The organism is Pseudoalteromonas sp. SWN29, assembly GCF_015864465.1.
GTDB lineage: Bacteria > Pseudomonadota > Gammaproteobacteria > Enterobacterales > Alteromonadaceae > Pseudoalteromonas.
Genome location: NZ_JADYXE010000005.1, coordinates 1 through 115,343, shown reverse-complemented (window position 1 = coordinate 115,343; position 115,343 = coordinate 1). Strand labels below are relative to the sequence as shown.

104 protein-coding genes and 2 pseudogenes (1 of these 106 running past the window's edge) are annotated in these 115,343 nt (G+C 37.9%); 71 read left to right on the top strand and 35 right to left on the bottom strand.

The genetic code is table 11. The features are described from left to right. Nucleotides 1-463 carry the 3' portion of a gluconate operon transcriptional repressor GntR gene (gene gntR, locus I6F53_RS03225; protein ID WP_197238455.1) on the top strand. Its footprint begins 548 nt before the window's first position, so the window shows 463 of its 1,011 coding nt (coding positions 549-1,011); its start codon lies beyond the left edge, outside the window; its stop codon occupies nt 461-463. Nucleotides 464-558: 95 nt separating this feature from the next. Here gntR and gntU read toward each other — a convergent pair whose 3' ends face one another. Beyond that, nucleotides 559-1,902 (bottom strand): gluconate transporter, encoded by a 1,344-nt coding sequence (gene gntU / locus I6F53_RS03220; protein ID WP_010552956.1) that lies wholly within the window; start codon nt 1,900-1,902, stop codon nt 559-561. A 150-nt stretch (nt 1,903-2,052) separates the two neighbouring features. Between gntU and I6F53_RS03215 the strand changes: the two genes are divergently transcribed. Beyond that, nucleotides 2,053-2,586 carry a gluconokinase gene (locus I6F53_RS03215; RefSeq protein WP_197238454.1) on the top strand — a complete coding sequence of 178 codons (534 nt, stop codon included), beginning with the start codon at nt 2,053-2,055 and terminating at the stop codon, nt 2,584-2,586. 55 nt (nt 2,587-2,641) lie between these two features. Here I6F53_RS03215 and I6F53_RS03210 read toward each other — a convergent pair whose 3' ends face one another. The 10 genes from I6F53_RS03210 to hisG form a co-directional block, all read right to left on the bottom strand. Next, nucleotides 2,642-2,830 carry a DUF1289 domain-containing protein gene (locus I6F53_RS03210; protein ID WP_002960277.1) on the bottom strand — a complete coding sequence of 63 codons (189 nt, stop codon included), beginning with the start codon at nt 2,828-2,830 and terminating at the stop codon, nt 2,642-2,644. A 2-nt stretch (nt 2,831-2,832) separates the two neighbouring features. Next, nucleotides 2,833-3,387 (bottom strand): hypothetical protein, encoded by a 555-nt coding sequence (locus tag I6F53_RS03205; RefSeq protein ID WP_166420529.1) that lies wholly within the window; start codon nt 3,385-3,387, stop codon nt 2,833-2,835. A gap of 111 nt (nt 3,388-3,498) precedes the next feature. After that, the gene (gene hisIE / locus I6F53_RS03200; protein WP_165727992.1) at nt 3,499-4,113 is read right to left on the bottom strand and encodes a bifunctional phosphoribosyl-AMP cyclohydrolase/phosphoribosyl-ATP diphosphatase HisIE; all 615 of its coding nucleotides are present in this window, start codon (nt 4,111-4,113) and stop codon (nt 3,499-3,501) included. Next, entirely contained in the window at nt 4,104-4,883 is a 780-nt protein-coding gene (gene hisF / locus I6F53_RS03195; RefSeq protein WP_165727991.1) for an imidazole glycerol phosphate synthase subunit HisF, read from the bottom strand. The genes hisIE and hisF overlap by 10 nt, the downstream gene beginning before the upstream one ends. Continuing rightward, complete coding sequence (locus I6F53_RS03190) at nt 4,865-5,599, bottom strand: 1-(5-phosphoribosyl)-5-[(5-phosphoribosylamino)methylideneamino] imidazole-4-carboxamide isomerase (protein WP_197111929.1); 735 nt, start codon at nt 5,597-5,599, stop codon at nt 4,865-4,867. The genes hisF and I6F53_RS03190 overlap by 19 nt, the downstream gene beginning before the upstream one ends. 33 nt (nt 5,600-5,632) lie before the next feature. Next, nucleotides 5,633-6,223 carry an imidazole glycerol phosphate synthase subunit HisH gene (gene hisH, locus I6F53_RS03185; protein WP_002960265.1) on the bottom strand — a complete coding sequence of 197 codons (591 nt, stop codon included), beginning with the start codon at nt 6,221-6,223 and terminating at the stop codon, nt 5,633-5,635. Then, on the bottom strand, nt 6,220-7,281 hold the full coding sequence (gene hisB, locus I6F53_RS03180) for a bifunctional histidinol-phosphatase/imidazoleglycerol-phosphate dehydratase HisB (RefSeq protein WP_197238453.1): 1,062 nt from the start codon (nt 7,279-7,281) through the stop codon (nt 6,220-6,222). Before hisB ends, hisH begins: the two co-directional genes overlap by 4 nt. Further along, nucleotides 7,278-8,387 (bottom strand): histidinol-phosphate transaminase, encoded by a 1,110-nt coding sequence (gene hisC / locus I6F53_RS03175; protein ID WP_197238452.1) that lies wholly within the window; start codon nt 8,385-8,387, stop codon nt 7,278-7,280. The genes hisB and hisC overlap by 4 nt, the downstream gene beginning before the upstream one ends. Continuing rightward, a complete protein-coding gene (gene hisD, locus I6F53_RS03170; protein WP_197238451.1) occupies nt 8,377-9,678 on the bottom strand; it encodes a histidinol dehydrogenase in 1,302 nt (433 codons plus the stop codon). The genes hisC and hisD overlap by 11 nt, the downstream gene beginning before the upstream one ends. A gap of 5 nt (nt 9,679-9,683) precedes the next feature. Next, nucleotides 9,684-10,583: an ATP phosphoribosyltransferase gene (gene hisG / locus I6F53_RS03165; RefSeq protein WP_197238450.1), complete on the bottom strand. Its 900-nt coding sequence runs from the start codon at nt 10,581-10,583 to the stop codon at nt 9,684-9,686. Between the two features lie 420 nt (nt 10,584-11,003). Here hisG and I6F53_RS03160 point away from each other — a divergent pair, with 420 nt between their 5' ends. Beyond that, entirely contained in the window at nt 11,004-11,240 is a 237-nt protein-coding gene (locus I6F53_RS03160) for a hypothetical protein (RefSeq protein WP_197238449.1), read from the top strand. Between the two features lie 90 nt (nt 11,241-11,330). Here I6F53_RS03160 and I6F53_RS03155 read toward each other — a convergent pair whose 3' ends face one another. Both I6F53_RS03155 and I6F53_RS03150 read right to left on the bottom strand, forming a co-directional pair. Next, entirely contained in the window at nt 11,331-13,187 is a 1,857-nt protein-coding gene (locus tag I6F53_RS03155; RefSeq protein WP_197238470.1) for a cytochrome c/FTR1 family iron permease, read from the bottom strand. A gap of 283 nt (nt 13,188-13,470) precedes the next feature. Beyond that, a complete protein-coding gene (locus tag I6F53_RS03150; protein WP_197180629.1) occupies nt 13,471-14,754 on the bottom strand; it encodes a cation:proton antiporter in 1,284 nt (427 codons plus the stop codon). A 344-nt stretch (nt 14,755-15,098) separates the two neighbouring features. Here I6F53_RS03150 and I6F53_RS03145 point away from each other — a divergent pair, with 344 nt between their 5' ends. The 3 genes from I6F53_RS03145 (at nt 15,099) to I6F53_RS03135 (ending at nt 18,139) form a co-directional block, all read left to right on the top strand. Beyond that, nucleotides 15,099-17,015: an ATP-dependent DNA helicase gene (locus tag I6F53_RS03145; protein WP_197238448.1), complete on the top strand. Its 1,917-nt coding sequence runs from the start codon at nt 15,099-15,101 to the stop codon at nt 17,013-17,015. A gap of 9 nt (nt 17,016-17,024) precedes the next feature. Beyond that, on the top strand, nt 17,025-17,726 hold the full coding sequence (tsaB, locus tag I6F53_RS03140) for a tRNA (adenosine(37)-N6)-threonylcarbamoyltransferase complex dimerization subunit type 1 TsaB (protein WP_166420524.1): 702 nt from the start codon (nt 17,025-17,027) through the stop codon (nt 17,724-17,726). An 83-nt stretch (nt 17,727-17,809) separates the two neighbouring features. After that, nucleotides 17,810-18,139, top strand: a complete 330-nt coding sequence (locus I6F53_RS03135) for a hypothetical protein (protein ID WP_197238446.1) — start codon at nt 17,810-17,812, stop codon at nt 18,137-18,139. A 95-nt stretch (nt 18,140-18,234) separates the two neighbouring features. On the opposite strand, the gene I6F53_RS03130 is transcribed toward I6F53_RS03135, so the two are convergent. Beyond that, a complete protein-coding gene (locus I6F53_RS03130; RefSeq protein ID WP_166420523.1) occupies nt 18,235-19,524 on the bottom strand; it encodes an alkaline phosphatase in 1,290 nt (429 codons plus the stop codon). A 415-nt stretch (nt 19,525-19,939) separates the two neighbouring features. Here I6F53_RS03130 and I6F53_RS03125 point away from each other — a divergent pair, with 415 nt between their 5' ends. From I6F53_RS03125 to rnd, 3 genes are all read left to right on the top strand, one after another. Next, complete coding sequence (locus I6F53_RS03125) at nt 19,940-20,791, top strand: alpha/beta hydrolase (RefSeq protein WP_197238445.1); 852 nt, start codon at nt 19,940-19,942, stop codon at nt 20,789-20,791. Between the two features lie 115 nt (nt 20,792-20,906). Next, nucleotides 20,907-22,559 (top strand): long-chain-fatty-acid--CoA ligase FadD, encoded by a 1,653-nt coding sequence (fadD, locus tag I6F53_RS03120; RefSeq protein ID WP_197238444.1) that lies wholly within the window; start codon nt 20,907-20,909, stop codon nt 22,557-22,559. Nucleotides 22,560-22,610: 51 nt separating this feature from the next. Further along, nucleotides 22,611-23,741 carry a ribonuclease D gene (gene rnd / locus I6F53_RS03115; RefSeq protein ID WP_165727983.1) on the top strand — a complete coding sequence of 377 codons (1,131 nt, stop codon included), beginning with the start codon at nt 22,611-22,613 and terminating at the stop codon, nt 23,739-23,741. A gap of 148 nt (nt 23,742-23,889) precedes the next feature. Here rnd and minE read toward each other — a convergent pair whose 3' ends face one another. Genes minE through minC form a run of 3 tightly spaced genes read right to left on the bottom strand, consistent with a single transcriptional unit; the run spans nt 23,890 to nt 25,674 of the window. Then, on the bottom strand, nt 23,890-24,153 hold the full coding sequence (gene minE / locus I6F53_RS03110; RefSeq protein WP_007377619.1) for a cell division topological specificity factor MinE: 264 nt from the start codon (nt 24,151-24,153) through the stop codon (nt 23,890-23,892). Nucleotide 24,154: 1 nt separating this feature from the next. Next, nucleotides 24,155-24,964 carry a septum site-determining protein MinD gene (gene minD, locus I6F53_RS03105; protein WP_165727982.1) on the bottom strand — a complete coding sequence of 270 codons (810 nt, stop codon included), beginning with the start codon at nt 24,962-24,964 and terminating at the stop codon, nt 24,155-24,157. A gap of 5 nt (nt 24,965-24,969) precedes the next feature. Further along, nucleotides 24,970-25,674: a septum site-determining protein MinC gene (gene minC / locus I6F53_RS03100; protein WP_165727981.1), complete on the bottom strand. Its 705-nt coding sequence runs from the start codon at nt 25,672-25,674 to the stop codon at nt 24,970-24,972. A 155-nt stretch (nt 25,675-25,829) separates the two neighbouring features. Between minC and I6F53_RS03095 the strand changes: the two genes are divergently transcribed. Both I6F53_RS03095 and I6F53_RS03090 read left to right on the top strand, forming a co-directional pair. Continuing rightward, nucleotides 25,830-26,117, top strand: coding sequence for a YcgL domain-containing protein (locus tag I6F53_RS03095; RefSeq protein ID WP_165727980.1), 288 nt, complete (start codon nt 25,830-25,832; stop codon nt 26,115-26,117). Beyond that, nucleotides 26,110-27,126, top strand: a complete 1,017-nt coding sequence (locus tag I6F53_RS03090) for a lytic murein transglycosylase (RefSeq protein WP_165727979.1) — start codon at nt 26,110-26,112, stop codon at nt 27,124-27,126. Before I6F53_RS03095 ends, I6F53_RS03090 begins: the two co-directional genes overlap by 8 nt. Nucleotides 27,127-27,166: 40 nt before the next feature. On the opposite strand, the gene I6F53_RS03085 is transcribed toward I6F53_RS03090, so the two are convergent. Continuing rightward, a complete protein-coding gene (locus I6F53_RS03085; RefSeq protein ID WP_010552940.1) occupies nt 27,167-27,712 on the bottom strand; it encodes a GbsR/MarR family transcriptional regulator in 546 nt (181 codons plus the stop codon). Between the two features lie 204 nt (nt 27,713-27,916). Here I6F53_RS03085 and adhP point away from each other — a divergent pair, with 204 nt between their 5' ends. After that, entirely contained in the window at nt 27,917-28,927 is a 1,011-nt protein-coding gene (gene adhP, locus I6F53_RS03080; RefSeq protein WP_197180623.1) for an alcohol dehydrogenase AdhP, read from the top strand. A gap of 79 nt (nt 28,928-29,006) precedes the next feature. On the opposite strand, the gene I6F53_RS03075 is transcribed toward adhP, so the two are convergent. Next, nucleotides 29,007-31,427 (bottom strand): TonB-dependent receptor, encoded by a 2,421-nt coding sequence (locus tag I6F53_RS03075; protein ID WP_197180619.1) that lies wholly within the window; start codon nt 31,425-31,427, stop codon nt 29,007-29,009. 244 nt (nt 31,428-31,671) lie between these two features. Continuing rightward, nucleotides 31,672-32,943, bottom strand: a complete 1,272-nt coding sequence (locus tag I6F53_RS03070) for a Xaa-Pro dipeptidase (RefSeq protein WP_197238442.1) — start codon at nt 32,941-32,943, stop codon at nt 31,672-31,674. 154 nt (nt 32,944-33,097) lie between these two features. Here I6F53_RS03070 and I6F53_RS03065 point away from each other — a divergent pair, with 154 nt between their 5' ends. From I6F53_RS03065 to I6F53_RS02985, 17 genes are all read left to right on the top strand, one after another. Beyond that, nucleotides 33,098-34,939, top strand: a complete 1,842-nt coding sequence (locus I6F53_RS03065) for a DUF885 domain-containing protein (protein WP_197238441.1) — start codon at nt 33,098-33,100, stop codon at nt 34,937-34,939. Between the two features lie 97 nt (nt 34,940-35,036). After that, the gene (locus I6F53_RS03060; RefSeq protein ID WP_197238439.1) at nt 35,037-35,549 is read left to right on the top strand and encodes a YcgN family cysteine cluster protein; all 513 of its coding nucleotides are present in this window, start codon (nt 35,037-35,039) and stop codon (nt 35,547-35,549) included. Next, nucleotides 35,549-36,067, top strand: coding sequence for an RNA methyltransferase (locus I6F53_RS03055; protein ID WP_197180610.1), 519 nt, complete (start codon nt 35,549-35,551; stop codon nt 36,065-36,067). The genes I6F53_RS03060 and I6F53_RS03055 overlap by 1 nt, the downstream gene beginning before the upstream one ends. Nucleotides 36,068-36,137: 70 nt before the next feature. After that, nucleotides 36,138-37,058 carry a substrate-binding periplasmic protein gene (locus I6F53_RS03050; protein ID WP_197238438.1) on the top strand — a complete coding sequence of 307 codons (921 nt, stop codon included), beginning with the start codon at nt 36,138-36,140 and terminating at the stop codon, nt 37,056-37,058. A gap of 58 nt (nt 37,059-37,116) precedes the next feature. Continuing rightward, nucleotides 37,117-38,373 (top strand): sugar MFS transporter, encoded by a 1,257-nt coding sequence (locus I6F53_RS03045; RefSeq protein WP_197118981.1) that lies wholly within the window; start codon nt 37,117-37,119, stop codon nt 38,371-38,373. 256 nt (nt 38,374-38,629) lie between these two features. Beyond that, nucleotides 38,630-40,519, top strand: a complete 1,890-nt coding sequence (locus tag I6F53_RS03040; RefSeq protein WP_197238437.1) for a methyl-accepting chemotaxis protein — start codon at nt 38,630-38,632, stop codon at nt 40,517-40,519. A gap of 5 nt (nt 40,520-40,524) precedes the next feature. Then, on the top strand, nt 40,525-41,619 hold the full coding sequence (locus I6F53_RS03035; protein WP_197238435.1) for a GGDEF domain-containing protein: 1,095 nt from the start codon (nt 40,525-40,527) through the stop codon (nt 41,617-41,619). 9 nt (nt 41,620-41,628) lie between these two features. Then, nucleotides 41,629-42,243: a DsbA family protein gene (locus I6F53_RS03030; RefSeq protein ID WP_197180602.1), complete on the top strand. Its 615-nt coding sequence runs from the start codon at nt 41,629-41,631 to the stop codon at nt 42,241-42,243. 241 nt (nt 42,244-42,484) lie between these two features. Then, nucleotides 42,485-43,237, top strand: coding sequence for a DUF3450 domain-containing protein (locus I6F53_RS03025; RefSeq protein ID WP_008169959.1), 753 nt, complete (start codon nt 42,485-42,487; stop codon nt 43,235-43,237). Between the two features lie 10 nt (nt 43,238-43,247). Then, nucleotides 43,248-44,615: a MotA/TolQ/ExbB proton channel family protein gene (locus I6F53_RS03020; RefSeq protein WP_197180600.1), complete on the top strand. Its 1,368-nt coding sequence runs from the start codon at nt 43,248-43,250 to the stop codon at nt 44,613-44,615. A gap of 3 nt (nt 44,616-44,618) precedes the next feature. Beyond that, nucleotides 44,619-45,146, top strand: a complete 528-nt coding sequence (locus I6F53_RS03015) for a MotA/TolQ/ExbB proton channel family protein (protein ID WP_197238434.1) — start codon at nt 44,619-44,621, stop codon at nt 45,144-45,146. A gap of 54 nt (nt 45,147-45,200) precedes the next feature. Then, nucleotides 45,201-45,614: an ExbD/TolR family protein gene (locus I6F53_RS03010; protein WP_197238433.1), complete on the top strand. Its 414-nt coding sequence runs from the start codon at nt 45,201-45,203 to the stop codon at nt 45,612-45,614. 12 nt (nt 45,615-45,626) lie between these two features. After that, nucleotides 45,627-46,232 (top strand): energy transducer TonB, encoded by a 606-nt coding sequence (locus tag I6F53_RS03005; protein WP_197238469.1) that lies wholly within the window; start codon nt 45,627-45,629, stop codon nt 46,230-46,232. A 69-nt stretch (nt 46,233-46,301) separates the two neighbouring features. Then, nucleotides 46,302-47,630: a tetratricopeptide repeat protein gene (locus tag I6F53_RS03000; protein WP_197238468.1), complete on the top strand. Its 1,329-nt coding sequence runs from the start codon at nt 46,302-46,304 to the stop codon at nt 47,628-47,630. Nucleotides 47,631-47,928: 298 nt separating this feature from the next. Then, nucleotides 47,929-49,530, top strand: coding sequence for a hypothetical protein (locus I6F53_RS02995; RefSeq protein ID WP_197238432.1), 1,602 nt, complete (start codon nt 47,929-47,931; stop codon nt 49,528-49,530). A gap of 97 nt (nt 49,531-49,627) precedes the next feature. After that, nucleotides 49,628-52,345, top strand: coding sequence for a TonB-dependent receptor plug domain-containing protein (locus tag I6F53_RS02990; RefSeq protein WP_197238431.1), 2,718 nt, complete (start codon nt 49,628-49,630; stop codon nt 52,343-52,345). A gap of 471 nt (nt 52,346-52,816) precedes the next feature. Continuing rightward, nucleotides 52,817-55,396 (top strand): AAA family ATPase, encoded by a 2,580-nt coding sequence (locus I6F53_RS02985; RefSeq protein ID WP_197238429.1) that lies wholly within the window; start codon nt 52,817-52,819, stop codon nt 55,394-55,396. A gap of 199 nt (nt 55,397-55,595) precedes the next feature. On the opposite strand, the gene I6F53_RS02980 is transcribed toward I6F53_RS02985, so the two are convergent. Continuing rightward, nucleotides 55,596-55,880 carry a hypothetical protein gene (locus I6F53_RS02980; protein WP_231616525.1) on the bottom strand — a complete coding sequence of 95 codons (285 nt, stop codon included), beginning with the start codon at nt 55,878-55,880 and terminating at the stop codon, nt 55,596-55,598. 218 nt (nt 55,881-56,098) lie between these two features. Here I6F53_RS02980 and asd point away from each other — a divergent pair, with 218 nt between their 5' ends. The 3 genes from asd (at nt 56,099) to I6F53_RS02965 (ending at nt 60,818) form a co-directional block, all read left to right on the top strand. Beyond that, nucleotides 56,099-57,238 (top strand): aspartate-semialdehyde dehydrogenase, encoded by a 1,140-nt coding sequence (asd, locus tag I6F53_RS02975; RefSeq protein ID WP_197238428.1) that lies wholly within the window; start codon nt 56,099-56,101, stop codon nt 57,236-57,238. 336 nt (nt 57,239-57,574) lie between these two features. Beyond that, entirely contained in the window at nt 57,575-59,464 is a 1,890-nt protein-coding gene (locus tag I6F53_RS02970; RefSeq protein ID WP_231616524.1) for a putative bifunctional diguanylate cyclase/phosphodiesterase, read from the top strand. 229 nt (nt 59,465-59,693) lie between these two features. Next, on the top strand, nt 59,694-60,818 hold the full coding sequence (locus I6F53_RS02965; RefSeq protein WP_197238425.1) for a DUF748 domain-containing protein: 1,125 nt from the start codon (nt 59,694-59,696) through the stop codon (nt 60,816-60,818). An 87-nt stretch (nt 60,819-60,905) separates the two neighbouring features. Here the strand turns inward: I6F53_RS02965 and I6F53_RS02960 are convergent, their stop codons facing one another. Then, nucleotides 60,906-61,715, bottom strand: a complete 810-nt coding sequence (locus tag I6F53_RS02960) for an ion transporter (protein WP_197238424.1) — start codon at nt 61,713-61,715, stop codon at nt 60,906-60,908. Between the two features lie 100 nt (nt 61,716-61,815). On the opposite strand from I6F53_RS02960, the gene I6F53_RS02955 reads away from it, so the two are divergent. From I6F53_RS02955 to I6F53_RS02935, 5 genes are all read left to right on the top strand, one after another. Next, on the top strand, nt 61,816-62,028 hold the full coding sequence (locus I6F53_RS02955) for a hypothetical protein (RefSeq protein ID WP_197238423.1): 213 nt from the start codon (nt 61,816-61,818) through the stop codon (nt 62,026-62,028). 15 nt (nt 62,029-62,043) lie between these two features. Then, nucleotides 62,044-62,325 (top strand): hypothetical protein, encoded by a 282-nt coding sequence (locus tag I6F53_RS02950; protein ID WP_197238422.1) that lies wholly within the window; start codon nt 62,044-62,046, stop codon nt 62,323-62,325. A gap of 68 nt (nt 62,326-62,393) precedes the next feature. Continuing rightward, nucleotides 62,394-62,585, top strand: a complete 192-nt coding sequence (locus I6F53_RS02945; RefSeq protein WP_197238420.1) for a YwbE family protein — start codon at nt 62,394-62,396, stop codon at nt 62,583-62,585. Next, nucleotides 62,585-63,103, top strand: coding sequence for a DUF4240 domain-containing protein (locus I6F53_RS02940; RefSeq protein WP_166420847.1), 519 nt, complete (start codon nt 62,585-62,587; stop codon nt 63,101-63,103). Before I6F53_RS02945 ends, I6F53_RS02940 begins: the two co-directional genes overlap by 1 nt. Before the next feature lie 198 nt (nt 63,104-63,301). Continuing rightward, a complete protein-coding gene (locus tag I6F53_RS02935; protein WP_197238419.1) occupies nt 63,302-63,763 on the top strand; it encodes a hypothetical protein in 462 nt (153 codons plus the stop codon). A gap of 19 nt (nt 63,764-63,782) precedes the next feature. Here I6F53_RS02935 and I6F53_RS02930 read toward each other — a convergent pair whose 3' ends face one another. From I6F53_RS02930 to I6F53_RS02920, 3 genes are all read right to left on the bottom strand, one after another. Further along, entirely contained in the window at nt 63,783-65,042 is a 1,260-nt protein-coding gene (locus I6F53_RS02930; protein WP_197238417.1) for a Y-family DNA polymerase, read from the bottom strand. Between the two features lie 26 nt (nt 65,043-65,068). Then, nucleotides 65,069-65,473 carry a S24 family peptidase gene (locus I6F53_RS02925; protein WP_166420845.1) on the bottom strand — a complete coding sequence of 135 codons (405 nt, stop codon included), beginning with the start codon at nt 65,471-65,473 and terminating at the stop codon, nt 65,069-65,071. A gap of 81 nt (nt 65,474-65,554) precedes the next feature. Then, the gene (locus I6F53_RS02920; RefSeq protein ID WP_166420844.1) at nt 65,555-65,974 is read right to left on the bottom strand and encodes a MarR family winged helix-turn-helix transcriptional regulator; all 420 of its coding nucleotides are present in this window, start codon (nt 65,972-65,974) and stop codon (nt 65,555-65,557) included. 135 nt (nt 65,975-66,109) lie between these two features. Here I6F53_RS02920 and I6F53_RS02915 point away from each other — a divergent pair, with 135 nt between their 5' ends. The 4 genes from I6F53_RS02915 (at nt 66,110) to I6F53_RS02900 (ending at nt 70,435) form a co-directional block, all read left to right on the top strand. Continuing rightward, nucleotides 66,110-66,853: a siderophore-interacting protein gene (locus I6F53_RS02915; RefSeq protein WP_197238416.1), complete on the top strand. Its 744-nt coding sequence runs from the start codon at nt 66,110-66,112 to the stop codon at nt 66,851-66,853. Between the two features lie 141 nt (nt 66,854-66,994). Then, nucleotides 66,995-67,984: an LLM class flavin-dependent oxidoreductase gene (locus I6F53_RS02910; protein WP_197181442.1), complete on the top strand. Its 990-nt coding sequence runs from the start codon at nt 66,995-66,997 to the stop codon at nt 67,982-67,984. Between the two features lie 292 nt (nt 67,985-68,276). Further along, a complete protein-coding gene (locus tag I6F53_RS02905; RefSeq protein WP_197181441.1) occupies nt 68,277-69,290 on the top strand; it encodes a patatin-like phospholipase family protein in 1,014 nt (337 codons plus the stop codon). 170 nt (nt 69,291-69,460) lie between these two features. Further along, nucleotides 69,461-70,435 carry a transposase gene (locus tag I6F53_RS02900; protein WP_197238415.1) on the top strand — a complete coding sequence of 325 codons (975 nt, stop codon included), beginning with the start codon at nt 69,461-69,463 and terminating at the stop codon, nt 70,433-70,435. 371 nt (nt 70,436-70,806) lie between these two features. Here the strand turns inward: I6F53_RS02900 and I6F53_RS02895 are convergent, their stop codons facing one another. Beyond that, nucleotides 70,807-71,238, bottom strand: coding sequence for an Lrp/AsnC family transcriptional regulator (locus I6F53_RS02895; RefSeq protein ID WP_197238413.1), 432 nt, complete (start codon nt 71,236-71,238; stop codon nt 70,807-70,809). Nucleotides 71,239-71,409: 171 nt separating this feature from the next. On the opposite strand from I6F53_RS02895, the gene I6F53_RS02890 reads away from it, so the two are divergent. The 4 genes and pseudogenes from I6F53_RS02890 to I6F53_RS02875 all read left to right on the top strand — a co-directional run bounded on the left by I6F53_RS02890 (nt 71,410) and on the right by I6F53_RS02875 (nt 76,082). Continuing rightward, nucleotides 71,410-72,483 carry an ornithine cyclodeaminase gene (locus I6F53_RS02890; protein ID WP_197238412.1) on the top strand — a complete coding sequence of 358 codons (1,074 nt, stop codon included), beginning with the start codon at nt 71,410-71,412 and terminating at the stop codon, nt 72,481-72,483. Then, nucleotides 72,480-73,391 (top strand): citrulline utilization hydrolase CtlX, encoded by a 912-nt coding sequence (gene ctlX, locus I6F53_RS02885; protein ID WP_197238411.1) that lies wholly within the window; start codon nt 72,480-72,482, stop codon nt 73,389-73,391. Before I6F53_RS02890 ends, ctlX begins: the two co-directional genes overlap by 4 nt. Nucleotides 73,392-73,503: 112 nt before the next feature. Beyond that, nucleotides 73,504-74,910: an alanine/glycine:cation symporter family protein gene (locus I6F53_RS02880; RefSeq protein WP_197238409.1), complete on the top strand. Its 1,407-nt coding sequence runs from the start codon at nt 73,504-73,506 to the stop codon at nt 74,908-74,910. 138 nt (nt 74,911-75,048) lie between these two features. Continuing rightward, nucleotides 75,049-76,082, top strand: a pseudogene (locus I6F53_RS02875) (patatin-like phospholipase family protein). A gap of 239 nt (nt 76,083-76,321) precedes the next feature. On the opposite strand, the gene I6F53_RS02870 reads toward I6F53_RS02875, so the two are convergent. Further along, nucleotides 76,322-76,852, bottom strand: a complete 531-nt coding sequence (locus tag I6F53_RS02870; protein WP_197238408.1) for a hypothetical protein — start codon at nt 76,850-76,852, stop codon at nt 76,322-76,324. Nucleotides 76,853-77,534: 682 nt separating this feature from the next. Continuing rightward, complete coding sequence (locus I6F53_RS02865; protein ID WP_182758572.1) at nt 77,535-77,726, bottom strand: hypothetical protein; 192 nt, start codon at nt 77,724-77,726, stop codon at nt 77,535-77,537. Nucleotides 77,727-77,873: 147 nt separating this feature from the next. Between I6F53_RS02865 and I6F53_RS02860 the strand changes: the two genes are divergently transcribed. The 8 genes from I6F53_RS02860 (at nt 77,874) to I6F53_RS02830 (ending at nt 83,456) form a co-directional block, all read left to right on the top strand. Beyond that, on the top strand, nt 77,874-78,065 hold the full coding sequence (locus I6F53_RS02860) for a hypothetical protein (RefSeq protein ID WP_197238405.1): 192 nt from the start codon (nt 77,874-77,876) through the stop codon (nt 78,063-78,065). Continuing rightward, nucleotides 78,065-79,225 carry a replication initiation factor domain-containing protein gene (locus I6F53_RS02855; protein ID WP_197238403.1) on the top strand — a complete coding sequence of 387 codons (1,161 nt, stop codon included), beginning with the start codon at nt 78,065-78,067 and terminating at the stop codon, nt 79,223-79,225. Before I6F53_RS02860 ends, I6F53_RS02855 begins: the two co-directional genes overlap by 1 nt. A 161-nt stretch (nt 79,226-79,386) precedes the next feature. After that, nucleotides 79,387-79,734: a DUF1293 family protein gene (locus tag I6F53_RS02850; protein WP_197238402.1), complete on the top strand. Its 348-nt coding sequence runs from the start codon at nt 79,387-79,389 to the stop codon at nt 79,732-79,734. A 5-nt stretch (nt 79,735-79,739) separates the two neighbouring features. After that, nucleotides 79,740-80,009: a hypothetical protein gene (locus I6F53_RS02845; RefSeq protein ID WP_197238400.1), complete on the top strand. Its 270-nt coding sequence runs from the start codon at nt 79,740-79,742 to the stop codon at nt 80,007-80,009. Between the two features lie 20 nt (nt 80,010-80,029). Beyond that, the gene (locus I6F53_RS20750) at nt 80,030-80,164 is read left to right on the top strand and encodes a hypothetical protein (protein WP_269435939.1); all 135 of its coding nucleotides are present in this window, start codon (nt 80,030-80,032) and stop codon (nt 80,162-80,164) included. A gap of 143 nt (nt 80,165-80,307) precedes the next feature. Then, a complete protein-coding gene (locus tag I6F53_RS02840) occupies nt 80,308-81,984 on the top strand; it encodes a collagen-like protein (RefSeq protein ID WP_197238399.1) in 1,677 nt (558 codons plus the stop codon). Beyond that, nucleotides 81,977-82,300: a DUF2523 family protein gene (locus I6F53_RS02835; protein WP_197238398.1), complete on the top strand. Its 324-nt coding sequence runs from the start codon at nt 81,977-81,979 to the stop codon at nt 82,298-82,300. The genes I6F53_RS02840 and I6F53_RS02835 overlap by 8 nt, the downstream gene beginning before the upstream one ends. Nucleotides 82,301-82,307: 7 nt before the next feature. Next, entirely contained in the window at nt 82,308-83,456 is a 1,149-nt protein-coding gene (locus I6F53_RS02830) for a zonular occludens toxin domain-containing protein (protein WP_197238397.1), read from the top strand. A gap of 517 nt (nt 83,457-83,973) precedes the next feature. Here I6F53_RS02830 and I6F53_RS02825 read toward each other — a convergent pair. After that, nucleotides 83,974-84,165 carry a hypothetical protein gene (locus I6F53_RS02825; RefSeq protein ID WP_197238407.1) on the bottom strand — a complete coding sequence of 64 codons (192 nt, stop codon included), beginning with the start codon at nt 84,163-84,165 and terminating at the stop codon, nt 83,974-83,976. 147 nt (nt 84,166-84,312) lie between these two features. Between I6F53_RS02825 and I6F53_RS02820 the strand changes: the two genes are divergently transcribed. From I6F53_RS02820 to I6F53_RS02790, 8 genes are all read left to right on the top strand, one after another. Continuing rightward, nucleotides 84,313-84,504, top strand: coding sequence for a hypothetical protein (locus tag I6F53_RS02820; protein ID WP_197238405.1), 192 nt, complete (start codon nt 84,313-84,315; stop codon nt 84,502-84,504). Further along, nucleotides 84,504-85,664, top strand: coding sequence for a replication initiation factor domain-containing protein (locus I6F53_RS02815; protein WP_197238403.1), 1,161 nt, complete (start codon nt 84,504-84,506; stop codon nt 85,662-85,664). Before I6F53_RS02820 ends, I6F53_RS02815 begins: the two co-directional genes overlap by 1 nt. A gap of 161 nt (nt 85,665-85,825) precedes the next feature. Next, entirely contained in the window at nt 85,826-86,173 is a 348-nt protein-coding gene (locus tag I6F53_RS02810; protein WP_197238402.1) for a DUF1293 family protein, read from the top strand. Nucleotides 86,174-86,178: 5 nt separating this feature from the next. After that, complete coding sequence (locus I6F53_RS02805) at nt 86,179-86,448, top strand: hypothetical protein (protein ID WP_197238400.1); 270 nt, start codon at nt 86,179-86,181, stop codon at nt 86,446-86,448. A gap of 20 nt (nt 86,449-86,468) precedes the next feature. After that, nucleotides 86,469-86,603, top strand: coding sequence for a hypothetical protein (locus tag I6F53_RS20745; RefSeq protein ID WP_269435939.1), 135 nt, complete (start codon nt 86,469-86,471; stop codon nt 86,601-86,603). Between the two features lie 143 nt (nt 86,604-86,746). After that, a complete protein-coding gene (locus I6F53_RS02800) occupies nt 86,747-88,423 on the top strand; it encodes a collagen-like protein (RefSeq protein ID WP_197238399.1) in 1,677 nt (558 codons plus the stop codon). Further along, on the top strand, nt 88,416-88,739 hold the full coding sequence (locus I6F53_RS02795) for a DUF2523 family protein (RefSeq protein WP_197238398.1): 324 nt from the start codon (nt 88,416-88,418) through the stop codon (nt 88,737-88,739). Before I6F53_RS02800 ends, I6F53_RS02795 begins: the two co-directional genes overlap by 8 nt. A gap of 7 nt (nt 88,740-88,746) precedes the next feature. Beyond that, nucleotides 88,747-89,895, top strand: a complete 1,149-nt coding sequence (locus tag I6F53_RS02790) for a zonular occludens toxin domain-containing protein (RefSeq protein WP_197238397.1) — start codon at nt 88,747-88,749, stop codon at nt 89,893-89,895. A 96-nt stretch (nt 89,896-89,991) separates the two neighbouring features. Here the strand turns inward: I6F53_RS02790 and I6F53_RS02785 are convergent, their stop codons facing one another. Further along, complete coding sequence (locus I6F53_RS02785) at nt 89,992-90,555, bottom strand: YSC84-related protein (protein WP_197238396.1); 564 nt, start codon at nt 90,553-90,555, stop codon at nt 89,992-89,994. A gap of 148 nt (nt 90,556-90,703) precedes the next feature. On the opposite strand from I6F53_RS02785, the gene I6F53_RS02780 reads away from it, so the two are divergent. Both I6F53_RS02780 and I6F53_RS02775 read left to right on the top strand, forming a co-directional pair. Beyond that, the gene (locus I6F53_RS02780; protein WP_197238394.1) at nt 90,704-91,915 is read left to right on the top strand and encodes a tyrosine-type recombinase/integrase; all 1,212 of its coding nucleotides are present in this window, start codon (nt 90,704-90,706) and stop codon (nt 91,913-91,915) included. Then, nucleotides 91,915-93,108 (top strand): cation:proton antiporter, encoded by a 1,194-nt coding sequence (locus I6F53_RS02775; RefSeq protein ID WP_197238393.1) that lies wholly within the window; start codon nt 91,915-91,917, stop codon nt 93,106-93,108. Before I6F53_RS02780 ends, I6F53_RS02775 begins: the two co-directional genes overlap by 1 nt. Nucleotides 93,109-93,254: 146 nt before the next feature. On the opposite strand, the gene ydiJ is transcribed toward I6F53_RS02775, so the two are convergent. Then, nucleotides 93,255-96,302, bottom strand: coding sequence for a D-2-hydroxyglutarate dehydrogenase YdiJ (ydiJ, locus tag I6F53_RS02770; protein ID WP_197238392.1), 3,048 nt, complete (start codon nt 96,300-96,302; stop codon nt 93,255-93,257). Between the two features lie 691 nt (nt 96,303-96,993). After that, the gene (gene ppsA, locus I6F53_RS02765) at nt 96,994-99,369 is read right to left on the bottom strand and encodes a phosphoenolpyruvate synthase (RefSeq protein WP_197238391.1); all 2,376 of its coding nucleotides are present in this window, start codon (nt 99,367-99,369) and stop codon (nt 96,994-96,996) included. Nucleotides 99,370-99,527: 158 nt separating this feature from the next. Between ppsA and ppsR the strand changes: the two genes are divergently transcribed. Next, nucleotides 99,528-100,337, top strand: coding sequence for a posphoenolpyruvate synthetase regulatory kinase/phosphorylase PpsR (ppsR, locus tag I6F53_RS02760; RefSeq protein WP_197238390.1), 810 nt, complete (start codon nt 99,528-99,530; stop codon nt 100,335-100,337). A gap of 226 nt (nt 100,338-100,563) precedes the next feature. Here ppsR and I6F53_RS02755 read toward each other — a convergent pair whose 3' ends face one another. Next, nucleotides 100,564-101,913 (bottom strand): class II 3-deoxy-7-phosphoheptulonate synthase, encoded by a 1,350-nt coding sequence (locus I6F53_RS02755; RefSeq protein WP_166421635.1) that lies wholly within the window; start codon nt 101,911-101,913, stop codon nt 100,564-100,566. Nucleotides 101,914-102,867: 954 nt separating this feature from the next. Here I6F53_RS02755 and I6F53_RS02750 point away from each other — a divergent pair. Further along, nucleotides 102,868-103,743, top strand: coding sequence for a DNA replication terminus site-binding protein (locus tag I6F53_RS02750; RefSeq protein ID WP_197238389.1), 876 nt, complete (start codon nt 102,868-102,870; stop codon nt 103,741-103,743). 69 nt (nt 103,744-103,812) lie between these two features. Here the strand turns inward: I6F53_RS02750 and I6F53_RS02745 are convergent, their stop codons facing one another. Then, the gene (locus tag I6F53_RS02745; protein WP_024591590.1) at nt 103,813-105,027 is read right to left on the bottom strand and encodes a hypothetical protein; all 1,215 of its coding nucleotides are present in this window, start codon (nt 105,025-105,027) and stop codon (nt 103,813-103,815) included. A gap of 773 nt (nt 105,028-105,800) precedes the next feature. On the opposite strand from I6F53_RS02745, the gene I6F53_RS02740 reads away from it, so the two are divergent. The 5 genes from I6F53_RS02740 to I6F53_RS02720 all read left to right on the top strand — a co-directional run bounded on the left by I6F53_RS02740 (nt 105,801) and on the right by I6F53_RS02720 (nt 114,355). Continuing rightward, nucleotides 105,801-107,039, top strand: a complete 1,239-nt coding sequence (locus I6F53_RS02740; RefSeq protein WP_197238387.1) for an AAA family ATPase — start codon at nt 105,801-105,803, stop codon at nt 107,037-107,039. Between the two features lie 15 nt (nt 107,040-107,054). Continuing rightward, nucleotides 107,055-108,017, top strand: a complete 963-nt coding sequence (locus I6F53_RS02735; protein ID WP_197238386.1) for a transcriptional regulator — start codon at nt 107,055-107,057, stop codon at nt 108,015-108,017. A gap of 406 nt (nt 108,018-108,423) precedes the next feature. Then, nucleotides 108,424-111,570, top strand: coding sequence for a DEAD/DEAH box helicase (locus tag I6F53_RS02730; RefSeq protein WP_197238385.1), 3,147 nt, complete (start codon nt 108,424-108,426; stop codon nt 111,568-111,570). Nucleotides 111,571-112,635: 1,065 nt separating this feature from the next. Continuing rightward, the gene (rmuC, locus tag I6F53_RS02725) at nt 112,636-114,102 is read left to right on the top strand and encodes a DNA recombination protein RmuC (RefSeq protein WP_197238383.1); all 1,467 of its coding nucleotides are present in this window, start codon (nt 112,636-112,638) and stop codon (nt 114,100-114,102) included. 61 nt (nt 114,103-114,163) lie between these two features. Next, nucleotides 114,164-114,355, top strand: a complete 192-nt coding sequence (locus I6F53_RS02720) for a DUF3185 family protein (protein ID WP_197238382.1) — start codon at nt 114,164-114,166, stop codon at nt 114,353-114,355. Between the two features lie 201 nt (nt 114,356-114,556). On the opposite strand, the pseudogene I6F53_RS02715 reads toward I6F53_RS02720, so the two are convergent. After that, nucleotides 114,557-114,937: pseudogene (locus I6F53_RS02715) on the bottom strand (IS4 family transposase); the annotation flags it as partial. An 82-nt stretch (nt 114,938-115,019) separates the two neighbouring features. On the opposite strand from I6F53_RS02715, the gene tnpA reads away from it, so the two are divergent. Next, nucleotides 115,020-115,319: an IS66 family insertion sequence element accessory protein TnpA gene (tnpA, locus tag I6F53_RS02710; RefSeq protein ID WP_197238381.1), complete on the top strand. Its 300-nt coding sequence runs from the start codon at nt 115,020-115,022 to the stop codon at nt 115,317-115,319. The last annotated feature ends 24 nt before the right edge of the window (nt 115,320-115,343 follow it).

Genomic DNA, 115,343 nt, shown 5'->3' with positions numbered 1-115,343 from the left:
TATTGTTTATATAGGTGCAAGGCTCGATGTACGAACACGCCTAAAATTTCAAGGTTATTCAGATGCTATGTTAGCTAAAGGCTTTATGCCTAAAAGTGTGATGACTGATCAAGCTTCATCTTACAGTTTAGGCGCTGAACTTTTACAAAAAGCGCGTACTGACTACCCAAATACTGACTGTTTGTTTTGTACTAATGATGATTTAGCAATTGGGGCTATTTTTGAGTGCCAGCGAAACAATATTTTAGTGCCTAGCCAAATGGGGGTTGTGGGTTTTCATGGTCATGATATTGGCCAAGCAATGGTGCCTCAATTAGCAAGTGTTATCACCCCTCGTTATCAGATAGGTAATGTTGCGGGAAGAGAGCTGTTGAGCCGGATTAATTCCGATTTGGATACTAGCATGAATTATAAGCAAGTAATTGATACTGGTTATATAGTTCATCTAGGTGAAAGTGTTTAAATACTCTAATTATATGAGCCTAATTACCTGAGCCTAAATAACAAAAGGCTCAGGTGATTTTTATGTGTGCGTTGATAACTCTACAGACTATAATTTTACAAAAACAGAGAAATAATCATAGCGACAAGTGCGCCAACAGTACCAATAATGGTTTCCATTACCGTCCACGTTTTAAGAGTTTGCATTTCGCTCAAACCGAGATAGCGACTCGCTAACCAAAATCCTGAGTCGTTTACATGAGAGAGCACAATAGAGCCCCCACCAATAGCGATGGTAACAGCTGCAAGCTGCGCTCCATCAAGGCCTAAAGGCTGAAGCATTGGAATAATTAAGCCACACGCTGTAAGCATAGCTACTGTCGCAGATCCTTGAATGACCCGCACAGCGGCTGATAATACAAAAGCGAGTATTACAATCGGTAAGCCTGAGCCAGCTAAGTAATTACCCAGTGCCGTACCTACTCCTGAATCAACTAATACTTGTTTAAATACCCCACCGGCACCAGTGACAAGAATAATAATTCCCGCAGGTTGTAAGGCACTACCACAAATTTCCATGATTCTAGCATTAGGGACACCGCGCCTTGCGCCGAGCAAATAAAATGCCATTAGGCAGGCAACTAAAATTGCAGTAAATGGATGACCTATAAAGGCTAACCAATTATATAAATCAGAGTCTTTTTCAACAAAGCGACTACCAATAGTATTTAAACTAATCATAATTAATGGTAAAGCAATCAAACCTAATGCTAATCCAAAACTAGGCGTCCCTTTACCAACTCTTTGGTTATCGTCGATTTGTTCGTGCTGTGGGAGTTCTACATGAATAGATTTAGAAATAATAGAGCCCCAAATTGGACCTCCTATAATCATTGCCGGTATGGCAGCAATAAGGCCAAATAAAATCATATAACCATAGTCAGCGCCTAATTGAGAGGCAACCAAAATCGGCCCTGGCGCAGGAATAAGAAACGCCTGACAAGACGCTATCCCAGCAAGTAGCCCTATACCAATTTTAACAACGCTGCCACCGCCTTTTCTTACCACTGCAAAAACAATACCGATTAAAAGTACAACGGCCACATCAAAAAAGAGGGGGAGGGCACAAATAAAGCCCGTAAAGGTAAGCGCCCAATTAGCGTTCTTTTCACCAAAACGGTGTAAAAGTGTGTGGGCAATACGATCCAGCGCGCCGGTTTCTTCCATTACTTTGCCAAACATGGCGCCTAAAGCGACCACCACCGCTACAAAGCCTAGTGTTCCGGCCATTCCTTTTTGAATTGTAGCGGCAATTATTTCAGGGCTCATTCCTGAGAATAATCCTGCAATCATAGAAACAAGGATCAAAGAGACGACAGCATGTAGTCGTACTTTCATTACTAAGAAAAGCAATAAAAATATGGAGCCTGCCGCTGTTAGTATTAATGATAGATCTGACATTTTTCCCTACTTATATTCAGTGTGAATTATGATGTTTAGTGTGTGTTTAACTTCACTTTCGCATTTGTTACGGGTAACATGTTACCCGTAACTCAGTATAATATATACATTGAAAATAATTAATTATTAAATTAAGGCGAGGGTAAATACATGAGTAACACAAATGTAGGTCGTGTTTATATTGTAATGGGGGTTTCAAGCACAGGAAAGTCAAGTGTGGGTGATGCATTAGCAAAGCGCATTGGCGCTAAATTTATCGACGGAGACGATTTACATCCCAAGGCTAATATATTAAAAATGTCATCTGGGCAGCCTTTAAATGATGCTGATCGTGTGCCTTGGCTCGAAAGAATACGTGATGCTGCATTTAGCATTGAAAAGAAAAATGAAGTCGCGGTAATAGTCTGCTCTGCATTAAAAAAGAAATACCGAGAACAAATATGTGACGGAAATATAGGTATTACCTTTTTACATCTTTATGGTGATTTTGAACTGGTTAAAAGCCGTATGCAGGACAGAAAAGGGCATTTTATGCCTTTTGATTTACTCAAAAGCCAATTTGAAGCGCTAGAAGTACCAAAAGAAGATGAGCCCAATGTTATAAATATAGATATTAATAACTCATTTGAGCAAGTAGTCGAAAGTTGTATTAGCGCAACTAAAATGAATAGCCACAACAAGTAAAAAGTTTTTAGTTAATTAGTTAACTGTTACTTTTAACCTTTAGGGGCTTTATTTGTTATGAGTTAGCATCTGCTCGTGGTGTTTCTAAAATCGCTTTTTTTTCATCTTCAGATAATATTATCCAATCAAAAATTTCTTCGTTGGTACGCCCGCAACCAGTGCAATAACCGCTACGCCTTTCGCATATTCCTAAACAGTCAGTTTTAAATTTAGATGGTTTTTTGTTTTGATTTAATTGGCGCATAATTAAAGTCCTAACGGTGGTGCAATTTCAAAGCGAGTAGTGAACCCATTACCTTCTTGATTGGTAGCAAGTGTAATCACTGGGGTTTTAGTATCAAGTACAAAGGTGCTGTAAATTGAACTTGCTGTTTCTTTTTGGCTTTCAAACCAACCTGTTTTGGTTAAACATTGGCGTAATTGCTTAGCCAGTTTTTGATGAGACTTTACGGTTTGCGTTTGTGTTTTAACAGGCGTTTGGCATTGGTAGCTTGCTTGCTCTGACTTATTTAAAGTAACCGTACAGGTTGCTCCAATAATATGAGTATTAGTACGCCATTGATTAGTAAACTGGTTAGTTACTTTATCTGTTTTGATTGAATTAAAACCAGACTCATAACTGCTTATAAGGTTATTTATGGTGCTACATTCATCGGGTATTACTGTGGATTTTACAGATTGATTCGTTGTAGTAGTGGTTGCTGTATTTGTAGTCTGATTAGTTTTGCTGGTACAGCCCGCTAAAATAAACGCGATAACTAAAATAAATGCGACGAAGGAAGGAGTTATATAGTTTTTCATAGTTCACAGTAACCGATTAATTGAGCCTCGCACTATACCATACATAATTTACTCAACTAAAAGCGAAAAGGCCCATATAAATATGAGCCTCCTAGTTAATCACAACTAATGCTATTTATGGCGACCTTGCAAGCATTTAACTACATCTTCAAGGGCTAAGCCTTGGCGTTGTAGCAATACAGTAAGGTGATAAATTAAATCAGCAGATTCGTTTGTTAGCTCATCATTATCGTGTTTCATAGCGGCAAGGGCAACTTCTACGCCTTCTTCACCTACTTTTTGACAACTACGGCTTAAGTCTTTTGCAAATAATGAGGCTGTGTAGCTTTTTTCAGGGTCGTCGTTTTTACGCGCTACAATCACATCTTCTAATTGTGCTAAAAAGCTTAAACTTGGTTTTGCATCATCACCAAAACAGCTTTGTGTGCCTAAGTGGCACGTTGGGCCTTCTGGGTTGGCAAGTACTAAAATTGAATCGTAGTCACAATCTGTATGAACAGATACTACGTTTAAGTAGTTTTCTGATGACTCGCCTTTAGTCCATAATCGTGATTTTGAACGCGAGTAAAACGTCACTTTATTGCTCTCAAGCGTTACATTTAGTGCTTCGCTGTTCATAAAGCCTTGCATTAAAATAACACCAGAGCGGGCATCTTGAATAATAGCAGGGATCATTTCACTTTTAGCGAAATCGACTTGAGCTTGGTTTTGTTGTGTTACTTGCATAATCTTGCTGCCACTTGGTTATCTGTTAAAAATTGTTTAAGTTCGCCAATGTTAATCACATTTTTATGAAAAACGCTGGCGGCTAATGCACCATCTACTTTACTTTGTTTAAATACATCAACAAAATCTTGCATAGAGCCCGCACCGCCTGAGGCGATTAAAGGAATGTTACATAGCTCGCGAATTTTACTGAGTTGCTCGTTGTCGTAACCGTTACGAACGCCATCTTGGTTCATGCAGTTTAATACAATTTCGCCTGCACCCAAGTCTTGTACGCGTTTAACCCATTCCTCGGTTTTATAACGCGTACGGCTTGATGCATTAGGATCGCCAGTAAGCTGATAAACTAAATACTCGCCAGTAGTTTCATCAAAAAAGCTGTCTATGCCGACTACTACACATTGCTTACCAAACTCATCGTGTAATTCTTTAATAAGTTCAGGGCGTGCAATAGCAGGGCTGTTAATACTTATTTTGTCTGCGCCGTGCTCTAAAACACGCGCTGCATCAGCAACCGATTTAATACCGCCGGCTACACAAAATGGAATATCAATATTACGTGCAATGTTCTCTACCCAATTTACATCAAGAAGGCGTTTTTCAACGCTTGCACTGATCTCGTAAAAAACCAGTTCATCTGCACCGGCTTCACTGTAGGCTTTAGCCATTGTTAAAATGTCGCCAACAACTTCATGGCCTTTAAACTTAACGCCTTTAACTACTTGGCCGTCTTTAACGTCTAAACATGGGATTATGCGTTTTGATAACATGCCAGTGCCTCCTCAACGCTAAATGCGCCATCAAGCAATGATTTACCTAAAATAACGCCGCCCACACCGAGCTCTTTAAGCTTTTTAATGTCATCTAGTGAGCTTACGCCCCCTGAGGCTTGCACTTTAATTGTGCTGTTGTGGCGAGTTAAATCTTCATATAATTCAAACGATGGACCCGTCATGGTGCCATCTTTACTGATGTCCGTACATAAAAAGTCGATAACACCTAAGCCTACATAAAAATCTACCAGCTCAAGTAAACCAAATTCAGATTCACTTAACCAACCGTGTGTAGCAGGTGCCCAGCCCGTTGCTGTTTTATTTACATCAAGGGCAATTACAAAGTGCTCTGCGCCAAATTGTTCAATCCAGGCTTTTACTTGTTCGCGTTTTTCTACTGCCATTGAACCAATAACAACTTGGTTTGCACCGGCTTTTAGCCAATCACTTACATCTTGCTCTGAGCGAATACCGCCGCCCACTTGGTACGGTACGTTAAGTGCTTTGGTTGCAGCTTGAATATGTTTCCACTGCTTTTTATTTGGATCGCGTGCACCTTCTAAATCAACAAGGTGTAGTTTACCTGCGCCGCTGTCTGCATATTCTTTTAAACGCGCGCCAAGTTCGAAAGGGTAAAATTGTGCTGTGTCGTATTTACCTTGGTACAAGCGCACAATTTGATTTTGTAATACGTCTAATGCTGGAATAATCACAAATAATCTCTTTTTTGTTAGTTAATAGGCAGCTTATAACTGCCAATCAACAAAATTTTGTAATAAACGTGCGCCAACTTTTGCGCTGCGCTCTGGGTGAAATTGCATGCCCGCGTAATTGTCTTTTGCAACAATGGCTGAAAAGGTTTGACCATATTCGCCGCTCACGAGTGTGGCGTCGTTTACGGTGTGCGCAAAGCTGTGAACAAAATACACTTGCTCATCGAGCGTTAGCCCTTTAGTTAACGCATGCTCTTTGTTAACGCTTAAGTTATTCCAACCCATATGCGGCGACGTTAAATTGCCTACATCAAGCGCTTTTACTTGCCCTGGTATTTTACCTAGGCACTGTACGTTACCTTCTTCGGTGCTTTCGCACAGTAACTGCATGCCTAAACAAATCCCCATAAGCGGGCGCTGGTATTCATTTATAGCTTGTTGCCAGCCGTTATCGACTAGGCGTTTCATAGCAACTGATGCGTGACCTACACCTGGTAATATAGCGCGCTCAAAACCCGCTAATTGCTCTGGTGAAGTAATTACTGTTGGCGTTTGGCCTAAGCGTTCAAACGCAAAGCGTACTGAATTTATATTGGCACAACCGGTATTAATTATGGCAATCATAAACATCCCTTAGAGCTGGCTGTTTGTTGGGTCGTGTCTTGTGCTACTGCCATACGAAGAGCACGTGAAAATGCTTTAAATAAGCCTTCTACTTGGTGATGACAGTTACCGTCGCTTACCGATAAAATAAGGCTAATGGCGCCGTTATCACTTAAGCTTTTGAAAAAGTGCTCAACCATTTGCACGTCTAAGTCGCCTGCTTTTTCGCGGCTAAAGTTAGCGTTTAATACAAATGATGCACGGCCCGATAAATCAATTTGTGCTTCAGCTTTACACTCGTCCATAGGAAGCGCAAAACCATAGCGTGCAATTTGCGATTTAGTACCGAGGGCTTGTTTAAGTGCTACACCTAAGGCAATACCAATGTCTTCAACAAGGTGGTGCTCGTCTATGTGTAAATCGCCTTTGGCTTTAATGTTTAAACCAATGTTTGCGTGCGTGCGAATTTGATCAAGCATGTGATCAAAAAAGCCAAGGCCGGTGTCTATGCTGCCATTTTTAGTTTGATCTAGGTTTATTGCCACATCAATTTGGGTTTCTTTGGTATTGCGTGTAACACGACCTTCGCGGTTTGCAGTGGTCAATTTAGTTACTATCGCACTCCAATCGCCGTCGTATAAAATACCTTCACAACATAAGTTTTGAGCAAGGCCAATATCAGTTTCACGGTCGCCAATAACAAAAGAGCGCGCTAAGTCTACTTTGCCTGAGCGCATAAGCTCGGTAAGTAAGCCTGTTTTAGGTTTACGGCAATCGCAGTTTTGCTCGTTAAAGTGAGGGCAAATTAATACGGTCTCAAAGTTAATACCTTGGCTTTGCATTATGTCCATCATTTTGTCTTGTGCTATGTCAAAGTCAGCAGTAGGAAAGCTATCTGTGCCCAAACCATCTTGGTTAGATACCATAACTAAACGGTAACCTGCAGCTTGTAATTGTAATAACGCAGGGATAACGCCAGGTAAAAATGCTAGCTTTTCAAGGCTATCTACCTGTTTGTCAGTAATTGGCTCTTCAATGATAGTGCCGTCGCGGTCGATAAATAAATAGGGGTTACTCATGATACTTCGTTTCCTGCTAAAGATGCTGCGGTAGCTGGCGTTTGTAGGCCATCTAACCAAATTTTTACTTGTTCAAGTTCTTGTTCACTGCCAATTGAAATTCGTAGCCAGTCGTCTTCACCGTATAGCGTAAAAGCGCGCATAACTAAACCTTGCTCAAGTGCAATTTTAAAGTAGTTTTTATCGGCTAATTTTAAAGTAACAAAGTTACCTTCACCAGTGAGAATTTTTAATGCAGCAGGGGAGGCGTTGAGCCAATCCACTAATTTAGCTTTTAAGCTATTTAAAATAGTCACTTGGCGACGCATTGATGTAATTGCATCAGGTGCAATTGCTTGCGCTGCAATGCTTGCTACTACGCCAGATACCGGATACGGCGCAATGACTTTACGAATTGGCGCAAGAGTTGCTGCTTGTGCAAGGGTAAAGCCTGTTCTGAGGCCCGCTAGTGCAAAGGCTTTAGAAAGCGTACGCAAAACCACTACATTACTAAACTCATTAATAAGTTTAATGGCGCTTTGCTCTGGGCAAAATTCTATATAGGCTTCATCAACAATTACCAGTGCTTTACCCGTAAGCGCTGTTGCAATTGCTTTTACTTTATCAAGAGGCGTTAAGCTGCCCGTTGGGTTATTTGGGTTACAAATAAATACCAGTTTTGAGCTACCAACAGCTGCGACGATTTCGTCAGCACTGCCACTTAATAACAATTCTTGCGTAAGCGCATTAATACCAACGTTGTGTGTATCGGCGGTTACTTTGTACATACCGTAGGTGGGTAAAAATAGCGTAATACTATCTTTAGCTGGCTCACAGTAAGTGCGCACTAAAAGCTCAATGCCTTCATCTGCGCCGCGCGTCATTAATACATTTTCGCTTGCAAGCTCTGTATAAGCGGCGTAGCGGTCAATAACCAGCTGCGGCTGTGGATCAGGGTAGCGATTTAAATCTTCAATACTCAGTTCAAGATTTTTAGCATACGGGCTTTCGTTAGCATTTAGCCACGTAGTACCGGTTAGCTTTTCACTTTTTGCAGAGCTGTAAGCAGCAAGGGCTGCAATATTTTTAGGTAATAAGCTAGACGCTTGTGCGCTCTCATTGCTCATTTTTAATTGCCTCTAAACGAATTGAAACCGCATTAGCGTGGGCATCAAGGCCTTCTGCATCTGCAAGTGGTAAAATAGCTTTTGAAAGCTCAGTTAATCCACTTTTACTTATTGTTTGTACGGTATACGTGCGGAAAAAATCAAGCAAGTTTAAGCTAGAATATGTTGCACTGTAGCCATACGTTGGTAATACGTGGTTAGTACCCGATGCGTAATCGCCTGCAGATTCTGGCGTGTAGTCGCCTACAAATACTGAGCCTGCATTTTTAACTTTATCTAGGTATGGTGTTGCATCAGCTAACTGTAAAATTAAGTGCTCTGGTCCGTACTGCGCCGATACGTCAAATGCTTGCTCAATTGAATCAACTAAAATAAGCGATGAATTAGCGAGCGCTTTTTCGGCCGTGTCTTTTCGGCTTAAGTTAGCTAGTTGCCGTGTAAGCGCCTGCTGTGTTTGTTCTATAATATTCTCGCTGTTACATAATAAAATAACTTGCGAGTCTGCACCGTGCTCTGCTTGTGAGAGTAAATCGGCGGCTATAAATTCTGGGTTCGCACGTTCATCTGCAATAACAAGTACTTCAGACGGACCTGCTGGCATATCAATTGCCATACCCGGAATAGTTTGCGCAACAAGCTGTTTAGCCATTGTTACAAAGCTATTACCTGGGCCAAATATTTTGTTCACTTTAGGAACCGATTCGGTGCCATAAGCCATTGCTGCAATTGCGCCTGCGCCACCACTTTCTATTAAAGTAGTAATACCGCATAACTTAGCTGCATATAAAATAGCAGGGTTAATGGCTTTATCACCTTGTACTGGTGTAGCAAGTACAACGGTTTTTGCGCCGCTTAACTGCGCTAATACACCCTGCATAATAACCGACGATGGCAGTGGAGCACTGCCACCGGGTACATAAATACCGACTGCTTCGATGGCTTGATATTTCAGTTCACATACAACGCCTGGTTGGGTCGATAATTTAATATCTTTTGGCAATTGCGCTTCGTGAAAACGTTTAACGTTTGCATAAGCGGTATCAATTGCGTATTTAAGCTCTGCACTCAGTGCTTGCTCTGATGCGTTAATTTCATCTAGCGGAACACATAAGCGAGGGTTAGATCTATCATCAAACTCTTTAGCCATGCTAAGTAAGGCTTCATCGCCTTGCTCTTTTACGTTAGCTAAAATAGTTTTACATATAGCTTCAACCTTGGCACTGGCAGAAACTGCAGGGCGCATTAGCGCCGCTGCTTGTACTTGTGAAGATTCCTCATTCCAACGAAGCATGGCACTTACTCCATCATTTTTTCAATTGGCATAACTAAAATAGAGTTAGCGCCTAGGGCTTTTAACTGCTCCATTGTTTCCCAAAATAATGTTTCGCTGCTTACCATGTGAAGTGCTACGTATTCATCGTTACCAGCAAGGGCAAGTAGAGTAGGTTGACCAGAACCTGGTAAAATTTCACAAATTTCATCAAGTTTGTTTTTTGGTGCGTGTAGCATGATGTATTTGCTTTCTTTAGCTTGTCTAACACCACGTAGGCGCGGCATAAGCTTATTGATTAGTGCTAGTTTGTCTGCATCTTGAAGATCTTTATTTTGAATTAAACACGCGTTTGATTCTAAAATTGTTTCGCCTTGAATTAAGCCGTTAGCTTCAAGTGTTGCGCCAGTAGATACTAAATCACAAATTGCATCAGATAAACCCGCACGCGGTGCTACTTCAACAGAACCCGTAAGCATTACTGTACTTGCGGTAATGCCTTCGCGCTTTAACCACTGAGTTAAAATTTCTGGGTAGGTAGTCGCAATACGTTTGCCTTCAAACCAGCTCTTATCGCGAGCGCCAAGCTCTTGTGGCCATGCAAGTGCAAGACGACAGTAACCAAAGTCTAGTTTTGAAAGTTTGGTTACTTCACTTGGAACACCTTGTCGTTCACGTTCTGCTTGAACTTCTACTAGTACGTTTTCGCCAACTATGCCTAAGTCACATACACCGTCCATTACTAAACCCGGAATATCGTCATCGCGCACACGTAGTACGTCAATTGGCATATTAGTTGAATGTGCAATTAAGCGTTGTTCACGAAGGTTAAGTTTAACACCTAACTGTTTTAGCAGATCTTGACAATCTTTAGATAGGCGGCCACCTTTTTGGATGGCGATACGTAGACGATTACTGTTGTTCATTATTCATTTTCCTTTAATTTAAAAACTAAAAACCCCGAGGGGAACCTCAGGGCGAAAATGAATCAATGTTATTTGAATCGCCAGAGGTTCCTTTTAGGAATAACCTCTCAGCGAAAGACCTGACAGGTTATTCCGGTGAATGGTGGTGATGATGTACTGTTGTCAGGTTTAAGCGCATTTTTTATCCTATGTAACTGCCCGTTGTTTTGTTAACGTGCAGTTGTTATCTGTTTAAATAAATTTCGCATTCATAAAAACATAAACAGCTATATTATGGCAAGTTTTTTTTAGCTTAATTAAAGCATATGTTATAACTGTCGATAATATTAAGGTAATAAGCGCAATTTTAGCGAATAATTGTTTGTTTATTATTCAAATTAAGCATTTTGACAATCAAACAGTTAAAATAAGGAAGTACGTATGGATATTATGATTCCTTATTTAGGAAGAATAACTAGGCTAGAAGTTGAATCAAAAAGTGCTTTTCATATTGCGGGTGTGCAAAGTGGCGCTGCGGCTGAAAAAGTTGAACTAGAGAATAAAAAAAGGCGTGAGTTACAAAAAAAGAAAAATCTCAATATGCTTGATGATCAAAATAATAAAAAAAAGTCTAACTTAGATGATGACGAAAATCCCCATTTAGATACATGGGCATAGGTTACAGTTAATAGTTTAAAGTTATTTGTAGATTGCTAGAATTCAAAAAGGGAAGCCTATTTACTAGGCTTCCCTTTTTTGTTGAACTAATTACTTCTGGCTTTTACTTTTGAATATATAAAAGCTAAATATAGCGAATACACAAACTTGAGCCGCAATACCTTGCCATGTCGATTTTATACCAAGCCATGCAATATCAAAGCTCATTGGTAGTGACGCAATACCTATTATATCGGCCTCTTGTAGTGCAATAACGGCTTTGCCCATAAGCACAAATGAGAGTGCAAATAATAGGTAAGTGGTAATTGCAAAAAACTTAGCAACCGGTAATTTAATTGAGTATTTAATTAATACCCACGTAATAATAGCCAGTATTGCTACACCGATGGCAAAACCCGATGCAATAGATGAATATTGAGCCGGCGAGCTTTGTGTTAATAATGACTGGTAAAATAGTACGGTTTCGAATACTTCACGGTATACGGCAATAAAAGAAAGCCCTGCTAACCCCCATAATGTACCCGACTCAAGACGCTTATCTATATTGTCTTTTATGTATTTTTGCCATTGTTGCGCACTGGTTTTACTGTGCATCCATACGCCAACATACAGTAAAATAACAGCGGCAAATAATGCACCTGCACCTTCCATAACTTCGCGACTTGCACCACTTATTTCTATTAATGTTTGCGCAGCAGCCCATGTTAAGCCACCTGCAATAAGTGCGGTTATCCAGCCAACATGTACATATTTAAGCGCATCTTGACGTTTAGTTTTAATAAGTACGGTCATAAGGGCAATAATAACGAGGAGTGCTTCTAAGCCTTCGCGTAGCAATATAACTAAACTTGCTGAGAGGAGTGCACCATCAGTTAGTTTGGTTTCGTTTAGCATGCTATCTGCTTTCGCGAGTTGAGCTAGCGCAGCACTTACTTTATCGCCAACGATGGCAGTATCTTTCTCGTTTTTGAAGGTTTGACGCAGGTTCATCAGTTGTACTTCGATGTTTTTACGCAAAGCTTCGTCGTAAGCATTTAAGTTATTTTCAACAAGTTCAAAGCCATCTAAGTATGCGCTAATTGCTAAGTCACTCGCTTGAGAGTAATTACCTTTAGCATGCGCGGCTTGCGCTGCAAGTAACTGCGTTCGAGTAACCGTTATCGGATTTTTTTTACCGGTAAATAATTGCTCTGGATTACCACGTAACCATTTAACGTAGTGTGCTTGCGCTTCACTTTGACCTGCCGATAATTGTGCAGGGTTTAGGTTTACAATTTGCGAAGCGGTAACATTTTGATCTACATTTTGCGGTTTTTTAACGTCTTTAAATGCCAAGCTACCTACATAAAAAGCTAAAGACCAACGTTGTTGTTCGTTAAATTGAGTAAACGCAACCATTGGCGTGTCGTTAATACCGTTACTTACAGCGTCAAACAAACCCATTAATGAGCGGTTAGTTGCGCGTTCTTCATCGGTAAAGTTGGTAGGCTCTGGTGATAAGTTTTTTGCAAGCGGGCCGTCGCCTTGACCACTTGGGCCGTGACACATTGAACAGTTAGCAGCAAAAAGCGCTTTGGTTTGCTCAACAGGTAGTAGTGACGTAGGTAACGATAGTTGCGGCATAAAGGTAAGTAGCGACTCACGAAGCGCAGAGCTTGCTGCGCGTACATCGGCAACGCTTGCTTTATTGGCAATCGCTGAATGCAAGGCTTTAGCTTGTACCTTTACTGTGTCGAACTCATTTGTTTGGCTTGATAGCTGTCCAGCTTGCTCAATAATAACGTGCGCAAATTCAGTCATTTCTTGATATTCGTCGGGGTCGAGTATTTCACCATTCCCAACAGCTGCTACGTAATCAACACCTACGTACTCTGCAAGCTGTGCAATTTGCTTTATTTTTATTTGTTGATCGGGTGAGGCAGAAACGCTAAAGCTTGCCGTCATCATGATCAAAAGTGCAAAAATGAAATTAAGCTGACGCTTGCTTACAGACACAAAGTTAATAAACATGTGAGAATTATTTATGGACATTGAAAAGCCCTGCAGAGGAAAAGCCAAAATTATAATTGTTTTCATTTGCATTTCAAGCAGATTAATTTAAACAAAGCAGATAAATAAAAAGGATAACAATTTATATAACTTTAAAGTGTTTTTGTAACACGAGAGTAACAGTAACCAAGTGATTTTTATAATAACTTGGTTACTGAATGTGTTGCGGACAAAGTATTTATTACTTGGCTTGCTCAGCTGACTTAATGCTGCTTTGAATAAGCGGCGAAATAGTTAAGCCTTGTACAATAATAGAAAATATAACCACAACGTAAGTAACAATAACAATTAAGTTATGTAAGTCAGAGTCGCCTACAAAAACTTGCTCGCGTGGTATAGCTGCCGCCATTGCCAGAGCAAGGCCACCACGTAGTCCACCCCAGGTCAAAATTTTAACACTGTGTTTGTCGTAAGTTCTAAAGCGTTTAAAAATTACAAATGGTGCGCCTACACTTATAAAGCGTGCAAGTAATACCGCAGGTACCATTAATAAGCCTAAACCTATTTCGCCAATAGTGATTGGCATAGTAACTATCAACATACCTATTATTAAAAACAGTAGGGCATTTAAAAAGCTGTCGGTTGCATGCCAAAAGTCTTTTACGTAGCGTGTATCTTCAGGGCCTGTGCGCTCAGTTGCTTTAGTGCGGGTGATATTACCCATTAATATGCCGCTCGTTACCATAGCAAGTGCGCCAGATATTTCCCAAATATTTGCAGCAGCAAAACCTGCTGTAGGAATCGTTAAGGTAATTAATAAGCGAATGTTTACATCGCGGCTATTAATAATTAAAAAGTGGCCAACTAATGCAATGACTAAACCAAATGCAATACCCCCTATGGCATCAACAAAGAATAGCTCTGCTATGTCGCCAAATTGTGCATCGGTACCATAAAAAGCAACTGAGAATATAGTGGTAAATATAACTAAACCGATACCATCGTTAAATAGCGACTCACCTTCTACTTGAACTGAAATACCTTCTGGTGCTCTCATTTGTTTAATAATAGCAAGTACAGCGATAGGGTCGGTTGGGCTAATAAGCGCACCAAACAATAAACAGTAAATAAAAGGAACATCAAAACCAAAAACGGGGAATAAATAAAAGCTTAAATAGCCCACTATAAATGTGGAAGCAATGGTTGAAAATAATACCAGAGCAGTAATTTCCCATCGCTGCTTACGCAGGGCTAGTAGGTTTATTTCAAGCGCACCCGCATAAAGTAAAAACCCCAACATACCTTTGAGTAGTAACTCGTTAAAGTTAATACTGGAAACAATTTGGGTCATTGCTAATGCATTTTGATCGCCTAATAATTTAACTGCAATGATCAGCAATAAAGAAATAACCACAGAGCCCGTTGTAATGGCAATAGTAGTTTGCATTTTGAGGATGTACTGGTTTGCAAAGGCTATAAATATTGCAATTGCAGAGAGAAAACAAATGAGGTACCAAGCATTCATTGATTAACCTTAACTATTTTTTAAACGACACACAAAAAGGAGGATTATAAACCCGCGTATGGTACTCCTGTAATATTTGAGAGTCACAGTATTTATACCTTTATATCGCTTTTAATAAGGATTATTTTTAGTAAGAGTTAATAACAAATTAGACTTTGTAAATATTGTCATCAATAAATTAAATGTACGTTATAAATACAGAGTGTATTGTAAAATCGAATAATGAATCACTCCCTAAGCTCGGATAATAAAACGCGCGTTAACCCATAAAATAAAAGTGCGTTTTGTAATTACTTGCCCTAAATGCTTTGCTTACGTAAAATCCCGCTATTATTTATTTTAAAGTGATTGGTATTATCAAACAGCTGTTTAGTGCAACCGGACCTTTGGCGTCATCGTTAGATGGATATACGCCTCGCCAACCACAAATTGATATGGCTGTAGCCGTTGCTGATGCATTAAAAAACAGTTCGCAATTGGTTGTTGAAGCAGGTACGGGTACAGGTAAAACATTTGCATATTTAGCGCCTGCACTCAAATCAAAAGGCCGAACGATAATATCGACTGGCTCTAAAGCCTTACAAGAACAGTTATACCACCGCGACTTGCCTCAATTAGTAAAAGCGCTTAGTGCATCTAAAAAAACCGCCTTATTAAAAGGGCGTGCCAATTACTTATGTACTTACCGACTAAACCAGCATGTTGCGCATGTACCTACTGACGATTCTGACGTAATGCATCAACTAGCTATGGTGGCTAAATTTGCCAGTGAAACGCAGTCGGGCGATTTAGCCGATTGTATTGGTATAGAAGATGACGCTAAAGTGCTGCCTTATGTAAATTCAACAGCCGATAATTGTTTAGGCAAAGAATGCCCAGATTTTCAAAGCTGTTACATACGCAAAGCACGTTTAACTGCGGCCGATGCTGATGTGGTTGTTATTAACCACCATTTGTTTTTTGCCGACATGGCCGTAAAAGAAAGTGGCTTTGCTGAGCTTATGCCAAAAGCCGATGCGTATATATTTGATGAAGCCCACCAGTTAAGTGAAATTGCCAGTGATTATTTTGGTGAGAGTATTAGCACTAAAAAGCTGGTGGATTTAATTAATGATTTACGTGCTATTTATCGAGCCGAAATTCCCGATATGCTGCAGCTAGGTAAAAGCTTAAATAAGCTTGAAACAAGCGTTGCTGATTTACGATTACAGTTTGGTGTTGATGGCAGTAGAGGCGATTGGCGAGAAAAGCTAAGTGATAAACAAATATGTGCGGCGCTTCATCGCGTCATTAGTGATTTAGATTTTGTTTACCAAGTACTTAAACTTTGCCTAGATAGAAGCGATAAAATAGAGCACCCGTTTGAGCGTGCTCTTGCATTTAAAGGGCAGTTAGAACGCGTTTTTGATACTGCTCAAACCGGTTTTAGTTACTGGTATGAAACAACGCGCCGTTATTTAACAATAAATATAACGCCATTAAATGTTTCAGCTAAGTTTGCTCAAATGATGCAAGACACGGGCGCAGGCTTTGTATTTACATCAGCAACACTTTCGGTCGACAACAAACTAGAGCACTTTAATGCAAGCCTCGGTTTAAAACCAAAGCAAAGCATGATGGTAGATAGCCCATTTGATTACCCTAATCAGGCGCTGCTGTGTTTACCGCGTTACTTACCCGAATCGCACGCGGATAATATGCCCCACGCAATAGTAAAATTAACACTTGAGCTTATAAAATCAGCACAAGGGCGTTGTTTTGTGTTATTTACGAGCTATCGAATGATGCACTTAGTTGCCGAAGGACTCACCACGCAAATAGACTACCCAGTTTATATGCAAGGGCAAATGTCTAAGCGTATTATTTTAGAGAAATTTACGCGCCATGGAAATGCGGTATTACTCGGCACGGCTTCTTTTTGGGAAGGCGTTGATGTACGCGGCAGTACGTTAAGCTGTGTTATTATAGACAAATTGCCATTTGCAGCCCCTGACGATCCATTACTACAAGCTAAAATGCAAGATTGCCAAATGCAGGGTAAAGATCCTTTTTCACACATACTATTACCACAAGCTGTTATTGCACTTAAACAAGGTGTTGGGCGTTTAATTCGAGATAGTAAAGACAAAGGCGTACTTGTAATATGTGATAATCGCTTAGTTACACGACAATATGGCCAAGTATTTTTAAAAAGCTTACCGCCGATGCGCCGCACGCGAAGCTTAGAAGATGCCAATACATTTTTAAAACAAATTAATTAGAGTAATAAAATGATCAAAAGTAATATTCTTGCCCTTGATGCTTCAACAGAAGCACTTTCAATTGTTTTACATTTTCAGGGCCAAACATTTCATCATTTTGAAGAATGTCCGCAGCAGCACAGTCAAAAAATATTGCCACTTGTGGATGAGCTATTAACTAAAGCAAACTGTAAATTAAAAGACTTAGATGTCATTGGTTTTGGCCAAGGCCCGGGCAGTTTTACTGGTGTGCGTATTAGTGTAGCAATAGCACAAGGTTTAGCGTATTCAACTAACTTGCCGCTTGTAGGTGTGTCTACTTTGGCTATTATGGCGCAACAAGCGTTTGAACAAAACGGCAGCCTGAGTGTTTACCCAAGTATAGATGCGCGTATGGGTGAGATATACTTTGCACATTACCAAGCGCAAAATAATCTAATGCTTTTAGTTAACCAAGAATGCGTTATAAAACCTGATTTACTTAATAATGATTATATAGCGACTACAGAGCCATCTGTAGCGGTGGGCACGGGCTTTAAAACCTATCCTGATGCGCTTAATGACTTTGAAAACGTGACAATTAATACTGATATTACATTGCCTGATGCGCGTTATATGTTAGCGCATGTTGAAGCCGCGTTTTTAGCGGGTGATGTTGTAAAAGCGAGTGACGCTCAACCTAAATATGTGCGCGATACGGTAACGTGGAAAAAGCTACCAGGTCGTGAGTAATCATATCTTGAATTCAAGTATTATTTGCAAATTGGTTGTTTTTAAATCATAATTTTATGCATTATTAAGGTTGGAGACGCGTAATGACGCTGCCTATTGGTTCAGGTTTTTTTACCGGAGATATTCCTGGTAGGGTTAGCTCTACCAAAGTTGTTACTAATAAACCACAGGGTTTATTAGACCAGCCGGCTGCTCAAAAAACGAATACCGATTATGTAAAAAGCAGTGTTGAGGGCGTCGAACTGGCTAATCAACTGTTTAAAAGCAGTTCTAAAAGCAATGAATACAGCCAAACAATTTACGACCAACCGACTGCTCTAGTAAGCAAAGCGATTTCTACTTATACTGAATTTGCTAATTTAGAACGCAGGGCAGAAGTACAAAATTTAATAGGCGTTGATATATACGCTTAAAGCTCATTCAAACGTTTTAGATAAATACAGCGATAAAATTTAATAAAAAGCCCGAACATATGTTCGGGCTTTTTGTGTTCAAAACGAAGCAAAGATTACTGTTCAATAAAGCCGATTAGCTTATCTGCAATATCAGTATTATTTTGTGAACCAATAAATTGATCACTGCCTTTGCCATAAGCAAATACTTGAACGTCTACAGCGGTGTGTCCACCGGTTGTCCAGCCAGTAAAGCTCGCATCACTAATAATACTTTTAACAGCTAAATTAAGCGCTTTTTCGCCCATTTTTTTAGCTTGCTCAAGTTTGATTTGGTTTTCAGTTGTAAATTCAATATTGGTGTTAGCAGTCCATACTGGTTTTAAGTCTTTAGACTCCATAAGTTTGTCTGTTAACTTACTAGCCGTTGCCTTAACACCTTTAATTACGTCTGTTTCCCATTTAAATTGGCCGTGCGAACCAATAGTTAGGCCGCCCGTTGAGTGATCGGCTGTAACCACAAGTATAGTGTCTTTATTTTTATCAACGTATGCTTTTGCTTTTTCGATTGATTTAGCAAAGTCGTCCATTTCAGCCATCGCACAGGCTATATCGTTAGAGTGACCACACCAATCAATTTGGCTGCCCTCAATCATTACAAAAAAGCCTTCTTCGTTTTGGTTATCTAGTAAACCAAGTGCTTTAGATGTTAACTGAGTCAGGCGAGTTGGGTTTATATCAAGTGCAAATGGCAGGCCTTTGCTTGCATACAAACCTATGGCAGGTATTTGTGTAATTTGGCCCAGATTATTAATATCGTCGCCATATTGGTAACCTGCGGCTTTAAATTCTTCAACTAAATTACGGTCATCTCGAATAAAATATTTAGTACCGCCACCAAGCATTAAATCAACGGGTAATTTACCAGCAATCTTATTATCAATATAATCGTTGGCAATATCATCGTAGTTGTAACGAGATTCATTGTGAGCTGTAAAACTCGCTGGTGTTGCATGATTTATTTGTGACGTTACAACAAGCGCTGTTGTCATACCGCGCTCTTTTGCTATTTCGAGCATGGTTTTAACTGGCTTTTTATCTGTATCTACAGCAACCGCGCCATTATAACTTTTATGACCGCTACTAAGCGCTGTAGCACCTGCTGCACTGTCGGTTACATAAGTATGGTCGTCTGGGTAGGTATGCGCCATGCCTTTTAAAATAGTGTCAAAAACCGTGCCTTCGACTTCTTTTGTTGCAGGGTCATCTTTAAAATAGCGATAAGCCGTGGTGTAAGCCGGACCCATACCGTCACCAATCATATAAATTACATTTTTAGGTGCTGATTCTGCGTAAGCACCAGAAGCGGTGCATAAAAGTGCCAATAAGCTGATCTGTTTTTTCATGGTTGTACCTTATGAGTGTACCTTATTTAATAGCCGCTGATATTGTATACAGATAGGATGATAAATAAATGAATATCTGAGATATTTATAATTTATACTTTGATTTTATATACATAGAATTGTAGTTAACGCTGTTAGTTCTATTTATTTAAATTATACTAGTTATAAGCTATCTATATATGGTGCTCTCACCTTTTATTTGTTTAAAAGGTACTCAATATTAATATGTTAAAAAACCTTTGCTTATCACACCATTTTTAAGTTGTTGAAAATATTGAGTTTGGTTTTCTACTCAGTGCTATATTTGATACCAGGAAGATAATTAAATCGTGAATTTCGCACCATTTCCTAAGTTAGTGGTCTGACAACTTGTATGCTATAAATAATGATGCTCTAAATTAATAAAGGACTTACCATGCAGCCGTTTAATATTGAAACCAATAATTTAAATATTCATGGCTTAAAAGTAGGTTCAGGGAACGAAATAGTAATAGCGCTACATGGGTGGTTAGACAACTGCCATAGCTTTATGCCAATGTTAAACAACGTTAACCCAAAGCACACTTGGTACTGCATTGACTTTGTTGGGCACGGTTTATCGAGTTGGCGAAGTGATGACGCACACTATTATTTTATTGATTATATTGATGATGTGTACCAACTTATAAATGCGCTTGGTGTTAAAAAAGTACATTTAGTGGGTCACTCTATGGGGGCTATGGTTGCAGGACTTTTTGCTAGTTGTTTTGGAGATTATGTTAAGTCTGTTACCTTTATTGAGGGTATTGGTTGTGTTACAACGCCAAGTGAAGGTGTATGCGAACAGCTAAAAAGTGCGGTATTAAATAGAGCGCGTTTAAAAAATAAAAAGTCGAGAATTTATAAATCGAAAGAACTTATTTATGAAGCACGTGCTCAAACAACCGATTTAAATAGTGAGCTTATTACGCTCTTAATGCAGCGAAATATAAAACAGACTTCAGATGGTTTTACGTTAACAACAGATCCAAAGCTTAAAAATCACTCAGGTTTTAGGTTTGATGAAGCGCAATGTATTGGTGCAATAAAAGATTTAGCTGCACCATGTCAATTAATTTTAGGTAACGAAGGTTATTCGTTTGTAAAACAAAATTTGGCAAAGTATATTAGTTATTACAATAACTTGAAGGTAATTGAAGTAGAGGGTGGGCATCATTGCCATATGCAAAGTAGTGAGTTATGTTTTGAGCATATTCAAGACTTTATGCTGCAAAATGGTGCATGTTAATTGTAAGTTTACGTAAAATGTGGGATTATTCCTGCATTAGAGTATTTGCTCAATTGTTAAAGCGCCTTACTTAGATTAAGGTTAATAAAAATATAATTATAAACAGGGGCTAAGAGTGGAAAAAATCTGGCTTAAGCGCTACCCAGAGGGTATGCCTGAAACAATCGATCCTGAGCATTACAACTCGTTACTCGAAGTGTTCGAAAAAAGTTTTTCTGATTACAAAGATCTACCTGCATTTACTAATATGGGTAAAACGTTATCGTATGACGAAATTGACACCGCAACCAAAAAAGTTGCTTCCTATATTCAAAATGATTTGGGTCTTAAAAAAGGTGACAAAGTTGCCGTAATGATGCCTAACTTACTACAAACACCAGTCACAATTTTAGGTGTTTTGCGTGCAGGTTGTGTGGTTGTAAATGTTAACCCACTTTATACTGTGCGCGAATTAGAGCATCAGTTAAAAGACTCAGATACTACCGCTATTTTCATTCTAGCAAACTTTGCTGACACGCTCGAAAAGTCACTTGCTCATACCGATGTTAAACACATTGTAGTAACGCAAGTAGGCGATATGGTTGGCGGGCTTAAAAAGCATATAGTTAACTTTGTTGTGAAGCACATTAAAAAAATGGTGCCAAAATTCAACTTACCGAACACAATTAACTTTTCAGACGTTTTAGCTGCGGATGAAGCTAAATACACGCGTCCTGAAATGAGCTTGTCTGATCTTGCTTTTTTACAGTACACCGGTGGCACAACAGGTGTATCTAAAGGTGCAATGCTTAGCCACGGTAATATGGTCGGTAACCTTGAGCAAGTTTCAGGTTGTTTAGATAAAGTGTTAAATCGTGGTACAGAAGTCGTTATTACTGCTTTACCGCTTTATCATATCTTTGCTTTAACAGCTAATTGCTTAACGTTTATGAAATACGGTGGCTTAAACGTACTTATTACTAATCCACGTGATATGCCTGGGTTTGTTAAAGAGCTTGGCCAACATAACTTCACCGCTATTACTGGCGTAAACACACTATTTAATGGTTTATTAAATACTCCAGGTTTTGCTGATCTAGATTTTAGCCACTTAAAAATGTCGTTAGGCGGTGGTATGGCGGTTCAACGTCCTGTTGCCGAAAAATGGCAAAAAGTGACTGGTTCAAAACTAATGGAAGGCTACGGACTTACTGAATGTGCTCCTTTAGTTACTATTAGTCCTTTTGATTTAAAAGCATACAATGGCTCTATTGGTTTACCTGCGCCTAATACCGATATTAAGTTAATGCTTGATAATGATGAAGAAGCCGCAAAAGGCGAGCCAGGTGAGCTTTGGGTTAAAGGCCCGCAAGTAATGGTTGGTTATTACAAACGACCAGATGCAACCGCTGAATGTTTAAAAGACGGCTGGTTTGCTACAGGTGATATTGCGACTTATGATGATGAAGGTTTCTTCTTTATTGTAGATCGTAAAAAAGACATGATCATTGTATCTGGCTTTAATGTTTTTCCTAATGAGATTGAAGAAGTAGTGGCTATGCACGAAGGTGTACTAGAAGTAGCCGCTATTGGTATTCCTCATGATGTAAGTGGTGAACAAGTTAAAGTTTTTGTTGTGAAAAAAGACCCTTCTTTAACTGAAAAAGATATAATAAGTCACTGTCGTGAAAATTTAACTAATTACAAGGTCCCCAAACTGGTAGAGTTTAGGGATGAGTTACCTAAAACTAACGTAGGTAAGATACTCCGAAGAGCCTTGAAAGATTAGCAACCTATAAAAAAGCCGACATATGTCGGCTTTTTTATTGTAGGAGATTAAGTGCAATACCAATTGATCGAAACCCAAAATCAACTGAACACTTTTGTTGAACAAATAAAAAACAAACCTATTTTAGCTATCGATACTGAGTTTATGCGTCGTCGTACTTTGTATCCTGAAGTTGCACTTATCCAAGTTTTTGATGGTGAACACTTAGCACTTATAGATCCATTAGCTGAGCTTTCACTATTTGATTTTTGGGAAATACTAAAAGATCCCGCAGTTTTAAAAGTACTGCATTCTCCTTCAGAAGATATTGAAGTTTTTCAAAAGTACGCAGGCTTTGTTCCAGCCCCGTTATTTGATACACAATTTGCATTACAATTACTTGGTGAAGGCAACTGTATGGGTTTTGCCCTTATGGTAAAAGAGCTGCAAGGTATTGAAATAGATAAAAGTGAGTCACGTACTAATTGGCTACAACGCCCGTTAACTAAAAAACAACTAGATTACGCTGCCGCTGATACATTTCATTTATTACCATGTTTTGAGCTGATTATCGATCGCATTAATGCCGCTGGCTTTTTTGATATTGTAATAAACGAGAGTGAGCTGATTGCTAAAAAACGTGCATTTCAGACCCCAGACGAGCTTTTATATAAAGATATTAAAAATGCATGGCAACTTAAACCGCACGAATTAGCGGTGTTAAAAGAGCTTGCTGTATGGCGAAGAAACAAAGCCATTAAGAAAAATTTGGCACTTAATTTCGTGTTAAAAGAACATAACATGACTGAAATTGCTAAGCGCGGCCCTTCAAGTTTAAACGCTCTTAGGCAAATTCCAGGTGTTGAGGCTATTGAAGTTAATCGCTCTGGTGTAGATATAATAAAGTGTATTGAAGTTGCTAAAGAAGTCCCAGATGCTGAGCATCCAGATGTGCTTAAGCGCTTAATTGATTTTCCTACCTATAAAAAAGTAGCGAAAGATATAAAACAAAAAATCACTAAAGTAGCTAAAGAGCACAATATACCAGAAGACGTTATGGCCTCTAAAAAGCAAATCAATCAATTGATTAGTTGGAATTGGAAGTTAACGCCTGATCAAAAACAGAGTCATATAAAGCCTGACTTACTGAGCTCTTGGCGATATACCTACGTTAAAGATGCTTTAAAAGAGTGGGATACTTAACGCTAAATATATACCTTTAACTGTGTGATAAGGGTCTTTTGATTCATATTACATGGTTAAAAAGTTTTAGTTGAGCGTAGATATTCATAGTAATTATTAAAAAGTAAACACAAATAAAGAGGGCGCTAATAAAGCGCCCTTTCTTCGATTACTTCTTTTCTTCATCAGGTAGTGTAACGTTTAGCTCAAGTACGGCTAAATCGTCTTCGTTCTGATCGAACTGAACCTGAACTGCATCGCTACTTACGTTCACGTATTTACGGATCACATCTAAAATATCTTGTTTTAATTGTGGTAAGTAATCCGGCGTTCCTCGTTGAGAACGCTCGTGCGCGACAATGATCTGCAATCGCTCTTTTGCTAATGACGCACTGTTTTTCTTTTCTGAGCGGAAGTAGTCAAGTAAAGACACGTTAACCTCCAAAAATCCGTTTAAATAAGCCTTTTTTCTCAACGTCTAAGAAGCGAAAATCGACAGTTTCACCTAGTAGGCGATTAATTGCGTCAGAGTAAGCTTGGCCTGCATCAGATTCTGTATCTAATATAACAGGTTGGCCTGAGTTTGAAGCACTTAACACCGCTTGCGATTCAGGGATCACACCTAGCAGTGGAATTGATAGAATATCTTGTACGTCTTCTACCGATAGCATTTCACCTTTTTCAACACGACTAGGATTATAGCGTGTTAATAGTAAGTGTTCTTTAATGTTTTCTAGGCCTTCTTCAGCTCGTTTTGATTTGCTGTGTAGAATACCTAAAATACGATCAGAATCTCGAACTGACGACACTTCTGGGTTTGTTGTCACAATTGCTTCGTCAGCAAAGTACATTGCCATCATAGCGCCAGCTTCAATACCTGCTGGTGAATCACATACTATGTAATCAAAGTCTTCTTTTAATTCGTTTAGTACGCGCTCAACACCTTCACGGGTTAATGCATCTTTATCACGAGTTTGTGAAGCGGGTAGTAAAAATAATTTATCTACACGTTTATCTTTAATTAGCGCCTGGTTAAGTTTTGCCTCACCATTTATTACGTTTACAAAGTCATAAACAACACGGCGTTCACAACCCATAATTAAATCTAAGTTACGTAAACCAATATCAAAGTCGATAATAACTGTTTTATAGCCTTTTAACGCTAAGCCTGTGCCAATTGCAGCACTTGATGTTGTTTTGCCAACACCGCCTTTACCAGAGGTAACGACAATTACTTTTGCCATGAGATTTATCCTTTAACCAAAGCTGAAATTTCTAATGATTCGTCTTTTTGTTGTATTTGCACTGCATTTCCCCAATGTTCACCTTGTAGCGAATCACTGATCCAGTAGTTACCATCTATTGAAACTAGTTCGGCTTCAAGTTTTTGGCAAAAAATGTGTGCTTCTTTAAAACCTTTTGCGCCTGCAATAGCGCGGCCGCGTAATGTGCCATATATATGTACATTACCATCGGCAATAACTTCAGCGCCGTGACTTACTGCACCAAGCACGATTAAATCGCGGTCTTTAGCATAAACTTGCTGGCCAGAGCGAACGGTACCGCTAATAATTTGCGCCGGCAAATGCACTGTTTTTTCTACAATAGACGTATTAGCCTCTTGTTTAACAGGTTCGCTCTTAACGTCTTGTGAATAATTTAAAACAGATAAGCCAGCCGCTTTAGCTTGGGCATGTTGCTCATCAGAGCCATTACACACACCAACTGCATTAAAGCTCATGCGCTCAATCAACGATTTTAAGTGTACAAAATCGAGTGAACTGTTTTTAACTTCAAGTAAATTAACAACAATAGGGGCACCTTCAAAAAACCTAGGTGCTTGGGCTATTTTTATATACAACTGTTCTGCTAGAAGGGCTATATCAGTACTATAAAGATGCAAAACTGATAACGTAAAAAGATTCCCTTTTAACTCAAAAATTTGGTCCGACATACACGCTCAATTGAATTGTCTGATTAAAAATCAATATTAGATAAACGTAGGCTGAATAAGGCCTTTATTGAAATTTCTAATCTAAATTTTCTAACTTATTATTACTCTCATGTTATAGTGTGCAGCATTGTTAAGCAAGAATTTATAGGGTCATAATGCTCACTGCTGTATATAAAAGTAAGAAAAAAGCGGATACCTTCTTATTTGTTGAAAAAAGAGATGATTTTAGTAAAGTTCCGGAACCTTTAATGGTCATGTTTGGTCAACCTCATTACGTTATGATCATAAACTTAGCTAAACGTGAACATTTAGGTGGAGCCGATTTAGAAACTGTAAAAGCAGCATTATCAAACCCTGATAAAGGCTACTACTTACAAATTCCACCGCCAGAGGAAAACTTGCTAAGTCAATTACGAAAAGAAAATGGAGTTGATAGTGATTAAAAAACTGACCGTTTTATTATGTGGAGTTTGCTTAAGCGGCTCTGTAATGGCTAAAACACAAGCTGAGTTTCAAACATATTTAACTGATTTAAAGCAAGAAGCGATATCTAAAGGTTACGAAGCGAAGCTTATTGATGATGCTTTTGCAACAGCAACCTATAAAGAGAAAGTGGTGTCGGCTGATAAAAACCAGCCAGAAGTAAAAGAAACACTTGAAACGTATTTACCAAAACGTGTACCTCAATGGAAAATTGATCGTGCACGTAAGCTCTACGCAGAAAACAAAGAGGTACTTGAACAAGTAGCTAAAGAGTTTGGCGTACAAGCTCGTTTTATAGTGGCACTTTGGGGACTTGAAAGTAATTTTGGTACCATTCAAGGTGGCCATAATGTTATTTCATCTTTAGTGACGCTTGCTTTTGATGGACGCAGAGAAGCGCTTTATAAACGCCAGCTTTGGGCAGCACTGGATATTTTAAAATCGGGTCACATTACCTTAGATAAATTTAAAGGGTCGTGGGCTGGTGCTATGGGGCAAACACAATTTATGCCTACATCGTTCAACGCTTACGCGGTTGATTACAATAACGATGGTCGTAAAGACATTTGGACCACAAAAGAAGATGCTTTTGCTTCAATTGCTAATTATTTAAAGCAAGAAGGGTGGAACGATTCGCTTACTTGGGGACGCCAAGTTCAGTTACCTGAAAACTTTGATAGTAAATATGTTTTAGTACGTGGTACTAAAACACGTAAGCAGTGGTTAGAGTATTGGAATGACTCAGAGCGTTCATTAGCTGATTGGCAAGCACTGGGTGTTCGTAAAGCCGATGGTTCTGATTTACCTAATGTAGACGTACGTGCTGCACTGGTTATGCCTGATGACATAAATGGACGCATGTACTTAGCGTACGATAACTACAAAGTGTTTATGCACTGGAATCGCTCGTATTACTTTGCCACCAGCGTAGGTTATTTGTCAGATAGAATTGGATATCCAAAAATCTAATTATTAAAATATGTATATAAATAAAGCCGCAATTGCGGCTTTATTCTTTCTTAAAAATCTTATCTTTTAGGTCAATAACTTTTCCAATACCAGAGCCTAGCTTCATCAGCTTATTGAGTTGTTCTGGCGTTAAACGTTGTAGCTCTGATGACCATTTTGTTACGGTTTCAAGCAGGTTATGAATTTCACCCATTTGTTTTTGCGCGTATAGTTCGTCGTCGTTACTGGCTTCGTCTAATAAGTTATCGCGCAGCAATGTTAGGGTGGGCTCAATTTCGCGTTTTTTACGTTCTTCAAATACACGATTAGCCATATCCCAAATATCGCCAGCAGGGGCGTAGTACTCTTTTCGATCGCCTGGAATATGCTGTACTTTAATCAATTGCCACGATTGCAGTTCTTTAATACCCATACTTACATTACCGCGAGAAATACTAAGCGCATCTGCAATCTCGTTGGCTGTCATCGGGTTTTTAGTAATAATCAGCAAGCCACACATTTGCCCAATTGTACGATTAAATCCCCAGCGGCTGCCCATCTCACCACAATGCATTACGAAGGCAAAATTCTTTTCGGATAAACTCATTGCTTAATAACTTTCAGTAATTTCAGAAACTAAATGCTAGCACGCTCATTTTGGATAGCAAGTTCTTAGCCACTTTATAGAACAATTTAAACGACTAAAGTATGATTTAGATTAATATTTATACATCTATATTGGGATATGCTGTACACACAACAATACGTAAATAAATCCTTTTTTTATTTTTTCAAATACGATGGAATGACTATGAAAGCTGCAGTTAATAATGAATACAAAGGTAAATTACAAATAACAGACTTACCAATCCCTGAGGTTGGAATAAATGATGTTTTAGTTAAAATAGCGGCCTGTGGTGTTTGCCATACTGATTTACATGCCTGCCATGGTGATTGGCCAGTAAAACCAAAAATGCCATTAGTACCAGGGCATGAAGGTGTTGGTGTTATTGATAAAGTTGGCAGCAACATAAAGCATTTAAAAGTTGGCGACAGAGTGGGTGTTCCTTGGCTTTATAGTGCATGCGGACACTGTGAGTTTTGCTTAGATGGTAAAGAAACACTGTGTTTATCGCAGCATAATACCGGCTATTCTATTGATGGTAGCTATGCAGAGTATTGCTTAGCGCATGGCGATTACGTTGTAAAAATACCTGAGGGACTTGGATTTTCAGAAGCAGCTCCGTTATTTTGCGCAGGTGTTACAACGTATAAAGCATTAAAAGTATCCGGTGCTAAACCGGGGCAATGGGTTGCTATTGTTGGTGTAGGCGGGCTTGGCCATTTAGCGGTACAGTACGCCAAAGCTATGGGCTTTAATGTAATAGCTGTTGATACAGGTAAAGAAAAGCTCGCACTTGCTAAAAAGCTTGGCGCAGATATAACCCTCGACTTTAAAGAAGTTGTTCCTAGCGAAGCTATTTTTGAACAAGTTGGTGGCGCGCATGGCGTTGTGTGTACTGCGGTATCTAAAGCTGGGTTTGAACAAGCTTATAAAAGTGTACGCCGTGGTGGTAAATGTGTATTAGTGGGATTACCTCCAGAGGATATGCCACTGCCTATTTTTGATACCGTACTTAATGGCGTATCAGTAGTGGGATCTATTGTCGGTACACGTAAAGATTTACAAGAATGTTTAGAGTTTGCCGCTCAAGGTAAAGTAAAAGCGATTATTGAAGAAAAACGTTTAGAGGACATTAACGAAATTTTTGATGATATGCTTAAAGGTGAAATTAACGGTCGCATAGTCGTTACTATCTAATCTAAATTAAGCGTTTATAAAACACAAAAAAAGCACGGCTTCTAAATTAGAAAACCGTGCTTTTTAAATACTAAACCAATTAAAGAGTGTAACTAAAACTTAGTTTTGCATTACGCTCTTCGCCTGGCATACCACCTAAAAACATGGCTTTTGAGTAATATTTTTTGTTAAACAAATTATTTAAGTTTAACTGCATATGCCATTTATCAGTTGTATACGATACCGCTGTATCGTAAATCGTGTAACTTGGTACGTAACCATCAGGAATCGAGAATGAACTTGAATTAGTACTTCTGTTATCTACAAACGTAATACCACCACTTATATTTACAGCTTCAGGTAAGTTAAACATATCTGCGTAGTAAGTTACCCACGTGCTCGCTGTTACGTAAGGCACACCTTTTTGGCGTGTGTCGTAACTGCTGCTATTAGGATTACTTTTGTCACGTGCATCTTGATAAATACCGTTTATGTTTACTTTCCACTTATCATTTAGGTAAGCATTTAAATCAAGTTCTATACCTTTGGTTTCTTCTTTACCGTCATAAAAGCTCTCAACTACGTTGTCGGCAGAAACACCTGCTTCATATAATGGATTGCTATACTCTAAATTTGTACGCGAGCTTTCAAATACAACAATTGAGGCAAGTAGCTGATCGTCAAACGCTTTAAATCTAAAACCTAAATCGTTACTTAATGACTCAGAATCTTCTCTGTCGGCTTCGTTACCTGCAACAGAGCCTAAAACACTGTAAGCAGTACGACCTTTTGAATGATTTACAAATACAGATAAATCTTCAGTTGGCTGATACGTTGCACCTAAATTATACGTTAAACCGCTATCTGAAGTATTCGCTTCAGGTGTTGGGTCTGCATTGCTTGAACTATAGCGCTCATCTACACCAAAGTGCTCGTAAGTTTGCTCAATACGGTTATAAGCAACACCTACGCGCGTTGTAAGCTCTTCAGTTATATAACCTACGTGTTGAATGCCTAAGCCCCATGCTTGTACTTTTTTATTGTAGTCACTTGTTTTAAGTGGATCGTAATCTTCAAAGCTGCCAGATGGCCAATTTGGCTCTCTGATATCGTAAATGTATGGCAATGTGCCTTGGTAAAGTAAGTTACCATCACTGTCGTTAATTACTTTATCAGCGTCATAAATAGAGTATTGTTTAAAACGAATATCTCTATCTTCGTAGTTTGCGTTTACAAGTAATTCGTTATCTACGTCGCCTAACATAAAGTCATAACGTAAATCTAAAAAGTACTGCCACGACTTTTCATCTGCTTCTACTTGGCGATATTCTTGTCGGCGTGCTGCATACGGATAAAGAACACCGTCTTCAACTAAAGGCGCTCGAGGGTCGTTGTTTATAATGCCATCACGAGTAGAATACACGTAGTTATAAGCACCTGTTTGGCGCGCAAAGCTTGAAGTGTAATTACGGTACTGTAGTTGCTGGTTTAAAAACAAATCGTCAGTAATGTAATAGTTATGCGTTAATTTAAAACGCAGCTCTTCACCTTCGTTATCATCAGCCATTGGTGAAATAATACCGTTTGTGCCAAAGCTATAAGGTGTTAAACCATCAGATGCAGATAGCGAATTAGCTAGCTGGTCACGCTGTGCGTCACTTAACTGTACGCCACTTCCTGTCGGATCGTTTACTAAATCGGCACCGGTTACTTCACCCGCGCTTAAACCGTTTGCAGTTTCTGCGTTGTAAATACGAATAGGGTGACCAATAGAATCAACTGCTATTTCATCTTTAATGTATGCAGCAGAAAGCATGATGTTTTGTCTGTCGTTTAGTACGTATTTAAGCGAGGTATAAATTTCGTCGCGATCTTCTTTTAAATCACGAAAGCCGTCACTTGACGCTGTTTTAGCCATTACACGATATGCTAAATCATCTGTTATCGCGTTAGTGCTATCAAACGATAACGAGTAGCTATCCCACTGGCCAAGCTCAGCCGATACTTTGTGTTTTTCTTCAAACTCTGGCTTTTTCTCAATTAGGTTAATTACGCCACCTGCACTACCAATGCCATATAAACCGGTTGCAGGGCCTTTTAAAACCTCAACAGATTCAACATTTGTAAGCGAACGAGTTGGATTAAATGTATTGCCTAAACCAGCACCACCATACATACCATCGTAGGTATAGTTTGCGTCTAAGCCACGAATTACTAAGTTATCACCAATACCGTAGTTATTACCTGCTTGTGTTAAACCACTTACGTTTCTAACTAAATCTTGTAGGCTATCTACACCTTGAGATTCAATAAGTTCACGGTCAATAATAACAACCGGTGCAGGTGTTTCCATTAAAGACATGTCTGATTTAGTCGCAAGACCTGAGCTCATCACCACGCGATTTTGTTTTTCGTATACGCTGATACGTTCAATATCAGAGTCAGCTATAGTATTTTCGGCAAATGCCATATTTGCATTTAAACAAGCAAGAGTAATAAGAGAGTACTTAAACGTTTTCATAGAGTGATAACTATTCGCGTTATTGAATTTGCACGAATGATAATGGTTATTGTTTTTAAAGTGAATAAAAAGTTCATTTTTTTTGATTAAATAGAACTGTTTGGATGATTAACAATCAAAAAGAAGTTTTATAAGGTTATCTTGTTCCTTTTATGGGAATTAAGAGGGCTAGTAAGACTAAGTAATCTTAGCCTTACTAAATAAAATTTTAACCCCCAAAGGTCAACTTGTTTAGCATTTACTATTATTTTTTATAAACGACACCGGCTTTCATTACAAAGGGTACTGACTCTAAGGTTTTAATGTTTTTAAGCGGGTTTTCTTTTACAGCAATTATATCAGCAGCAAATCCGGTTTTAATTTGCCCTAACTGATCGTCCATTTTTAATAGCTTTGCACTATTAATAGTAGATGCTTGAATGGCTTGCAGCTCTGTCATACCAAATTCAACCATGCGGCTAAACTGTTTTGCATTATCGCCGTGCGGGTAAATTGCAGCATCAGTGCCAAACACCATTTTCACACCGGCTTTTACAGCACGGCTAAAGCTATCACGTTGCCTTTTAGATACTTGGCGCTCTTTATTTAGGTTTTCTTCGTCTACGCCATTTTGCTCGCCATAAGTTAGCGTGTATTCGGTGTTATAAATATCCATAGAAAGCCAAGTTCCATGCTCTTTTGCAAGAGCTATAGCCTCGTCATCTAAAAAGCTGGCATGCTCTACGCTATCAACGCCTGCTTTAATGGCTGTTTTAATTCCGCTTGTACCGTGTGCATGGGCTGCAACTGGTAAATCGCGCATATGAGCTTCATCAACAATGGCTTTCATTTCTTCAAAAGAATACTGCTGTGCACCTACTTTAGTGCCTTTTGAAAATACGCCACCGGTGGCGCAAAACTTAATAGCGTTTGCCCCGTATTTAATGTTTTCGCGTACTTTTATACGCGCTGCCCATGGGCCGTCTGCCACACCACTTGAGGTATATTTAAGTTCAGGCGGTAGGCGGTTGTTGTCACAGTGCCCGCCAGTAATTCCGAGTGATGAACCCGCAGCCCAAATACGAGGACCAACAATATCACCTGCGTTAATTCCATCACGCACCGCTATAACGCTGTAACCTTCAGCGCCAACATTACGTACTGTAGTAAATCCGGCTTCTAAGGTTTTTTTAGCAAAATAAGCCGCTTTAATTGCCATACGCGGAACAGATTGTCCTAAACGCTCACTACGAGAAACAGTTGGGTCACTTGTTAAATGCACATGCATATCCATTAAACCAGGCATAAGTGTTAGCTCCGGCAACGCGATATGCTCATCATTTTTAGAAAGCCTAGGTTTTTTGTTTTGTTCAATGTTAGTAATTACGCCATCATCAATAGTAATCAAGGGCGATTTAATGAGCGTGCCATTTTCAACATTAACCATGGCTTTAGCCGATAGGTATGTAACGGCATGGGCATTAAAAGTAGTTAAACAAAGTAAGGCTATAGAGGTGCTGAGTAGTTGTTTTTTCATTTTATTTTTCTTTTAAATCATATTTGAATTAATAGAAATGTAACAAGCTCAGATAAAAGTGCAAATTTAATACGATGAACGCAATCTATCGTAATTACTTTATTAAGTAAGGCTTAATGCGCATAATCAAAAAACGATATTAAAAAGGATTATCATGAAATCAATTAAATTAGCATTAGTTGCCAGTGGCGTTATGTTTGCTTTAAGTGGCTGTATGAATACTGGGCTTAATACAAGCACTAACACCAGTGCGCAGCTAAACACAGTTAACGCATCGGCAGGTATTGTTTCAGAGCTTTCGGCAGAGCAACAGCTTGATGTACTTGTTGCACAGTATTACGATGAATCGCTTACATATAGCCCTATAAGCGCAACGTATAGTGGCCGTAACGAGTTTAACGATCAATTTACGCCAGCTATCTCAAAAGAAAATAGAGCAAAAAAAGCGGCTTTTTATAAAAAATTTCAACAGCGATTAAACTTTATAGATAAAGCACAGTTAACAGGGCAGTCGCTTTTAAGTTTTGAAATATTAGAGCGCGACCTTGCACTAAAATTAGAGGGCATGCAGTTTCCTGATTATTTATTACCAATTAACCAAATGGCGGGTGCGCATAACACGTTTGCAGGTTTTGGCTCAGGTCAAAGCGCTCAGCCGTTTAATTCAGTTGAAGATTACACTGCTTTTATGTCGCGCAGCGAAGGTTTTGTAAAGTGGCTTACTAGTGTAGAGCGCTCAATGGCTCAAGGTATTAAACTAGGTATTACCTTGCCAAAGCCTTTGGCTGAAAAACTGCAACCACAATTTGCGGCTCATGTAGTTAAAAATGCTGAAGACTCACTATTTTGGGGACCAATTAAAAAATTACCAGAATCGTTTAGCGCACAGCAAAAGCAAAAAATTACAGCGCAGTATCGCGAACTGATTATGCAGCACTTAGTACCAGCTTATAAAAGCATGAGTGACTTTTTAGCTAATCAGTATATTCCTAATAGCCGAGAAAGCGTTGGTTATAGTGACTTACCAAACGGTAAAGCGTGGTACGAATACCAAATTAAGAAAAACACGACGCTTAGCTTATCTGCAGACGAAATTCATGAGATAGGTTTAAGTGAAGTGTCGCGCATTTTAAGTGAAATGAAAAAAGTAAAAGAAACAGTAGGCTTTAAAGGCGAGTTATCTGAATTTTTTGACCACTTACGTAATTCAGATGAGTTTTACTATAATACGCCACAGGAGCTAATTGCAGCATATGAAAACGTTAAGAAAAAAATAGATGCACGTTTGCCTCTGCTTTTTAACATAGCACCAAAAGCACCTTACGTTGTAAAAGCGGTTGAAGCTTACAGAGCGCAGTCGGCTGCAGGTGCGTCGTATGCATCTCCTGCACCTGATGGCTCTCGCCCAGGCATTTTTTATATCAATACGTATAACTTAAAAGCACAGCCGAAATTTTTACTCGAAACCTTATCGATTCACGAAGCTGCGCCAGGACATCACTTTCAAATAGCTCTGCAACAAGAAATAGACGGCTTACCTGACTTTCGCAAATTTGGTGGTTACACCGTATTTGCAGAAGGTTGGGCACTTTACGCAGAAAGCTTAGGCAAAGAGCTAGGCTTATTTACCGACCCATACATGTGGTACGGGCGTTTATCAGACGAGCAATTACGTGCAATGCGTTTAGTGCTTGATACTGGTTTTCATGCAAAAGGGTGGACGCGTCAGCAGGGTATTGATTACATGCTTGCTAACTCATCTATGGCTAAAAGTGACGTAATAGCTGAAGTTGAGCGTTATATTGCATGGCCGGGGCAGGCGCTTTCTTACAAGTTAGGGCAGTTTAAAATCCAAGAACTACGTGATTATTCTAAAAAAGAACTCGGCGATAAATTTGATATTAAAGCGTTCCACACGCAAATATTAATTGATGGTGCATTACCAATGCCAATTTTAGAGGAAAAAATTAAGCGTTGGGTTAAATCTCAAAGCTAATTTTTAGCGCAAAGCCAGTACTTTGAAAGGGTATTGGCTTTGCGCCATTTGCAGCAATACGGTAGAATGCGCGCTCTTTAGGGGGCACGAGTAAACTATGTTTGATCAACAATTAGCAAATACACAATTTTGGCTTAAAAAAAGCTTAAGCGACATGAGTCAAAACGAATGGGAAGCCATTTGTGATGGATGCGGAAAATGTTGTTTAAATACGTTTATTGATAGCGAAGATGAAGACGAATTTACCGCCACCGATCAGTTACGTGAAGGTGAGCAGTTAATATTTACTAATATTGTGTGTCAGTATCTTGATAACAACACCTGTGGTTGTAGCGAGTACGAAAACCGCCAAACGCTTGTTCCTTCTTGTGTAAAACTCACAAAAAAAAACCTCAAAGACATCTTTTTTATGCCGCAAAGTTGCAGTTACCGCCGTTTACACGAAGGGCGTGGCTTGGCTTCTTGGCATCCGTTATTAAATAATGGCGATAAAACAAAAATGCACGAGTTAGGGATTTCTGTAAAAGATAAAACAGTAAAAGATTGTGATGTGAAACTAGACGACTTTGATTTATACATTGCAGAGTGGCCAACAAAGGACGCTGATTAATGAGCAAACAACAAGCGGTAATTGGTTTAATTAATCCTAAAAGCCCGACTAATGTTGGTAGTGTATTGCGTGCTGCAGGGTGTTACGACGCTAAACAGGTTTTTTTTACTGGTAATCGTTATTTAAACGCCAAGAAATTTCATACCGACACAAAAAATGTACTTGAGCGTATCCCGCTTATCGAAACTGATAGTTTAGAAGTAGTAAAGCCAGAGGGTGCAACCGTTGTTGTTATTGAACTTATTGAAGGTGCAACGCCTTTACCTGAGTTTAAACACCCTGAAAATGCATTTTATATATTTGGTCCTGAAGACGGCTCAATCCCAAAAGATGTTTTAAAGTGGTGCGATGAGGTTGTTTATATTCCCACTATTGGCTGCATGAACTTAGCGGCTACTTGTAATGTGGTTTTGTACGACCGATTAGCTAAATTAGGCGGCGTTGAGAGCAGCGATACAACAATTATAAGCTCGCGCGATACAAATAATAAAATGAAATGGGAAAAAGCATCTGATTAAGGTTTATCAGTGCAAAAAGTTTAGTTGTAACTAAACTTAAAAACATGATTAATCATAAATAGATTTTTACATGCGCTGGTTTTATTTTATATTATTACTGACAAGTAGTAATTGTTTTGCAGAAACGTCAGTTGAGTATTATCAAAATGGTATTCAACATGTTTTAAATGGGCATTATCACAAATCAGGAGTGCCCTATGCAGCGAAAACTCCCAAGCAAATACTTCATCTAGCTACTCTCGACTGGCCTCCTTATATTGGTAGTAATTTATGTAATAAAGGATGGGTTTATCAGTTTTCTATTGCCTTATTAAATAGTAAGGGCTACAGCGTATATATTGAATTTTTGCCTTGGGCAAGAGCTGTACGAAATGTAGAACTAGGCAAAGCTGATATATTAATGCCTGAATACTTTATAGAAGATACAGCCCCCTCTGATTATGTTAATGGTAAAACACGTCGAGAATTACTTGGTTTATCTAATTCGTTTAAAGGTGGAGAAATTGCATTTTTAAAAAGGAAAGGCGATACAGACCGTTTCACTGGAAACTTAAAATCGCTTAAAGGGCAAAAAATTGGGGTTGTTCGTGGGTATCAAAACACACCTGAGTTTGATGCCATGATGGATAATAATGAGTTTGAAATTATTACCTCTGTTGATGATTTACAGCTTGTTCAGCTACTGGTTGCTAAGCGTGTTGATTTGATTATAGGCGATCCCGACGTTTTAAAGTTCTCAGTTTCTTACTCCTCTTTGAGTAAATCTGAAAAAAACACCTTGCTTTCATCCATTGAAAATGAAAACACCCCTTTGCAATACAACCCTTTATATTTTGCTATTAGTAAGCTGACACCTAACTGGCTTTTAGTATTAGAGGATATAAACGAAGGGCTTTATCAGTTTCATAATAGTGGCGAGATAGACCGTATTATCAATACGACAAATACTCAATGCAAACCATATAATTGGAACGTTCCTTTGTTGCGCTGACTAATTTATATATAAACATGTAGAATCGTTTTCAACTTGTTAATGGAGTGAAAACGACGTGAGTGAAATAAATACAAATCAATCATTCGCGGTCAACGAACAGCCAAATAAAAATTATCTGTTTCCACTGACTGCAATGACGACCCTATTTTTTTTATGGGGTTTTATTACTGTTTTAAACGATGTACTAATACCACGATTAAAAGGCGTATTTGATTTAAGCTTTTTTGAAGCGATGCTAGTACAGTTTTGCTTTTTTGGTGCTTATTTTATTGTTTCTATCCCTGCGGGGATTTTAGTTAAGCAGTTTGGTTACAAAAAAGGGATTTTAACTGGTTTAATTGTGGCTTCAATTGGCTGTATGTTGTTTTATCCTGCTGTTGTAGTACATGAATATTGGCTATTTTTAGGCGCTTTATTTGTTCTTGCATCAGGTGTAACGGTACTTCAGGTTTCTGCAAACCCTTATGTTGCAGCTCTTGGGCCTGAAAAAACAGCTTCGTCTCGGTTAAATTTAGCACAAGCTCTTAATGCACTCGGCACTACAGTTGGACCATACGTTGGTGGTTTATTATTTTTTGGAACCGCAGGTAGTTTAGCTGCCTCTGCAGCAACTGCTGAATCGGTAAAAGTGCCTTACTTAATGCTTGCCGGCGCCTTATTGCTTATCGCTATTATATTTGCCTTTATAAAGCTTCCAGAAATCGAAGCCCATAAAGAAGAAAACAATACCGCAATAGAGTCTCGTTCATTAACTCAAGCACCTCACTTAACTATGGGTGTACTTGCTATATTTTGTTATGTAGGCGGGGAGGTAGCCATTGGTAGCTTTTTAGTTAATTACTTTGGTGAGGCACACATAGCAGGACTTGAAGAGCACACTGCAGCAGCGCTTATTAGTTATTACTGGGGCGGGGCAATGGTAGGGCGTTTTATTGGTTCTGTATTATTACAAAAAATAGCACCTTCAAAAGCCATCGCGTTTAATGCCTTTAGTATTATTGCACTCTTAATGATCACTATTTTTACTCAAGGTGACGTCGCTTTATATTCAGTATTGGCAATTGGTTTATTTAACTCAATTATGTTCCCGACTATATTTTCAGTTGCTATTGAGCGACTAGGATCGTTGACCAGTAAAGGCTCTGGTTGGTTATGCTTAGCTATTGTAGGTGGTGCACTTGTGCCATTACTCCAAGGTTTTATAGCTGACACAGTAAATATACAACAAAGCTTTTTTGTACCAATGGTGTGTTACGTATTTATAGCATGGTACGGTTTAAACGTTGTACGATTAGCAAATAAGTGGCAATAACCGCTTAATATTAAGTGACTGAATACGTATTCAGTCACTTATAAAACTATATTTTACAGGAACGTTCCAAAAATAATTGATACTAGTCATAATCTATTTCACTATTAGTCAGTTACCCACAAAAACCTTTTGTTTTACAATCCTTTATTCTTATTTTTCATCAATAACCTACTATAAGTCTCTTTTACTAGGACATTTAGCTAAATTTTTGCTAAAACTGTATGGATAATAACGAAAAAATAATAAAAGGGCTTATATGCTTAACTCGTTAAAATTTACTTCCAAAGTGACTATTGCAGCCTCTTTAATTTTAGTTTTGGTACTAGGGTTATTTACTTTTAATAACTATATTGCGATGCGCAAGCAAACCGAGCAGCAGTTAAGCCTAGTATTACAACAAAATTCTGAATCTGTGTCGCAAAATATAGCGAGTTGGTTAAATGCAAAGCTGGCAATTGTTATATCAATTGCTAAAACGCATAAAGCTAATGATTCTAAAGCCCTCACCCTTTCACAATTAAATACTGCAGAGCTTGCTGGAAGCTTTAAAAATACTTACATAGGAAAATCTAGCGGCACGTTTATATTAAACGATCAATCAGTCGTTTTACCTGCTGACTTTGATGCGACTTCTCGTCCTTGGTACAAATTAGTCGAAAACAAATCAAATACCGCTTTTACAACTCCCTATATTGATGTAACAACTAACGAGCTTACAATTTCAGCGGTAGTACCCATGCTACAAAATGGCCAGTTTAGCGGCGTTGCAGGTGCCGATATTGATATGCAAACTGTGACTAAAATTATTAACGATATTGATTTTTTAGGTCTTGGTTATGGTTTTTTACTCGATAACAAAGGCCAAGTGTTAAGCCATCCTAATGCTAAGTTAAATTTAAAAAATACATCAGATATTTTTGGTACTAATACGCCCTTGCAAAGTGAGTTTACCCAATACGAGATAAACGGAGAGTCTAAGCTTATCTCGTTTACAAAAATTAGCGGTATTGAAAACGTAGATTGGTACCTAGGTGTTGTTATAGATAAAAATAAAGCATATGCCAGTGTATCGACTTTTGGTCAAACTGCGGCTGTTTTTATGGTGATAGGGATCATTGCTATCATTATTATGATGCAGCTTTTACTACGCTATTTAATGCAGCCTATGAACCGTTTAAATGATGCCATTAAAGATATAGCACAAGGCGAAGGCGATTTAACAAGGCGCTTAACCGTTGAAAATGATGATGAATTTGGCGACTTAAGCCATTCATTTAATATTTTCATCGAAAAAATTCAGCATTCAATAGAACAAGTTAAAGAGTCCACAGAGCAATTAGATACAGCTATTGAGAGCTTGGTATCACAAACACATTCATCATTGTCTATGTATGATGACCAAAGCAAGCGTACCGATAGCGTGGCAGCGGCTATTAATCAGTTTTCAGCTACATCTATGGATATTTCAAATAATGCAGAGAGTGCATCGCAGCTTGCTAAAAATGCAGATGAGCACTCAACACAAAATCAAGAAGCATTAAGCCACAGCGTTGCAACCATCCATCAGCTTTCGGCTAATATGGAGAAAGCTCAGCAAACTATAAACAGTTTAAATACGCACACAGCCAGTATTGGGCAAGTGCTTGAAGTTATTAAAGGTGTAAGCGAGCAAACTAATCTATTGGCATTAAATGCAGCAATAGAAGCCGCTAGAGCAGGAGAGGCAGGACGCGGTTTTGCTGTTGTAGCAGATGAAGTACGCCAATTAGCACACCGCACTCAACAATCAACGCAAGAAATTGAAGACACGGTGAGCCAGTTACAAAAAGGCTCAAACCTTGCTGTAGAGCTTATGAAAACAAGCCTTCAAGACAGTGAAAAAAGCGTACAACAAGCAGATGCCGTCGGCAATTTAATGAGTCATGTTATACAAGCTATTAAGCAAATTAACGATGCAAATCATTCTGTGGCCAGTGCAACCGATGAGCAAAACCAAGTTGTTAAGTTATTAGATACCGATATTCAAACAATTAGCGCGCTTTCTATACAAGGCAAGGCTAACTTAAATGACACGCTTAACGAATGTACCAAATTAAAACAGCAGTTTAGTGCCTTAGAAAATATGGTTCAAAAGTTTAAAGTATAAAATTAATGACTAAAAAAAATGTAAATAAACCAAACTGGCTCAGTCTAATAAATATCGACAGTGTTTATAGCTCAGACAAACAGCGCAAAGCGTTTTCTTTATTTACCATGATTGGGATATCAATTGTGGTGATTGCAGTATTAGTGTTTTTGAATTATAAGCTTTACTCACCGATACTCACTGTTTCATTAATTATCGTTAACATTACAAATATAAGCTGTTCTATCTACTTTATAAGAACGGGTAATCTTCAAGTAGTGGCATTAATAAGTATGAGCATTGTGTGCATTATGTTTGTTGCACTTGTTTATACCGGTGGTAAAGATAACACCGCGCTATATTGGCTTATGTTTTATCCTGTAGTGACGTTTGCATCTTTAGGGGTCAGATTAGGTGCTTGGTTAGGTTTTACTTTACTGTTTTCTTGTATTGTTATTTTATACGGCCCTGACTTTGGTCAAGTTACTTATGGCAATGTAGAAAAAACACGATTTATAGCGTCCTTTTCTATGGTGTTTTTATTCTCATTTATTGGTGAGTATTTTAGGCATAAAAGCCATATGGCAATTGCCGATATTACGCTAGAGCAAAAACAACATGCGTACACAGATCCCCTTACTGGCATGGCAAACAGACGTTTTATTACCTCTCATTTTTTAAAGCTTGCACAAACACGCCCAGATCAGTACTTACCTTTTTCAATTTTGTTAATAGATTTAGATAACTTCAAATCTTTAAACGATACGCATGGTCACGATTTTGGTGATACGGTATTGATTGAATTTACCAAGCTTTTGGAATCTCAGTTTTTGGCAACGTCCCTAAAGGCGCGTTATGGTGGCGAAGAATTTGTTGTTATCTTGCCACAAATGCTCATCGCTCAAGCAACAGTATTAGCTAATAAATTTCGTGAAGCTGTTGCAGGGCATGTTATGTTGACTGATGATAAACAACGCATTTCAATCACTTGTAGTATTGGTATTTCCCAAGTAAATAAAGTAACTGATTATGATGATTCGTTAAAACAAGCTGATGAAGCTCTTTATAGTGCAAAGGCTGCTGGTCGTAATAGTGTCGTTTCAAGCCCAATTTCTAGCTGAAGGATTAATATGTCTCAAAGTAAATTAATTTATGTTCATGACCCAATGTGTAGCTGGTGTTGGGGTTACTCACCAACATGGCTTAAGCTAAAATCAGAGCTTGCTGGTAAAGTAGCAATTGAATATAAAGTGGGTGGATTAGCACCTGATAGCCAAGACCCAATGCCGCAAAATATGAAAGAGATGCTTGAGGGTACTTGGCATAAAATTTCAGCGCAGTTAGGTACGCAATTTAATTATGACTTTTGGCGTAATTGCCAGCCAAGGCGTTCAACGTATCCGGCCTGTAGAGCTGCACTTATAGCACGTAAAGCGGATAAAGAAGCCGACATGGTTGCTGCTATTCAACATGCTTATTACCTAAACGCGCAGAACCCGTCAGATGAAAGTACATTAATTAGTTTGGCTGAAAAGATTGGCTTAGATAAAAATGAGTTTACCGCGCAGCTAACGTCAAGCGAGCTTAATGAGGAACTCAAAGCAGAGTTATCATTTGTTCGTACATTACCTATTCAAGGTTTTCCCTCACTCTTGCTAATAAAAGATAATAAAGCATACCCAATTGAAATAAATTACACCGATTGGCACTATTCCCTTAATCAAATTAATTCAATTTTAAAATAACCCAGCCTGTTTATAGGGCATTTGGTTAACAAATGCTCTTATCATCTTAAAAATCCCCTCGTAAGTCTTAATTATTACCACTGTCATAAAAGCGACTTTTTTGCGCAACATCCTTGTCATGTTTCATCTATAAACTCCTGCTCATTGAAATTCTAAAGTCATAAATTATTTATAGAACTTAATTTATTGCTTTAAAAAACAAACTAGCAAATCCGCTAACTAACGAGTAAAGGTGTATGCGATGAAAGGCGTTAAACCATTAATCTTAGCTGGTATTGTGGCCGCAAGTGCAGCAGTACACGCAAATGATTTAGATAAGGTTATTGATAAAAGCAGTGAAATTAATAAATCAGCTGCGCAATCACAAACAAAAATAGACAAGATTGCAGATTCAATGCAAGGACGTTTACAGCAATTTAAAACCCTCAATAAAGAAATTGATGGTTTAGCTGTTTACAACGCTCAGCTAACTAAACAGTTAAATAATCAAGTAGAAGAGATGGAATCTTTAAACCTGTCTATGGATCAGGTTTCTATTATTGAACGTCAAATTACGCCGCTAATGCTTAGAATGATTGAAGGCCTTGAGCAGTTTGTATCTTTAGATATTCCATTTTTAGCTGATGAGCGCACTAAGCGCGTTACGTCTTTAAATGAAATGATGAATCGTGCAGATATCAACTCAAGCGAAAAATTTCGCCGTGTGCTTGAAGCCTACCAAGTTGAAGTTGACTACGGACGTACTATCGAAGCTTATACCGCACTTTTAAATGTGGATGATAAAGAGCGTGAAGTCGACTTTTTACGCATTGGCCGTTTAGAGCTTATTTATTTAACACGTGATGGTAAAAAAGCCGGTAGTTGGAATGCAGATACAAAATCATTCGAAGCATTACCAGATTCTACAATAAGCCAAATAAATAAAGGCTTACGTATTGCGCGTAAGCAACTAGCCCCAGATATGTTAACTCTGCCAGTACATGCAGCAGAATAAGAGGTTGAAAATGAAATTGTTTACTCAAATGACAAAAATAGCTCTTTTTGCTGCAAGCCTAAGCATTACTGGCGCAAGTGTAGCGGCAGAGCCAATGAACCTAGATTCATTACTTAAAACGCTCGAAAATGGTAAATCAGCACAAAGCGAGCAAAACAAGCAACGTGAACAAGAGTTTGCTGCTCGTCAAAACGAACAAGTACAAATGCTTAAAAATACCCAAGCTAAGCGTAATCAAATGCTGGTGGAATCTGAGCGTTTAGAAACACAGTTTGAAGAAAACGAAGTAAAACTAGCTAACCTAACAGACACGCTTTCTAAACGTATGGGCTCGCTAAAAGAGTTATTTGGTGTGTTACAGCAAGTAGCGGGTGATTCTAGTAATAAATTTGCGACATCGATTGTGTCGGCTCAAATAGACGGCCGCAGTACGTTTATGGATGAACTTGCTCAAAAAATGGGTTCAACGTCAAAACTTGCTTCAATAGAAGATATTGAAAAAGTATGGTTTGAACTACAACGTGAAATGACCGAGCAAGGCAAGGTAAGCCGCTTTAACGCAAGCGTTATTGTTGAAGGTGGCACTAAAGCACAGCAAGAAGTGGTTCGAGTGGGTGCATTCAACCTTATATCAAACGGCAAATACTTAGAATTTAATCCATCGACTAATTCTTTGAGTGAGTTAACACGCCAACCTGTATCGCGCTTTACAGCAACAGCAGAAGAGCTACAAAACACTAAAAGCGGTGTAGTGCAATTTGCACTTGACCCAACAGGCGGCTCTATTCTTGGTTTATTAGTACAAGCACCAGATACGCAAGAGCGTGTTCATCAAGGTGGGACTGTTGGTTATGTGATTTTAGGCGTGGGTGTTATTGCACTTCTTATATCACTTGAGCGTTTTTTCTCATTATTGATTATGGGCGGTAAAATTCGTCGTCAACTTAAAGATAGTGTTGCACGTGATGACAATCCGCTTGGACGTGTGATGAAAGTAAAAGATCAATTCCCAAGTGTTTCACACGACACACTTGAGCTTAAACTAAGTGAAGCTATTTTACGTGAAATGCCAAAAGTGACACGTAACCTAACACTTATCAAAATCATATCGGTTGTTGCGCCGCTACTTGGTTTATTAGGTACGGTAACCGGGATGATCAATACATTCCAAGCAATCACCTTGTTTGGTACTGGGGATCCTAAGCTTATGGCGGGTGGTATTTCTCAAGCACTAGTAACAACGGTATTGGGCTTAGTTGTGGCAATTCCGACGGTATTTTTATACACCTTACTTAATACGCGCGCTAAAAATATCTTGCTTACTATTCAAGAGCAGAGCGCCGGTATTATCGCAGAGCGTAGCGAGAAGGGAGCATAAACCATGGTGCTATTGATTGATTCAATCAATGCTATCCGTGATTTTCTCGACACTGGTGGCCAGGTTCTCTTGGTCATCGGGGTGTTAATCTTCGCGATGTGGTTATTGATACTCGAGCGATTTATTTATTTTTTCAACGGTTTTCGAAGCTATAAACAGGGTGTGAAAACCGATTGGATTAACCGCGCAGAACGTAATAGTTGGAACGCAGAGCAAATACGCGAGGCAATAATATCGCGAGCTGGTATGCGCTTAAATACAAACCTTTCTTTGATTAACGTAATGGTTGCCTTGTGCCCGTTACTTGGTTTGTTAGGCACCGTAACAGGAATGATAGAAGTATTTGATGTTATGGCAATAACAGGTACAGGCAGTGCGCGCTCAATGGCTTCAGGTGTATCTAAAGCGACTATTCCGACAATGGCAGGCATGGTTGGTGCGTTATCTGGAGTATTTGCCTCAACGTATTTACAACGAAAAGCTAAGCGCGAAGTAGAACTACTACAAGACACTATGGTTTTAGACCATTAAGCAAAATTTTGATAAGCGGCTATTAATAAAGCCGCTCATCCTAGGAGAATAAAAATGAGAGCCCCGTTAGGAAACCTACTTCAAGAAGACGAAGCTGAAGAAATAAACATGACTCCAATGCTAGACGTTGTATTTATCATGCTTATTTTCTTTATTGTAACTGCCTCTTTTGTTAAAGAAGCCGGTATTGATGTAAACCGCCCAGAAGCCGCAACAGCGGTTAAAAAAGAGCGCGCTAATATCCTTGTAGCGATTTCTGATACAGGCGAAATTTGGATTAATAAACGCCAAATTGATGTACGCGCAGTACAAGCAAATATTGAGCGATTAAAAGCCGAGAATCCACAAGGTAGCGTTGTTATTCAAGCGGATAAAAAAGCGACTACCGAAATGTTAATTAAGGTAATGGATGCCTCGCGCGCGGCGGGTGCATTTGATGTATCAATTGCCGCACAAGATGCGTCGTAAGGGCTAGTTATGTTGCGATATTTAGTTGCATTAGTGATAGCCGGTGTAGTGACCTTTATGCTGTTTTTAGGTATGCAGGCGCTTATTACTGGTGGTGAAGGCGCTATGACAGACCCGGTAAAGGGTAACGTACTTGATTTTGTTCGCTTGAAAAAAGAAGAAACCGTACAAAAAAAAGAGCGTAAACCTCAAAAACCACCAACACCAAAAGAGCCGCCACCGCCTATGGAGTCGCCGCAAATGCAAAGTAGCGATGCAACAGCAAATGCTAATAACTTTGATTTTGCTGCCAATGTAGATGCAGATGTAAATTTAGCCGGAGGGTTAGCACTAGAGACAAGTGACGGTGAATATTTACCGATAGTAAAAGTGGCCCCTGTTTATCCGCGTCGTGCGTTATCTCGTGGCATAGAAGGCTACGTTATTGTTGAATTCATAGTAACTAAACAAGGCACTGTACGCGACCCGCAAGTGATTAAAGCAGAGCCTGAGTCACTCTTTGACAGAGCGGCCATGGATGCAGCCCTTAAATTTAAATATAAACCACGTGTAGTAAGCGGTGAAGCCGTTGAAGTAGCGGGTGTTCAGAACAAAATATCTTTCCAAATTAGCGGTTAATTTAGTAATTAACCACGAGTAAACGGACAGAAATGCGAGGCGATTATGAAACCATTTATTAAATCAGTTATGAAATTAAACCCAACAACTAAAATTTTAAAAGTTACACTATTTTGTACTGCTGCAGTAAGTACAAGCATTGTAACTCCAAGTGCTCTAAATATGTTACCTGGCGTTAATTTGGCAAGTGTATATGCAGAGCCAGAACAAAAAACTAAACGTGTGCCAGCGCTTCGCGAAAAGGTTTACAGCCAGCTTGCTCGTGCACAAAAACTGGCTGACGATGGCGATGTTAAAGCAGGCCTTGAAGCGCTTGATTCTATACAAGAGCGAGCTTCAAGCATGAACTCATATGAAGTTGCGATGATGCATAACTTTTATGGCTTTATTTATTACAACGAAAACGATTTACCAAAAGCGATAGCTTCGTTTGAAAAGGTGGTCGCAGAGGAAGCCATTCCGGAGTCGCTACGTTTAAGTACTACTTTTAGTTTGGCGCAACTGGCTATGGCTAATAGTGATTACACTAAAGTTATCGCATTTTTAGATGACTGGGACACTATTAACACTAAGCCTAAAACAGAAGCTTATTACTTGTTAAGAGCCCAAACTTATTATCAGTTAAAAGATTATGAGAAAGGGCTTGAGTATATATCTCAGGTTATTGCACTGAGCGATAATGAAGGCAAAGCGCCTAAAGAGAATTGGTTAGTGCTACAACGTGCCATGTACTACTCACTTAATAAAACAGCTAAAGTAGTTGCTGTACTTGAGCGCTTAGTAAAACTTTATAACAAACCAGAGTATTGGGTGCAGTTATCGGGTATGTATGGCGAAACAGGACAAGAAAAGCAACAACTTGCCGTAATAGAAGCCGCTTATCAGCAAGGATTTTTAACCTCTAAATCTGATTTACGCCAATTAGCACAAGTGTATTTATATAACGGCTTAGCGTTTAAAGCTGCAGACGTTATGAGCGATGCGATTGAAAAAGGGATTGCAGAGCAAAATGCTAAAAATTATGCCTTTGTAGCAGAGGCGATGATCCAAGCAAAAGAAGACGAAAAATCAATAAAATACTTTGTAAAAGCTGCCGATTTATCACCCAGTGGTAAGTATGACCAACGCCTAGCTGAAGTGTATGTTAACACCGAGCAATACGAGGAAGCGGCCGATGCAGCGCGTAAAGCACTTAATAAAGGTTCACTTGATTTTGAATCAAATGCATTTGTTGCCTTAGGTATGGCTCAGTACAACTTACAAAATTTTGATGCCTCTATTTTAGCGTTTGAACAAGCCGAAAAACATAAAAAATCCCAGCGTTTAGCGCAGCAATGGATTAAATATGTAAAGCGCGAGAAAGTGCATGCAGAAACACTTAGAACAGCCTTACTGTAAATTTCAATAATTCCTGCAAACGTATAAGTAGGAATTATAAAACCATTTCATAATCGCAATACTAAACCGCCTCATGGCGGTTTTTTTGTTGCTATAAAAAGTAACCAATTGATTTTATGAAAGTTAACATTGTCATCTTACGGTTATCAAACTGTAACTACTTTGTCATATCACTACAGTATCTTACCTGCATTCGATAACTCAAGTCACCTTAATGCATGAGTATCGTGCTTTAAAGTGACTTAAGTTTTTACTTAATACGCTAACAAAATAATTAAATACTTTAACGGAGTGAACAATGAAATTATCTGATTTATTCAAGGTCAGCCTAGTAGCAACTGCAATGACTCTAGCTGGCTGTGGCGGCGATATCGAAATTACACCCACTGTAAACGATAACAGCTCTACAACAGATAACAGTGTTAATAATTCAAATAATACAGCGGGTTCAACGGCTGATGAAGACGCTGAATGTGCAAGCTATGAATCAGATGCAGGTACGGTAACGGGTGTCGTTAGCGGAATTGACTGTTTATATAATGACTCATTTGCTAGCAAAACAATTTCTATTACAAATAACATTACGTTTAAAGAATTGCCAGGCGGCGGTGTTCACGTTTTTGATGACGCCCTGCAAATTGGCGAAGACGGCAGCACGGTTGATGGTTTTGAAATTCCAGCGAATGGTCCAACGATGACCGTTGAGCCTGGTGCGGTGTTAGCTTTTGGTTCAGGTGAAGCTATTTTACGCGTTGCACGCGGTGCAAAAATTCAAGCTGTAGGTACGCAAGACAAGCCTGTTGTATTTACATCAGCGAATGCGTTTGACCGCTTTGATACCGCTGGCGAAGGTGCACGTTACGCTGACTGGGGCGGTATTATTATTAATGGTAACGGCATTACTGACCAATGTACCGATGCAGAACGCGGTGGCGCTACATGTAACGTCGCTTCAGAAGGTATTACAAGTTACTTTGGTGGTAACAATAATGCAGATTCTAGTGGCAATATTAAATGGGCTAAAATTTGGTATGCGGGTTCGGGTCCACGTGTTGGTGGTGAAGGCGACGATTTAAATTCTTTAACACTTAATGCTGTAGGTTCTGGTTCTGAGTTTGATTATTTACATATTCACCAAGGTTTTGATGATGGTATCGAAATTTTTGGTGGTGCTACAACGCTTAAACATGTTGCAGTAACAGATACGCAAGATGATTCATTTGACTTTGATGCAGGTTGGCAGGGTAAAGCTCAATACTTATTTATCCAGCACGGTACTGTAACGTTAAATGACGGCACAGTTGTAAACATGGGTAACAATGGCTTTGAATCTGATGGCGTTAAAGGTGCATCTTCTGAGCAAGTATCTCCCTCTAACCCGACTGTTGCAAACGTTACTGTAATTACGACTGATGGCAACTCTGTGCGCGATGATGACCCTTCACAAGCATACAAGTTTGATGATCAGTTCAATTCAAGTATTTACAACGCCGTTATTATTAAGAAAAACGCGACAAATACACAGTGTATTCAATTCTCTGGTGACGGCGAAAAGCAAGCTGACAAAATTTCATTTACAAGTTCTGTCATGGCGTGCTCTGCAAACTTTACTGATACAGATACCTTTGCAAGTGGACCATTAGAAGGTCAAACCAAAACAGCATGGTTTGAAAATGGCGGTGCTAATCAAATTCTAACGGATGACGTGGTGCTTCTTGCTGATAATGGTTTTGCAACTAACACAGCAGCTAGCGAAGTAACGGTTACGGCCACTGATTTAAGTGCAACAGATTCATTCTTTGAAAACGTTAACTATATTGGTGCAGTATCGGATCAGGATACAGATTCTAGCTGGTATAAATGGGTTCAAACGGCTGTTACAGCAGCTAATGCTGACTAACTAAGTACTGCATTTATAACCTCTAATTAAAGGCGCCTTGTGGCTTGTATATTAAGCGTAAGGCGCCTCTTTTGTATAACCTGATTAGGATTATCTCATGTCTAAAAAACATAGACTCAATCAAATTACTTGGGCAATTGGCTTAGGCTTAGCTGCACAGTCTACAAGTCTTATGGCCGCCCAATCGGATGAACAGTTTACTAATTCACAAGAAATAGAAGAAGTTGTTGCTGTAGGTACGCGCTTACAAGGCAGCGCAGCCGCTGTTGTTGAAGAGCGTAAAAACCAAGCGTTTGTTGCCGATATTTTAGGTTCTGAACAATTAGCACGTACAGGCGATAGCGATGCTGCATCTGCACTTAGGCGAGTAACAGGCTTGACGTTAGTAGATGGTAAGTTTATTTACGTACGTGGCTTAGGTGAGCGTTATTCAAGTGCTCGATTAAATGGTGCTTATATTCCAAGCCCTGATTTAACACGTAATGTAATCCCACTAGATATATTTCCTGCCAGTATTATTGAGAGTATGGCTGTTCAAAAAGCGTATTCGCCAGATATGCCAGCTGCGTTTGGTGGCGGTAATATTGATATAAGAACTAAAACAGCGCCAAGTGAATTTACAGCAGGATTTGAAGTAGGCGTAGGATACGATACGGCATCAGGCGATGGATTTACATATAATCGTAATGAAGAGGGTATCCCAGAGGCTTTAAACAATGCGATTTCACAATACCGAGGTAACTTTGGTATTGGTAATATAGTAAGTCGTGAAGGTTTTGTTGATGCTGAGCAAACCCGCGCTGAGCAAGCGACAGCGATTAACAATGCATTGTTAAAGTCACTGCCACGTGGGTATGAGCTAAAAGAGGAATCGTTAGACCCTCGTTATAATGTTAAAGCGCATTATGGCGATAGCTTTGAAGAGTCTTACTTTGGCGGAAAATTTGGCTTTTTACTGGCTGGTGCATATAAAAATGAGTGGGATTTTGAAGAGCGTTTTAGCTCTGTAATTACTCAAGATCTTGAAAACCAGGATGGTTCAATTGATTGTACAACATCGCTTGCCACCGCAGATGATGTATCTAACTCGTGCTACAACACAGTCAAAAATTCACAGGTAACTACTGAGACGCAAAGTTATAACGGATCGCTTAGCCTTTCTTATTCGCTTGGCACACATAGTATTTCGGCTCAACAGCTTTATATTATTGATAATGAGGACGAGTCAGAAATTGCTATTTCGCAAAGCCCTGCCGGTAGCTCTACGTTTAGTATTGCAGGCGATGGCGTTGCAAATCGTAATCATGCGTTTAATTACGAAGAACGTCAGTTAAATATTACTCAATTTATTGGCCAACATACCTTTTTAGATTACATGGGAATAGGTGCTGATTGGCAATACACTGAAGCTAAAGCAACGACAGATATTCCTACCAGTGCGGATTTTGAATTTCGTGATAGTTATAATAACGATGGCAGCTATGCGGGTTCTACTATAACCGGTGATGATAACCGCGTAATTATGTCGTACACAAATATGCAAGAGCGCGTTAAGTCCTACGGCGGTAACCTTACCTTGCCACTGTCTTTTGACGCGATGGAAGTTGAGTTTAAGTTTGGTTACGATTTCTCTGATAGGGCACGACTATTTAATACCTCAAGTTTTGCTATTAATAACAGTGGTGGCTCGGGTATTTCAATTAATGATGGAAGTGCTGATCCACTTAATAACAGTGGCTTTTTAACAGACGACTTCATTAATAACAACGCCATTTTAGTTGATTTTAATGAGCCAACAGCGCCTGATGCCGACGATTACATTGCCGCTCAAAAAGTTGATGCCGGCTATGCGTCGTTTGATGTTTTTTACGATCAATGGATAAGAGTCAGTGGTGGTATTCGTTATGAAGAATTTAAGCAAACATCCATTGGTACATCGAGCCTTATTTTTGATCAGCAAGATTTAAATACTTTTTACGATCCTGAAAAAATTGAAGCGGGTTCTATTGTCACAGATGATTGGTATCCAGCATTGTCTGTTACTTACGTAGGCAGTGACGATTATCAAATTCGTTTAGGTTATGGCGAAACGGTTGTTCGACCTGACTTTCGTGAAGTTGTACCGGTAACTTATTATGACCCATTAACTGATATCAGAACATTTGGCCGTACAGGCATAAAAAGTAGTCCTATTAAAAACTATGACTTACGTTATGAGTATTACGGGCAAGCAGGTAATTCATTTAGCGTAGCTGCCTTTTATAAAGACATAACTGCGCCTATCGAAACTGTACTAAATATTGGTGATGAAGATTACTCTGCGTCATTTATTAATGGTGAAACTGCTGAGGTTTACGGTATTGAGGCTGAATGGCTTCAGGACCTAACGTTTGCTGCAGAAGGTTTATTTACCAGTGGTAACATTACGATAAGTGATTCTGAGGCGTCTATTGACCCGGCACTGGCTGGTACGTTAACTAATCCTAAAAAGCGTATGACTGGTCACTCTCAATATGTAGTTAACTTACAACTTAATTATGATTCACTTGATGGTATGCACAGTAGCTCACTAGTTTATAACGTATTTGGTGAGCGCATATTAGCAGCTGGTGTGGCTAATCGTGATGATGCCTACGAGCAGCCATTTCATTCACTTGATTTAGTTTATACTTTTTATCCTGACTTTAACTCTAAGGTTAAATTTAAAGTTAAAAACTTATTAGATGAAGATCAAGAAGTCACACAATCAGATATTATTGTTCGCTCTAAAGAGCAGGGTATTACCTTTGACTTAAGTTACAGCTACGAGTTTTAAGCGTTTACTTTAGCTAATAAAACCTGATGAATTATGCATTAGCCCTGTACTTTGTACGGGGTTTTTTATTTAGAGCCTAAGGGTCATATTCTGAAGGAGTCACATAACTTCTAAATTACGTAGAACACTATTTTAAATTTTCTACAGGCTAAATGCCGCATATAAGTTTCAATCTGTCGGTCTTACTTTATACCAACGTTTATCGTATTGATAAGGTTCGAAGCTTTCCAGCTCTCGTTCCAAGCGAAACGAAGTCGACAGCTAGCTATATTTACCGTACATTCTCTAATTAATAGGAAAGGTAAAAAATTGGACCGAAACACCTGCTTTAGGTCAACCTAAGCTTTGAGTAAATTATCTTGAAGTTATTTGATTACAAAATTATTCATCAATGGATGTTGTTTTTAATATCAGGATATTCAATTCTTAGTCGAATATTCGTATATTAACGCATGGTACAAAAGGATTTATATGACACAAATAGAGAAAGTTGTTACATGGGTAAATAGCGCTAATAAGCCCCTATGGTGGAGACAGGTAGTCCGCATGGTCATGGGGCAGGGAGGTCTTCAACAGCAAGATTTACAGCTTATTTACCAAGTTGTCAAAATGGAGTTTGGCCTACTTCCACGAACACCTGAATTTCCTAATTACGTTAAACACGTTGCGGTTGCAGGATTTGAAGCTGAAGCTGCACCAGTAACATTAGCAAGCTTAGGCAATGTAAAAAATGTCTCATCGTTAATTGAAAATGTAACACTAAATTTTCCAATTGAGGGTTTAACAGCTGTATATGGAGATAATGGTGCTGGTAAATCAAGTTATGCAAAAATACTTAAAAGTGCATGTTTAACTCGTGGTGATATTCCTGTTATTTCGACTAATGCTTTTAACCCTTCTGCTGTCCCATCACAAGCTACCTTAGGTATTTCAGTTGACGGAGCTCCAATAGTTGAAAATATCTGGACTGTTGGTGGCGAACCAAATCCTGAGTTAAAGTCTATAAGGATTTTTGATTCTCATTCAGCAACAAATTACATTTCAAAAACGGATAGTGTTGAGTACAAGCCTGCAGAAGTAAAATTACTGGATGAGCTGAGTCGTGCTTGCCAATTTGTGAAAGGCGCATTGACACTTGAAGTGGTTCCATTTAACAGACCATACATAATACCTGATTTAAATCCACACTCTAAGGTGAGTACTTTCTGTAACTCACTAGCAACAGCCAGTGAAGCTACATTATATGCTCATTGCGGCGGTGAAAATGAGTTGCCAGAAATAGCACAATTAGAGAAGGACTTAGCAGAGCTAAACGGAAAAACACCTGCTCAATTAAAAGCTTTTTATGCAACCAAATTAAAACATCGTGAACCGTTACTTAATTTTCTTAACAACCTATATGAAAAACTAAATGATGTTAATGTAACCCAAATTGGTGTTTTATATGATGATAAATTAACTAAATTAAAAGTTGCTGAGAATGTAAGGCAGAATACTTTAAATGGTTTACCAATTAAAGGTATCGGGAATGATGCCTGGAAAGAAATGTGGAACCATGCGCAGAACTTCATAATGGGTAATGGTGATGATAAAACTTTCCCACCAGTTAAAAATGAACACTGTCCTACTTGCTTACAACCGATAGGAAGTCAAGCTGCGGAAAGGATGGCTAGGTTCAATGATTATATTACTAATCAGTCTCAGGTAGATGCTGATAAGGCAACTGCGGCTCTAATCTTACAGGTGAATCTCATAACTCAATTGAGTTTTGACCTTAAACCGTATGAAGGTATTTTTGAGGAAATACGGCAATCTGCACCTGATGCCATAGAGCAATTCAACATCTGTATACAGCAGTTGTTTGATAGGAAGAACAACCTAAGTTCTGCTAACCCAACATTTACTCATCCAGCACTCGATATGAGATTTTTACAACGACTATCTAAGCAAGTCGAAACGTTAAAAGTAAGAAGGGATGGTGTTGCTGATGACGGTACGTTAGCTCAGATGATTAAGCTTAGTCAGGTCCGATTGATGGAGCTTGAAGATCGACAGAGGTTATCTGCGCATAAAGATAACATCCTTATTGAAATAAACCGTATTAAGATATTTGGCTGTTTTAACTCAGCTCTAGCTACAACTAACCTTTCACTTATTACGCGGTTTATATCCGAGTTGGCTAAAACTGGTAGTTTGGGGGTAATTAATGCCGCATTTACCAAAGAGTTAGTAGCGTTAAACTTTAAAAGCTTTGATGTAGAAACTAAAACTCAAGGTTCTGCTGGTCAACAGAAGTTGACTCTACAGATTTCAAGGAATGCGTCTAAGATAGGACATATCGCCAGTGAGGGCGAGCAAAAGTGTATAGCTCTAGCAGGTTTTATGGCTGAGTTAACGATTGATAATCGAAAGTCTGCCATTATTTTTGATGATCCAGTCAATTCCTTAGATCATAAGTGGAGGCGCAAGTTTGCTAAACGTATTGCAGATGAAGCACTACATAGGCAGGTGATCGTACTTACGCACGACTTGCCGTTCTTGATGATGTTAAGTGAGGAATCCTCAAACCCGATTAATATCCAGTCTATCACTCGTAGAGGGAATTTCTCTGGATTCCCGCAAGGAAGTCCACCTTGGGATGCTTTAAAAACTTTAGACAGGATAGGCCAGTTGAAACAGTTAGAAGTAGAGCTTCGTCGGTACACTAAACGTGATGACTTTATTGAAGATATGTATAGTCGAGATGCTAAACATATTTATGGAAAAATGCGTGAAACGTGGGAGAGGTTAGTTGAAGAATGGCTAATTAGAAATGTTGTGCAGCGGTTTAGTCGTGTTGTTCAAACGCTAAATATACGATATATAGTTGATAGTACACCAGAGGATGTAGCTACTATTAGTGCTGGTATGGGGAAATGTAGTACTTACTTTGAAGGTCACGATACCGCTACTGGTTTGGGTGTTACGCAAATGCCAGATATTGATGAATTGCTGGCTGATATAACAGCACTTGATGTGTATTTTAAGGAATTAAAAAAACGCAGGTCATGAAGCCAAAAGGAATCAGATTTTGACTTCATACATCGCAATCATTAACTGGATGCTTATTACTCTTAGCTGTATGTTTAGTTAGATTAGAATCTCACTTCTACACTATCAAAATTGATATGAACCACGACACCTAAAGTAGGCAATAGTTATTTGCCCTGTATTTAATGCGGGGCTTTTTGGGTTTTATATTTTGCCAATTTTATTGGCACTTTATAGTTGCATAGAGCTGATAACATTGATTTTTACTACAAGTACTTTTTATGCCCCATGATTGGTTATACCAATCGAAGTATCCATAGGCGCTTCCATCCTCTCCGCAAGTAACAGTACTTCCAGAGGTTTCTAGGTTGTGACCACGCACTTCACAATATTGATTTCCATTTGTCGGTCCCACAATAAATGGCTTTAAGTTTCCATTTATCCATACTTGTGGGTTGTAATAAGTTGTTGCGGTATTGACTAATACGGCTTGTTGCTCTCCCATATCTATTTCTGAGCGTGGTAAATATAAGTTTCAACAAGGTTAAGCTTTTATTAAAGTTTAAAATAAGCACAGTCTGTCTTTGCATTTTTTACACTATGAAAAAAATTTGAGTTCTACTTTATTCGCTAGTTTTAGCCGTCTACGAGTGTTAGTTTAGCGTTAATGAAAATTAAATCTCACGCAATGAATTTAATTTTTAATGTATTAAGGCATCTTTTATGAATCAAACAGTGGAACAAACAATGAAAAAAGTAGGATTAGTCGGTTGGCGTGGCATGGTTGGCTCTGTGTTATTAGAACGTATGCAGCAGCAAAGTGACTTTGCACTTATCGACACCACCTTTTTCACAACCTCACAAGCGGGTCAATTAGGCCCTGATATAGCAGGTAATGCAAAACCATTACTAGATGCAAGTGACGTATTTGAGCTTGCAAAAATGGATATTATTGTTACTTGCCAAGGCGGTGATTACACCAATACGGTTTACCCTAAGCTTCGTGAATCGGGTTGGGATGGTTACTGGATTGATGCAGCTTCAGCACTGCGTATGAGTGAGGACAGCATAATAGTGCTTGATCCTGTAAACAAAGATGTAATTGAACAAGGCTTAGCGCAAGGCGTTAAAACCTTTGTGGGCGGTAACTGTACTGTATCGCTGATGTTACTTGCATTAGGTGGTTTATTTGAGCAAGACCTAATTGAATGGGTAAGCCCAATGACTTACCAAGCGGCGTCGGGCGCTGGTGCACGAAATATGAAAGAGCTTATTGCACAAATGGGCGCTATTCATGCAAGTGTTGCAGATAAACTAGATAACCCAAGCTCTGCTATTTTAGAAATTGATAAAATAGTAAGCGAAACAATGGCATCAAAAGATTTACCACAAGATCAATTTGGCGTGCCACTAGCGGGTAGCTTAATCCCATGGATTGACGTGCCTATGCCAAGTGGTCAATCTAAAGAAGAATGGAAAGCGCAAGTAGAAGCCAATAAAATATTAGGTTCTTCTAAGCAACCAGTGCCAATTGACGGTTTATGTGTACGTATTGGTGCTATGCGTTGTCACTCTCAAGCGATGACCATTAAATTACGTGAAGATATTAGCGTAGAAAAAATTGAAGAAATATTAGCGTCTCATAACGAGTGGGTTAAGGTTATTCCGAACGAGCGCGAAATTAGCTCAACAGATTTAACACCCGTTAAAGTAACAGGCACTTTAAGCATTCCTGTTGGCCGTATTCGTAAATTAGCGATGGGGCCAAAGTACATTAGTGCATTTACAGTAGGCGATCAGCTTTTATGGGGAGCGGCAGAGCCACTTCGTCGTATGCTACGCATTATTGTTGATGGTGAGTAATACCAATTCGCAATAATACTTGATCAATTTGAGGGGTTAACTGACACTAACTACGTTAAAAATTTCTGATTTTGAACAACTAAATAACGAAATTTTTGCTTTGTTATCGACACGATTTTCTTCTCTCAAAATAGATCTCTTAATTAAGCGAGTTGGTATAATATATAATCAGTATTAACAAAAAGGGTTGGCAAATTGCTAACCCTTTTTCGTTTAATGGCTTATAAAACCGCTTAAGAGGCTTAAACAATACTTTTTTATGAATGTTCACTGTTGTTTATTATTGAACTTAAGTAAACTGTTTACACTGTGCAACAGCCTATTCAAGTAACATTAATGACTTCTCACATAAATAATTTTGCCAATAAGCGGTTAGCATTTGTTAGCTCTTATTTTATTTCTGCAATCGCTATAAATACGGTTGTTTCTTGTTTTCTTATTTTTAGCAGTATTAATCACAGTGCCTCTCAAGAAAAACTTTACTGGTTTTTTACGCTAACGCTTATTTCGTTACTTCGAATAGTTAGTCATGTATTTGTTAACAAAATACACCCTTTTAAATATCAGTTGTATTTTATTGGTTTATTATTAACAGCTTTAACGTGGGCTGCTTTCCCGATTTTGTTTTATGAAAACATGGGAATACAGGAGAAATTTGTCTCTCTGGTTGTTTTTAGCTCCCTAGCTGGTGGCGGTGTTAATGTTTTAGCCTCTGATATTCGCTCATCACTGTCGTACATAACCTGCTTGTTGGTTCCATTTAGTATTTTATTACTTTTACAGCCAATAGAAGATGAAAATGTATTAGGTGTTTTAGGACTCGTTTTATGGTTTATATTGTGTTTTGTAACGGCTATACGCAGTGCAAAAGATGTAAAGTCATCTATTAATAACGAACTTAAGTTAGATCAATTCATTGAAAACTTAGAAAATGAAGTGCAAGTTCGTACTGAACAAATAATCCTTTTAGAGCAAAAAGACAATCTAACTAAATTGTTTAACAGGGGGAGTTTTGTTTCTAATGTTGAACTAGATTTAGCCGATCAAAACGATGATATTAAAGCTGTTTTATTTTTAGATATGGATGACTTTAAAATCATCAACGATAAATATGGCCATGATTTTGGTGACTTTGTATTAGCCCAAACAGGTAAACGCTTAGTTGAAACGCAAACCCAAGGCGACTTTATTGCGTGTAGGTGGGGAGGGGATGAGTTTATTTTTTATTCTCGAAGTAACACCGAAGATGAACTTTTTGACTGTGTTTTTAGATTAGTTAAAACTTTAACGAAAACAGTGAGTATGGATAGCTATCAAGTAAACCCCTCTTTTAAGGTTGGGCTGTATTTTACGCGCGAAAATTTTGTTCTTGAAGACGCGATTAAATACGCTGATGTGGCTATGTATGAAGGTAAGAAAAGCCGTAACGAAATATCGGTATTTGACGAGCGGATGCATGAATCGCTTAAAAGAGAAGAAGTACTTCGTAGTTCTATTAAAGAATGTCTAGAAAAAGGTGATTTTCATCTTTGCTATCAACCTATTGTTGATATAGCTACAAATGAAATAACCACGTTTGAAGTACTGCTTCGTTGGCAATTTAATGATGAATTTATTCCGCCTTCAGAATTTATAGATATTGCTGAGCGATATGGAAAAATTAATATATTAGGTGAGTTTGTACTTGAGCAAGCTATTGCGAGCCTAAGTAAGTTAAATGCGGTAAATAGTAAGATTGGATTGTCTATTAATGTGTCTGTGTTGCAACTAGAAAACCATAACTTTTTAGAATTTTTGGTTGGGCTTTTAAATAGATACGCCGTTAAACCATACAATGTCCATTTAGAAATAACAGAAACAGTGATGATTAAAAATTTACCGTATTTGTCAAAAGTGATTACGGCCATAAAAAATACCGGTGTACGTATCTCTATTGACGACTTTGGTACTGGGTTTTCTTCTATATCGGTTTTAAAAGAGCTATCAGTTGATTATATTAAAATAGATAAATCTTACATTGATAATATTTGTGAATGCTCAAAAGATAAAAGTATTGTATCTGCGGTAACTAATATGTCGCATATGATTGGTTGCCAAGTAATAGCGGAGGGCGTAGAAAACACAGCCCAGTTAACGCTATTACAAAGCTTACAAATTGATAAATACCAGGGCTTTATATTCAGTAAACCGGTTAGGTTTGAGCAAGCTCTATCCTTGATATATTAAAGGTACTAGCTGTTTTTATTTAGTTAAGCATTGCTGCATAAACCCAATTTTTGTAGCAATTTTAAATTGGTATAACCTTTGCTGTTAATACTTAAATTAGCCACTTTGACTTCAGTTAGGCTATTAACGATGTGTTTTAAATACGATATACGTAGTGTTATTACAATTTCGCGTAATTCTTACATGTTTAAAATGCTCATTTTTAAGGTATTAGGTAAAGGAAATTATAATGAGCTCGGTTTCTAATGTATTTCATAGCAAATGGTTTAACTCATTGGCGGCTATCTTATTAGTCCTTATTATTGCCAGAATAGCCGCGCCTTATGTAGTTCAATACTACGTAAATTATCAGCTAAAACATACACAAGGTGTTACAGGGCATGTGGGCGATGTAGATTTATTTTTATATCGTGGCGCTTACGCAATTGACGACGTTGAAATTTATGCTGTTGATGCAACCTCAGCTCCTAAGCCTTTATTGAGCATTCAAACGCTTGATTTTTCACTTGCGTGGTCAGCCCTTTTAAAGGGCAATTTAGTAACAAACATGGCCTTTACGCGCCCTGAAATAGTTATTTACGATAAAGACCCCAATGCTTCTGAGCAAAATCAACAAGTAAAAGACGAAACTACCTGGGTAGGGCTCGCTAATAATTTAGTACTTTTTTCTATTGATACCTTAACCATTGAGAAAGGAAAGCTATCTTTAGTTAACTCAACGAATAGCGGTGAAAACCCCACCTTTATATCAAATATTAATGCCAAGATTGAAAACATAACCAACGCACAAAATCTATCAAAAACACTTGTAACCACTATGAACGTGGAGGGGGCATTAATGGGGGAGGCTGCATTAAAGCTTAATGGCAAGCTTGACCCTTTTAGCAAACAGGCTAATTTTGATTTAAACGCAGAGGTACAGCGTTTTTCAGTTAAAAATTTAGACACTGTATTTAAAGTGTATACACCGTTTGATATTGAAGCCGGTGGCATTGATGGATCAATGGAGCTTGTAGCTAAAGATAATAACTTAAATGGTTATGTAAAAGCGGGCGTTCAAAACTTGAGTGTGTTTTCGTGGCGTGAAGATATAGAAAAAGATGACGATAGAATATTTACGGCCATATTTGAAGGCAGTGTTGATTTGCTCAGCTCTATACTTGAAAACGATGAATCTAAGCTTGTAGCTGCACGTATTCCCATAGAGGGGCAATTGGATAATGCAGATGTATCGACTTTCCAAGCCGTTATTTCGGTGCTAAAAAATGCCTTTTTTGATGCCTTTAAAATGAAAGTCGACAACGTTATTTCTTTTGAAGATACAGATAATAAATCTAATACCGAGGGAAATTAAAGCGCTTTGGTAATTTTAGTTTAATTAGAACTTTAAACGGCACCCACTTTTTAAACTTTAAGTGGGTGCTTTAGTACTCTTATCAGATTAGTTTTTGCGGTTACTCAATAGCTCTTTAAGCTCAGCAATTTGTGATTGCAGCTCGTTTACTTGCCCTTGCGTTGCAGGTAATGAGCTATCATCTGCGAGCTCCTCTCGCGCTTTACGGTGCTCCTCACTCATTACTTCTAAAATGGCACCTACCATCATGTTTAAAAATACAAATGCGGTTAAAAATATAAACGTAAGGTAATAAATCCAGCTTAGTTCGTACACCGCCATTGTTTCGTACATTATGTCGGTCCAATCTTCAAATGTTGCCACCCTAAATAGGGTTAGCATAGAGATTGATACGTCTTGCCAAAGTACGGGGTTTATTTCAGCAAACATCATGCTGCCCATTGCTGCGTATATATAAAAAATAACAAACATTAATAGGGCTATATAACCCATTTGCGGAATAGCTTTGAGGAGTGAATTAACCAATAAGCGCAGCTCTGGGATCATCGATACCAATCGCAAGACTCTAAATATGCGCAGTAGACGAGCAATTAACATAGTAGAGCCAGCAGCAGGATATAAACTGCCCAATACTATGATGGTGTCGAATATGTTCCACCCCTTCGAAAAGAAGTGTTTTATGCCTTTGCTTGCAACAAAGCGGATTACTAGCTCAATTAAAAAGAATGCGGTAATACCAACGTCCATCCAATTTAGAGCAAGCTCTACGGTAGGATGTAGTGAGTAAGTGTGTGCACCTACTGTAAGAGCAGAAACAATAATTACAGCTATAACAAATGATTGAAATATCTTGCTTTTGTCTATACGCTGAAACAACTTTTGTAACTGCGACATCATAGTAATAGATCCTTTGGATATTAAGATTTTATGGCGCTAATATACAATAGTATTGTAATAATTTAACGCTTTTTCGATATAGAAAGTGTAAGGAAATTTAATGTTTATCAATAAACTAAAAAGTAGCGCATTACTTATTGCTGGGGCATGTGTTTTGGCTGGTTGTAGCTCTGATTCGCGTTTTCATGAAGTCCAATCGGCGCGCCTTGATGAATGTAACTATAAAGCTGACAAAGAATATTACGAATGCCTAGATAAACAAGACTCTAACTACGAAGAGTTTAAAAAACAGCAACAAACAGAGACTAAATAAGTAACCTTTATATTTATGACTAAAACTCAAAAACAGCGCGATAAGCACATTCGTTTAGCACTCACTAATGCATGCGAAGCAATAAAAGAAACAGTAACAGGGCTTGATTACTTAACACACACCATTGATTTAAATAACGAGGCCAATACGTTAAAAGTAAAGTGCTATTTTAATGATGATATAGCCCTTGAAAGTGCAAAACCGCAACTTAGCGAATTAACAGCTATTATACTTAACGAGTTAGCAGTTATTAAGTTGAACGCAAAACCAACACATATTTCATTTTCAGCTAATTAACAAGGCTTTTGTTGGTTTGATAGCACATGGACGTTATAATTAGATAAATTATTTTTAGGGTTTAAATTATGGCTGTTCCTACGCGTTCGCAAATTTCACCAGGTATCACAGTAAATATTGTATTAAAAGAAGATCAACGCAACGGTACGTTAACCGAAGGTGTTGTTGAGCGTCTTTTAACAAAATCACCTAATCACCCACACGGCATTAAAGTGCGTTTAGAAGATGGTCAGGTTGGCCGAGTAAAAGAGATTTTATAATGGCAGCGTTAACAGAACAGGCTTTTTGGGAATTAGTAACAACGCCTGATTTAGGGCTCGATCCGCAAAGTGTCAGCGATAACCTAAAAACTAAACTTAATGATTTAAGCGATCAGCACCTTATTGATTTTGATAAGCACTTTGGCATACATATGCGCAAATGCTTTACTTGGGATTTGTTTGGCGCCGCCTTTGTTATGGCTGGATGTAACGACGATTACGGTTTTAGCGAATTTAGATGTTGGTTAATTTCGCGCGGTAAAACAGTATTCGAAAATGCCTTAGAAAATGCTGACTCAATTGCGCAATGTACGCCTGTTTATTACTTAAACGAGCAGCCTTATCCGTACATTGATGAGTATGATTTAATAGCCGGTTTATTATTTGAAGAACGCAGCGAAGACGAATTACCGTTTATCCCATCTGGCAGCGACGAGCCTAAAGGTAAACGCTTTAAAGACAAACCTAAGTTTTTAAAGCAAAACTACCCACTATTATTTGCAAAATACTGGCAGTAATGTGTATTTAATCGTTTTGTTGTTTCGGTACGTATTTAACAGCGTACGTTACAACAAAATGATTAGTTGTGGTATCTAAGTGCTGTAGCACGACTTCTCTCCTTTTATAGTAAATCTCTGTTATAGTTGTAAAAAGTTAAGTAGATAAGCATTTTTAGCTTATCTAACACATTAACTCTCGAAGGATACACACACGCAATGAAATATATAACATTTGCTTTGTTAGCAATTACATTTACAAGTGCTTATGCCTTTAGCGAGCCAAGTAATAAAACGCGATTTATACCGCTTTTAAAGTCAAAATTGGGTGCGTACGACGTTGTTTCAACTAATTCAGGATTATGCGTTAATAGTAACTTAAGCCTAACAGAAGAAAACAACCCGAATAGCGGCTTTAAGTTAGGAGAACAAATTGTATTTGGTCCGCTTCATAACGGTACACAAACAGTAAAAAAACCTGGCTTTTGTTTTATTACCAGCTCATTAAAATATAAAAGTGATGGCCTTGAAAACGGTTTACGAATGAGCCGTTGTGAAAATCCCGCAAACGAGAAAACAATTAGCCAAAGCATTAAATTTTTAGCTGATAACACACTAAAATATACATTGAGCGAACCTAGTGTAGAGTGCACATTTAAAAAATCAGACGAGAGTAAATAAAGTACTTAGTAACATTTAATCATTCGCAGTATATTTTAGGTATATCGCGCCAACGCGTGGTGTACTGCGGCGACAAAAAATCACGGTTCATGTGCCACCGGTCATTTAACTTACTGCTAGCAAGGCTTAGCATCCCTTTTCCATATCGATTATTGATTGTGTCTAGGCATTGCATGAGCTTTGGGTTATCAGGGCTTTTACTAAATAAGTCACTTTGCTGAAACTGCACCGAGGTTAACTCCACCGCGCCCACACCACACTTATAAAACCGAACTCCCGGTTGATAAATTTGATTAAATACCTCAGATACAGCATTTGCCATCACGCAGGTGTCGTTAGTGGGGCTGGCAAATTTATAAACAAATGACTTTTTATAATATCTGTTTTCGTGCGCGCCGCTGGCTGCAAAAATATAAAGCTGGTGAGTGAGTGAACGCTGGGCGCGTAGTTTATTAGCCACTGTAGTTACATGGTTAATAAGGGCTGTTTTAAGCGCGGTTGGCTCACATATTCGCTCACCAAAGCTACGGGTTGAAAATATCTCGCGCTTGTCTTGTCGTACATCGTCCCAATTTAAACACGTTACGCCGTTAAGCTCGCTTACCGTACGCTCAACCACCACACTAAATGCACGGCGCATAGTTTTAGGATTTTGCTGAGCAAGCTCCCACGCCGTGTTTATATCCATTATTTTAAGTTTTTTAGCTAATCGACGGCCTATTCCCCAGACATCTTCGCAGCTCATTCTTTGTAAAATAGCTTGGCGCGTTTGCTCGTTATTTATTACGGCTACACCATTAAAACCACTGAGTTTTTTAGCAGCGTGATTAGCCGCTTTTGCTAACGTTGGGGTAGGGCCAAAGCCTACGCCTACGGGCAACTTTGTTTCTCGCCATACTGTACGCCTTATAACATGGCCGTATTCATGCCAGTCTTTAATCAGTGGTGTGTAGCCGTTAAAGTGCAAAAAGGATTCATCAATACTGTATATGTGTTGTGTATCGCAAAAGCGGCCAATAACATTCATCATCTTGTCGCTTAAATCAGCGTACAGCTCATAATTGCTAGATCGAATAACTACGTTGTTTTGCTCAAGTAAATGCTTAACTTTAAAGTATGGGCCAAATTTAGGAATATTTAAGCGCCGCGCAATAGGGCAAATAGCGCATACACAGCCATCGTTATTAGTAAGTACAACAACGGGCTTGGAGCGAATAGCAGGGTCGAATACTTTTTCGGCACTGGCATAAAACGACACAGCATCAACTAAGGCGTACATTTAAGTAACTCTCATTTGAGCAAATTTCATTTGAGTAAGTCAGGGCTTTGCCTGTGCATTCTTATTGATAGCGTTACTACGCCTTCTAGCTGAAACTCATCTGCAGAGGTTAGTTGTACAGGCTTATGTAAAGAAGACGCTGAAAGTAGCCGCGCATTGGTTTTATCAAGCAGTTTGCATACAAAAAGGCCATTTAAGTTCGCAACAATAACATCACCGTTTTCGGCAGGCTCTGCACGGTCGATAACTAATAAGTCACCTTGAAAAATTCCGACCTCTTGCATAGAGGACCCCGACGCGATACCAATAAACGTGGCATCTGGGTGCTTTATTAATAGCTCATCAAGAGATACACCTAGCTCGGTGTACTGCGCTGCGGGGGATTCAAAACCACACACGCCAGCTTCTATATAAATGGGAATGACAAACATAACACAACCTAAAACGTATATACTGTATAAGTGTACAGTATATGCGTTTGGTGTAAGTTATGCCAAGTAATGAATAGCGGATCAATCCATATTTTTGATCATTTGTTGTGCGGTATTTAAAAAGTCTTTGATTTGCTGAGGGTTTAAATTTTTACACATTTGATTATTTATTTTTTGCTCTGAGGCTAATAGCTTATCAAAAAGAACTTTACCTTCCTCTGTAAGCGACAAAATAAAACAGCGCTTATCGTGCTCACTTGCTTGTTTATCAATAAGGTCTAAGCCAATAAGATCTTTAATTAGCCGTGCTATTTGTGCTTTGTCGCGCTGCGTTTTAGTAACAATATCGTTAGCCGTGCAGTTATTTATGTTCGCGATAATATGTATGCAGCGTACGTGCATAGCATTAATACCCAGTTCGCCTGCATTTATAGCTTCGCGAATTGTTACACGGTAATTTTGCATTAGTTCAAACAAGGTATTTGATAAAGGTGTATTCATAGAACTCTCAATATGGTTGACAAAGTCAATTAAATTGCTATAGTTGATTTTATCAACCAATGGGGCGTTGTGCAATGATTGCTTTTATAGCAGTTAATTATTTAAACCTAAGTTTTGTAAACGAGGTGATTTAAAATGGGTAAACAAGTTCGCAAAGCAACAGTATTAAGCACTGAGCAAATTACACCGCACTTACAGCGCATTGTTGTAGGCTCAGACGATTTTGCAGATATAACCTCCGCGCACATTGGTAATTATGTAAAAGTACTGTTCCCAAAAAATGGTGAAGTAGATTTTAACTTAAAAACAGCGTGTATGCGATCATACACAATAAGGCATGTAGATGCGCAAACCGGCGCACTAACGCTTGATTTTGTTATAAATATGCACCAAGGCCCGGCAACCGATTGGGCTAAAATTGCAAAAGTAGGCGATGCGTTAGGTATAGCTGGACCAGGCCCTAAAAAGTTAGATAATTATGCGCACCCGCATTATATATTGCTGGGCGATTTAACCTCAGTAAATGCTATAAAAGGCTATGTGCAGCAGTTACCTGAAGCTGCAATAATTGATGCATTTGTACATGCCCCTACTGAGCAAGACATTATCGATTTAGAAACAAATCGCGATATAAACTGGGTAATTACCGATAGTGCCGATACAGCAATGCTAAGTGTACTTAAAAATTTGCACATTACAGCAAAGCCACCTATTGTGTTTATGGCACTGGAGGCAGGCCTTGTACGTACAGTAAAAACGCTGCTAACTGAACAACTTAATATACCGCGCGGTAATATTGTATCCTCTGGTTATTGGAAAAAAGGCGTAGACTCAGAAGGCTATAAAAAGCAGCGTCAACGTGATGCACAGCTTGCCTGAATACCTTAGAGCAAAATAACATAGGCTTATTTTGCTCTAATACCACTACGTAACTTGAATTGACTTAATAGCAGACCCATTTAAGTGTTTTATGCTAATGATGAAACCCATTATTAGTATGCCTTTTTAGGAGCTGCTATTTTGTTAACTTCCATTCCTTTTTCGTTACTCGAACTTGCCCCCATGATCAAAGGGGACAGCGTTACTAACACTCTTCATAAAAGTACTAAATACGCACAGCGAGCAGATGAGCTTGGCTTTAATCGCTTTTGGCTTGCTGAGCATCATAATATGCCAGGTATTATTTGTGCCGCTACTTCAATTTTGGTTGGCCACATAGCGGGAAATACTAAACGTATTCGTGTTGGCTCTGGCGGAATAATGCTACCAAACCACTCACCATTAGTTGTTGCTGAACAATTTGGTACATTAGAGAGCTTATATCCAGGGCGAATAGATTTAGGACTAGGACGCGCACCCGGCAGTGACCCAATAACAAGCCGAGCACTAAACAATGATATGAGCCGCGCAGAAAACTTCCCTGGAGAAGTAACTGAGCTGCAAACGTTATTAGGTCCATACAACGGTACGCACCCAATACGCGCTATACCAGGGGAGAACACAAACGTTCCTATTTGGTTATTAGGCTCAAGCTTATTTAGCGCGCAGCTAGCTGCGCAAAAAGGATTACCGTATGTATTTGCAGGGCATTTTGCACCGCGCTTTGTACACGACGCAATAGCGTTGTATAAACGCGAATTTAAAGCATCAAGCGACCTTGATAAACCATATGTAATGCTTGCACTGCCTTTAGTTGCCGCCGACACCGACGAAGAAGCGCAATACCTATCGACTACTTCTAAGCAACGTGTGCTCGAACTTATACGCGGTAACGAGCTGTGGTTAAAACCACCTGTTGAAAGTATGGACGGGCTATGGAGCGAACAAGAGCGCGCGCATGTTGAAAACTTTTTAAGCCTAAGCGTAGTAGGTGGGCATGTAAGTATTAAACACAAGTTAGAGATGATAGCGAAGCAACTAGAAGTTGATGAGTTTATATTTACCAACGATGTATTTGATAGTGAAAAACGCCATCGTGCACTCGAAATTTTAATGGAAATAAAGCACTAACTAGTCAATTAGCTAGTTAGTTAAGCAAGCGTACACACTGGGCTTGTTAACATACAGACATCATCAAAAGTTAAACTTTTTTAACTCATTTTATTAACTTTAAGTGATGTCTGTATTTGTTATTTAAATATTCAAAGTAAATTTGATTACTATTTTTAGTATATATTTTGCTTTACATACCGTTCTGTTTTTTCAATCGAACTAATTTAAATAATCTATTTTAAGATGTTACTTTTATTTTTTATAATGTAGGTATTAAACCAAACATCATTAAATTAAAGGTAGGTACACCGTGAATTCTTTAAATATCGCAACAGCTAATTCAGTTAATCAAACAGCGCAGCCAAAAGTTGCTCTGATTGCTGAAGGTGGCGGGCAGCGAGGGATATTCACAGCCGGTGTACTGGATGCATGGTTGGAGCAAAGCTACGACCCATTTGATTTATTTATCGGCACTTCTGCAGGTTCACAAAACCTGACTAGCTATTTAGCGCGCCAAAAAGGCTATGCTAAACGCTTAATAAGAGGGCTTTCTCGCAATAAACGTTTTTTTCAGCTTGGTAGAGGGTTAATGGGTAAACACATAGTTGACCTAGATTGGTACTTTGACAAAACCACTGAAGTAAAAAGAGCGATAGACTTTAAAACAGCAAAAACAAGTTTAGGCGAACGTGAGCTACTTATTACAGCGACTAATGCGCGAGACAGAAAGCCATATTACTTATCACCAACAGGTGAAGATAATCAATGGCGTGATCTTTTAAAAGCATCAAGCGCACTGCCATTTTTGTACAAAGAGGGTGTAAAATTAACACCATGGTCAAGTGCAAAAGCAGCGAGCGAAACTCACTTAGTTGAAGAGCAAACACAAGCAGATTTTTATCTTGATGGCGGCTTAGCAGCACCACTCCCAGTACGAGAAGCTTACAACCGAGGTGCACGTAAAATTGTGGTAATAAGAACGGTTGACGCTAATTTTCAGGCGCAATCTGCTTGGGTTCAAAAGTTAAAATCGCTTGCAACGGTATCAGGTTACTGCCCAAAAACGTTAGACTATTTACTACAGCACGAGCAAGCCTATTTAGATGAGCTGAAATTTATTGCAAATCCACCGGATGATGTAGAAATAATCCAAATTTTTGCAAACGAAAAGCTTCACAGTAAATTATTAGGTAGTTCTAATAACGATTTACGCTTTGATCATAAATTAGGCCTTGAAGCGGGCAGAAGCTATTTAGTACAACAAAGCCTAAATGCGAGTAATAGTACACACGACTACGCAGCAAGCGAGTACCGCTACAACTAAGCTAATGATATGAAAGTAAAAATAGGTGCTACAGCGAATGTTGTAGCACCTTTTTTATGTATTCATTTAAAATAACATTTTAAATAACATTTTAAATGACACCCAACTAAATTTGTATATTAATCATACTAAGCTACACTTTATAAAATTTTAAAGTGAGTAATATACCTGTGGCTACTGCACGAAAAAGACAAATAAGCCTTTCTAATACTCGTTACTATCACTGTATTTCTCGGTGTGTGAGGCGAGCCTACCTATGTGGAATTGATACACAAACAGGCAAAAGCTATGAGCACCGTAGAGATTGGGTGGAGGAGCGTTTATTACTTTTGGCGAAGGCATTTTGTATTGATGTTTGTGCTTATGCGGTGATGAGTAATCATACACATTTAGTACTTTATATAGATGATAAAAAAGCAAATAGGCTTACAGATAAAGCCATATGTATTAGATGGCATAAAGCATTTAAGGGAACCTATATATCAAAGCGTTACTTAGAAGGTGAGCAGCTAAGTAACGTTGAAAAAACACTTTTAAAACATAATATTGCTAAATTTAGAAGTCGTTTAAAAGATATAAGCTGGTTTATGCGCTCACTAAACGAAAATATAGCAAGACAAGCAAATAAAGAAGATGATTGCACAGGCCGATTTTGGGAGGGGCGTTTTAAATCACAAGCTTTGTTAGATGAGCCAGCATTATTGGCATGTATGGCATATGTTGACTTGAACCCAATTAGAGCGAAAGTAGCAGATACAATTCAAACATCATCATTCACAAGTATTAAAAAGCGTATTGAGTATGCTAAAACTGGTCGACAACCTAAAGTATTGGCTAAGTTTGTAGGGCAATTATCACAAAAGATAAATAAAGGTTTGCCCTTTAATTTAAAAAACTACTTACAACTTGTTGAGCAAACAGGAAAATGCATAAGATTAGATAAGCCAGGTTATATAAATCAAAACACAATGCCTATTTTAAAAGCATTAAACATAACTGAAAAAAACTGGCTTAAACTTACAACTCGTTTTACTAAGGTATTTCATGGTGCTGTTGGTAAAGCTGAAAATATAGAAACTTACTGCAATAATCAACACTTCAAACGACGACCTAACATTAAAAATAGCCAAGTATTAATCGCTTAATCTAACACTCAAATGTCATAAATTTAAATCAATCGGTTTGATGGCTTTAGCTCGCCTGCTATTTAGCTAACCAAAAAAATAATGCCATTTACGACAGATAAACAAAACTTTAAAGCAATAATTACCAATAAAAGAGTAATTGGTCGTGTTAAATACAAAAGAAAAATTAACTTACTGGTAATTTTAAATGGGTGTCAGTCAAATATTACCCTAGAAAATGTTTAGGATTTAAAACACCAAATGAAGTCTATAATGAATTAGGTGGTGCACTTCCAATTAGAATCTAGGTAAGCTCAGTTAGACAATATATAAGTGGGTGTCACTTAAATTACTTAAAATTTTTTAGAATCACTTCAAATATAAATAAAAGATTAAGTTGATGAAAGTAATATGCTTGTTTCGCTATTTAAAATACCGTCTATTTCCCTTACTTGCCTAAGTACTCCATCAAACTCGCTTAAATTTGCGGCTTGTATTTCTGCAACCAAATCCCATGCGCCATTAGTGGTGTGCAGTTTTATTAGTTCGGGTATACCTCGCATAGTTTTCATAACTTGAGAGGTCGATTTACCCACTACTTCAACCATCATAATTGCACGAACAGCTTCGGTTTCTATGTGTTCATGCACTCTTACGGTAAACCCCAAAATAGCGCCTGAGCTTACTAATCGGTCGAGTCTATTTTGTATTGTCCCGCGCGAAACTTTTAATGTATTGGCAAGGGCTGAAATAGACGCGCGTCCGTCTTTACGTAATTCAGCTATTAATGCATTGTCGAGTGAGTCGTAAATATAAGGAGTCATAAAATAGGCCTAGCGTTAAATTACTTATTAAAATACTAAATTTGTACATTAATGCCTAGCAAAATGATAAAAAACAATGCTATCTGTGTAATTAATTGCCATATTAAATAGCGTGTAGCCTCGCTAAACTTGTTTTAAATTAATTAATACATTTATTACAGAGGTTTTAACATGAGTCATTTTATAGCACAGCCAAAACAAGGTGTTCCATTTGTTAGCGTTGGGGCAATGGCTAAGCTTATAAATAAATTGGGTATTGAAAATGTATTACAGCAGCTTACTCATAAATTAGAAGCCGACTTTGCACGTTGGAAAGAGTTTGATAAATCACCTCGCTATGCCGCTCACTCACCAGAGGGTGTAATAGAATTAATGCCCGTGAGCGATGGTCAAATGTTTAGCTGTAAATATGTAAACGGTCACCCAAAAAATACGTTTCGAGATCTGCAAACTGTGGCTGCATTTGGCATTTTGGCTGATGTAGATAGTGGTTACCCGGTAATGATCAGCGAAATGTGCCTACTAACAGCGCTGCGTACAGCCGCTACATCGGCGCTGGTGGCTAAATATTTAGCACCAAAACACGCAACAACACTTACATTAATAGGTAATGGTGCGCAGTCTGAGTTTCAGGCGCTGGCATTTAAAGCGGTATTGGGCATTACACATATTCGTTTATACGATATAGATGCAAGCGCGTCTAAAAAAGCATTTACTAATTTAAGTGCCTACGGATTAAACGTAACTATTTGTAATAGCGCGCAGGAAGCAGTGCAAGGTGCACATATTATTACAACCTGCACCGCCGATAAAACCAATGCCACCATTTTAACAAACGACATGATCCCTCAAGGTGTACACATTAATGCCATAGGTGGCGACTGTCCTGGTAAAACAGAGTTAGATGCTAAATTACTTGAGCGCGCTAATGTATTTGTAGAGTACGAGCCACAAACCAGAATAGAGGGCGAAATTCAACAAATGAGCGAAAGCTTTGCAGTTACTGAGTTTCATAAAGTTGTTAATAAGCAATCGCTTGGGCGTACTAGCCAAGACGAGTTAACTATTTTTGATGGTGTAGGTTTTGCAAGCGAAGACTTTACTGCGCTTGTATTTATACGCGATCAGCTCATTAAAAGCGGCGAATTTACATTGCTTGACTTAATTACCCAGCAAGCCGATCCGCGTAATTTGTTTTCGGTACTTAATACAGAGCAAACATCAGCACATGAGCAACTAGCATGAGTCACGTAAATCAAGCGCCGAGTGCTGTTGTTATGGTGCGCCCGCATCACTTTACGTCTAACCCGCAAACTATGCTCGACAACGCATTTCAAAGTGAGTGTTTAGCGCATAACCAAAGTGAGCAAGCATATAAAGAAGTCACAAATGCAGTGCAGTTATTAAAAAATGAAGGGGTTACTGTTCATTTATTTGAAGACGAGCACACACATACGCCCGATTCCGTTTTTCCTAATAATTGGTTTTCTACTCATCAAAGTGGCCAATTAATAATCTACCCAATGTTTGTAGAAAACAGACGGTTAGAATATCGAAAAGATATTATTGATTTTTTAACGGATCACTATAAAGTGTCTTCTGTGACTGATTATTCATTTTTAGCGAAAGAAAATGCATTTTTAGAAGGCACTGGTTCACTGGTTATCGATCACCAATATAAACTGGCTTACGCGGTAGAATCAAAGCGTACTACCGCATCAGTGGTTAATACAATATGCGAGCAATTAAAACTAACACCCGTGGTGTTTAATGCATATGACGAGCAAAGCACAGCGGTTTATCACACTAATGTTTTAATGTGTGTTGCCACCGAGTTTGCCATGATCAGTTTAAATATGGTGCCAAGTAGTCAACGTGCACAGTTAGCCAGTCACTTTTTGAAGAGCCATCACGAAGTTATTGATTTAACACACGATCAAATCAATCACTTTTGTGGCAATGCCATTGAGTTACAAGGTAAAAATGGCCGTATTTTAGCCTTATCGCAAACTGCATTTAATGCGCTAACAGCAGCACAAATTAAAGCCATACAAAAAACGGCTAAGCTTGTGCCTTTACCTATACCCACTATTGAGTCGGCAGGCGGCTCGGTTAGATGCATGATTGCGGGAGTTCATTTGCAAACTAAATAATGTATAGTTTTAAGGCAGCCTAAGCTGCCTTATTTGCATTTAGTCAAAAGTAAATGTAAATACCGCTATACCGCAACAGGCCTAATATAAAAAATATAAGAAGGAATTAGCAATGTTCGATACCGTCGTCAAAAGCGTAAACAACCTTTTATGGGGAGAAGGGCAAGTCCTTATTTACATACTCCTATTTGCAGGAATATGGTTTTCAGTACGCTTAAAAGCAATTCAAATACTTAAATTTAAACATATGTTTAGCCTATTAAAAGGCAGTAGCAAATGTAAAAAAGACGATATTTCATCATTCCAAGCATTGTGTACAGGGCTTTGCGCCCGTGTAGGTACCGGTAATTTAGCCGGTGTAGCGGTAGCAATTTCTCTTGGTGGTAGCGGGGCAATATTTTGGATGTGGGTTATTGCTATACTGGGAATGGCAACAGGTTTTGCCGAAAGCGTACTTGGGCAAGTATACAAAGTGCGCGATAGCAGCGGAGATTTTAGAGGCGGCCCCGCGTATTATATTCAGCAAGGCTTAGGCAGTCGCGCCTTTGCGATTGTGTTTGCTGCGTGTTTGTTTTTAGGTTACGGCTTTACCTTTAGCGCCATGCAAACTAACACAATTACAGACGCGCTAAACTATGCGTTTGAAGTTCCAACATTTTATTCAGGCTTGGTTATTACCGTATTAGCCGGATCAATTATACTCGGTGGCTTTAAAGCAATTGCCCGATTTGCAGAGCGCGTAGTGCCAATAATGGGAATTGTGTTTGTACTTGCCGCCGTCATTATTACTCTTATAAATTTCACGCAAGTACCAGCTATGCTTAAAGATATATTTTTATCAGCATTTGGCTTACAAGAAGCCGGAGCCGGTGCAATGGGCGCGGCTATTAAAAACGGTATTCAACGTGGTTTATATTCTAATGAGGCCGGTGCCGGTAGTGTGCCCCATGCATCAGCAAGTGCCAGCCCAATTCCTAATCACCCTGTAACGCAAGGTTACATACAAATGCTAGGTGTATTTTTCGATACAATCGTACTTTGTAGCTGTACCGCGGTGATCATTTTATTAGCCGATATAGACATTAGCGGCGAAATGGAAGGCATTCGTTTAACACAAAGCGCCATGACTGCTCATTTAGCACAAGGTGGTGTTTACTTTGTAGCAGCTGCTATTACCCTATTTGCTTTTACATCGGTGGTGGCAAACTACGCCTATGCAGAGAGTAACTTACACCTCTTTAAGCTCGACAACAAAGTAGGGCGCGGTATTTACACTTTGCTTTATTTATCAATGATGTTGTGGGGCGCATCAGCTACGTTAAAAGAAGTCTGGGATTTAGCCGATATTGCCTTAGGGTTAATGACAGTGGTTAATGTTATCGCTATTATACTGTTAACGCCGACTATTTTGTCTGTTACGAGCGATTACCACGCACAAAGAGACAAAGGTTTAGAGCCCGAATTTAAAGTAAAAGATGTAAAAGTACAGGGCAAATGCGAAGACGGCATTTGGGATTAATTAACGTACTTTAAGCACTCTTAACTATAAAAAGCGGTTTTATGGCAACATAAAGCCGCTTTTTGTTTTGAATAATTATTCATTTTAAGTTTTAAATAAACAACTAAAATAACCAATAATAAAGGCATAGTTTTTTAGATGATCGAGATCCACGCAGGTAAAACCGCAGCAAAAATAATAAACGAACAGGGCTTTAAACCAGAACTTTTCACCTCATTTTTAGGCGCAAGTGGTGGCCCAAAATGGTTTACGTTATTTGGTTTAGATAAATATATTTTTGGTGAATTTTTTAAAAACCGAACTCACCACTTAATTTAATTGGCTCATCTGCTGGCGCATTTCGCTCTGCGTGTTTTGCACAAAACGATCCCGTTGCAGCCATTGAGCGCTTAGCCAAATCGTATTCGCAAACCCGATACTCAAGTAACAAACCAACACCAAATGAAATAACAATAAAAGCGCGCGCATTGCTTGAAGATGTATTTGGCGATAACGGTGTAACCGAAATTATAAACAACCCCGTATTTAAAGCGCACTTTATAGTAGCTAAATCAAATGGCTTTATTGCCAGCGAAAATAAATTAATACAGCTACTGGGTTTATCAAAGAGTTATATACTAAACCGCGTTAACCGAAAATTATTAGGCTCGCAGTATGAGCGTTTTATATTTGGCCCAACAACAAGTGACTTATCAATTACCGATAGCTATAATTTTAAAACACAAAACATAGCACTTACTCAAAACAATTTAAAAGATGCATTACTTGCATCAGGCTCTATCCCGCTTGTTATGCAAGGCATAAAAAATATTGCAGGCTCACCACCTGGCATATATCGCGATGGTGGAATTATTGACTACCACTTTGATTTAAAAATTAATAACCCAGGACTTATTTTATATCCGCATTTTAATAGCGAGCCAAAAGCAGGGTGGTTCGATAAAAATTTAAAACGTAAAGTGTCGCCACTTAATTACGACAACGTAGTGATGATCACCCCATCAAAAGAATTTATAGCAAGCTTACCTTACGGAAAAATTCCAGACAGGAACGATTTTACCGATCTAGATGCAGACACGCGTATAAAATATTGGAATACAGTTTTTAGTGAAACTGAAAAACTGGCTGAAGCGTTTGAAAAGAAATTAAGTGAAACCAATTTATTGATTTGAAAAATAATCTGTAAATAAATTTTTTTAAAATACAACTAACCATCATTAAAGTTAATTTTTAGGCATTGAGCAATGAATAGCTTTCAATGAGTTGTAAGAAGCTTCTTCGTTTAACTTATTTCTTTTTTTTATTTTTATACTAAAAGAAAAATAATGATGATAAGTTATCAAATAGGACATTTTTTCAGCCCAGATGTTACATTCATTCTCTGCTATTACAATTGATTTAGGATTCTTTTCTAAATCTTTAATTGGGTTTGTGCCTTGTTTAGTATGGTAAAAACTTTTGAATTGATTATGAAACTCTTTAGTAAAAACTTTATAATCATAACAAATCGAGAAGGGTTAAAAACTTTACCATTCATTATAAAGTACATACCTTTACCAAGATAATCAGCATATTCAATTAATTCAGAATCAGTTAACGGAAGGTTAACACGTATACCTTCTTTTAAATTTTGTGCAGAATCAATCATGGCTTCATATCTATATGGAATTGACTTGTTTTTTAGGACTGTTTTTTCCAAAGATTTATAAGCAAAATACTGATCATCTGACTGTGCTTTAGTAAATAAGCCGACTATTTCATCCAACTTTGATTTTGCTGAGTTACATTCTCTACAAGCATAAAACTCACCTTCACCTTTATTTCTCTTATTAGAAAGACAGGTATTTGCTATTAAATGCTCTACAGAACGGCTTCTAGCATTATTTTCAGTTTTAATCTCTAAAGTACACCGGCAGTATGGGCAGATAGTATTATTAATCAATTGAGGTCCTTTTTATATTAATTAATCTATTTTAAGAAAAATTATGACATTTGGATTTTACTCTTTATGTACCATAAAAACTAGAGACGAATTGAAAGTTGAAAACATACCATAAGCTACAGTGTGCAGATATAATAAAAGGCGAAAAGCCTTTTTGGTTGTTAAATAACCCATAAATTCATAAACTTTATGTTGAGAAAACGCCCCGCCAAAATATCTAAATGGCGGGGCGTTTGTGGTTTTTCGTGTGCAAAATAGCGTAAGCGCACACGAATTGCAGCAAAAGCCCTTTTAAGCGTAGCGGCTGCAACCCGTAACATAATGTGATTTATGGGGAGTGCAAATAACCATACTAATAGTAAGGGTACGTAATAATTAAAATCAATTATTACGTACCACTGGAGACTTTATGATAGGAACCTATGAAGCTTTGCTTCATGAAAGGCCACACACAGAATTAATATAAAGACCATTAGATAAATGGCCGCATCCAATAACCCAGTCCGCTTAATAAAATATCCTAGCGCAACGCGCCCACTGATAAACTTTTCTTTTTCTCTCTTAGCGCCTAATGCGTCGCCTTTCAACTTGTTGAAAGCCTACGCATGGCGCTATGTAAAAAAACCCCGTAACTGTATTACGGGGTATAACTCCTATCTAAACCTATGCTCACACTGAATAACTACTCTGTTTTTTTTTCTTCTTCTATTAAATCATCCTTAGCCATGGCTTGGTAATTGTTAATCATGTAGTGCACAACATCAGTCCATTTTATTTGTTTACCTGTTTTATGAGATATTTCTATTGCCTTCCTTTCGAGTTCCATTTTTCGCTCTATTGCAATTGAAATAGTGGTTCTGTCTGTCTTTTTCATGCTCTAAGCCTGTTTTATCTAATTTTTGAATAATAGCACGCCTGAATTTATTTATGCGCTCATACTTGCATTCATGAATGCATTAATGTATAAATCTTTTTACTGCATAGGTGAATGCATTTATTCAAATTTTCTCAGGGTCATGGAATGAAAATATATTTCGAAAATAATAAACAAGCGGGGGTTCAGGTCACTTACGATTTGGACGGTGTCCGTATGTATGATTATTTCGATAATATGTATCAATTCCGCGCTTGGGTTTCACATGAGCATGATTGCAGAACAGTAGAAATAACTGATTCAAATTATCGCCAGTTAGTAGCTGAAGGGGTGATTTGATGCATTACAAATATTCAGACACTGCTCAAAACCTTATAGACAATCGTATTAAGCGTTTTAAAAAGCATGAATCAAATCAAACAATAATAGACCATTTGTCTTTTAGCTTTCCGCTTGCTGATTTGCGCCATTGTAAACGTGCTGGCTCTATTGGCTCTACCGTAGATACTCAAACACTTTTCCCAGTAGTACCAAATATTAAAGAAGAATTTAACACTGAGGGTTTAACACCTGAACAAGTGCTTAAAAGCTTAGAAACTCAAAAACAACGCATTAATGAAAGAATGTCTGATTTTTATATCAACACATTGCGTGTATTTACCCGCTACGTTTTAGGTTTTGAACTATCAGTGCCACGAGATAAAGGCTTTCACGGTTATCATAATTCTATGAACTTAGTTACAAGTGAAGGCACTCAAATTGGTTTTGTTGGTATTGGTGGTCAGCGCGATACGGTTTATTTTCAAATTTCTGGTGAGGGCTGCAAACACTTATGGTCACACACCACCCCATTTATTTTACATCACTGGTTATCTAAGGTTTTAAGCATTAGCTCACTTTCGCGCATTGATATTGCCCGCGATTGTTTCGACAACGTTTTTAACTGTAAGGCCGCTGAACTAAATTTCTTTCAAAAAGCTTTTGCCCGTAAAAAAGGTGGTCCAAACCCAACTATGTCACCTCGCCATTCATTCACTATTGATGGCAAGTTTGATGTTGAAATGACCACGGTGGGTAAACGCACAAGCCCAGTTTACTGGCGCATATATGACAAAAAATTAGAGCAGGGCATAGATGACGAATCATTAGTTTGGTATCGAAACGAAGTTGAACTAAAAAAATGGTCGGTTGATTGTTTACTGGACCCTGATTCTACCTTTGCGGGTATTTGTGACTTTTCACAACAAATGATTAATACCGATGGTGTTCAAACATCCAGTTCAGCAAAAGTATCAAAAGCCGGTACTGATTTAGCAAGTCGTGTTAAATGGGTTAGGCGTATGTGCGGAAAAGCACTTGCTGACATTTTAGAAATTACTGAGGGAGATATGCAAACTGTTTTAGGTTTGCTAGTTCCTGATAAATACGTAACTGGGAAGTCGTTAGACGTTCCTAATATTTATAAACATATATTAACTGAAAAGTTGAGGGTTGTTTAATGACTTTTCCTTTTGATCTTAAAACAATTAAGTGTCAAAACCAAGAATGTAATTTTATTGGCATTCAACGTGAGCTAGTGACTTGCTTAAAGTCATTCAAACTAATTTGTCCTGACTGTTCGGGTTCAAAATTTAAAATCTTAAATTAAGGAGTCATTAACATGGCTATTGTTATCGCGGGTATTTCAATCACAAGTTTTCCAGAGTCAAAGAATCCAGATGTTGAGCGTGCAATTATCGAAGTTCTTTATCCTTTGGATAATGTTGATTCACCAAAATATAAACGCAAGGCCGCTGGCAAAACTACCAGTACACCTTTCGGTAAAGAGCCAATAGCAATAAATACTGCTTATGCTCATGTGTTAATTGATAATCAAGCGTTTGTTTCTGATAAAGCTTACGACCTTAAATTTTCATTTAACGACCAAACTTTTGATAATGAAGTGGTTGAACTTATCCCAGTTGACCATGAAGTTAAAAAGCATTTTAAAGACTCATTAGGCGGTTAAAAAAAATGGCTACTTGCGTTCAACTCGAATATGGCGAACTTAAAGCAACTGCACAATCAATACAGGATTGCACTGGTTTTGTTATGTTAGAGCCTACCGAGTACCAGCAATTTATTCTAGGTTCGAGTGTTTTCGACCCTTCCGAAATTTCCATTGTAGAGGCGCAATCACTTTTTATAAGTGGCTTTTCATTGGTAATAATATGTTACTTAGCCTCGTGGGCTTATGGAACAATCATAAACTGGTTTGATTCTTCAAATGATAACCATCATTAATTTAATAATAAAGGGTACTTATGGATTTTACAGCAATCACAACAGCAATCGACGCGACTACAGTAGTTGCAGCAATTACAGCAATCGCAGCAATTAAAATATTGCCTGGTGTAGCAAAATGGGGATTTAATAAAGTTATTGGTTGGTTTAACTAATCTAATATCTTTTTTAAAAATTTATATAAAGCCCTGTTCTTTCTCGTTCAGGGTTTTTTTTTGGAGTTTATTTATGATTTGGGGTATTTACTATGCACTACTTGGTATTGCTTGCGCGGTTGCGGTTATTCGTGGTTTCGAAGGTGCTTAAATTATCAGCCCTTACATGGTCTGGTTTGAAGTATATTTTACTTAATCCAATTAAATTTACGTTTGCATTACTCAAGCTTTGGGTATGTTTAATGTTTTTTAGTTTGTTTGCTACCTTAGTAATGGCTCAGGATTACAATCCTAATGATTTGAAACCTCCTGCATTTAAAGATACAGGGCAATGTTATTCTGGATATAGTGGGTATTCAACTGGTACTGATTATGATTTAGAATCCTGTAAATCTTATGTCCAATCTTCTATTTCTGACCCTTTACTTAGTTTTTCTCATTTTGAAGGTAATAATATATATTTCAAAGAGTATAATGAAATATATAGGGTTTATAATTATTATGGCTCTGGCAAGCTCATACCTACTGATACTATTCTTGGATGCCCTCCTGACGATTTTCCAAAATATGTAATTCCAGTTGGTGAGGGTGAAAATGTTCAATGTGCCAAACCTTATGAACCTAATGAATGTCCAGATGCAACCGAGTCTGACCAATACGTTTTTGGTACTGCCGTTTCTCCTTCGAATGTTTGTTATGACAATCCAGATTCAGAATCACAATGTAATATCTCAACAGATGATACAGGCGGTTATTATTTACCATCACAATATGGCTCACAAGAGCCTGTAAATTGCAATACACCTCCCGATTCAACTGGTGAAAATGGCGAAGATGATGAGGATAAATTTTGCTATGTAAGTGGTTCTAATGGCATTTTTCAGGCTGATTGTCCAACTACCGCAATGACAATAGATATAACAGGCATTCAAAAAAATGCTGACCAACTTCTTGTAAATCATGAGCGTTTTCAAGCTATAGAATCCTCTATTATTACTCAAGAACATCTTGATCAACTTAAGCAATCTGGAGAGCTTAAAGGCGAAAAAGGTGATAAGGGACAAAAAGGTGATGTAGGTGCTTCTGGAGCGGATGGTAGAAATGGTGTTAATGGTTCAATCGGTGCTTCTGGTTCAGATGGTTCAGATGGTTCAGATGGCAAAGATGGTAAAGATGGGATTGATGGTAAAGATGGGGCAGATGGAATCGCTGGAGCTGACGGTAATGATGGTGAGGATGGTGAGGATGGAACAGATGGAATTGATGGTAAAAATGGTTTAGATGGTAATGATGGTGAGGATGGTGAGGATGGTGAAAATTGCACTGTTGTAAATACTAGTAAAGGTGCTGCTATATCATGTCCTGATGGTTCAAACTCAGAGGTTGAGGGTGTAGATGTTGATGCTGTTGTCTCTGAATTAAAAACTCAGACTTCTGAAATAAAAAAACAAACAGATTTAATAAAAGATTTTACTGAAATTGACGGTGATATTCCTACTGTAGATTATTCATCTAAGCCTGATAAATTTTTAGAAATAGAAAATTTTGATTGGGAGGCTACAAACTTTGGAACTGTTCTTGAAGAACATAATGAAGCAATGAGTTCTAATCCTATATTTCATGCCGTTGATAACTTCTTTGTCACTTCTTTTTCTGGCACTTGTCCAGTTTATACAACTACTGTAAACCTACTTGGTTCTAGCTTAACTATAACTATTGACCAGTTTTGTTCCACGGCTGTTCAATCAATCTTGCCATATATACGCGCTATTTTAATGCTTGTTGCTGGCTTTTTCGCTTGGAGAATTGCAATTGAATGATTTATTTAATTACTTAACTGATACATGGCAAGATTTTATAGACTGGCTCTATGAAATGTTTTCTTTAATGCTTGATGCCTTTTTATGGCTTTCTTTGCAGATATTTGAATTGTTATTACAAGGTTTCCGTTTTAGTTTTTCAATGGTTGAACCTCCTAACTTTGTTGAGCAAGGTATCAGTGCTTTTACTGCTGCTATTCCTCCAGACGTAGGCTATTTACTGGGGGCTACAGGTTTTGATACTGCCCTTGGCCTAATCGGTTCTGCTTATACTTTCAGGTTAAGTAGAAAGTCTCTAACTTTATTTATGTGGTAATAAATAGATGATTATATTTCACGAAGGTTTGCCGGGCTCTGGTAAAAGTTATGAAGCTCTTGCAAAGCATATAATACCAAGCTTAAAAAAAGGTCGAAAAGTTTACGCCCGTTTAAATGGTTTTAACCATGAAAAGGTTAGTGAGCTTACAGGTAAAACTGTTGAAGAATTAAAAGTTCTTTATACAGAAATTACAGAGGAGCAAGTTCATACTGTTTATGAACTTGTTGAAAATGACTCTTTATTAGTTTTGGATGAATTACAAAACTTTTTCCCCAGCGGCAGGCAAAAACTAAGTGATGAAATGACTCAGTTTATCGCAGAGCATAGGCATAGAGGTATGGATATAATCTGCATGGGTCAAGCTCTTGCAGATTGTCATACTACTTGGAAGCGTAGGATTGAACGTAAAATAACATTTTTAAAATTATCTATGGTCGGCATGGATAAAAAATATAAATGGGAAATGTATCAGGGTTCTATTAATGGCGTTAAAGGTGATGTTGTATTTAAAAAGATAAAATCAGGTGTAGAGAAGTATGATACAGCTTACTTTGGTTCTTATCTTAGCCATCAACAAACAACTGACAATGTCGATGTCTATTCAGATGACCGGGTGAATATATTTAAATCAAAACAATTTATATTTTATCTTCCAGTTTTCTTTGCTCTTTTGGCCTTTGCTATTTATTTTCTAAGTGGTTTATTTAGTGGTGATACTGAAATGGTTAACACTAAATCAAAAGAACCTATTAATAGGCCTGTCGAGAATTTAGAAAAAATTGATTTAAATAAAGAAACTGGTTCAAGTTTAAAGCCAAAAGCTAAGTCTAAACCTAAACCGAGTACAGACCCTTATGAAAGATTAAGGGAAAGCATTCAAAATAATAAAGCCATGATAACTTACGAAGAAATTTATAAAGATAGGATTGTTGATTTACTTGTTGTTGTTGAGACAACAGGCAATCAAGTTATAGACACATTTTCTAGGGATGAGCTTTTGGTTTTAGGTTATAGGCTAAAAAAAACAAGGTTGGGTATAGAGGGTTATATTGGTGAACATCTTGCTGTTGTTTTTAGGTATAAACCGACTCAGCAATATTTTAATAATAATGTTCCTGACGAAAAGTATCATGATTTATATACTAGTAATTAAACAACCCATAAATTCATAAACTTTATGTTGAGAAAACGCCCCGCCAAAATATCTAAATGGCGGGGCGTTTGTGGTTTTTCGTGTGCAAAATAGCGTAAGCGCACACGAATTGCAGCAAAAGCCCTTTTAAGCGTAGCGGCTGCAACCCGTAACATAATGTGATTTATGGGGAGTGCAAATAACCATACTAATAGTAAGGGTACGTAATAATTAAAATCAATTATTACGTACCACTGGAGACTTTATGATAGGAACCTATGAAGCTTTGCTTCATGAAAGGCCACACACAGAATTAATATAAAGACCATTAGATAAATGGCCGCATCCAATAACCCAGTCCGCTTAATAAAATATCCTAGCGCAACGCGCCCACTGATAAACTTTTCTTTTTCTCTCTTAGCGCCTAATGCGTCGCCTTTCAACTTGTTGAAAGCCTACGCATGGCGCTATGTAAAAAAACCCCGTAACTGTATTACGGGGTATAACTCCTATCTAAACCTATGCTCACACTGAATAACTACTCTGTTTTTTTTACTTCTTCTATTAAATCATGCTTAGCCATGGCTTGGTAATTGTTAATCATGTAGTGCACAACATCAGTCCATTTTATTTGTTTACCTGTTTTATGAGATATTTCTATTGCCTTCCTTTCGAGTTCCATTTTTCGCTCTATTGCAATTGAAATAGTGGTTCTGTCTGTCTTTTTCATGCTCTAAGCCTGTTTTATCTAATTTTTGAATAATAGCACGCCTGAATTTATTTATGCGCTCATACTTGCATTCATGAATGCATTAATGTATAAATCTTTTTACTGCATAGGTGAATGCATTTATTCAAATTTTCTCAGGGTCATGGAATGAAAATATATTTCGAAAATAATAAACAAGCGGGGGTTCAGGTCACTTACGATTTGGACGGTGTCCGTATGTATGATTATTTCGATAATATGTATCAATTCCGCGCTTGGGTTTCACATGAGCATGATTGCAGAACAGTAGAAATAACTGATTCAAATTATCGCCAGTTAGTAGCTGAAGGGGTGATTTGATGCATTACAAATATTCAGACACTGCTCAAAACCTTATAGACAATCGTATTAAGCGTTTTAAAAAGCATGAATCAAATCAAACAATAATAGACCATTTGTCTTTTAGCTTTCCGCTTGCTGATTTGCGCCATTGTAAACGTGCTGGCTCTATTGGCTCTACCGTAGATACTCAAACACTTTTCCCAGTAGTACCAAATATTAAAGAAGAATTTAACACTGAGGGTTTAACACCTGAACAAGTGCTTAAAAGCTTAGAAACTCAAAAACAACGCATTAATGAAAGAATGTCTGATTTTTATATCAACACATTGCGTGTATTTACCCGCTACGTTTTAGGTTTTGAACTATCAGTGCCACGAGATAAAGGCTTTCACGGTTATCATAATTCTATGAACTTAGTTACAAGTGAAGGCACTCAAATTGGTTTTGTTGGTATTGGTGGTCAGCGCGATACGGTTTATTTTCAAATTTCTGGTGAGGGCTGCAAACACTTATGGTCACACACCACCCCATTTATTTTACATCACTGGTTATCTAAGGTTTTAAGCATTAGCTCACTTTCGCGCATTGATATTGCCCGCGATTGTTTCGACAACGTTTTTAACTGTAAGGCCGCTGAACTAAATTTCTTTCAAAAAGCTTTTGCCCGTAAAAAAGGTGGTCCAAACCCAACTATGTCACCTCGCCATTCATTCACTATTGATGGCAAGTTTGATGTTGAAATGACCACGGTGGGTAAACGCACAAGCCCAGTTTACTGGCGCATATATGACAAAAAATTAGAGCAGGGCATAGATGACGAATCATTAGTTTGGTATCGAAACGAAGTTGAACTAAAAAAATGGTCGGTTGATTGTTTACTGGACCCTGATTCTACCTTTGCGGGTATTTGTGACTTTTCACAACAAATGATTAATACCGATGGTGTTCAAACATCCAGTTCAGCAAAAGTATCAAAAGCCGGTACTGATTTAGCAAGTCGTGTTAAATGGGTTAGGCGTATGTGCGGAAAAGCACTTGCTGACATTTTAGAAATTACTGAGGGAGATATGCAAACTGTTTTAGGTTTGCTAGTTCCTGATAAATACGTAACTGGGAAGTCGTTAGACGTTCCTAATATTTATAAACATATATTAACTGAAAAGTTGAGGGTTGTTTAATGACTTTTCCTTTTGATCTTAAAACAATTAAGTGTCAAAACCAAGAATGTAATTTTATTGGCATTCAACGTGAGCTAGTGACTTGCTTAAAGTCATTCAAACTAATTTGTCCTGACTGTTCGGGTTCAAAATTTAAAATCTTAAATTAAGGAGTCATTAACATGGCTATTGTTATCGCGGGTATTTCAATCACAAGTTTTCCAGAGTCAAAGAATCCAGATGTTGAGCGTGCAATTATCGAAGTTCTTTATCCTTTGGATAATGTTGATTCACCAAAATATAAACGCAAGGCCGCTGGCAAAACTACCAGTACACCTTTCGGTAAAGAGCCAATAGCAATAAATACTGCTTATGCTCATGTGTTAATTGATAATCAAGCGTTTGTTTCTGATAAAGCTTACGACCTTAAATTTTCATTTAACGACCAAACTTTTGATAATGAAGTGGTTGAACTTATCCCAGTTGACCATGAAGTTAAAAAGCATTTTAAAGACTCATTAGGCGGTTAAAAAAAATGGCTACTTGCGTTCAACTCGAATATGGCGAACTTAAAGCAACTGCACAATCAATACAGGATTGCACTGGTTTTGTTATGTTAGAGCCTACCGAGTACCAGCAATTTATTCTAGGTTCGAGTGTTTTCGACCCTTCCGAAATTTCCATTGTAGAGGCGCAATCACTTTTTATAAGTGGCTTTTCATTGGTAATAATATGTTACTTAGCCTCGTGGGCTTATGGAACAATCATAAACTGGTTTGATTCTTCAAATGATAACCATCATTAATTTAATAATAAAGGGTACTTATGGATTTTACAGCAATCACAACAGCAATCGACGCGACTACAGTAGTTGCAGCAATTACAGCAATCGCAGCAATTAAAATATTGCCTGGTGTAGCAAAATGGGGATTTAATAAAGTTATTGGTTGGTTTAACTAATCTAATATCTTTTTTAAAAATTTATATAAAGCCCTGTTCTTTCTCGTTCAGGGTTTTTTTTTGGAGTTTATTTATGATTTGGGGTATTTACTATGCACTACTTGGTATTGCTTGCGCGGTTGCGGTTATTCGTGGTTTCGAAGGTGCTTAAATTATCAGCCCTTACATGGTCTGGTTTGAAGTATATTTTACTTAATCCAATTAAATTTACGTTTGCATTACTCAAGCTTTGGGTATGTTTAATGTTTTTTAGTTTGTTTGCTACCTTAGTAATGGCTCAGGATTACAATCCTAATGATTTGAAACCTCCTGCATTTAAAGATACAGGGCAATGTTATTCTGGATATAGTGGGTATTCAACTGGTACTGATTATGATTTAGAATCCTGTAAATCTTATGTCCAATCTTCTATTTCTGACCCTTTACTTAGTTTTTCTCATTTTGAAGGTAATAATATATATTTCAAAGAGTATAATGAAATATATAGGGTTTATAATTATTATGGCTCTGGCAAGCTCATACCTACTGATACTATTCTTGGATGCCCTCCTGACGATTTTCCAAAATATGTAATTCCAGTTGGTGAGGGTGAAAATGTTCAATGTGCCAAACCTTATGAACCTAATGAATGTCCAGATGCAACCGAGTCTGACCAATACGTTTTTGGTACTGCCGTTTCTCCTTCGAATGTTTGTTATGACAATCCAGATTCAGAATCACAATGTAATATCTCAACAGATGATACAGGCGGTTATTATTTACCATCACAATATGGCTCACAAGAGCCTGTAAATTGCAATACACCTCCCGATTCAACTGGTGAAAATGGCGAAGATGATGAGGATAAATTTTGCTATGTAAGTGGTTCTAATGGCATTTTTCAGGCTGATTGTCCAACTACCGCAATGACAATAGATATAACAGGCATTCAAAAAAATGCTGACCAACTTCTTGTAAATCATGAGCGTTTTCAAGCTATAGAATCCTCTATTATTACTCAAGAACATCTTGATCAACTTAAGCAATCTGGAGAGCTTAAAGGCGAAAAAGGTGATAAGGGACAAAAAGGTGATGTAGGTGCTTCTGGAGCGGATGGTAGAAATGGTGTTAATGGTTCAATCGGTGCTTCTGGTTCAGATGGTTCAGATGGTTCAGATGGCAAAGATGGTAAAGATGGGATTGATGGTAAAGATGGGGCAGATGGAATCGCTGGAGCTGACGGTAATGATGGTGAGGATGGTGAGGATGGAACAGATGGAATTGATGGTAAAAATGGTTTAGATGGTAATGATGGTGAGGATGGTGAGGATGGTGAAAATTGCACTGTTGTAAATACTAGTAAAGGTGCTGCTATATCATGTCCTGATGGTTCAAACTCAGAGGTTGAGGGTGTAGATGTTGATGCTGTTGTCTCTGAATTAAAAACTCAGACTTCTGAAATAAAAAAACAAACAGATTTAATAAAAGATTTTACTGAAATTGACGGTGATATTCCTACTGTAGATTATTCATCTAAGCCTGATAAATTTTTAGAAATAGAAAATTTTGATTGGGAGGCTACAAACTTTGGAACTGTTCTTGAAGAACATAATGAAGCAATGAGTTCTAATCCTATATTTCATGCCGTTGATAACTTCTTTGTCACTTCTTTTTCTGGCACTTGTCCAGTTTATACAACTACTGTAAACCTACTTGGTTCTAGCTTAACTATAACTATTGACCAGTTTTGTTCCACGGCTGTTCAATCAATCTTGCCATATATACGCGCTATTTTAATGCTTGTTGCTGGCTTTTTCGCTTGGAGAATTGCAATTGAATGATTTATTTAATTACTTAACTGATACATGGCAAGATTTTATAGACTGGCTCTATGAAATGTTTTCTTTAATGCTTGATGCCTTTTTATGGCTTTCTTTGCAGATATTTGAATTGTTATTACAAGGTTTCCGTTTTAGTTTTTCAATGGTTGAACCTCCTAACTTTGTTGAGCAAGGTATCAGTGCTTTTACTGCTGCTATTCCTCCAGACGTAGGCTATTTACTGGGGGCTACAGGTTTTGATACTGCCCTTGGCCTAATCGGTTCTGCTTATACTTTCAGGTTAAGTAGAAAGTCTCTAACTTTATTTATGTGGTAATAAATAGATGATTATATTTCACGAAGGTTTGCCGGGCTCTGGTAAAAGTTATGAAGCTCTTGCAAAGCATATAATACCAAGCTTAAAAAAAGGTCGAAAAGTTTACGCCCGTTTAAATGGTTTTAACCATGAAAAGGTTAGTGAGCTTACAGGTAAAACTGTTGAAGAATTAAAAGTTCTTTATACAGAAATTACAGAGGAGCAAGTTCATACTGTTTATGAACTTGTTGAAAATGACTCTTTATTAGTTTTGGATGAATTACAAAACTTTTTCCCCAGCGGCAGGCAAAAACTAAGTGATGAAATGACTCAGTTTATCGCAGAGCATAGGCATAGAGGTATGGATATAATCTGCATGGGTCAAGCTCTTGCAGATTGTCATACTACTTGGAAGCGTAGGATTGAACGTAAAATAACATTTTTAAAATTATCTATGGTCGGCATGGATAAAAAATATAAATGGGAAATGTATCAGGGTTCTATTAATGGCGTTAAAGGTGATGTTGTATTTAAAAAGATAAAATCAGGTGTAGAGAAGTATGATACAGCTTACTTTGGTTCTTATCTTAGCCATCAACAAACAACTGACAATGTCGATGTCTATTCAGATGACCGGGTGAATATATTTAAATCAAAACAATTTATATTTTATCTTCCAGTTTTCTTTGCTCTTTTGGCCTTTGCTATTTATTTTCTAAGTGGTTTATTTAGTGGTGATACTGAAATGGTTAACACTAAATCAAAAGAACCTATTAATAGGCCTGTCGAGAATTTAGAAAAAATTGATTTAAATAAAGAAACTGGTTCAAGTTTAAAGCCAAAAGCTAAGTCTAAACCTAAACCGAGTACAGACCCTTATGAAAGATTAAGGGAAAGCATTCAAAATAATAAAGCCATGATAACTTACGAAGAAATTTATAAAGATAGGATTGTTGATTTACTTGTTGTTGTTGAGACAACAGGCAATCAAGTTATAGACACATTTTCTAGGGATGAGCTTTTGGTTTTAGGTTATAGGCTAAAAAAAACAAGGTTGGGTATAGAGGGTTATATTGGTGAACATCTTGCTGTTGTTTTTAGGTATAAACCGACTCAGCAATATTTTAATAATAATGTTCCTGACGAAAAGTATCATGATTTATATACTAGTAATTAAACAACCCATAAATTACGTTATGTTAAATTGGCAAGGTTTTAATACAGCGAGCGTGATTATACAAACCAGCTCGCTTTTAGGAGAGTAATTTAGGGGTTAATTAAGCTCTGAATCTACCCAAAACTTAGTACCTTTTAATACTGCTTGTAGTGCAAGGCCATTTTCGGTTACAGAATATACAGTAACTTGATCTGCAATAGCTTCGGCAACTACAGCGCCACCTTTATCACCATATTTTGCTGCAGCATCTGCATTTCCGCCAAATGCCCAACCATGTTCAATAAATCTATTTAACGCGGCTTGGGTATGAAAAACCATAACAACGTTAAAATCTTTAACGCCTAAACCAAGGCCTAAACCGGCTTCACCCATATTCATGTAAGTCGATTTACCAGTAAGGTTATTTTTAACAACACCATACCCGCCACCAAAACTGGCTAAAACTACATTTACATTAGCGTTATCAAAAACAGCAAAACCAGCTGAATTAGCAATTTGCTGTTTAACATCAGGCTTTTTTGCGTATAATTTATCAAGTGTATTGGTTTTCATACTTTGTACCAAAGAACGTTTTTCACTTGGTGATGCACTGCCTGTAGTAGCACAACCTGTTAATGCTACAGTGAAAGCAAGCACGCTTAGTATAATTAGTTTTTTCATAACTTTTCCTTAATAAGATATAGCAACCAACAACCATAGAATAATCACGATATTTAAATAATTAGAGCTTCACTATGTCCAATACTAGACAGTATCGGACTTTAACGTTATTCTGTAAGTCTATTATTTAATTGAATATTTATACATTATGCTTGTTGCTTTGGTTGATACGTTAAAACAATTAAGATATCAAATTGCCCATCTAGATGACGGTACTCTAAATTCAGAATACCCAGAACTTGCATCCTTTATACAGGAAGTTGGCTTGACTGTAACTGAATCAAAGGCCGATCTGATATTCTTATATCAGTTTTTGTATGTTTATGGCCGAAAATCAGAAGCCACTTATAGTCGTTTTCGAAATGAGCTTGAACGCTTTTATTTATGGTCTTGGTTAATCGCAAAAAAATCAGTATTTGATTTAAAACGCGAAGATATTGAAGCCTATGTTGATTTTATGGTCGAACCCGATAAAACTTGGGCTGCCACTTCAGTGCAATGGCGATATAAAGATGAGCAAGGTATTCGCCGATTAAACCAAAATTGGCGCCCTTTTATGCTCAAAGAATCTATTGCTAGCCAACAAACTTTATCGTCTATGTTTACTGCTTTAAATGTATTTTATAAGTTTGCCCTACTCGAAGAAAAAACCTTTGCTAACTTTGTGCCTGTAGTTAAAAAAAATAGCCCGTACTTAGTAGTGCAATCTCAAATTCAAATTCCTGATACGTTAAGCGATATACAGTGGGAATATGTTTTTGGTGTAACGCGCGATTTATGCGAACAGAACCCAGAGCTAGAGCGAAATCTATTTACGCTCGCGTGTTTAAAAGGTTTATATTTACGAATATCTGAATTATCTGAGCGCCCGCAATGGTCACCAGTAATGTCTCATTTTTGGCAAGATAACGATGGTTTTTGGTTTTTACGTATTATGGGTAAGGGAAATAAATTACGAGATGTAACCTTAAGCGATGATTTTGTTGAATATTTAAAACGTTATAGACTATACAGAGGTTTACCTGCCCTTCCCCGTGTTGATGAATCAGATCCTTTGGTTCATAAAATTCGCGGGCAAGGTGGTATGACCGTAAGGCAAATTAGGCGTTTAGTTCAACAAAGTTTTGATTATGCACAGCAGTCATTACTTGATGATGGTTTTAAAGATGACGCTGAACAACTCGGTGCTGCAACTGCCCATTGGCTTCGTCATACTGGTGCCACACATGATGCGCAAACTAGACCGCTTAAACATTTATCAGAAGATTTAGGGCATTCTAAAATTGCGACTACCGACCAAATTTATATCCAAACAAATATAAAAGAGCGAGCTAAATCAGGATTAAAGAGGAAAATTTAATGGAGTACTTAGTAATTGCATTTATAGGCGGATTATTTTTAATTTATTCTTTAACACTTCGCCAATTAGAAAAAACAGAAGTAACGGGGCCAATGTTTTTTGTTATTGGCGGAATATGCTTAGCAATGTTGCTACCCAATGAAGGGCATAAAATAAAAGATGATGTTGATCTCTTACTTCCTTTTATAGAACTCACGCTGAGTATATTTTTATTTTCAGATGCAGCCAAATCAAAGTTAAGTGTTTTAAGGCATAGTTTTCAGTATCCTAGTTTATTATTGTTTGTTGCCCTGCCCTTAACTTTATTGCTAGGTATTGCCGTAGCTTTATTTTTATTTGCTGAACTTTCACTTATTCAAGCTGCATTGCTCGCTATTATTTTAACACCTACCGATGCCGCATTAAGCAAAGGGCTATTAGCAAGTACACAAGTGCCTGAAAAAATACGCGAAGGAATAAATACTGAAAGTGGTTTGAACGATGGATTATGCGTACCTGTATTTTTAATATTTATATTACTCGCTAAAAATCCTGATTCAGCTATTACTGCAACACAAACATTAAGTGTGTTTGGCCGAGAGCTTGGCTTGGCTTTGTTAATAGCTATTACAAGTATCGCTATTTTTATACCGTGTTTAAATTTTGCAATGAAGCGTCATTACTTTGCACAAAACACCAGCCCGTTTTTATTACTGGGATTTGCGATGGCTGTTTTTTCGATTGCTCAGTATTTTCACGGTAGTGGTTTTATTGCAGTGTTTGTTGCAGGTTTATTATTTGATAAATTTTCGACCGAAGAAGTAAGAACAGAATTAATTGAGGACTCAGAACACATTGCCGACTTTACATCGCTAATGATTTGGTGCTTGTTCGGGTTTGTTTGCGCTTACTTAGTTATTCCTAAATTAAATGCTGAAATAATAATTTACGCTTTATTGAGCACAACATTAATTAGAATAATTCCGGTCATGTTGTCACTACAGTTTACGGCGTTGAATATTAAAGAACGTTTTACGTTTGCGTGGTTTGGACCAAGGGGATTAGCATCTATTGTTTTTACATTGATGGTGATAGACACGCAAATAGAAAACAAATATCAAATAGCGACAATCGCAATGACGACTATTTTGTTTAGTGTATTTATACATGGTATTAGCACTAAACCTATTGCCGATAGTTTTGTTAAAAAATAATTATTTAAACTGGGTAAAGTAAGCAATTAAGAATACGTATTAAAAAAGGCGTAACGGTTATTTCATCATTGATGTAGTTAATCGTTACGCCTTTTTTCTTAAGAACTAATTTAATAAATTTATTTAAGTGATCTTATTTTATAAAGTTATTTAAGAACGTGTGCTAGTAATTCAATTGGGTGTTTTGGTTTAAACTTCTCAAAACGTTTAACTTGGCTACGACACGAAAAGCCGGTAGATAAAAGTTGCTCAGGCTTGTTTTTATCTACAATTGGTTTCCAACTCATTTCGTAAAGCGCACGTGAGTTATCTTGATTTTGTGCTTCGTGGCCATAAGTTCCCGCCATTCCACAGCAACCAGTATTTGTTGTTTTTAATGTTAAACCAATATCATTAAAAATTGTTTGCCATACATTTGCCGCTTTTGGCAGCGCAGTTGTTTCAGTACAGTGACTTAATAATGTAAATTCGGTATCTGTATTTTGTTTTGCGCTTAGTGATTTAAACGATTGTGTTTCGAGCCATTCATGGGCAAGTTGAACATTAAATTCACCACGGTTATTTTCTAAAATTGTATTATATTCATCACGGTAACACATAACGAGTGACGCATCTAAACCTACTAACGGCGCATTAATATCATTTAATTTATTTAAAAAATCGGCTGCATTTTTAGCTGTAACTTTAAATTCATGCAAAAAACCTTTTACGTGTTGCGGTTTACCATTTGGTTTAAAAGGTAATAGCATTGGTTTTTTGCCAAGCTGGGTTATTAACGTAATAAAACTTTCTACTAGTTCGGCTTCGTAAAAACTCGTAAATGGGTCTTGTACTATTAATACATATTCGCTTTGTTGTTCTGCATTTAATGTATTTAATAAATCAAAATCAAATTTTTGTGCTTTATTAACACGTTTTGAAAGTGCAGGAATACTTAACTGTGGTGTATCAACATAACCAACTGTTTTTTTAATAACGTTGCTGACTAGCGATGTTTTAACTATTGGGTTTATTACTTTTGCAAACTTTGCCATTAATGGCGCGCTGTTTTCAATATTACCAACAAGGTAATCTTTTAGTGGGCGTGCATAATAACTATGATAATAATTTAAAAAGCGCGAACGAAAAGTAGGCACATCTACTTTTATTGGGCAGGCAGTTGTACATGCTTTACACGCTAAACATTCATCCATTGATGCTTTTACTTCGTGTGAAAAGTCGTAGATACCTTTTCGTTTTTCGCGGCTATGAACAAATCGTTCCCACCAGGTAATGACTTCTCCTTTGTTAAGCTGCTTTTCTACTTCGAGTAAATCTACATCTTTTGATTCTTGTAGGCGTAACCATTCACGCATTAAACTTGCTCGCCCTTTTGGTGAATTACGGCGATCGCCAGTCACTTTATACGATGGGCACATGGGTGAGTTTTCGTCGTAATTAAAACATATGCCATTACCATTACAGGTCATTGCATTGTTAAAACTAGTTTTAACGTCTATTGATATTTGCTTATCAAAGTGCGATCTCTTTTGTCCGTCCACACTAACTAGTGAGTCTTCACTATCGATAGGGGTACATATTTTACCGGGGTTAATGCGGTTATTAGGATCGAAAGCGGTTTTGATTTTACGAAGTTGAGTATATAAATGCTCACCAAAAAACTCAGGGCTGTATTCACTTCGGTAACCTTTACCGTGTTCGCCCCACATTAAGCCGCCGTACTTAGCGGTTAGTTTTACTACCTGATCTGAAATTGTGCGTAGCAGTTTTTCTTGTTCTGGGTCGCACATATCAAGCGCCGGACGGACGTGTAAAACCCCAGCATCAACATGACCAAACATACCATATTGTAAATTGTAGCTGTCGAGTAATGCTCTAAATTCGACAATATAATCCGCTAAATTTTCAGGTGCTACTGCGGTATCTTCTGCAAAAGCGAGTGGTTTTTGACTCCCTTTTACATTACCTAGTAAACCCACTGATTTTTTACGCATTGCGTAAATTTTTAATATATCGCTTTTATCACTAGTTAACTGATAACCAATAACGCCATTAGTTTGATTAGCTACGCATTCATCTAAAAGTTTACAAAGCGTGTCTACTTTGTCTTTTATATCGTCGTTTGATACTGCATTAAATTCGACCATGTTAAGGCCTTGCATATCTTTATTTGGTACGTCGGTTATTAAGTCCGATACTAAATTCCAAATAATATCTTCGCGCGCTAAGTTTAAAACTTTGCTATCAACGGTTTCTACTGATGTTGCACGTGCATCTACTAAAAATGGTGAATGGCGAAGTGCTGAGTCAAAACTATCGTATTTAATATTAATAAGTGTTTTAAATTCGGCAATAGGCGTTAGGTTTAATTTGGCTTCAGTTACTATACCTAATGACCCTTCTGAACCGGTTATCAATCGGCTCATGTCAAAAGTAAGTAAGTCATCACTTAGCACATGCTCTAGGTCATACCCAGTTAAAAAACGGTTTAACCGAGGGAACTTAGCTAAAATAGCATCACGCTCATTAAGTGAAATATCTAAAACTGTTTTATATAAATTGCCAATGAGTGAGTCTTGGTCAGCTATAATTTTTGCTTTGTCGATGTCGATTGGTGAAGTGCACATAGGTGTGCCGTCAACTAAATAAGTTGTTAACCCTAAAATATGGTCGCTTGTTTTGCCGTAAACTAATGAACCTTGCCCCGATGCGTCAGTACTTATCATGCCACCAATAGTTGCCCTGTTACTGGTAGATAAATCGGGTGAGAAGAAAAAGCCATAAGGCTTCAAAAAATCATTAAGCTGATCTTTTATTACGCCGGTTTGAACACGTACCCAGCCTTCTTCTGCATTTATTTCGAGAATTTCGCGCATATAGCGAGACAAATCTACAACAATACCAGGTGTTAGCGATTGACCGTTAGTACCTGTTCCACCGCCACGCGGGCCAAACGTTAATGATAAAAACGGGTCGCGAGATGCTGTTTGCAATGCGAGCTGAATATCTTTTTCATTTTTTGGAAAAATAACACCTTGCGGTATTTCCTGATACACACTGTTATCGGTTGAAGCAGTAATACGCGTTGCGTAACTTGCGTCGGTATCTCCGGTAAAACCTTGATTTTTAATGGTACTTAGGTAATTAGCGACAAGTTCTGTCGCGGCATCTTGCTGTGTAATTGTTGCTATCATGACGGCGATATTTTAGGGCATTTGACTAATTATATCATGGTGATGGCGAATAGAAATTGAAGATTTTACAGTTTGTAACACTCTTTTAGTCGATTTTAATGCAGCTTAAATTATACTCAAGTTAACAAGTAATGAGGTGTGTTATATGAAAAAATTACTATTACAGATCAGTGGCGTGTTATTTATTTTGCTAGGATTATTTTTTGCGATTGTAGCTAGGGCGTGTTGACCTTTGGTTGTTGAATTTGCAGCAGTATGTTTGGTTTTTAGGCAAGGCAGAGCCTATGTAGTGTGGTTACTCCCCATAAATAGGCGATAACGCAGCATAAATACCAAACATGCGCTGCCCAATGGGTTCTTTCTAGGGACGATTAACTCTTTGTTGCTCGATTCTTACTTAGCCCACTAGGTTACAAACCTCGCGCCGCGATTTAATCGCCCCTAAATTGAACAAATTTCAATCCACAAAGATCAACACGCCCTTAGCCATCACTTATATTTTTTATGGCGGGTTTATTATGTTTTTCGCTTTATTATCCAAAGGCGCGATATTATTTATCGCTGTGTCAAAAGGCATTAACTAAGTCGTGTGCCTATTTAGATAAAAAATTAGCCCGCTAGTTTATTTTTAATTGAGCAAATAAAAATGCCAGCAATAAATTGCTGGCATTTTTTATAGCTTACATACTTGTTACTTTGCTAATTTTTTAGCTAGGTATAACCATGTTTCTATTACTGTATCTGGGTTTAATGAAACAGAATCAATGCCCTGCTCTACTAACCATGCTGCAAAGTCTTCGTGATCAGAAGGACCTTGGCCACAAATACCAACGTACTTTCCTTTTTCTTTAGCTGTTTTAATAGCCATAGAAAGTAGCTTTTTAATTGCTGGATTACGCTCATCAAATAAATGTGCAATTAAACCAGAATCACGGTCAAGACCAAGCGTTAGCTGTGTTAAATCGTTAGAGCCGATAGAAAAACCATCGAACATTTCTAAAAATTCATCAGCAAGTAGTGCATTTGAAGGAAGTTCACACATCATGATTACTTTAAGACCATTTTCACCACGTTTAAGGCCATGCTCTTCTAGTAATTCAATTACGCGTTTGCCTTCTTCAAGGGTACGTACGAATGGGATCATGATTTCTATGTTTTGCATATCCATGTCGTTTCTTACACGTTTTATTGCTTCACACTCTAGTGCAAAACAATCACGGAAGTCTTCAGAGATATAACGTGCAGCACCACGGAAGCCAATCATTGGGTTTTCTTCTTCCGGCTCGTATTGCTGGCCGCCAACTAGGTTTGCGTATTCGTTTGATTTAAAATCAGACATACGAACAATTACGCGCTCTGGTGCAAATGCACAGCCTAGAGTAGAAATACCTTCAACCAGTTTTGTGATATAAAACTCTACTGGTGATTCGTAACCGGCAATCATGTCTGTGATTTCTGCTTTTAATGCATCTGTTTGAGCATCAAAATTTAATAACGCTTTTGGATGAACACCAATCATACGGTTTATAATAAATTCAACTCGCGCAAGGCCAACACCTGCATGCGGTAAGCGTGCAAAGTCAAAGGCACGATCGGGGTTACCCACGTTCATCATAACTTTCATTGGTAGTTCTGGCATTTTATCAACGCGTGACGTTAGTATTTCAAAATCTAAAATACCTTCGTAAATAAAGCCAGTATCGCCTTCGGCGCACGATACGGTTACTTCTTGACCCGCTTTAATTAAATCAGTTGCGTTACCACAACCAACTACTGCTGGAATACCTAGTTCACGTGCAATGATTGCAGCATGACATGTACGGCCACCACGATTTGTAACAATCGCTGCTGCTCGTTTCATGATTGGTTCCCAATCAGGGTCGGTCATATCGGTAACTAAAATGTCGCCAACTTGTACTTGATCCATTTCTTTGATTGAATCAAGAACACGTACAACACCACTACCAATTTTATGACCAATTGCACGGCCTTCAACAACAACGTTGCTTGTACCATTTAATTGAAAACGTTCCATTACGTTGGCGTCTTCGTTTGAACGAACAGTTTCTGGACGAGCTTGAACTATATATAGTTTGCCGTCGTTACCGTCTTTAGCCCATTCGATGTCCATTGGACGACCGTAATGTTTTTCAATGATTACAGCTTGCTTGGCAAGTTCTTGCACTTCTTCATCTGTAATCGAAAATTTATTTGAAAGCTCAGGGGCAACATCAACGATGTCTACTTGCTTACCATGTGCTTTGTCTTCTGAGTAAATCATTTGAATGGCTTTAGAGCCAATATTACGACGTACTACTGAAGGTTTGTTTTTTAGGAGTGTTGGTTTATGAACATAAAACTCATCAGGGTTAACTGCGCCCTGTACAACCATTTCACCTAAGCCGTAGCTTGATGTAATAAATACAACGTCTTCAAAACCAGACTCTGTATCAATACTAAACATTACGCCAGATGCTGATTTATCTGAACGTACCATGCGCTGAATACCCGCTGATAACGCTACACCACGGTGATCGTAACCTTGGTGAACACGATACGAGATTGCACGGTCGTTAAATAATGAAGCAAATACGTGTTTAATAGCGACCATTACTGAATCGATACCAACTACGTTTAGGAAAGTTTCTTGCTGGCCTGCGAATGATGCATCTGGCATATCTTCAGCGGTAGCTGATGAACGTACTGCGAATGAAACATCTGCTGTAGTGTCGCCGTGGAGTTGGCTATATGCGTCGCGAATGGCTTGATCTAGGTTTGGTTGGAATGGTGTGTCGATTATCCATTGGCGGATGTCTGCACCGACTTTAGCGAGTGTATTTACATCATCAACATCAAGTGTATCTAAAATGTCGTGAATTTTTTCTGTGAGTCCTGATTGATCTAAAAACTCATTAAAAGCATCTGCGGTAGTTGCAAAACCACCCGGTACTTGTACACCAGCGTTTGCTAGGTTTGAAATCATTTCGCCAAGTGATGCGTTTTTACCGCCAACTCGAGGAACATCTTGCATACCAAGCTCTTGATACCAGAGAACGTATTCTTGCACGGATCTTTCTCCAAAAAAAAACTAATTGTAGGTCTAACTGTGAGAGTTAAGAAAGAAAACCTTTTATAAAGGTCACCATCATTCTACACTGGCAACAGTCCTCACGTAAACCGTGAGAAACCCATTTTAGGGATTTAAACGCAATAAAAAGGTTAATTATGAGAACTGCTTTTTATATATCAGACGGAACAGCTATTACTTCAGAGGTGTTTGGGCATGCAACTTTGTCGTTGTTTCCTATCGATTTTAATCATAAAACAATTCCATTTGTAGAAACAGAAGAAAAAGCGCACGAAATTAAAGCATTAATTAATGCAACTGCTGCCAGAACAGGCGAAAAACCATTCGTGTTTTTTACTTTTGTAAATCATAGTTTGAGTGAAATTATAAAATCGGCTGATGCGGTTACCTATGATTTTTTAACTACATACAGTGAAAAAATCCAAAAAGAATTAGATGTAGCCCCTGTTCCAAAAATGCACCGTACGCATTCTATTCATGAAAAAAGTTACGATTTTAGAATTGATGCAGTTAACTATGCACTTATGAATGATGATGGCGGCAATATTAAAAACTTTTCTGAAGCTGATATTATTTTGATAGGTGTTAGTCGCAGTGGAAAAACACCAACAAGCTTATACTTAGCATTGCAGTACGGAATTAAAGCGGCTAACTATCCTATTACAGAAGAAGACTTAGATAACGAAGGTTTACCTAAGTGCTTAGTTCCTTATAAACATAAGTTATTTGGGCTTACGATTGACCCTGAAAGACTTGCAGCTATAAGGCATAGACGTATGGCTAATTCTAAGTATGCATCTATTAAACAATGTCGTATTGAAGTGCGTGAAGTAGAGATGCTTTATAAGCGCCATAAAATTGCTTACTTTAACTCTACGCATCATTCGGTAGAAGAGATATCTGCAAAAATCCTGACAGAGACTGACTTAGAGCGACGTAAGTACTAATACCAATCCGCAATAATACTTAATCATTCTGCGGGGCTAAACGTGTCGCTACCTGCGTTAAAAAATTCTCATTTAGAACAACTAAATAGCGAATTTTTTGCCTAGCTATCAACACGTTTTTCCGGCCTCAAAATAGATCACTTAATTAAGCGAATTGGTATAAATTATCGATTAGATTAAAAACAAAAAAACCGCAATTAAGCGGTTTTTTTAGTATTAAAAAATATTATTTACGTGCGTCTTTTAGTAAATCAGCAACTAAAAAACCTAACTCTAATACTTGGTCGGCATTAAGACGTGGATCACACTGCGTTTTGTAACGCTGTGCTAGGTCATCGTCAGATAAACCGTAAGCACCGCCAGTACACTCTGTAACGTGCTGGCCTGTCATTTCTAGGTGAACACCACCTGCGTATGAACCTTCAGCTTTATGAACTGCAAAGAATTGACTGATTTCGCGCATGATATTGTCGAAGTTACGTGTTTTGTATCCTGACGTCGCTTTTTCAGTATTGCCGTGCATTGGATCAGAGCTCCAAATTACTTTACGACCTTCTTGCTGAACTCTTCTTACTAGGGCTGGAAGTTTTTCTGGTAGTACGTCTGCACCCATACGTGTAATTAGCGTTAAGCGACCAGGGATGTTATCTGGGTTTAATGCATCAATTAAACGAATTAGGTCATCAGGTTCCATACCTGGGCCAACTTTAACACCAATTGGGTTTTTAATACCTTTGAAAAACTCAATATGTGCATGGTCAAGTTGACGAGTTCGCTCACCAATCCAAACAAAATGAGCAGAACAATCGTACCAGTCACCTGATAGGTGGTCGCGACGAGTAAGCGCTTCTTCGTAACCAAGTAGTAATGCTTCGTGAGAAGTGTATAAATCGGTTTCTTTTAAGCTTGGCGCAATTGTAGAGTTAATTCCGCACACTTCCATGAACTCGAGTGCGTCTTGAATTTTGTCTGCAAGTTGTTGGTATTTTTCTTTAAGTGGGTTTGCAGCTACAAAGCCCATGTTCCAACGGTTAACCTGGTGAAGATCGGCAAGGCCACCTTGTGCAAATGCACGTAATAAGTTTAACGTTGCCGCACTATGGTGATAAGCAGTCATTAAACGTTGTGGATCTGGGATACGCGCTTCTTCTGTAAACTCAATATTATTAATGATGTCGCCACGGTAAGATGGTAAAGACACACCATTAATTGTTTCTAAGTCAGCTGAACGTGGTTTAGCATATTGACCAGCCATACGTGCAATTTTAACTACAGGGCATTTACCGCCGTAAGTTAATACAACAGCCATCTGTAAGATTGTTTTGAACGTATCGCGAATGTTAGCGGCATTAAAGTCACTAAATGATTCTGCACAGTCACCACCTTGAAGTAAAAATGCACGACCTTCGCACACGTCTTCAAGTTGTTTAAATAAACTTCTTGTTTCTTCAGCAAAAACCAAAGGCGGAGCCGTCTTTAATTGGCCTTCAACTGATTTAAGTATTTCTTGATCTGGATACTTTGGCTGCTGCTGTATTGGCAGCTCTCTCCAGCTATTTGGGTTCCACGATTGCATGTTCTTTCCTCATTCCTACATTACCTGATAAGAAGAAATTACCGTATGCAGGCCCCTATGTTCAAGGACTAAATTCACTATTTACTAATTATTTAGTTATGAGGTAAGTATTTATGAGATTTATAGGCAAATATTGAATTACTGAGACTTGATAAGTTTGTTTTTAAGTGATTTAAAAACATTATAAAACAGTAAGTTAAAATACAATTGGTTGTATTTTAACTACTTGGAGATAGAACATAGCATAGTAACCGTAATGAACAGTTTAAATGAGAACACATCATACTTAAATCTAATCTATTGTAATCTTAACTTTACAGGGTAAATGAACTTTTATTGTTATCAAGTAGAGTGTTGTCAAATTGTGTGCTAAGGGTTTCCTTAGCTTCATATAATAATAAGGTGAGTTTATTTAAAGTATGCTATTGCTTATGCGCAGGGCCCCCTCAATACTGTTCTACTATTCAAACGAATATTAAGGGCGAGCAGAGTGTTTCTCTTTTACAGTCCTGGTTTAATATGTACTGTTGTTTTACTGCTTTAGCCACTTCTATAACATGTATTAGCTTTGTTTTTGGCTGCACGTCATAGAGTACGCCCTATTATTTCTCGCAGTGTACACCTCTTAACAAGTTATCATTTTTTAAGCATGTATAAAAATGATAAGCTTAAATTTAGATATAACGTACTATGCTTTTAATTGTTACCGTCTCTCTTTCATTCTAGGCTTATTTATTTATCGCTGATTACAATTATTTATTTTACCATTAGCTCAAGATCATTTATTACTTATACAGTCATTGCATAATTATATTAAAAGGAAATACAAAGAACACATCATACTTATATACAATTAAATACACACTTAGCTCTGAGTGAACTGTAATAAATAGTAATCAAATAGCTAAGAAATATGCGATAATCATTTTAAGTAAGATGTGTTCTTGGTGGGTTATGGTAAGTAAAGTTCAAATTAGAAGTCAGTTTGATTTAATGAATGAATTAACGGTGAGGTTAGTTGAAGAGCTTAAAGAATGTGACTATTCAAAAGCTGAATACTATCAACTTCCTGATATTAGTAGTCTTGATGAGAATATTGTTCCTGAGTCAATTATCACCGAAAAAATATCTGGAGACTTAGCACATAGAGCTATTCTTAATTCATTTACCGATATTTATAAAAAAGAAGGCTTAAGTAGCCGCGTATTAAAGCGCCACCCCGGTTTGTTGGTTATAAAAAATGCCAATAAGGAAGCATTAAACAATCGAATTGCTCAAGTAAATAAAGCGAAAGCAGATTTTAAAGCATGCATAGTTGCAATAGATAATAACGATGCTCGTTTTGAAGCGGTTCATAATGCGATGCCTAATTTAATTACACTTGCTGCGTATCGCAAAATTCATTGTGAAAGCGACTCTCCATTTTCGGTTAGATTTACTTGGATGCACAAGCACGCAACAAAAACGCTGACAAAAAAAATGGCTCTCGAGATGCTAGATAAATCGGCCGGTTATCGAAACCCAAGAATGATTGATCAACAAAAATGGCAATCACTTGTAGCTCAAGAACAATTAAGGGTTGCTAGCTTAGGTGAAAAGGAAAAACTAAGAATTCGTCGCCCTACTCGCGTAAGCCCACAAGTTAATGTGAGATATACTGCACAAAACCGCTATCATGTTAGTGCTGCATTGCCCTTTATTTTGATTAATCCAGAACCAGACGTAAAACTAGGCATATTACCTGATTATCAAAAACCCGAAGCTCACCCGCGTAAACGCGAGTACGATTTTTTAGTTGATAGGCTATATTTAGAGCAGGTAGACAGGTAGTGATTATGTTAAAAAGGCCACAATATGTGGCCTTTTTGGTAATGTGTTTAAGTATTTAAATAATGTTTATTACTTTTCTACTATCTCTTCAATTTTATCTTCATCAATCAGCACTGCATTTTCAACAATTCGTTTACCGCCCTGAATTTCAATGCGTTTATTGTGTTTGTTGAGTGTGAGTATTTCATCACAAAACTGATCAGATGGATGCATTTCGTAAGTGTAATCAATAATATTGCCTGTTTTATCATCTTTTACGTTAGTAATGCTGTATTCTGATATTGCGCCTTTTTCAATCAAGTCTTTCATAGTAGTGGTCATATCACGACGCAGGGCTTTTAATTTATTTTCGGTAATATCATCCGTTGAATAAATAGAACCATATTTTTCCATGATAGACAGTAATCTAAAATGATACGTTTTACCTGGCGCTGCATAACGCCAAAGGTGATACAAACGAAGCATCATCCAACGCGATAATCCACGTTTTAATTCTTGAGCACTATTAAAGTAATAACCTTTGTATTCAAGGTTATCAATCATGTTATGAACAAATGCATTTAAACAGGCGACACATTTTACATTGCCCCCCTGACCCTTCTTGCCGCTAAAATGAAGTGACGATAAAAAGTTCATATTTGACTCGTAAAACGAATCATCTATATCAGAATTTTTAGTATCTGTTGCAGAATATTTAAACGAAAGTTTAGAACCTTGCAATGCTTCAAGAGACTCTTTAATTGCAGGGTATGGCATAGATTGCCCTACCGCTTTGAGTTCTTGCGCTAATTCGTTCATAGAAAAAACAACCGCGTATTGAATACCGGACTTAAAATTAATTTTAACTATTTTGCCTTTGGAGGCTAAACGAATAAGTGCGCGTTCTACTTTTTCTTCTCTGTCTGATGGCCAAACAAGGTATTCGACGTCTTCGCCATCTTTACGCGTACTTACAACAGCGGGAGTTATTTTTATTTCGCCATCGTATAAAATACCATCTACTTTTTCAGATATTTTACGCGTGATAATTGTTTTTTTAGGTGCTTCTTCAAGTGGTAATTTTTTATAGCCAGAACGTACAAAACGTCCCCACAAATCATAATGATTAAACGTGTTTGAATATGCACGTAATCCATGAGCTGCATTTTCAATAGAAATTCGCACGTCTTTGTTGTCTGTAAATAGTGCTAAACTTTCGTTATCAATTGCACTTTCCACCCCGTGGATTTGGCCCCTAAGTGTATCGGGCAAGTTATCTACCGAGATGTTGACCTTTCGGCTCATTGTTCTTATTTCCATTTTTATTGCGACAGCTCATAACAACACATTAAGCAGCAAAAGTTAAATGTTTAAGTTAGTATAAAAGTGATCTGACTTTAAATAAAAGGCTTAGATCACTATTATACCAAGTGGAGTCCATAACTTCTTATTTCAGATCATAATTATACTAACTGAGCTATTACAAATCTCTTTTTTACTAACTCAGCTGTTCTTTTGTCCATTACAATCGCTTTTTTTTAAAATTTAGCACGACAAATTCGTGTAAAAATAAATCCCCCTGTGGATAAAGCCTTATCGAGTTAGCATAGATCTGATCTGTACCAAGTACAGATCAGATCTATACTAATTAAACGTCGCTTTTGATGATGACACTAGTGCATAACTTTATAATTTACTTAGTAAAAAACTGATCTCCGAGGCTCTTTTTGTTCATAACTTAATGCGCAACCTGTGCATAACTCTATTTTAAAAATAGGCCTTAGTAAAAAGCTGATCTGCAGGTAGATAAAGATCTGATCTTAACCAAGTATAAAGCTGATCTGCTTTTTTAAACATTGTTTATATAAATCATAATGTTATATACCAATTTAAAGCCCTTAACCTTTACTACCTTATATATTTAACCACCTTTAAACTTCTTTATTTATACTAAGCAATATTAACGGTGTAAAAGTATTTTTGAATGTCTTCTTTTTAAAATGCATGTCGTCTTAAATAGTTGTTTACAGCAAATTGAATGGACATTATACTAAGTCCCTAACTTTGAGGAAGAAAGTATGTCTATCAATAAGAACGCGTTAAGTACCTACCGGCTTTTAAAAGCAACTGCCGAAGTAGCTGAAAAATCATTAGAAGGTCGTATTCAGCACTATCGTGCTCATCTTAAATCAGAAGAAAAAGAATTAAGAACCTATACGCAAAAAGCAGCTGCCGACTTACTAGGTTGTAATAATCGTACGTTAAAAAGACGTCATGACAATGGCGACTTTGATGATTTAAACATTAAACGCGGTGCTAATGGTCATTATGCTTACACGTTAGTAAACATTTTTGCCATGGCCGATATTATGGATATTAAACCAGATCATCGTACGGGTGATGACAAACTACAAGTTATTGTTATTAATTCTCTCAAAGGCGGCTGTGGTAAAACAACCAGTATGGTTAATATTGCAGCAGCGCTCGCAACAACAAATATTAAGCGCTATCGCATTGGTATTATAGATTTAGATCCTCAAGGTTCTTCTTCAAGCTTTTTTCCTTCAAGTGAACACGATCCAATTACTGTTGGTGATTTAATGCGTGATTGTATAGATTTAGATGAGGGCGAAACATGGCCTGAATTTGTATCTAATTCATTTTTACCAACGCATATCCCAAATATCCGAGTTTTGCCTTCAGGTATGGATGATTTTTACTTTGAGCACGAAACAGCAACATTGCTTAAAGATACCTCAAATTATGAGCAAACTCGTCATTATCATAAATTACTAGAAAAAGTCATTGATCCTGTTAAAGATGAATTTGATATTATTTTAATTGATACAGCACCTACTCTTAACTTTATGTTTTATAATGCATTAATGGCATCTACTGCTATGTTAATCCCTGTTCACCCAGAAGCTGTAGATTTTGATGCTAACAATAAATACTTAAAACGATTAGGTGAGATTTACCATACTGTAGCGGCATTAGGCCACGAAGGTTGGGACTTTATGCAGTTTTTAGTTACCAACTATGTGAAAGGTAATCACTCACAACGCGATATCGTTAAAGATGTTCGTAGTGCATTTGGCCGCCAAGTTATGAGCTACCCAATTAATCACAGCTCGGCAATAACAGCAAGCTCATCATCTTTTAATACTATTTTTGATCAAAAAGCGTCAGACAGCTTAGCAAGTCGTGAATCGTTAATGCGCGCCCAAGAAAATATTAAAGATGTCGTCGATGAGCTAGAAATGCTTATTCGTTCAAATTGGCAGTCAACTCAGTCAACACTCAATTCCCCTAAGTAAGGATGTTAAACAAAAATGGCTAAAAAACGTAAAAATGACACCCGCTTAGATCCTTTTGCAACCGCTGTAGGTAGCAGTAGCCTTGACGCATTATTAGAACAAGCCAATGCTGGCGATGTAATTAGAATGCCGGCACCGAGCGATCCTGAGCGCCAGATAACGCTTGTTTGTAAAGTGATCTCACACGCTGATATTGAATCCACTACAGGTGTATATGGTAAAAATCGCCGTGTACAGTCACTGCTAAACGAAAAATCAGTATCGGATATTCTTCCTGCTATTCGTGATGACGGCCGTAATCAGCATCCTGCTCTACTTTGGGATCAAGGTGAAACGAGCTTAGTTTTAGCGGGCTCTCGCCGTCGTATGGCGTGTATTTTAGGTAACGCAGATTATTTAGTGCTTAGTTCAAGCGACTTTACTGAGCAAGATGCTAAAATTTTAGCGGTATCTTCAGATCAGTACATTGCCCCGAGCTTATGGGAGCTAGGACAAGCTTACCAACAAACAAAAAACGAGTTGATTGAACAAGGTAAAAAAGGATCTTACAGAGAAATAGCCGCCATTGAAGGTGTATCGCACACTGCAATTGCAGATGCCATCAAGGCGTACGAGCAAATACCTGCCGATGTTATTGCGCTTTACCCTACTGCGAACCACGTAGGTCGTGAAGTAGCTAAAAAGCTTGTGAGCGCAAAGGAGCGCGACCACGAGGCGTTTAATCAACTCGTTTTAGACCTAGCTAGCGATGAAGAGCTAAATGCGATTACAAGCGACGACAAGCGTGCAATGGCAATCACCAAATGCTTAACAGCTGAGCCACAAGCAGCCGTTAAACGTGAAGCTGTACTCGAAAATAAATTTATATCGGTACAACGTAATTTAAAAAGCGGCGATGTGTCTATTAAAATTGATAATAAAGTGATGACAGACAAACGCTTAGAGCAATTAACTAAGTTATTAAGTGCTTTTAATTAGTTAGTTAAATAATGATCTGTCAGGCTTGTTTACTTAGTTAAATAGTGATCTGACAGATTGTTTTGTTAGTAAAAATCTGATCTTTACTAGCGCAATTCCTCTTCAAACAAGCATATTACCTCTTCAAGATCACTTTTTTACTAACTAATCCCCTCTTCTTGGCAGCATTTTCTCGATTTATTATTATTGTTAGTAAAATCGTGATCTGTAATACCTCGATTACTCTTTGCATGTGTATGTAGGGTCTAATATTTTGCGAAATTTTATACAGATTTTTACCTATAAACCGATTTTTTACTAAGCTATCAGCTCCAACCAGTTTATAACTTGTTAATAGTGCTTTAGCTCAGAGCACATAAGGCATATACTGGCAGAATTATTTTTAAAATTTAATGCTTAGAGTGACATGTCTGCTAACTTATCAAAAAATGATTTAATGGCTATTTTTGAAGAAATTAAAAATGAGCAGGCTACCCAGTTTCCTCTGTCTGAACGCTTTATTAAAAAACTTTTCCGTGAAAATGTCCTAGATAAAGGAAAAGAATATTATAAAAAAGGCCAGATCACTTGGTTAGAGCATACGCCTAACTTTTCTGTTGTAGATTCTACTGTTCAAGTGGATAACGGATCATCGTTTAACCAACGTATTGAGATCAGTAAAGTACCCACTGGTTATTCTGTTGATACGCACTGTACATGTAATGCAAAAACCAAATGTCGACACTTAGCCGCTATTTTATTTAAACTTAAAATTGAACATTCTGGTGAGTACGGCGAAGATTACTTTATTAATGATTGGTTTAGTGAATTAAGCGCACTTAAAAGTGGTGAGCAAACTACACCCTCGCAAGTGTTATTGTTTGTATTAGATATTGAAAATAACAAAGTATTTTTAACGCCTAAAATAGCGAATGTTGAGACTAAAAAGAATTATACATTAGGTCGAAACCTAACTGAGCAGCAGTTAAATAGTTTTGTAACGCCAAGTGATTTACTCGAAAGTGACTTTAGATTATTTAGTTGGATACGCTCACAAAATGCAGTGGGAAGTATTGAGCTAAAAGGTCAATGGGGCTTTAGTGCCCTACAACAACTAATCGCTACAGAGCGCTTGTTTTTCCAGCGTTCTCGAGTGCCAATTAAAGCACAATCGGGCCAAGCATTAAGTTTTAGTTGGGAGCAAGATAAAGATCTTTCCCAATTAATTATTAAGCTTGAGCAAACCCAAAACTGGGCTTTATTAAAAACAACACCACCTACTTACCTCGATTTAGATCACTTAAAAGCGGGTCGTCTTCGCACACCATTAAGTGCAGAAGAAATAGCTCATTTACAAACTATGCCTGCTTTGCACGATGCTAATTTTGATCGTATTTACAAACAACTTGCCGATAATTTTGGCGCAGGTGTAATACCTCATCCTACTAACTTGCAGCCAACGTTACCTAAAATCTCTAGTAATGCTGTTTTAAAAGTAACGATGGGCGATCAAGGTTTATCACTTTCGTTATTATTTAAGTATAAAAATAAAAACTATTTAGCGGGTTCTGCACCTGCAAGCACTATTAATAGTGCTTTTGAAAATACGGTAACGAATGAGCTAATAAATCTAGGTTTTGAATTTTGTAAAGGGGGTTTACAAAGTGAACTTGTATTTACAAAGCAATCTCCTATCCATTTGCATTGGCTTATATACGAAGTATTTCCTGGTTTTAAACAACGTGGTTGGCAAGTAAGTGTAAGTAAAGTAACGAGTCCTAATCCGCAGTGTGAAGTGAGTTTACATGTACACCGCGCTGCAGGGCATCAAATGCACTGTAAAGTACTGCTATGCGATGCAAAAGCAGCGCTTTTATTTACTAATGCAGAACCGCTATATCAGTCGTTAAACCGACAAAGTGAGTTATTTTACTACTACCCGCTTGGCCGTGAATTTGGAGTTATTAATAAGTCTGCAATTAACTTATTAGATGAATTTAAAGAGCGTTTTGAGTTTGTAAAAACACGGGATGAATTTAATATTCCGCTTTCGTACTTGCCAGAGCTTGTAAAGCACACAGCCATAAATGTAGAGTTACATGACGACTCGCTTGAACGATACTTACAAGAGCTAAACAATACCGATACAGCAATGCCAAAGGTTTCATTACATGGCTTGAATGACTCGGTAACGCTTCGTGAATACCAACAGCAAGGTGTTGACTGGCTTAGTTTTTTAAAGCGTCATCAATTAGGTGGTATTTTAGCTGATGACATGGGGCTGGGGAAAACACTGCAAGTTATTGCGTTTTTAGCGAGTACGTTTAATCGTCCGCAAGCAGGTCCTACACTAATTGTATGTCCAACTAGCTTGGTGAGTAACTGGGAAAACGAAATTACTAAGTTTGCTAAAAGTTTAAAAGTGACCACTATTTTTGGATCAAACCGTAACGAACCTTTACAACACTTAGCACAAGCCCAATGCATACTTACTACATACCCATTGTTAAAACGTGATATTGCTTATTACTCGCCATTGTATTTTGAAAATATAATTCTCGATGAAGCCCAATACATTAAAAACGATACCGCACAGGTTTCGCGATTAGTGAAACGCTTAAATTCCGACTTTAAACTTTGTTTAAGTGGTACTCCAATCGAGAATAATTTGCTTGAGCTTAAATCGTTACTCGACTTTGCCATGCCATCTTTACTTGGTTCTCAAGCGCACTTTAAGCAGCATTTTCAAACGCCTATTGAGCGTGAAGCTGATATGGAAAGAGCTGAGCAGCTAAAAGCGTTAATTATGCCTTTTATAATGCGCCGAACTAAAGCACAAGTAGCGCAAGAGCTTCCTGAAAAAACAGAGCTAACTAAAGAATTTGAGTTTGAACCTAAGCAAAAAGAAATGTATCAAGGCATTACACGTTCATTAGAAGAAAAGCTAATCGACTTATTTGCTGAGCAAGGTGCACAAAAAAGTAAACTTGCATTTTTAGAGGCACTTTTAAAGTTAAGGCAAATTTGTTGCCACCCTAAATTAATAGATCCAGACACTCAGGCAGGCTCTGCTAAGCTCGAATGGTTAACAACACACTTACCACTCATGTTAAGTCTTGGTCGTAAAATCATTATATTTAGTCAGTTTACATCGGCGCTCGACTTAATAGCCCAACGCCTTGAAGAAATAAATATTAACTTTAGTATGCTTACAGGCCAAACGCGCCACCGAGATAAAGTAATCGACGAGTTTACCAGTGGTAAAACATCGGTGTTTTTAATTAGCTTAAAAGCCGGTGGTACAGGCCTTAATTTAACACAAGCCGATACCGTTATTCACTTTGATCCATGGTGGAACCCTGCCGTAGAAAAGCAAGCGACAGATAGGGCTTACCGTATTGGCCAAACTAACCCAGTATTTGTTTATAAGCTCGTAATGAATAATTCAATAGAGCAAAAAGTATTTAAAATGCAGCAAGATAAGCAAGCGCTTGTAGATGCATTATTTACCGATAAATCAATGAGCTTTACTAAATTTGATGAGCAACAAATGTTGTCGCTCATTAAAAATTAAATTGCTCTAAAAAGTTTTGATCTTTTTATGAACTTAATTTAAAAGCGGACGTCTACTATTATGCTTGTTGGTTAATTGCAGTTAGCACAAGCATCATGTTGATTCCCCATTTAGTTACTAATTTTAGTAATGATTAAGCCAGCCCATTTTGAGTTGGCTTTTTTTATGCCTAAAATTTAGCGTTCGGCACTTATTTTAAAAGTTTTTACTTTTCTATGAACTTAATTTTAAAAATGGCGTCTACTATTATGCTTGTTGATTAATTGCAGTTAATACAAGTTTTCATGTTGATTCCCCCCATTTAGTTACTAATTTTAGTAATGATTGAGCCAGCCCATTTTGTGTTGGCTTTTTTTATGCCCAAAATTTAGCGTTTAATTTTTATTTTAAAAGTTTTTATTTTTTTATGAACTTAATTTAAAAAGTGGCGTCTACTATTACGCTTGTTGATTAATTGCAGTTAATACAAGTTTTCATGTTGATTCCCCCCCATTTAGTTACTAATTTTAGTAATGATTGAGCCAGCCCATTTTGTGTTGGCTTTTTTTATGCCCAAAATTTAGCGTTTAATTTTTATTTTAAAAGTTTTGATCTTTTTATGAACTTAATTCAAAGAGCGGCGTCTACTATTATGCTTGTTGATTAATTGCAGTTAATACAGGTTTTATGTTGATTTCCCCTATTTGATTACTAATTTTAGTAATGATTAAGCCAGTTCAGTTTGAACTGGCTTTTTTTATGCCCAAAATTTGTTTAAATCAGCCCGAATAAAAATAAATGATCTTTCGTAAGTTAATTTGAATTAATTATTTCGTTTCCCGGTCTACTGTAGTGCCTGTTGTTATATAGCTTCACCCAATAATCTTTTTTATTTTGGTGATAATATATTTAAGTTGCAGCTTGCGCGGGCACATGTTGATTTTCCCTTTGATTACTTAATTTAGTAATATTTGACCAGCTTATTTTGAGCTGGTTTTTTTATGTCTGTAATTTCTTTGCTCCCCTACTTCTGTTGCTTGTTATTGGTTATGATGTCATGTCTCTAAATTTTATAAGTTTATTTTTATGCTCACTCAAGTACTCACTAATATTGATTGGCTAAGCGCAGGTGCTGGTGTTGCGTTAGGCGCCCTATTTTATGGTGTTGTATCAACGCAGCTTCGTAAAAAGCTACATCTACAAATAAGCGAACAACAACATCAGCTATCACTGTTACAAAATCAATTTGATAATAAAGAGCTGCAATACAGCGCCTTGCAAGAAGATCACGAACTGCTAGAGCACACTCACCAAGAGCAGCGCGACGAAGCGCAGCATTTTAAAACGCGTTTTAGCGAACAAGAAAAACAAAGTATTCAATACAATCATTTTTGGCGTAAAGCCGAAGGCGAGCTGGCAGCGCTTCGCGAGCAATATAATCAACGCGATGTTGAATATAATAATATGCGCACTACGCTTGAGCAAAAACAGCAAAACTTTACCGAACAACTCGCGCAAATTGAGCAAAGTAAAAATACACTCAAAAAAGAGTTTGAAAACCTAGCCAATAAAATACTAGAAGAAAAATCACAAAGCTTTAAAACCTTAAATCAAGAAAGCATTGAGCAATTATTAAAACCAGTTCAGGGCGAGCTAAAAGGCTTCAGAGAAAAAATGGAGTCAATACACGTTGAAGATATAAAACAACGTACTGCGCTCAAAACCGAATTACTGCATTTACAGGCTAAAAGCCAAGCTATAACAGATCAAGCAGATAAGCTCAGTAACGCGCTACAAGGGCAAAAGAAAACCCAAGGTAATTGGGGCGAACTTATGCTCGAAAACGTGTTAGATAGCGCAGGCTTACGTGCAGGTGTTGATTATAAGCGTGAAGTGTCGTTTAACACTGAAGATGGTCGTTTGCGCCCTGATGTAGTTGTTTACTTACCACAAGGTCGCCACTTAGTTATTGATGCTAAAACATCATTAAATGCTTATACCCGTTACGTTAACGCCGAAAATGAGCTAGATGCTAATCAAGCAATTAAAGAGCATGTGAACGCTGTTACAGCGCGTATTAATGAGCTCGCGAGTAAATCGTACGACCGTTTACCAGGGCTTAATTCGCCTGAAGTTGTGGTTATGTTTGTACCAATAGAATCAGCCTTTGTTGAAGCACTTAAATACCAAAGTGATATTTACCAACAAGCAATCGAAAAAAATATACTGGTAGCTACACCCACTACCCTGCTGACTAGTTTAAATATTGTTAAACAGCTTTGGCGTTTTGAGGAGCAAACTAAATATTCAAAAGAGTTGGCAAATCGGGCTGAGCGTTTTTATAACAAGCTCAATGGCTTTTTATTGAGTATGGAAGGCGTTGGTAAGCAGCTTGATAAAGCCAAGGAAAGCTACGATAAAGCATTTTCGCAATTATACCGTGGTAAAGGTAATTTAATTAAACAAGCATCAGAATTTAAAGAGCTTGGTGTATCGGTACAAAAAGAGTTACCTAATGAAAGTGTTGAACGCGCGCAGCTAGAGCTTGATTAAATTTGTTAAGTGTTTGCATTTAAGTATGCTAAATAATGTACGTTAGAAATCAGAGGTGTTTATGAATAATAAGATTATAGGTATTGTTTTAATCGTTATAGGTATCGCTTTAATTATGTGGGGATACGACGTATATGATGCAGCAGCTTCGCAGCTAAGCCGAGCATTTAGTGGTGATACACCGGTAGAGGCATGGGTTGGTTTTATTGGCGGCGCCATCTGTGTGTTAATTGGTATTAAAAAGCTTAAGTAACATAAATAAAATACAGCTTACTAGGGCGTGTTGATCTTTGTGGATTGAAATTTGTTCAATCTAGGGGCGATTAAATCGCGGCGCGAGGTTTGTAACCTAGTGGGCTAAGTAAAAACCGAGCAAAGCTTCCGCGTCCTGCTCACGCGCCTTACCTACATCCATGTCATAGGTAGGTACTTAAGAAAAATTTTAAGTGCAGCCTTAAAAATTTGGCTCTACCCCATATTGAAATACGCCTGTTTTTCGATCGCGTTTCGGGTGTGCCCTAGCTGCATTTCTCCTCAGAAAGTCAAATGCTCCATTAACTGCATTTAACAATCCTTTCCTATGCTTCCTAATAATCGCTGTTAATATGTTAATCCACCAAACCCCCGTTGTTTTTGCTACTGTCATCGTAGACATTTCAGTTTTGAATATCTTTTCTATACAGCCAGTTAAGAATCTTTTAAGCGTGGTTACTATTAAACTTACATAAATTAGCGCTTCTTGTAAGGTTGCGCTTGATGTTTGAAAGCCGCGTAAATTATTATAAGACTTACATTCCTTAAAAAGTAATTCAACCTGCCAGCGTAACCTATATAATTGTAAGCGTCTAGCAAAGTGCACCTGCCAGTAACTCGTCAAACCGATTAAGCTATTTCTGAATTTCAATTAGGAGATAGTCATGAGAAAAACACGTAGTCTTGAACAGTGGCGCAACATTATCGAAGAACAACAAGCCAGCGATTTAACGATCACTGACTATTGCAATCAAAATGCTTTATCAAAAACAACTTTTTATGCCGCACGAAGCAAGCTTAATGCTTCATCCGGTAGTTTTGTGCGTGCAAAAGTCACTAAACCCATAGCCCCCGCTGAACAGCAACAGCCGATCATGCTTGCTATCTGCAGCGTGAAAATTAGCTTACCACCTACAACACCTGCAACTTATTTGAGCCAATTACTTCGTGAGTTTGCCTTATGAAAATGTTTGTTGAACCCGCGCGTA

Bases quoted from the DNA above. Each gene is read 5' to 3' on its own strand.
- hisF (WP_165727991.1), bottom strand. From the start codon at position 4,883: ATGTTATCAAAACGCATAATCCCATGTTTAGACGTTAAAGACGGCCAA.
- I6F53_RS02775 (WP_197238393.1), top strand. From the start codon at position 91,915: ATGGAGTACTTAGTAATTGCATTTATAGGCGGATTATTTTTAATTTAT.
- I6F53_RS03035 (WP_197238435.1), top strand. From the start codon at position 40,525: ATGACTAAAAAAAATGTAAATAAACCAAACTGGCTCAGTCTAATAAAT.
- I6F53_RS02915 (WP_197238416.1), top strand. From the start codon at position 66,110: ATGGGTAAACAAGTTCGCAAAGCAACAGTATTAAGCACTGAGCAAATT.
- I6F53_RS03150 (WP_197180629.1), bottom strand. From the start codon at position 14,754: ATGAATGCTTGGTACCTCATTTGTTTTCTCTCTGCAATTGCAATATTT.
- I6F53_RS02740 (WP_197238387.1), top strand. From the start codon at position 105,801: ATGTCTATCAATAAGAACGCGTTAAGTACCTACCGGCTTTTAAAAGCA.
- I6F53_RS03065 (WP_197238441.1), top strand. From the start codon at position 33,098: ATGAAATCAATTAAATTAGCATTAGTTGCCAGTGGCGTTATGTTTGCT.
- ydiJ (WP_197238392.1), bottom strand. From the start codon at position 96,302: ATGATAGCAACAATTACACAGCAAGATGCCGCGACAGAACTTGTCGCT.
- I6F53_RS02940 (WP_166420847.1), top strand. From the start codon at position 62,585: ATGGCAGCGTTAACAGAACAGGCTTTTTGGGAATTAGTAACAACGCCT.
- I6F53_RS02880 (WP_197238409.1), top strand. From the start codon at position 73,504: ATGTTCGATACCGTCGTCAAAAGCGTAAACAACCTTTTATGGGGAGAA.
- I6F53_RS02755 (WP_166421635.1), bottom strand. From the start codon at position 101,913: ATGCAATCGTGGAACCCAAATAGCTGGAGAGAGCTGCCAATACAGCAG.
- tsaB (WP_166420524.1), top strand. From the start codon at position 17,025: ATGATCAAAAGTAATATTCTTGCCCTTGATGCTTCAACAGAAGCACTT.
- I6F53_RS02960 (WP_197238424.1), bottom strand. From the start codon at position 61,715: ATGATGTCGCAGTTACAAAAGTTGTTTCAGCGTATAGACAAAAGCAAG.
- I6F53_RS03155 (WP_197238470.1), bottom strand. From the start codon at position 13,187: ATGATGACGGCAAGCTTTAGCGTTTCTGCCTCACCCGATCAACAAATA.
- I6F53_RS03025 (WP_008169959.1), top strand. From the start codon at position 42,485: ATGAAAGGCGTTAAACCATTAATCTTAGCTGGTATTGTGGCCGCAAGT.
- I6F53_RS02780 (WP_197238394.1), top strand. From the start codon at position 90,704: ATGCTTGTTGCTTTGGTTGATACGTTAAAACAATTAAGATATCAAATT.
- ctlX (WP_197238411.1), top strand. From the start codon at position 72,480: ATGAGTCACGTAAATCAAGCGCCGAGTGCTGTTGTTATGGTGCGCCCG.
- I6F53_RS02925 (WP_166420845.1), bottom strand. From the start codon at position 65,473: ATGTTTGTCATTCCCATTTATATAGAAGCTGGCGTGTGTGGTTTTGAA.
- hisB (WP_197238453.1), bottom strand. From the start codon at position 7,281: ATGAGTAACCCCTATTTATTTATCGACCGCGACGGCACTATCATTGAA.
- rmuC (WP_197238383.1), top strand. From the start codon at position 112,636: ATGCTCACTCAAGTACTCACTAATATTGATTGGCTAAGCGCAGGTGCT.
- I6F53_RS03030 (WP_197180602.1), top strand. From the start codon at position 41,629: ATGTCTCAAAGTAAATTAATTTATGTTCATGACCCAATGTGTAGCTGG.
- I6F53_RS02865 (WP_182758572.1), bottom strand. From the start codon at position 77,726: ATGAAAAAGACAGACAGAACCACTATTTCAATTGCAATAGAGCGAAAA.
- minD (WP_165727982.1), bottom strand. From the start codon at position 24,964: ATGGCAAAAGTAATTGTCGTTACCTCTGGTAAAGGCGGTGTTGGCAAA.
- I6F53_RS02820 (WP_197238405.1), top strand. From the start codon at position 84,313: ATGAAAATATATTTCGAAAATAATAAACAAGCGGGGGTTCAGGTCACT.
- I6F53_RS03210 (WP_002960277.1), bottom strand. From the start codon at position 2,830: ATGCGCCAATTAAATCAAAACAAAAAACCATCTAAATTTAAAACTGAC.
- hisH (WP_002960265.1), bottom strand. From the start codon at position 6,223: ATGATTGCCATAATTAATACCGGTTGTGCCAATATAAATTCAGTACGC.
- hisG (WP_197238450.1), bottom strand. From the start codon at position 10,583: ATGAACAACAGTAATCGTCTACGTATCGCCATCCAAAAAGGTGGCCGC.
- I6F53_RS02980 (WP_231616525.1), bottom strand. From the start codon at position 55,880: ATGGGAGAGCAACAAGCCGTATTAGTCAATACCGCAACAACTTATTAC.
- I6F53_RS02830 (WP_197238397.1), top strand. From the start codon at position 82,308: ATGATTATATTTCACGAAGGTTTGCCGGGCTCTGGTAAAAGTTATGAA.
- hisD (WP_197238451.1), bottom strand. From the start codon at position 9,678: ATGCTTCGTTGGAATGAGGAATCTTCACAAGTACAAGCAGCGGCGCTA.
- I6F53_RS02790 (WP_197238397.1), top strand. From the start codon at position 88,747: ATGATTATATTTCACGAAGGTTTGCCGGGCTCTGGTAAAAGTTATGAA.
- I6F53_RS02825 (WP_197238407.1), bottom strand. From the start codon at position 84,165: ATGAAAAAGACAGACAGAACCACTATTTCAATTGCAATAGAGCGAAAA.
- I6F53_RS02815 (WP_197238403.1), top strand. From the start codon at position 84,504: ATGCATTACAAATATTCAGACACTGCTCAAAACCTTATAGACAATCGT.
- I6F53_RS02720 (WP_197238382.1), top strand. From the start codon at position 114,164: ATGAATAATAAGATTATAGGTATTGTTTTAATCGTTATAGGTATCGCT.
- I6F53_RS02810 (WP_197238402.1), top strand. From the start codon at position 85,826: ATGGCTATTGTTATCGCGGGTATTTCAATCACAAGTTTTCCAGAGTCA.
- I6F53_RS03020 (WP_197180600.1), top strand. From the start codon at position 43,248: ATGAAATTGTTTACTCAAATGACAAAAATAGCTCTTTTTGCTGCAAGC.
- I6F53_RS03050 (WP_197238438.1), top strand. From the start codon at position 36,138: ATGCGCTGGTTTTATTTTATATTATTACTGACAAGTAGTAATTGTTTT.
- I6F53_RS02890 (WP_197238412.1), top strand. From the start codon at position 71,410: ATGAGTCATTTTATAGCACAGCCAAAACAAGGTGTTCCATTTGTTAGC.
- I6F53_RS03135 (WP_197238446.1), top strand. From the start codon at position 17,810: ATGACGCTGCCTATTGGTTCAGGTTTTTTTACCGGAGATATTCCTGGT.
- I6F53_RS03125 (WP_197238445.1), top strand. From the start codon at position 19,940: ATGCAGCCGTTTAATATTGAAACCAATAATTTAAATATTCATGGCTTA.
- asd (WP_197238428.1), top strand. From the start codon at position 56,099: ATGAATCAAACAGTGGAACAAACAATGAAAAAAGTAGGATTAGTCGGT.
- I6F53_RS03070 (WP_197238442.1), bottom strand. From the start codon at position 32,943: ATGAAAAAACAACTACTCAGCACCTCTATAGCCTTACTTTGTTTAACT.
- I6F53_RS02985 (WP_197238429.1), top strand. From the start codon at position 52,817: ATGACACAAATAGAGAAAGTTGTTACATGGGTAAATAGCGCTAATAAG.
- I6F53_RS02750 (WP_197238389.1), top strand. From the start codon at position 102,868: ATGGTAAGTAAAGTTCAAATTAGAAGTCAGTTTGATTTAATGAATGAA.
- ppsR (WP_197238390.1), top strand. From the start codon at position 99,528: ATGAGAACTGCTTTTTATATATCAGACGGAACAGCTATTACTTCAGAG.
- I6F53_RS03040 (WP_197238437.1), top strand. From the start codon at position 38,630: ATGCTTAACTCGTTAAAATTTACTTCCAAAGTGACTATTGCAGCCTCT.
- I6F53_RS03085 (WP_010552940.1), bottom strand. From the start codon at position 27,712: ATGAGTTTATCCGAAAAGAATTTTGCCTTCGTAATGCATTGTGGTGAG.
- I6F53_RS02785 (WP_197238396.1), bottom strand. From the start codon at position 90,555: ATGAAAAAACTAATTATACTAAGCGTGCTTGCTTTCACTGTAGCATTA.
- I6F53_RS03215 (WP_197238454.1), top strand. From the start codon at position 2,053: ATGAGTAACACAAATGTAGGTCGTGTTTATATTGTAATGGGGGTTTCA.
- I6F53_RS02745 (WP_024591590.1), bottom strand. From the start codon at position 105,027: ATGAGCCGAAAGGTCAACATCTCGGTAGATAACTTGCCCGATACACTT.
- I6F53_RS03000 (WP_197238468.1), top strand. From the start codon at position 46,302: ATGAAATTAAACCCAACAACTAAAATTTTAAAAGTTACACTATTTTGT.
- I6F53_RS02965 (WP_197238425.1), top strand. From the start codon at position 59,694: ATGAGCTCGGTTTCTAATGTATTTCATAGCAAATGGTTTAACTCATTG.
- I6F53_RS02990 (WP_197238431.1), top strand. From the start codon at position 49,628: ATGTCTAAAAAACATAGACTCAATCAAATTACTTGGGCAATTGGCTTA.
- gntU (WP_010552956.1), bottom strand. From the start codon at position 1,902: ATGTCAGATCTATCATTAATACTAACAGCGGCAGGCTCCATATTTTTA.
- I6F53_RS20745 (WP_269435939.1), top strand. From the start codon at position 86,469: ATGGATTTTACAGCAATCACAACAGCAATCGACGCGACTACAGTAGTT.
- I6F53_RS02895 (WP_197238413.1), bottom strand. From the start codon at position 71,238: ATGACTCCTTATATTTACGACTCACTCGACAATGCATTAATAGCTGAA.
- minC (WP_165727981.1), bottom strand. From the start codon at position 25,674: ATGTCGGACCAAATTTTTGAGTTAAAAGGGAATCTTTTTACGTTATCA.
- I6F53_RS03055 (WP_197180610.1), top strand. From the start codon at position 35,549: ATGAGCAAACAACAAGCGGTAATTGGTTTAATTAATCCTAAAAGCCCG.
- I6F53_RS20750 (WP_269435939.1), top strand. From the start codon at position 80,030: ATGGATTTTACAGCAATCACAACAGCAATCGACGCGACTACAGTAGTT.
- hisIE (WP_165727992.1), bottom strand. From the start codon at position 4,113: ATGCAAGTAACACAACAAAACCAAGCTCAAGTCGATTTCGCTAAAAGT.
- I6F53_RS02945 (WP_197238420.1), top strand. From the start codon at position 62,394: ATGGCTGTTCCTACGCGTTCGCAAATTTCACCAGGTATCACAGTAAAT.
- I6F53_RS02920 (WP_166420844.1), bottom strand. From the start codon at position 65,974: ATGAATACACCTTTATCAAATACCTTGTTTGAACTAATGCAAAATTAC.
- I6F53_RS02850 (WP_197238402.1), top strand. From the start codon at position 79,387: ATGGCTATTGTTATCGCGGGTATTTCAATCACAAGTTTTCCAGAGTCA.
- I6F53_RS02970 (WP_231616524.1), top strand. From the start codon at position 57,575: ATGACTTCTCACATAAATAATTTTGCCAATAAGCGGTTAGCATTTGTT.
- I6F53_RS03015 (WP_197238434.1), top strand. From the start codon at position 44,619: ATGGTGCTATTGATTGATTCAATCAATGCTATCCGTGATTTTCTCGAC.
- I6F53_RS02855 (WP_197238403.1), top strand. From the start codon at position 78,065: ATGCATTACAAATATTCAGACACTGCTCAAAACCTTATAGACAATCGT.
- I6F53_RS02935 (WP_197238419.1), top strand. From the start codon at position 63,302: ATGAAATATATAACATTTGCTTTGTTAGCAATTACATTTACAAGTGCT.
- I6F53_RS02930 (WP_197238417.1), bottom strand. From the start codon at position 65,042: ATGTACGCCTTAGTTGATGCTGTGTCGTTTTATGCCAGTGCCGAAAAA.
- I6F53_RS03160 (WP_197238449.1), top strand. From the start codon at position 11,004: ATGGATATTATGATTCCTTATTTAGGAAGAATAACTAGGCTAGAAGTT.
- I6F53_RS02955 (WP_197238423.1), top strand. From the start codon at position 61,816: ATGTTTATCAATAAACTAAAAAGTAGCGCATTACTTATTGCTGGGGCA.
- I6F53_RS03205 (WP_166420529.1), bottom strand. From the start codon at position 3,387: ATGAAAAACTATATAACTCCTTCCTTCGTCGCATTTATTTTAGTTATC.
- hisC (WP_197238452.1), bottom strand. From the start codon at position 8,387: ATGAGCAATGAGAGCGCACAAGCGTCTAGCTTATTACCTAAAAATATT.
- adhP (WP_197180623.1), top strand. From the start codon at position 27,917: ATGAAAGCTGCAGTTAATAATGAATACAAAGGTAAATTACAAATAACA.
- I6F53_RS03010 (WP_197238433.1), top strand. From the start codon at position 45,201: ATGAGAGCCCCGTTAGGAAACCTACTTCAAGAAGACGAAGCTGAAGAA.
- I6F53_RS02730 (WP_197238385.1), top strand. From the start codon at position 108,424: ATGTCTGCTAACTTATCAAAAAATGATTTAATGGCTATTTTTGAAGAA.
- I6F53_RS03075 (WP_197180619.1), bottom strand. From the start codon at position 31,427: ATGAAAACGTTTAAGTACTCTCTTATTACTCTTGCTTGTTTAAATGCA.
- I6F53_RS02860 (WP_197238405.1), top strand. From the start codon at position 77,874: ATGAAAATATATTTCGAAAATAATAAACAAGCGGGGGTTCAGGTCACT.
- I6F53_RS02805 (WP_197238400.1), top strand. From the start codon at position 86,179: ATGGCTACTTGCGTTCAACTCGAATATGGCGAACTTAAAGCAACTGCA.
- I6F53_RS02735 (WP_197238386.1), top strand. From the start codon at position 107,055: ATGGCTAAAAAACGTAAAAATGACACCCGCTTAGATCCTTTTGCAACC.
- I6F53_RS03130 (WP_166420523.1), bottom strand. From the start codon at position 19,524: ATGAAAAAACAGATCAGCTTATTGGCACTTTTATGCACCGCTTCTGGT.
- I6F53_RS03060 (WP_197238439.1), top strand. From the start codon at position 35,037: ATGTTTGATCAACAATTAGCAAATACACAATTTTGGCTTAAAAAAAGC.
- I6F53_RS02950 (WP_197238422.1), top strand. From the start codon at position 62,044: ATGACTAAAACTCAAAAACAGCGCGATAAGCACATTCGTTTAGCACTC.
- I6F53_RS02995 (WP_197238432.1), top strand. From the start codon at position 47,929: ATGAAATTATCTGATTTATTCAAGGTCAGCCTAGTAGCAACTGCAATG.
- I6F53_RS03095 (WP_165727980.1), top strand. From the start codon at position 25,830: ATGCTCACTGCTGTATATAAAAGTAAGAAAAAAGCGGATACCTTCTTA.
- I6F53_RS02845 (WP_197238400.1), top strand. From the start codon at position 79,740: ATGGCTACTTGCGTTCAACTCGAATATGGCGAACTTAAAGCAACTGCA.
- tnpA (WP_197238381.1), top strand. From the start codon at position 115,020: ATGAGAAAAACACGTAGTCTTGAACAGTGGCGCAACATTATCGAAGAA.